This is a genomic window from Pseudomonas sp. 2822-17 (assembly GCF_002742485.1).
In the GTDB taxonomy this organism is placed as follows: domain Bacteria; phylum Pseudomonadota; class Gammaproteobacteria; order Pseudomonadales; family Pseudomonadaceae; genus Aquipseudomonas; species Aquipseudomonas cyclaminis.
The window spans coordinates 112,523-225,637 of record NZ_LJRZ01000760.1; the positions used below are offsets into that span (position 1 = coordinate 112,523).

114 protein-coding genes, 1 tRNA gene and 1 pseudogene (1 of these 116 running past the window's edge) are annotated in these 113,115 nt (G+C 60.9%); 61 read left to right on the forward strand and 55 right to left on the reverse strand.

Annotation, left to right across the window (positions count from 1 at the left end):
- Window positions 1–218, reverse strand: the beginning of a protein-coding gene (locus tag AOA60_RS27005; protein WP_099586941.1) for a transketolase. 619 nt of this gene lie to the left of the window's left edge; only the first 218 of its 837 coding nucleotides appear in the window; the start codon lies at window positions 216–218; its stop codon lies beyond the left edge, outside the window.
- Window positions 219–579: 361 nt separating this feature from the next.
- Here AOA60_RS27005 and AOA60_RS27010 point away from each other — a divergent pair, with 361 nt between their 5' ends.
- From AOA60_RS27010 to AOA60_RS27050, 9 genes are all read left to right on the forward strand, one after another.
- Window positions 580–1,587 carry an ABC transporter permease gene (locus tag AOA60_RS27010; RefSeq protein WP_099586942.1) on the forward strand — a complete coding sequence of 336 codons (1,008 nt, stop codon included), beginning with the start codon at window positions 580–582 and terminating at the stop codon, window positions 1,585–1,587.
- A 50-nt stretch (window positions 1,588–1,637) separates the two neighbouring features.
- On the forward strand, window positions 1,638–2,570 hold the full coding sequence (locus tag AOA60_RS27015; RefSeq protein ID WP_099586943.1) for a sugar ABC transporter substrate-binding protein: 933 nt from the start codon (window positions 1,638–1,640) through the stop codon (window positions 2,568–2,570).
- Between the two features lie 15 nt (window positions 2,571–2,585).
- The gene (locus AOA60_RS27020) at window positions 2,586–4,094 is read left to right on the forward strand and encodes a sugar ABC transporter ATP-binding protein (RefSeq protein ID WP_099586944.1); all 1,509 of its coding nucleotides are present in this window, start codon (window positions 2,586–2,588) and stop codon (window positions 4,092–4,094) included.
- A 385-nt stretch (window positions 4,095–4,479) separates the two neighbouring features.
- The gene (locus tag AOA60_RS27025; RefSeq protein WP_099586945.1) at window positions 4,480–5,244 is read left to right on the forward strand and encodes an SDR family oxidoreductase; all 765 of its coding nucleotides are present in this window, start codon (window positions 4,480–4,482) and stop codon (window positions 5,242–5,244) included.
- Window positions 5,245–5,253: 9 nt separating this feature from the next.
- Window positions 5,254–6,054, forward strand: a complete 801-nt coding sequence (locus tag AOA60_RS27030) for an SDR family oxidoreductase (RefSeq protein ID WP_099586946.1) — start codon at window positions 5,254–5,256, stop codon at window positions 6,052–6,054.
- A gap of 45 nt (window positions 6,055–6,099) precedes the next feature.
- Window positions 6,100–7,053, forward strand: coding sequence for a sugar-binding transcriptional regulator (locus AOA60_RS27035; RefSeq protein WP_032889554.1), 954 nt, complete (start codon window positions 6,100–6,102; stop codon window positions 7,051–7,053).
- Between the two features lie 23 nt (window positions 7,054–7,076).
- Window positions 7,077–8,000, forward strand: coding sequence for a transaldolase (gene tal, locus AOA60_RS27040; RefSeq protein ID WP_099586947.1), 924 nt, complete (start codon window positions 7,077–7,079; stop codon window positions 7,998–8,000).
- Window positions 7,997–8,992, forward strand: coding sequence for a GlxA family transcriptional regulator (locus AOA60_RS27045; protein ID WP_099586948.1), 996 nt, complete (start codon window positions 7,997–7,999; stop codon window positions 8,990–8,992). The genes tal and AOA60_RS27045 overlap by 4 nt, the downstream gene beginning before the upstream one ends.
- 123 nt (window positions 8,993–9,115) lie before the next feature.
- The gene (locus tag AOA60_RS27050) at window positions 9,116–10,315 is read left to right on the forward strand and encodes an NAD(P)/FAD-dependent oxidoreductase (RefSeq protein WP_099586949.1); all 1,200 of its coding nucleotides are present in this window, start codon (window positions 9,116–9,118) and stop codon (window positions 10,313–10,315) included.
- 119 nt (window positions 10,316–10,434) lie between these two features.
- On the opposite strand, the gene aqpZ is transcribed toward AOA60_RS27050, so the two are convergent.
- Entirely contained in the window at window positions 10,435–11,121 is a 687-nt protein-coding gene (gene aqpZ / locus AOA60_RS27055) for an aquaporin Z (protein WP_099586950.1), read from the reverse strand.
- 474 nt (window positions 11,122–11,595) lie between these two features.
- On the opposite strand from aqpZ, the gene AOA60_RS27060 reads away from it, so the two are divergent.
- Window positions 11,596–11,853 (forward strand): hypothetical protein, encoded by a 258-nt coding sequence (locus AOA60_RS27060; protein ID WP_099586951.1) that lies wholly within the window; start codon window positions 11,596–11,598, stop codon window positions 11,851–11,853.
- Window positions 11,854–11,983: 130 nt separating this feature from the next.
- Here the strand turns inward: AOA60_RS27060 and AOA60_RS32415 are convergent, their stop codons facing one another.
- The 4 genes and pseudogenes from AOA60_RS32415 to AOA60_RS27085 form a co-directional block, all read right to left on the reverse strand.
- The gene (locus AOA60_RS32415) at window positions 11,984–13,168 is read right to left on the reverse strand and encodes a hypothetical protein (RefSeq protein WP_143522569.1); all 1,185 of its coding nucleotides are present in this window, start codon (window positions 13,166–13,168) and stop codon (window positions 11,984–11,986) included.
- 79 nt (window positions 13,169–13,247) lie between these two features.
- Complete coding sequence (locus tag AOA60_RS27075) at window positions 13,248–14,432, reverse strand: sugar transporter (RefSeq protein WP_099586954.1); 1,185 nt, start codon at window positions 14,430–14,432, stop codon at window positions 13,248–13,250.
- 123 nt (window positions 14,433–14,555) lie between these two features.
- Window positions 14,556–14,726, reverse strand: a pseudogene (locus tag AOA60_RS34060) (type 1 fimbrial protein); the annotation flags it as partial.
- Window positions 14,727–14,765: 39 nt separating this feature from the next.
- Window positions 14,766–15,764 carry a bile acid:sodium symporter family protein gene (locus AOA60_RS27085; RefSeq protein ID WP_099586955.1) on the reverse strand — a complete coding sequence of 333 codons (999 nt, stop codon included), beginning with the start codon at window positions 15,762–15,764 and terminating at the stop codon, window positions 14,766–14,768.
- A gap of 85 nt (window positions 15,765–15,849) precedes the next feature.
- On the opposite strand from AOA60_RS27085, the gene AOA60_RS27090 reads away from it, so the two are divergent.
- Window positions 15,850–16,638: a helix-turn-helix domain-containing protein gene (locus tag AOA60_RS27090; RefSeq protein ID WP_099586956.1), complete on the forward strand. Its 789-nt coding sequence runs from the start codon at window positions 15,850–15,852 to the stop codon at window positions 16,636–16,638.
- Between the two features lie 124 nt (window positions 16,639–16,762).
- Window positions 16,763–17,194: a hypothetical protein gene (locus tag AOA60_RS27095; protein WP_099586957.1), complete on the forward strand. Its 432-nt coding sequence runs from the start codon at window positions 16,763–16,765 to the stop codon at window positions 17,192–17,194.
- A gap of 8 nt (window positions 17,195–17,202) precedes the next feature.
- Here the strand turns inward: AOA60_RS27095 and AOA60_RS27100 are convergent, their stop codons facing one another.
- The 10 genes from AOA60_RS27100 to AOA60_RS27145 all read right to left on the reverse strand — a co-directional run bounded on the left by AOA60_RS27100 (window position 17,203) and on the right by AOA60_RS27145 (window position 28,182).
- A complete protein-coding gene (locus AOA60_RS27100) occupies window positions 17,203–18,447 on the reverse strand; it encodes a zinc-dependent alcohol dehydrogenase (RefSeq protein ID WP_099586958.1) in 1,245 nt (414 codons plus the stop codon).
- 83 nt (window positions 18,448–18,530) lie between these two features.
- The gene (locus tag AOA60_RS27105) at window positions 18,531–19,649 is read right to left on the reverse strand and encodes a carboxylate-amine ligase (protein WP_099586959.1); all 1,119 of its coding nucleotides are present in this window, start codon (window positions 19,647–19,649) and stop codon (window positions 18,531–18,533) included.
- Window positions 19,650–19,654: 5 nt separating this feature from the next.
- Window positions 19,655–20,602 (reverse strand): class I SAM-dependent methyltransferase, encoded by a 948-nt coding sequence (locus AOA60_RS27110; protein ID WP_099586960.1) that lies wholly within the window; start codon window positions 20,600–20,602, stop codon window positions 19,655–19,657.
- Window positions 20,603–20,613: 11 nt separating this feature from the next.
- Window positions 20,614–21,993, reverse strand: a complete 1,380-nt coding sequence (locus tag AOA60_RS27115; RefSeq protein WP_099586961.1) for an iron-containing redox enzyme family protein — start codon at window positions 21,991–21,993, stop codon at window positions 20,614–20,616.
- A 265-nt stretch (window positions 21,994–22,258) separates the two neighbouring features.
- Window positions 22,259–24,001 carry an ABC transporter substrate-binding protein gene (locus tag AOA60_RS27120; RefSeq protein ID WP_099586962.1) on the reverse strand — a complete coding sequence of 581 codons (1,743 nt, stop codon included), beginning with the start codon at window positions 23,999–24,001 and terminating at the stop codon, window positions 22,259–22,261.
- A gap of 32 nt (window positions 24,002–24,033) precedes the next feature.
- Window positions 24,034–24,306 (reverse strand): DUF2160 domain-containing protein, encoded by a 273-nt coding sequence (locus tag AOA60_RS27125; RefSeq protein WP_014718862.1) that lies wholly within the window; start codon window positions 24,304–24,306, stop codon window positions 24,034–24,036.
- A gap of 10 nt (window positions 24,307–24,316) precedes the next feature.
- The gene (locus tag AOA60_RS27130; RefSeq protein ID WP_003232361.1) at window positions 24,317–25,117 is read right to left on the reverse strand and encodes a carbohydrate ABC transporter permease; all 801 of its coding nucleotides are present in this window, start codon (window positions 25,115–25,117) and stop codon (window positions 24,317–24,319) included.
- A gap of 10 nt (window positions 25,118–25,127) precedes the next feature.
- Entirely contained in the window at window positions 25,128–25,994 is an 867-nt protein-coding gene (locus AOA60_RS27135) for a carbohydrate ABC transporter permease (RefSeq protein WP_099586963.1), read from the reverse strand.
- Complete coding sequence (locus AOA60_RS27140; protein WP_099586964.1) at window positions 25,991–27,088, reverse strand: ABC transporter ATP-binding protein; 1,098 nt, start codon at window positions 27,086–27,088, stop codon at window positions 25,991–25,993. Before AOA60_RS27140 ends, AOA60_RS27135 begins: the two co-directional genes overlap by 4 nt.
- Complete coding sequence (locus tag AOA60_RS27145) at window positions 27,088–28,182, reverse strand: ABC transporter ATP-binding protein (RefSeq protein WP_099587036.1); 1,095 nt, start codon at window positions 28,180–28,182, stop codon at window positions 27,088–27,090. Before AOA60_RS27145 ends, AOA60_RS27140 begins: the two co-directional genes overlap by 1 nt.
- 237 nt (window positions 28,183–28,419) lie before the next feature.
- On the opposite strand from AOA60_RS27145, the gene AOA60_RS27150 reads away from it, so the two are divergent.
- Entirely contained in the window at window positions 28,420–30,246 is a 1,827-nt protein-coding gene (locus AOA60_RS27150) for a sigma-54-dependent Fis family transcriptional regulator (protein WP_099586965.1), read from the forward strand.
- Window positions 30,247–30,290: 44 nt separating this feature from the next.
- On the opposite strand, the gene AOA60_RS27155 is transcribed toward AOA60_RS27150, so the two are convergent.
- The 7 genes from AOA60_RS27155 to AOA60_RS27185 all read right to left on the reverse strand — a co-directional run bounded on the left by AOA60_RS27155 (window position 30,291) and on the right by AOA60_RS27185 (window position 37,264).
- The gene (locus AOA60_RS27155; protein ID WP_099586966.1) at window positions 30,291–31,223 is read right to left on the reverse strand and encodes a FecR family protein; all 933 of its coding nucleotides are present in this window, start codon (window positions 31,221–31,223) and stop codon (window positions 30,291–30,293) included.
- Entirely contained in the window at window positions 31,220–31,762 is a 543-nt protein-coding gene (locus tag AOA60_RS27160; protein ID WP_099586967.1) for a sigma-70 family RNA polymerase sigma factor, read from the reverse strand. Before AOA60_RS27160 ends, AOA60_RS27155 begins: the two co-directional genes overlap by 4 nt.
- A 115-nt stretch (window positions 31,763–31,877) precedes the next feature.
- Window positions 31,878–33,989: a TonB-dependent receptor gene (locus AOA60_RS27165; protein WP_099586968.1), complete on the reverse strand. Its 2,112-nt coding sequence runs from the start codon at window positions 33,987–33,989 to the stop codon at window positions 31,878–31,880.
- Between the two features lie 181 nt (window positions 33,990–34,170).
- Complete coding sequence (locus AOA60_RS27170; protein WP_250924956.1) at window positions 34,171–34,647, reverse strand: GAF domain-containing protein; 477 nt, start codon at window positions 34,645–34,647, stop codon at window positions 34,171–34,173.
- Between the two features lie 48 nt (window positions 34,648–34,695).
- Window positions 34,696–36,009 (reverse strand): methyl-accepting chemotaxis protein, encoded by a 1,314-nt coding sequence (locus AOA60_RS27175; RefSeq protein WP_099586970.1) that lies wholly within the window; start codon window positions 36,007–36,009, stop codon window positions 34,696–34,698.
- 112 nt (window positions 36,010–36,121) lie between these two features.
- Window positions 36,122–36,391, reverse strand: a complete 270-nt coding sequence (locus tag AOA60_RS27180) for a hypothetical protein (RefSeq protein ID WP_099586971.1) — start codon at window positions 36,389–36,391, stop codon at window positions 36,122–36,124.
- 123 nt (window positions 36,392–36,514) lie between these two features.
- The gene (locus tag AOA60_RS27185; RefSeq protein WP_099586972.1) at window positions 36,515–37,264 is read right to left on the reverse strand and encodes a hypothetical protein; all 750 of its coding nucleotides are present in this window, start codon (window positions 37,262–37,264) and stop codon (window positions 36,515–36,517) included.
- A 115-nt stretch (window positions 37,265–37,379) separates the two neighbouring features.
- Between AOA60_RS27185 and AOA60_RS32820 the strand changes: the two genes are divergently transcribed.
- Complete coding sequence (locus tag AOA60_RS32820) at window positions 37,380–37,736, forward strand: hypothetical protein (protein ID WP_158235071.1); 357 nt, start codon at window positions 37,380–37,382, stop codon at window positions 37,734–37,736.
- 4 nt (window positions 37,737–37,740) lie between these two features.
- Here AOA60_RS32820 and AOA60_RS27190 read toward each other — a convergent pair.
- Window positions 37,741–37,831, reverse strand: a tRNA-Ser gene (locus tag AOA60_RS27190).
- Between the two features lie 152 nt (window positions 37,832–37,983).
- Between AOA60_RS27190 and AOA60_RS27195 the strand changes: the two genes are divergently transcribed.
- Window positions 37,984–38,655 (forward strand): Bax inhibitor-1/YccA family protein, encoded by a 672-nt coding sequence (locus tag AOA60_RS27195; RefSeq protein WP_078048997.1) that lies wholly within the window; start codon window positions 37,984–37,986, stop codon window positions 38,653–38,655.
- A gap of 62 nt (window positions 38,656–38,717) precedes the next feature.
- Here AOA60_RS27195 and murB read toward each other — a convergent pair whose 3' ends face one another.
- The 8 genes from murB to AOA60_RS27235 are packed head-to-tail and all read right to left on the reverse strand — an operon-like array spanning window position 38,718 to window position 45,548.
- Window positions 38,718–39,737 carry a UDP-N-acetylmuramate dehydrogenase gene (gene murB, locus AOA60_RS27200; RefSeq protein ID WP_099586973.1) on the reverse strand — a complete coding sequence of 340 codons (1,020 nt, stop codon included), beginning with the start codon at window positions 39,735–39,737 and terminating at the stop codon, window positions 38,718–38,720.
- Window positions 39,734–40,198 carry a low molecular weight protein-tyrosine-phosphatase gene (locus tag AOA60_RS27205; RefSeq protein ID WP_099586974.1) on the reverse strand — a complete coding sequence of 155 codons (465 nt, stop codon included), beginning with the start codon at window positions 40,196–40,198 and terminating at the stop codon, window positions 39,734–39,736. Before AOA60_RS27205 ends, murB begins: the two co-directional genes overlap by 4 nt.
- Window positions 40,198–40,962 (reverse strand): 3-deoxy-manno-octulosonate cytidylyltransferase, encoded by a 765-nt coding sequence (gene kdsB / locus AOA60_RS27210; protein WP_099586975.1) that lies wholly within the window; start codon window positions 40,960–40,962, stop codon window positions 40,198–40,200. Before kdsB ends, AOA60_RS27205 begins: the two co-directional genes overlap by 1 nt.
- Window positions 40,959–41,144, reverse strand: a complete 186-nt coding sequence (locus AOA60_RS27215) for a Trm112 family protein (protein ID WP_003174668.1) — start codon at window positions 41,142–41,144, stop codon at window positions 40,959–40,961. The genes kdsB and AOA60_RS27215 overlap by 4 nt, the downstream gene beginning before the upstream one ends.
- A gap of 24 nt (window positions 41,145–41,168) precedes the next feature.
- Window positions 41,169–42,179 carry a tetraacyldisaccharide 4'-kinase gene (lpxK, locus tag AOA60_RS27220; RefSeq protein ID WP_099586976.1) on the reverse strand — a complete coding sequence of 337 codons (1,011 nt, stop codon included), beginning with the start codon at window positions 42,177–42,179 and terminating at the stop codon, window positions 41,169–41,171.
- Window positions 42,179–42,607, reverse strand: a complete 429-nt coding sequence (locus AOA60_RS27225; protein ID WP_099586977.1) for a biopolymer transporter ExbD — start codon at window positions 42,605–42,607, stop codon at window positions 42,179–42,181. The genes lpxK and AOA60_RS27225 overlap by 1 nt, the downstream gene beginning before the upstream one ends.
- Window positions 42,604–43,239 carry a MotA/TolQ/ExbB proton channel family protein gene (locus AOA60_RS27230; protein ID WP_099586978.1) on the reverse strand — a complete coding sequence of 212 codons (636 nt, stop codon included), beginning with the start codon at window positions 43,237–43,239 and terminating at the stop codon, window positions 42,604–42,606. The genes AOA60_RS27225 and AOA60_RS27230 overlap by 4 nt, the downstream gene beginning before the upstream one ends.
- Window positions 43,240–43,283: 44 nt before the next feature.
- A complete protein-coding gene (locus AOA60_RS27235) occupies window positions 43,284–45,548 on the reverse strand; it encodes a DNA internalization-related competence protein ComEC/Rec2 (protein ID WP_256592892.1) in 2,265 nt (754 codons plus the stop codon).
- Between the two features lie 135 nt (window positions 45,549–45,683).
- Between AOA60_RS27235 and AOA60_RS27240 the strand changes: the two genes are divergently transcribed.
- Window positions 45,684–46,205: a DUF2062 domain-containing protein gene (locus AOA60_RS27240; protein WP_099586980.1), complete on the forward strand. Its 522-nt coding sequence runs from the start codon at window positions 45,684–45,686 to the stop codon at window positions 46,203–46,205.
- Here the strand turns inward: AOA60_RS27240 and AOA60_RS27245 are convergent.
- Window positions 46,202–47,575 (reverse strand): sensor histidine kinase, encoded by a 1,374-nt coding sequence (locus tag AOA60_RS27245; RefSeq protein ID WP_099586981.1) that lies wholly within the window; start codon window positions 47,573–47,575, stop codon window positions 46,202–46,204. The genes AOA60_RS27240 and AOA60_RS27245 overlap by 4 nt on opposite strands.
- Entirely contained in the window at window positions 47,559–48,287 is a 729-nt protein-coding gene (locus tag AOA60_RS27250) for a response regulator transcription factor (protein ID WP_099586982.1), read from the reverse strand. The genes AOA60_RS27245 and AOA60_RS27250 overlap by 17 nt, the downstream gene beginning before the upstream one ends.
- Before the next feature lie 205 nt (window positions 48,288–48,492).
- Between AOA60_RS27250 and AOA60_RS27255 the strand changes: the two genes are divergently transcribed.
- The 4 genes from AOA60_RS27255 (at window position 48,493) to AOA60_RS27270 (ending at window position 53,198) form a co-directional block, all read left to right on the forward strand.
- Window positions 48,493–51,246: a response regulator gene (locus AOA60_RS27255; RefSeq protein WP_099586983.1), complete on the forward strand. Its 2,754-nt coding sequence runs from the start codon at window positions 48,493–48,495 to the stop codon at window positions 51,244–51,246.
- 49 nt (window positions 51,247–51,295) lie between these two features.
- The gene (locus AOA60_RS27260) at window positions 51,296–52,285 is read left to right on the forward strand and encodes a 2-hydroxyacid dehydrogenase (RefSeq protein ID WP_099586984.1); all 990 of its coding nucleotides are present in this window, start codon (window positions 51,296–51,298) and stop codon (window positions 52,283–52,285) included.
- Window positions 52,286–52,356: 71 nt separating this feature from the next.
- Window positions 52,357–52,797: a hypothetical protein gene (locus AOA60_RS27265; RefSeq protein ID WP_099586985.1), complete on the forward strand. Its 441-nt coding sequence runs from the start codon at window positions 52,357–52,359 to the stop codon at window positions 52,795–52,797.
- Window positions 52,794–53,198 (forward strand): META domain-containing protein, encoded by a 405-nt coding sequence (locus AOA60_RS27270; protein WP_099586986.1) that lies wholly within the window; start codon window positions 52,794–52,796, stop codon window positions 53,196–53,198. Before AOA60_RS27265 ends, AOA60_RS27270 begins: the two co-directional genes overlap by 4 nt.
- A gap of 77 nt (window positions 53,199–53,275) precedes the next feature.
- On the opposite strand, the gene AOA60_RS27275 is transcribed toward AOA60_RS27270, so the two are convergent.
- Window positions 53,276–53,737 (reverse strand): TlpA disulfide reductase family protein, encoded by a 462-nt coding sequence (locus tag AOA60_RS27275; RefSeq protein WP_099586987.1) that lies wholly within the window; start codon window positions 53,735–53,737, stop codon window positions 53,276–53,278.
- A 115-nt stretch (window positions 53,738–53,852) separates the two neighbouring features.
- On the opposite strand from AOA60_RS27275, the gene arsC reads away from it, so the two are divergent.
- The 3 genes from arsC to AOA60_RS27290 are packed head-to-tail and all read left to right on the forward strand — an operon-like array spanning window position 53,853 to window position 55,214.
- Window positions 53,853–54,206: an arsenate reductase (glutaredoxin) gene (arsC, locus tag AOA60_RS27280; protein WP_099586988.1), complete on the forward strand. Its 354-nt coding sequence runs from the start codon at window positions 53,853–53,855 to the stop codon at window positions 54,204–54,206.
- Window positions 54,203–54,817, forward strand: coding sequence for an NAD(P)H:quinone oxidoreductase (gene wrbA, locus AOA60_RS27285; RefSeq protein ID WP_099586989.1), 615 nt, complete (start codon window positions 54,203–54,205; stop codon window positions 54,815–54,817). Before arsC ends, wrbA begins: the two co-directional genes overlap by 4 nt.
- Entirely contained in the window at window positions 54,801–55,214 is a 414-nt protein-coding gene (locus AOA60_RS27290) for a DUF2069 domain-containing protein (RefSeq protein WP_099587037.1), read from the forward strand. The genes wrbA and AOA60_RS27290 overlap by 17 nt, the downstream gene beginning before the upstream one ends.
- 39 nt (window positions 55,215–55,253) lie before the next feature.
- Here AOA60_RS27290 and AOA60_RS27295 read toward each other — a convergent pair whose 3' ends face one another.
- Window positions 55,254–55,925: a DNA-3-methyladenine glycosylase I gene (locus AOA60_RS27295; RefSeq protein ID WP_099586990.1), complete on the reverse strand. Its 672-nt coding sequence runs from the start codon at window positions 55,923–55,925 to the stop codon at window positions 55,254–55,256.
- A gap of 68 nt (window positions 55,926–55,993) precedes the next feature.
- Complete coding sequence (ttcA, locus tag AOA60_RS27300; protein WP_099586991.1) at window positions 55,994–56,818, reverse strand: tRNA 2-thiocytidine(32) synthetase TtcA; 825 nt, start codon at window positions 56,816–56,818, stop codon at window positions 55,994–55,996.
- A gap of 266 nt (window positions 56,819–57,084) precedes the next feature.
- Between ttcA and AOA60_RS27305 the strand changes: the two genes are divergently transcribed.
- Together AOA60_RS27305 and AOA60_RS27310 are read left to right on the forward strand one after the other, a co-directional pair.
- A complete protein-coding gene (locus AOA60_RS27305) occupies window positions 57,085–57,687 on the forward strand; it encodes a Yip1 family protein (protein WP_032889661.1) in 603 nt (200 codons plus the stop codon).
- A 128-nt stretch (window positions 57,688–57,815) separates the two neighbouring features.
- A complete protein-coding gene (locus AOA60_RS27310; protein ID WP_032890037.1) occupies window positions 57,816–58,310 on the forward strand; it encodes a SprT family zinc-dependent metalloprotease in 495 nt (164 codons plus the stop codon).
- An 84-nt stretch (window positions 58,311–58,394) separates the two neighbouring features.
- Here the strand turns inward: AOA60_RS27310 and AOA60_RS27315 are convergent, their stop codons facing one another.
- Window positions 58,395–59,558: a CaiB/BaiF CoA-transferase family protein gene (locus AOA60_RS27315; protein WP_099586992.1), complete on the reverse strand. Its 1,164-nt coding sequence runs from the start codon at window positions 59,556–59,558 to the stop codon at window positions 58,395–58,397.
- Between the two features lie 159 nt (window positions 59,559–59,717).
- On the opposite strand from AOA60_RS27315, the gene tusD reads away from it, so the two are divergent.
- The 6 genes from tusD (at window position 59,718) to AOA60_RS27345 (ending at window position 63,154) form a co-directional block, all read left to right on the forward strand.
- Window positions 59,718–60,110, forward strand: coding sequence for a sulfurtransferase complex subunit TusD (tusD, locus tag AOA60_RS27320; protein WP_099587038.1), 393 nt, complete (start codon window positions 59,718–59,720; stop codon window positions 60,108–60,110).
- 1 nt (window position 60,111) lies between these two features.
- Window positions 60,112–60,462, forward strand: coding sequence for a sulfurtransferase complex subunit TusC (gene tusC / locus AOA60_RS27325; RefSeq protein WP_099586993.1), 351 nt, complete (start codon window positions 60,112–60,114; stop codon window positions 60,460–60,462).
- Window positions 60,462–60,740: a sulfurtransferase complex subunit TusB gene (gene tusB, locus AOA60_RS27330; RefSeq protein ID WP_099586994.1), complete on the forward strand. Its 279-nt coding sequence runs from the start codon at window positions 60,462–60,464 to the stop codon at window positions 60,738–60,740. The genes tusC and tusB overlap by 1 nt, the downstream gene beginning before the upstream one ends.
- Window positions 60,737–61,072, forward strand: a complete 336-nt coding sequence (locus tag AOA60_RS27335; protein ID WP_099586995.1) for a TusE/DsrC/DsvC family sulfur relay protein — start codon at window positions 60,737–60,739, stop codon at window positions 61,070–61,072. The genes tusB and AOA60_RS27335 overlap by 4 nt, the downstream gene beginning before the upstream one ends.
- Complete coding sequence (locus AOA60_RS27340; RefSeq protein WP_099586996.1) at window positions 61,069–62,070, forward strand: glycosyl transferase family protein; 1,002 nt, start codon at window positions 61,069–61,071, stop codon at window positions 62,068–62,070. Before AOA60_RS27335 ends, AOA60_RS27340 begins: the two co-directional genes overlap by 4 nt.
- Before the next feature lie 88 nt (window positions 62,071–62,158).
- Window positions 62,159–63,154: a glutathione S-transferase family protein gene (locus tag AOA60_RS27345; RefSeq protein ID WP_099586997.1), complete on the forward strand. Its 996-nt coding sequence runs from the start codon at window positions 62,159–62,161 to the stop codon at window positions 63,152–63,154.
- A 105-nt stretch (window positions 63,155–63,259) separates the two neighbouring features.
- On the opposite strand, the gene cysG is transcribed toward AOA60_RS27345, so the two are convergent.
- From cysG to AOA60_RS27375, 6 genes are read right to left on the reverse strand one after another with little or no spacing between them, the layout of a single operon-like run.
- Complete coding sequence (gene cysG / locus AOA60_RS27350; RefSeq protein WP_099586998.1) at window positions 63,260–64,654, reverse strand: siroheme synthase CysG; 1,395 nt, start codon at window positions 64,652–64,654, stop codon at window positions 63,260–63,262.
- The gene (gene serS, locus AOA60_RS27355; RefSeq protein WP_099586999.1) at window positions 64,655–65,935 is read right to left on the reverse strand and encodes a serine--tRNA ligase; all 1,281 of its coding nucleotides are present in this window, start codon (window positions 65,933–65,935) and stop codon (window positions 64,655–64,657) included.
- Window positions 65,936–65,951: 16 nt separating this feature from the next.
- Complete coding sequence (gene crcB, locus AOA60_RS27360) at window positions 65,952–66,326, reverse strand: fluoride efflux transporter CrcB (protein ID WP_099587000.1); 375 nt, start codon at window positions 66,324–66,326, stop codon at window positions 65,952–65,954.
- Complete coding sequence (locus tag AOA60_RS27365) at window positions 66,323–67,648, reverse strand: replication-associated recombination protein A (RefSeq protein ID WP_099587001.1); 1,326 nt, start codon at window positions 67,646–67,648, stop codon at window positions 66,323–66,325. The genes crcB and AOA60_RS27365 overlap by 4 nt, the downstream gene beginning before the upstream one ends.
- Window positions 67,649–67,671: 23 nt before the next feature.
- Window positions 67,672–68,295, reverse strand: a complete 624-nt coding sequence (gene lolA / locus AOA60_RS27370) for an outer membrane lipoprotein chaperone LolA (protein WP_099587002.1) — start codon at window positions 68,293–68,295, stop codon at window positions 67,672–67,674.
- A gap of 54 nt (window positions 68,296–68,349) precedes the next feature.
- Window positions 68,350–70,758 carry a DNA translocase FtsK gene (locus tag AOA60_RS27375; RefSeq protein WP_099587003.1) on the reverse strand — a complete coding sequence of 803 codons (2,409 nt, stop codon included), beginning with the start codon at window positions 70,756–70,758 and terminating at the stop codon, window positions 68,350–68,352.
- Window positions 70,759–71,254: 496 nt separating this feature from the next.
- On the opposite strand from AOA60_RS27375, the gene aat reads away from it, so the two are divergent.
- From aat to infA, 3 genes are all read left to right on the forward strand, one after another.
- Window positions 71,255–71,935, forward strand: a complete 681-nt coding sequence (gene aat / locus AOA60_RS27380) for a leucyl/phenylalanyl-tRNA--protein transferase (RefSeq protein WP_099587004.1) — start codon at window positions 71,255–71,257, stop codon at window positions 71,933–71,935.
- A gap of 56 nt (window positions 71,936–71,991) precedes the next feature.
- Window positions 71,992–72,699 carry an arginyltransferase gene (locus tag AOA60_RS27385; protein WP_099587005.1) on the forward strand — a complete coding sequence of 236 codons (708 nt, stop codon included), beginning with the start codon at window positions 71,992–71,994 and terminating at the stop codon, window positions 72,697–72,699.
- A 100-nt stretch (window positions 72,700–72,799) separates the two neighbouring features.
- A complete protein-coding gene (gene infA / locus AOA60_RS27390; RefSeq protein ID WP_002553999.1) occupies window positions 72,800–73,018 on the forward strand; it encodes a translation initiation factor IF-1 in 219 nt (72 codons plus the stop codon).
- A gap of 183 nt (window positions 73,019–73,201) precedes the next feature.
- Here the strand turns inward: infA and clpA are convergent, their stop codons facing one another.
- Window positions 73,202–75,472 (reverse strand): ATP-dependent Clp protease ATP-binding subunit ClpA, encoded by a 2,271-nt coding sequence (gene clpA, locus AOA60_RS27395; protein ID WP_078743290.1) that lies wholly within the window; start codon window positions 75,470–75,472, stop codon window positions 73,202–73,204.
- A 29-nt stretch (window positions 75,473–75,501) separates the two neighbouring features.
- A complete protein-coding gene (gene clpS / locus AOA60_RS27400; RefSeq protein WP_010567912.1) occupies window positions 75,502–75,870 on the reverse strand; it encodes an ATP-dependent Clp protease adapter ClpS in 369 nt (122 codons plus the stop codon).
- A 225-nt stretch (window positions 75,871–76,095) separates the two neighbouring features.
- On the opposite strand from clpS, the gene cspD reads away from it, so the two are divergent.
- On the forward strand, window positions 76,096–76,359 hold the full coding sequence (cspD, locus tag AOA60_RS27405; protein ID WP_099587039.1) for a cold shock domain-containing protein CspD: 264 nt from the start codon (window positions 76,096–76,098) through the stop codon (window positions 76,357–76,359).
- 82 nt (window positions 76,360–76,441) lie between these two features.
- Here cspD and icd read toward each other — a convergent pair whose 3' ends face one another.
- Window positions 76,442–77,698: an NADP-dependent isocitrate dehydrogenase gene (gene icd / locus AOA60_RS27410; RefSeq protein ID WP_099587006.1), complete on the reverse strand. Its 1,257-nt coding sequence runs from the start codon at window positions 77,696–77,698 to the stop codon at window positions 76,442–76,444.
- 494 nt (window positions 77,699–78,192) lie between these two features.
- Between icd and AOA60_RS27415 the strand changes: the two genes are divergently transcribed.
- Complete coding sequence (locus tag AOA60_RS27415) at window positions 78,193–80,418, forward strand: NADP-dependent isocitrate dehydrogenase (RefSeq protein ID WP_099587007.1); 2,226 nt, start codon at window positions 78,193–78,195, stop codon at window positions 80,416–80,418.
- 57 nt (window positions 80,419–80,475) lie between these two features.
- Here the strand turns inward: AOA60_RS27415 and AOA60_RS27420 are convergent, their stop codons facing one another.
- Both AOA60_RS27420 and AOA60_RS27425 read right to left on the reverse strand, forming a co-directional pair.
- Entirely contained in the window at window positions 80,476–81,348 is an 873-nt protein-coding gene (locus AOA60_RS27420) for a LysR family transcriptional regulator (protein WP_099587008.1), read from the reverse strand.
- 72 nt (window positions 81,349–81,420) lie between these two features.
- A complete protein-coding gene (locus tag AOA60_RS27425) occupies window positions 81,421–82,317 on the reverse strand; it encodes a DMT family transporter (protein WP_099587040.1) in 897 nt (298 codons plus the stop codon).
- A gap of 161 nt (window positions 82,318–82,478) precedes the next feature.
- Here AOA60_RS27425 and AOA60_RS27430 point away from each other — a divergent pair, with 161 nt between their 5' ends.
- From AOA60_RS27430 to AOA60_RS27540, 23 genes are all read left to right on the forward strand, one after another.
- Window positions 82,479–82,925, forward strand: coding sequence for an NUDIX hydrolase (locus tag AOA60_RS27430; RefSeq protein ID WP_099587009.1), 447 nt, complete (start codon window positions 82,479–82,481; stop codon window positions 82,923–82,925).
- Window positions 82,926–82,984: 59 nt separating this feature from the next.
- On the forward strand, window positions 82,985–84,109 hold the full coding sequence (gene mnmA, locus AOA60_RS27435) for a tRNA 2-thiouridine(34) synthase MnmA (RefSeq protein WP_099587010.1): 1,125 nt from the start codon (window positions 82,985–82,987) through the stop codon (window positions 84,107–84,109).
- Entirely contained in the window at window positions 84,106–84,729 is a 624-nt protein-coding gene (gene hflD, locus AOA60_RS27440) for a high frequency lysogenization protein HflD (protein ID WP_099587011.1), read from the forward strand. Before mnmA ends, hflD begins: the two co-directional genes overlap by 4 nt.
- 125 nt (window positions 84,730–84,854) lie before the next feature.
- The gene (gene purB, locus AOA60_RS27445; RefSeq protein WP_099587012.1) at window positions 84,855–86,225 is read left to right on the forward strand and encodes an adenylosuccinate lyase; all 1,371 of its coding nucleotides are present in this window, start codon (window positions 84,855–84,857) and stop codon (window positions 86,223–86,225) included.
- Between the two features lie 83 nt (window positions 86,226–86,308).
- Complete coding sequence (locus tag AOA60_RS27450) at window positions 86,309–87,475, forward strand: cupin domain-containing protein (RefSeq protein WP_099587013.1); 1,167 nt, start codon at window positions 86,309–86,311, stop codon at window positions 87,473–87,475.
- A complete protein-coding gene (locus tag AOA60_RS27455; RefSeq protein ID WP_099587014.1) occupies window positions 87,468–87,890 on the forward strand; it encodes a GNAT family N-acetyltransferase in 423 nt (140 codons plus the stop codon). The genes AOA60_RS27450 and AOA60_RS27455 overlap by 8 nt, the downstream gene beginning before the upstream one ends.
- 233 nt (window positions 87,891–88,123) lie before the next feature.
- Window positions 88,124–88,861: a secretin N-terminal domain-containing protein gene (locus AOA60_RS27460; RefSeq protein ID WP_099587015.1), complete on the forward strand. Its 738-nt coding sequence runs from the start codon at window positions 88,124–88,126 to the stop codon at window positions 88,859–88,861.
- A gap of 485 nt (window positions 88,862–89,346) precedes the next feature.
- Complete coding sequence (aceA, locus tag AOA60_RS27465) at window positions 89,347–90,672, forward strand: isocitrate lyase (RefSeq protein ID WP_010458877.1); 1,326 nt, start codon at window positions 89,347–89,349, stop codon at window positions 90,670–90,672.
- Between the two features lie 576 nt (window positions 90,673–91,248).
- Window positions 91,249–91,662, forward strand: coding sequence for an NADH-quinone oxidoreductase subunit A (locus tag AOA60_RS27470; RefSeq protein WP_015372409.1), 414 nt, complete (start codon window positions 91,249–91,251; stop codon window positions 91,660–91,662).
- A 10-nt stretch (window positions 91,663–91,672) separates the two neighbouring features.
- Entirely contained in the window at window positions 91,673–92,347 is a 675-nt protein-coding gene (locus AOA60_RS27475) for an NADH-quinone oxidoreductase subunit B family protein (RefSeq protein ID WP_012724951.1), read from the forward strand.
- 71 nt (window positions 92,348–92,418) lie between these two features.
- On the forward strand, window positions 92,419–94,203 hold the full coding sequence (nuoC, locus tag AOA60_RS27480) for an NADH-quinone oxidoreductase subunit C/D (RefSeq protein ID WP_099587016.1): 1,785 nt from the start codon (window positions 92,419–92,421) through the stop codon (window positions 94,201–94,203).
- Window positions 94,204–94,205: 2 nt separating this feature from the next.
- Window positions 94,206–94,703 (forward strand): NADH-quinone oxidoreductase subunit NuoE, encoded by a 498-nt coding sequence (nuoE, locus tag AOA60_RS27485; protein WP_099587017.1) that lies wholly within the window; start codon window positions 94,206–94,208, stop codon window positions 94,701–94,703.
- Window positions 94,700–96,055 carry an NADH-quinone oxidoreductase subunit NuoF gene (gene nuoF / locus AOA60_RS27490; protein ID WP_099587018.1) on the forward strand — a complete coding sequence of 452 codons (1,356 nt, stop codon included), beginning with the start codon at window positions 94,700–94,702 and terminating at the stop codon, window positions 96,053–96,055. Before nuoE ends, nuoF begins: the two co-directional genes overlap by 4 nt.
- Before the next feature lie 135 nt (window positions 96,056–96,190).
- Window positions 96,191–98,905 (forward strand): NADH-quinone oxidoreductase subunit NuoG, encoded by a 2,715-nt coding sequence (nuoG, locus tag AOA60_RS27495; protein WP_099587019.1) that lies wholly within the window; start codon window positions 96,191–96,193, stop codon window positions 98,903–98,905.
- Window positions 98,902–99,909 (forward strand): NADH-quinone oxidoreductase subunit NuoH, encoded by a 1,008-nt coding sequence (gene nuoH, locus AOA60_RS27500; RefSeq protein WP_003174724.1) that lies wholly within the window; start codon window positions 98,902–98,904, stop codon window positions 99,907–99,909. The genes nuoG and nuoH overlap by 4 nt, the downstream gene beginning before the upstream one ends.
- Before the next feature lie 11 nt (window positions 99,910–99,920).
- On the forward strand, window positions 99,921–100,469 hold the full coding sequence (gene nuoI / locus AOA60_RS27505; protein ID WP_003174725.1) for an NADH-quinone oxidoreductase subunit NuoI: 549 nt from the start codon (window positions 99,921–99,923) through the stop codon (window positions 100,467–100,469).
- Window positions 100,470–100,478: 9 nt separating this feature from the next.
- Window positions 100,479–100,982, forward strand: a complete 504-nt coding sequence (nuoJ, locus tag AOA60_RS27510) for an NADH-quinone oxidoreductase subunit J (protein ID WP_003174726.1) — start codon at window positions 100,479–100,481, stop codon at window positions 100,980–100,982.
- Between the two features lie 2 nt (window positions 100,983–100,984).
- Window positions 100,985–101,293, forward strand: coding sequence for an NADH-quinone oxidoreductase subunit NuoK (gene nuoK, locus AOA60_RS27515; RefSeq protein WP_003174727.1), 309 nt, complete (start codon window positions 100,985–100,987; stop codon window positions 101,291–101,293).
- Window positions 101,290–103,143, forward strand: a complete 1,854-nt coding sequence (gene nuoL / locus AOA60_RS27520; protein ID WP_099587020.1) for an NADH-quinone oxidoreductase subunit L — start codon at window positions 101,290–101,292, stop codon at window positions 103,141–103,143. The genes nuoK and nuoL overlap by 4 nt, the downstream gene beginning before the upstream one ends.
- Before the next feature lie 64 nt (window positions 103,144–103,207).
- Window positions 103,208–104,740, forward strand: coding sequence for an NADH-quinone oxidoreductase subunit M (nuoM, locus tag AOA60_RS27525; RefSeq protein ID WP_003232072.1), 1,533 nt, complete (start codon window positions 103,208–103,210; stop codon window positions 104,738–104,740).
- 7 nt (window positions 104,741–104,747) lie between these two features.
- Window positions 104,748–106,211 carry an NADH-quinone oxidoreductase subunit NuoN gene (nuoN, locus tag AOA60_RS27530; RefSeq protein ID WP_099587021.1) on the forward strand — a complete coding sequence of 488 codons (1,464 nt, stop codon included), beginning with the start codon at window positions 104,748–104,750 and terminating at the stop codon, window positions 106,209–106,211.
- A gap of 238 nt (window positions 106,212–106,449) precedes the next feature.
- Window positions 106,450–106,800 (forward strand): toxin, encoded by a 351-nt coding sequence (locus AOA60_RS27535; protein WP_099587041.1) that lies wholly within the window; start codon window positions 106,450–106,452, stop codon window positions 106,798–106,800.
- A complete protein-coding gene (locus AOA60_RS27540) occupies window positions 106,790–107,104 on the forward strand; it encodes a DNA-binding transcriptional regulator (RefSeq protein WP_099587022.1) in 315 nt (104 codons plus the stop codon). Before AOA60_RS27535 ends, AOA60_RS27540 begins: the two co-directional genes overlap by 11 nt.
- Before the next feature lie 65 nt (window positions 107,105–107,169).
- Here the strand turns inward: AOA60_RS27540 and AOA60_RS27545 are convergent, their stop codons facing one another.
- Both AOA60_RS27545 and AOA60_RS27550 read right to left on the reverse strand, forming a co-directional pair.
- Complete coding sequence (locus AOA60_RS27545) at window positions 107,170–107,922, reverse strand: outer membrane beta-barrel protein (protein WP_099587023.1); 753 nt, start codon at window positions 107,920–107,922, stop codon at window positions 107,170–107,172.
- A gap of 123 nt (window positions 107,923–108,045) precedes the next feature.
- The gene (locus AOA60_RS27550; protein WP_099587024.1) at window positions 108,046–108,885 is read right to left on the reverse strand and encodes an arylamine N-acetyltransferase; all 840 of its coding nucleotides are present in this window, start codon (window positions 108,883–108,885) and stop codon (window positions 108,046–108,048) included.
- 120 nt (window positions 108,886–109,005) lie between these two features.
- Here AOA60_RS27550 and AOA60_RS27555 point away from each other — a divergent pair, with 120 nt between their 5' ends.
- Window positions 109,006–109,242: a DUF6555 family protein gene (locus AOA60_RS27555; RefSeq protein ID WP_099587025.1), complete on the forward strand. Its 237-nt coding sequence runs from the start codon at window positions 109,006–109,008 to the stop codon at window positions 109,240–109,242.
- A 45-nt stretch (window positions 109,243–109,287) separates the two neighbouring features.
- On the opposite strand, the gene AOA60_RS27560 is transcribed toward AOA60_RS27555, so the two are convergent.
- Both AOA60_RS27560 and AOA60_RS27565 read right to left on the reverse strand, forming a co-directional pair.
- On the reverse strand, window positions 109,288–109,488 hold the full coding sequence (locus AOA60_RS27560; RefSeq protein WP_099587026.1) for a DUF6021 family protein: 201 nt from the start codon (window positions 109,486–109,488) through the stop codon (window positions 109,288–109,290).
- A gap of 12 nt (window positions 109,489–109,500) precedes the next feature.
- Entirely contained in the window at window positions 109,501–109,680 is a 180-nt protein-coding gene (locus tag AOA60_RS27565) for a hypothetical protein (protein WP_032889724.1), read from the reverse strand.
- 133 nt (window positions 109,681–109,813) lie between these two features.
- Between AOA60_RS27565 and AOA60_RS27570 the strand changes: the two genes are divergently transcribed.
- Window positions 109,814–110,335: a DUF3087 family protein gene (locus AOA60_RS27570; RefSeq protein WP_099587027.1), complete on the forward strand. Its 522-nt coding sequence runs from the start codon at window positions 109,814–109,816 to the stop codon at window positions 110,333–110,335.
- Between the two features lies 1 nt (window position 110,336).
- Here the strand turns inward: AOA60_RS27570 and AOA60_RS27575 are convergent, their stop codons facing one another.
- Together AOA60_RS27575 and AOA60_RS27580 are read right to left on the reverse strand one after the other, a co-directional pair.
- Complete coding sequence (locus AOA60_RS27575; RefSeq protein ID WP_099587028.1) at window positions 110,337–111,458, reverse strand: MFS transporter; 1,122 nt, start codon at window positions 111,456–111,458, stop codon at window positions 110,337–110,339.
- A 70-nt stretch (window positions 111,459–111,528) separates the two neighbouring features.
- Window positions 111,529–112,893: an MFS transporter gene (locus tag AOA60_RS27580; RefSeq protein WP_099587029.1), complete on the reverse strand. Its 1,365-nt coding sequence runs from the start codon at window positions 112,891–112,893 to the stop codon at window positions 111,529–111,531.
- Window positions 112,894–113,115 lie beyond the last annotated feature (222 nt).

The window sequence follows — 113,115 nt, forward strand, 5'->3', positions numbered from 1 at the left end:
CCCTTGCTCTGGATATAGATATCGCGCTCAGGGTCTTCGGTGCGTTCCGGGCCGGTATTGAGGATGCGGAAGTACAGGGTGGCGAGGATGTCGGTTTCCGAAAGGTCCGCCCCGGTGTGGCCGCCGGCCGGTGAGTCGGCGTTTAGGCGGATCACATGACGGCGGATCAGGCGGGCCTGTTCCTTGATCTGGTGGGCGTCGTACTGGAAGGCATTCATGCAGCGGCTCCTGTGGGGCTGACCACGTGAGGTAAAAGCGTCCAAAGCTGTTTTGAATATTTATTCAGCAGTGACAATATATTTCTATTTAGACGCTGATCGTCCGCGCGGTCAAGTGAGCGATCCACGGAAAAATCAAATAAATCGAAGAAACATCCCTCGGACAAACGGGCAAAATCCCACACCGGCGGGTCTATCCCGTGGCTTTGGCCGGGATAAAAGCACCGGATTAGAGGCATATCCGAAAAATTAAGCGCTTGACTTTGACACGGTGTCACTGGAATCTGAATTAACAGTCAGGCACGCATAAATATTCATGGCGCCTGAAAGCACTCCAAAAAAAATAAATCAGGAGAACACTGTGGACGCCAAAGCTATTGTCCAGCACCCGGCCGAACTCAAGCCGCCACCCCGCCCACGCTTGGTGAAACTGCTCCCCAGCAATATCGGCGGCCCGCTGATCGGCCTTGTGCTGCTGGTGCTGGTCTTCTCCTTCAGTTCCGAATTCTTCTTCTCGTTGCGCAATGGCCTGAACATCCTTGATCAGGTCACGGTGCTGGGCATCCTGGCGATTGGCATGACGGCGGTGATCGTCATCGGCGGCATCGACCTGTCGGTAGGCTCGGTACTGGCCTTCTCGATGATGATGCTCGGCTGGCTTTATCAGGACCAGGCGGTGCCGCTGGGCTTTGCGATTCCGATCTCGATCGCCACCGGCATGCTCGCCGGGCTGGTGTCCGGGGGCTTGATTACCTACGCCAAGTTGCCGCCGTTTATCGCCACGCTGACCATGATGTCGGTGGCGCGTGGCCTGGCGAATATCCTCACCGAAGGCCGGCAGATCGTCGGTTACCCGGAGTGGTTCACCAGCCTGGCCACGGTGCGGCATTTCGGTTTTCTCTCGGCCACCGTCGGGCTGTTCCTGGTGATGTTGCTGGTGGCGTGGGTGTTCCTGCGCTTTCGTGCCGGTGGTCGCAATCTCTATGCCATGGGCGGCAGCCCGGAAGTGGCGCGGCTGTCCGGCATCAAGGTACGGGCGATTACCTTGTGGGTGTACGCCATCAGCGGTGCCCTCGCCGGGATCGCCGCCGTGACCCTGGCGGCGCGCCTGGACTCCTCGCAACCCAGTGCCGGCCTGAGCCTGGAACTGGACGCCATCGCCGCCGTGGTGATTGGCGGCGCCAGCCTCAGCGGCGGCGTCGGCAGCATCGGCGGCACCCTGGTGGGTGTGCTGATCATTGGCGTGTTGCGCAATGGTCTAAACCTGCTGGGCGTTTCCCCGTTTATCCAGCAAGTGGTGATCGGCGTGGTCATCGCCCTCGCCGTGACCATCGACACCCTGCGACGCCGTTCCAGCACTGCCCGTTAACCCTGTTCGACAGTTGACACCCTCCAACAATAAAACCAGGAGTCACCGACATGTTCAGCCCCAAGAAACTGCTTATCGCCACTGCTCTGGCGGCCGCGACCCTCACCGCCACCGGCACCACCTGGGCCAAGGACCTGACCATCGGCCTGGCCGTGGCCAACCTTCAGGCCGATTTTTTCAACCAGATCAAGCAATCGGTGGAGGCCGAGGGCAAGGCCAAGGGGATCAAGGTGATCACCGTGGACGCCCAGGGCAACTCCTCCACCCAGGTCAGCCAGATTGAAGACCTGATCACCCGCCAGATCGATGTGCTGATCTACATCCCGGCCGGTGCCACCGCGGCGGGTGTGCCGGTCAAAGCCGCCAAGAACGCCGGCATTCCGGTGATCGCCGTGGACCGCAACGCCCCCGACGCACCCGGCGATACCTTTATCGCCAGCGACAGCGTGGCCGGCGCCAAGACCCTGGCCGAATACGTGGGCAAGATCACCGACGGCAAGGGCCGCATCGCGATCCTGCAGGGCCAGCTCGGCACCACTCCGGAGAATGATCGCGCCAAGGGTTTCGAAGAAGGCCTCAAAGCCTTCCCGGACCTCAAGGTCGTGGCCCAGCAACCGGCCGAATGGGCCCAGGACAAAGGCTTCGCCGTGGCCCAGGACCTGCTCCAGCGTGACCCTAATATCACCGTATTCTTCGGCCGCGCCGATGCCATGGCCCTGGGTGCTGCCCAGGCGGTGAAGGTCGGCAATCTCGATCACAAGGTCGTAGTGGTCGGTTTTGACGGCGACGTGGCCGGGCTCAAGGCGGTCGAAAGCGGCGTGCTCAACGCCACCATGACCCAGCAGACCCAGAAAATGGGGCGCCTGGCCGTGGCCTCGGCAATTGACCTGAAGGCCGGCAAAGCCGTACCCAAGGAACAACTGCTGCCCACCGTGCTGACCACCAAAGAAAACGTCGCGCCGTTCCTGCAACAGCACCCGTAAGCCTTGGAGGTCGTCATGCAAGCAGCCGCTCTGGAGAGCAGCACCGATGCGGTGCTGTGCCTGCGCAATATCAGCAAGGCCTACGGCCCGGTGCAGGTGTTGTCCCAGGTCAATGTGGATATTCGTCCCGGTGAAGTGCTGGCCCTGCTCGGCGAGAACGGTGCCGGCAAGTCGACCTTGTCGTCGATCATCGCCGGCCTCGTGCAACCCGAAGCCGGGGGCAGCATGACCTGGCTCGGCGCGCCGTATGCACCCGCCTCGCCGGGCGCGGCGCTGGGCGCGGGTATCGGCCTGATCCACCAGGAAATCCGTCTGCTGCCGCAATTGTCGATCGCCGAGAACATCTTTGTCGGTCGCCTGCCCATGCGTCATGGGCGGGTCGACCGCGATTACATCGAGACCCAGGCGCAGATCCAACTGGAACGCCTGGGGCTCAACGTGCCGGCTTCACGCAAGGTCGAAGGCCTGAGCGTGGCGGCCCAGCAATTGGTGGAAATCGCCAAGGCGCTGACGTTGAAGGCCAGCCTGCTGATTCTCGATGAACCGACCGCCGCGCTGGGCGCCGAAGAGACCGAGCTGCTGTTCAAGCAGGTCGAACGGCTGAAAGCCGAAGGCGTGTCGTTTATCTATATCAGCCATCGCCTGGAAGAAATCGCGCGTATCGCCGACCGCGTGCTGGTGCTGCGCGACGGGCGCCAGATCGCCCTGCACGCCACCGCGCAAGTGCCGGTGCGCGAGCTGGTGGAACAGATGGTCGGGCGCAGCCTGGAGCGGATTTTCCCCGCCTTGCAGGCGCCGCAGGAGCAGGTGATGTTGCAGGTCAAAGACCTGACCTGCCGCGAATTCGCCCTGCACGGCATCGACTTCAGTGTGCGGGCCGGCGAAGTGTTCGGCATTGCCGGGGTGGTCGGCGCCGGGCGTACAGAACTGGTGCGCACCATTGCCGGTGCGGCCCTGGATATCCACGGTCACATGGTGCTGGACGGCGAAGTCCGGCAGCTGCGCAGCCCGTTTGAAGCGATTCAGGCCGGCGTGGTGCTGGTGCCTGAAGACCGCAAGCAGCAAGGTGTGGTGGTGGAACATCGCATCGAAGACAACCTGGTCTACGGCAACACCGACCTGCTGGACAAACGCGGCTGGGTGCTCCCTGCCCCGCTGCGTGAATTCGCCCGCACCGCGGTGGCGCGGCTCGGCGTGAAAGGTGCACCGCAGTCGCGGATTTCCAGCTTGTCCGGCGGTAACCAGCAGAAAGTGATCATTGCCAAGTGGCTGGCGCGCAATCCCAAGGTGTTCATTCTGGATGAGCCGACACGGGGCATCGACGTGGGTGCGCGGGCGGCGATCTATGAAGTGATTGCGGATCTGGCGGCCAAGGGCATGGCGGTGATTGTGGTGAGTTCCGACCTGGATGAAGTGCTGGGGCTTTCACATCGGGTGATGGTGATGAGCCGAGGCCGGCAGATGGGAATCCTGGAGCGCGGCGAGGCCACACCGGTTTCAGTCATGGAAATGGCCACCGCGTAACTAAGGTCCTACAGAGATTCAAATGTGGGAGGGGCTTGCCCCCGATGGCAGTGGTTCAGTTACAGATGCATCAACTGACACTCCCTCATCGGGGCATAGGTATCTACACAACTCTCAAAGGCTTACACATAGCACTGTGGTGAGCGGGCTTGTCCCGCGCTGGGCTGCGAAGCGGCCCCAATAAGGTCACAGCAGAGTGCCAGAACCAATCGAGGTGAAGGTTTTGGGGCTGCTTCGCAGCCCAGCGCGGGACAAGCCCGCTCACCACAACAGCCCATTTGCCATAGATTCAGCATCCACTGGAAGTTGTGTAGATACCTATGCTCATCGGGGGCAAGCCCCCTCCCACAGGGGTTCCATTGTGATTTCAAGATTGGAGTAATTCATGCAGCTTTTTAGTCTTCAGGGCCAAGTGGCCTTTGTCACCGGTGCCGGCAGCGGCATCGGCCAAGCGATTGCCGTTGGTCTAGCCGAAGCCGGTGCCGACGTGGCGTGTTTTGACCTGCCCGGCAGCCCCGGCATCGCCAGCACCGTCGAGCGCATCCAGGCCCTGGGCCGTCGCGCCCTGGCCCTGAGCGGCACCGTCACCGAGCGCGCCGCGCTGGATGCAGCGGTCGCGCGAACCGAGCAAGAACTCGGCGAACTCAGCGTGGCCGTCAACTGCGCCGGCATCGCCAACGCCCAGGCCGCCGAGGACCTGGAACTGCAACGCTGGCAGACCACCCTGGACATCAACCTCACGGGCATCTTCCTGAGCTGCCAGGCCCAGGCCGCCGTGATGTTGCCGCGCGGCAAAGGCGCCATCGTCAATATCGCGTCCATGTCCGGCAGTATCGTCAACCGTGGCCTGCTGCAGGCGCACTACAACACCTCCAAGGCCGGCGTGATTCACCTGAGCAAAAGCCTGGCGATGGAATGGGCCGACAAGGGCCTGCGCGTGAATTGCATCAGCCCCGGCTACACCGCCACGCCGATGAACTCGCGCCCGGAAGTGGCCGACCAGGTGAAGATCTTTGAACAGACCACGCCCATGGGCCGCATGGCCAGCGTGGACGAAATGGTCGGCCCGGCGATCTTTCTGGTCAGCCAGGCCTCGTCTTTCTGCACCGGCGTCGACCTGTTGGTCGATGGCGGTTTTGTGTGCTGGTAGGAGTTGATCATGTCGCAACGATTCAGCGGTAAAACTGTAGTGATCACCGGCGCCTGCCGTGGCATCGGCGCCGGGATTGCCGAGCGTTTCGCCCAGGAAGGCGCCAACCTGGTGCTGGCCTCCAACGACCTGGAGCGCGTGACCTTCACCGCCGAGCAACTGGCCGGGGAATACGGCGTGAACGCCCTCGCCCTCGGCATCGATGTCACCGACGAAAGCGATATCGAAAAGCTCTACCGCGAAGGCCACGCCCGCTTCGGCAGCATCGACGTGTCGGTGCAGAACGCCGGCATCATCACCATCGACCACTACGACAAAATGCCCCGCGCAGACTTCGACAAGGTGCTGCAAGTCAACACCACCGGCGTGTGGCTGGGTTGCCGGGAAGCGGCCAAGTACATGGTCAAGCAAGGCAGCGGTCGGTTGATCAATACCTCGTCCGGCCAGGGTCGCCAGGGCTTTATCTACACGCCGCACTACGCCGCGAGCAAGATGGGCGTGATCGGCATCACCCAGAGCCTTTCGCTGGAGCTGGCGCCGCATAACATCACGGTCAATGCGTTTTGCCCCGGCATCATCGAAAGCGAGATGTGGGACTACAACGACCGCGTGTGGGGCGAGATCCTCAGCACCGACGAAAAGCGCTACGGCAAGGGCGAGTTGATGGCCGAATGGGTCAAGAACATCCCCCTGCGCCGTGCCGGCAAGCCCTCGGATGTAGCGGGCCTGGTCGCGTTCCTGGCCTCGGATGACGCGGCGTACCTGACCGGTCAGGCGATCAATATCGACGGCGGCCTGATCATGTCTTAAGGGTTTGGTATCCTCACCGACATTGTTTCACTCACTGAGGCCTTCATGAGCCAGATCGAAGAACAGCGCCTGATCACCAAGATCGCGAGCCTCTATTACGAAGAAGGGCTCAAGCAGTCCGAAATCTCCACGCAACTGGACCTGTCCCAGTCCTTTATCAGCCGCGCCCTGCGCCGGGCGCTGCAGGAAGGCGTCGTGAAGATCAGCGTGATGCGCCTGCAAGGCCTGCACCTGGAGCTGGAAACCCAACTGCAACGCCGCTACGGCGTGCGCCGGGTGATCGTGGTGGAAGCCACCGAGCCCGGCAATGACGAAAGCATCAAGCAAGCCATCGGCTCGGCCGCCGCCCACTACCTGGAAACCAGCCTGTCGCCCCAGGACCATATCGGTATTTCGTCGTGGAGCAGCACCATCCGCGCCATGGTCGGCCACCTGCATGCGCAGTCGGGCAAGCAAGGCGCCGAGGAAGTGGTGCAACTGCTGGGCGGCGTCGGCAACAAAGGCGCGTTCGAAGCCACGCTGCTGACCCAACGCCTGGCCACCCTGCTCAACTGCCCGGCGTATTTGCTGCCGTCCCAAAGCATCGAACAGTCGGTGCAGAGCAAGCAGCGCATCGTGCAGATGGAAGAGGTCAAGGAAGTGCTGCAACGCTTTGACAGCATCACCCTGGCGATTGTCGGCATCGGCGACCTGGAGCCCTCGCAATTGCTGCGCAACAGCGGCAACTACTACACCGAAGACATGCTGCGCCTGCTGGCCGAGCGCGGCGCGGTGGGTGATATCTGCCTGCGTTACTTCGATGCCCAGGGCAAACCGGTGCTGGAAGAAGATGAAGAATTCGTGGTGTCGGTGGCGCTGCCCAAGTTGCGCAGCATCCACCGCGTGCTCGGCCTGGCCGGCGGGCTGAACAAGGTCCAGGCGATTCGCGGCGCGCTCAAGGGCGGCTACCTGGACATCCTGATCACCGACCTGGATACCGCACAGGCCCTCAACCAATAACCTTTTTTTGGAGACAGCCGCTCATGACGTCCAAGCTCGAACAACTCAAGCAATTCACCACCGTGGTCTGCGACACCGGCGACCTGGAAGCCATCAGCCGCCTGCGCCCGGTGGACGCCACCACCAACCCGTCGCTGCTGCTCAAGGCCGCCGCCATCCCGGAATACGCCGAGTTGCTGCGTAACGCGGTGAGCGTGTCCAAAGGCGATGTCGACCTGGCCTGTGACCGTTTCGCGGTGTCGGTGGGTTGCGGCATTCTCAAGGTGATTCCGGGGCGTATCTCCACCGAAGTCGACGCACGCCTGTCCTTCGACCAAGACGCGCTGTGGGCCAAGGCCAACCAATTGATTGACCTGTACGACCAGGCCGGTGTCGGCCGCGACCGTGTGCTGATCAAACTGGCGTCCACCTGGGAAGGTATCCGCACCGCCGAGCGCCTGGAAAAAGCCGGCATCCAGACCAACCTCACCCTGCTGTTCTCCTTCGCCCAGGCCCAGGCCTGCGCCGATGCCGGGGTGTTTTTGATCTCGCCGTTCGTGGGCCGCATCTACGACTGGTACCGCAAGAGCACCGGCCTGGACTACACCGGCGCCGAAGACCCGGGCGTGCAGTCAGTGACGCGCATCTACAACTACTACAAGGCCAACGCCATCCCGACGGTGGTGATGGGCGCCAGCTTCCGCACCCTCAGCCAGATCGAACAACTGGCCGGCTGCGACCGCCTGACCATCAGCCCGGACCTGCTGCAAAAGCTCGCCGAAGATAACGCCCCGCTGGAGCGCAAACTGCAACCGGGCGCGGCGGGCGAAGCGCGTCAGCCGTTGAACGAAGCACAGTTCCGTTGGGCGTCGAATGAAGATGCGATGGCCACCGAGAAGCTGGCGGAAGGCATTCGACAGTTTGCGCGGGATCAGGAGAAGTTGGAGAAGGTGTTGGCGGCGTTATGAGCCCCAACCAGCCGGCAAGCCAACCGCGCACCTTGGTGTTCCTGGCTTACCCGCAAATGGGCCTGCTCGACCTGACTGGCGCCCAGACCGTGTTCTGGGCAGCCACCAAGGCCATGGCCGAACGGGGCTTGCCAGGCTATTTAGTGCATACCGCGAGCCTGGCGGGTGGATTGATACCAACAGCCGAAGGGTTGAGCGTCGATACCGTGCCCTTGGCGACATTTGATCCTGGCACCCTCGACACCTTAATCGTGCCCGGCGCGCCTGCCATTCAAGAGGCGATGGCCGCCAACACTGACCTGGTCGACTGGCTGCGTCACGCCTCCACCCGGGCGCGCCGCACGGCCTCGGTATGCAGCGGCACCTTCCTGCTCGCCCAGGCCGGCTTGCTCCAGGGCCGACGCGCCGCCACGCACTGGGCGATGTGCGACATGCTCAAGCGCGGTTTTCCGGGCATTGAGGTGGACATGGACGCGATCTTTATCCAGCAGGGCAACGTGTGGACGTCGGCGGGTGTAAGCGCCGGCATCGACCTGGCGCTGGCGTTGGTAGAGGCCGATTGCGGACGGCACGTCGCCCTGCAAGTGGCGCGGGAACTGGTGGTGTTTCTCAAGCGGCCCGGTGGTCAGGCACAGTTCAGTCAATTGCTGCAGGCGCAGACCGACGACACGGCCGGTTTCGACGCCCTGCACCTGTGGATCGCTGACAACCTGAGCGACAGCGACCTGACGGTCGAGCGCCTGGCCGAACAAAGCCGCATGAGCCCACGCAACTTCGCTCGGGTCTACAAGCAAAAAACCGGGCGCACACCGGCCAAGGCTATCGAACTGTTTCGCATGGAAGCGGCACGACGCCTGCTGGAAGACTCTCAACGCAACATCGACCAAGTCGCGCGACTGTGTGGTTTTGGCGACGAAGAACGGATGCGCTACACCTTCCATCGCCACCTTTCGATTTCCCCCCGTGACTACCGCGAGCGCTTTTCGCGGTAAACGCCGCATATGGCAGTAATTCAGGGTTAAGTGTCCTACCAGACAAACAGCGGTGCTTTTACAGTGATCCGGTAACGCCTCACGGCGTGAGCAACCATCTCGACTGGGTCTCTGGAGCAACTCATGAAACAGCACATCCTTATCATCGGCGCCGGGTTCGGTGGTGTCTGGAGCGCGTTGGGCGCCGCGCGCCTGCTGGATAAAAATGATCGCCACGACGTGCAAATCAGCGTGCTGGCGCCTCACCCGGAGCTGCGTATTCGTCCACGGTTCTATGAGGCACAGGTGCATACCATGCAGGCGCCCCTGAGCCCCTTGTTTGCGGCGGTTGGCGTGAACTTCATCGAGGGCACGGCCGACAGCATCGATGAAAATGCCAGGCAGGTGACCTATCGCGACCTGACAGGTATCCCCACTACCGTCCAGTATGATCGCCTGGTGCTGGCCGCTGGCAGCCGCTTGAATCGTCCGCCCATGGAAGGCATCGAGCATGTGTTCGATGTGGACCAGATCGAAGACGCCACGCGCCTCGAAGCGCATATCCATACCCTCAAACATCTGCCCGACAGCCCCGCGCGCAATACCGTGGTGGTGGCCGGTGGCGGTTTTACCGGCATAGAGACCGCCACCGAAATGCCGGCGCGCCTGCGTGAAGCACTGGGCGATAACGCCGATATCCGTGTGGTAGTGGTGGACCGTAGCCCGCAGATCGCCGCTTCCATGGGCGATGGCATTCGCCCTTCGATCATCGAAGCCAGCAAAGAATTGGGGCTGGAGTGGGTACTCAATAACTCCGTGGCCTCGGTGGATACCCGTGGCGTGACCCTGGCGGATGGCCAACGGATCGAATCCAGCACGGTGATCTGGACCATAGGCTTTCGCGCCAACCCCATGACCGAACAGGTCAGCGGCACTCGCGACCCGCAGGGCCGGTTGCATGTGGACGGCACGCTGAAGGTCAAAGGCCAGGCCGACATATTCGCCGCCGGTGACGTGGCCTACGCCGCCACCGACGACCTGGGCAACGTCGCCGCGATGTCCTGCCAGCACGCCATCGCCCTCGGCCGCTACGCCGGAAACAACGTCGCCGCCGACCTGATCGGCGTGGCGCCGATGACCTATAGCCAGCCCAAATACGTGACGTGCCTGGACCTCGGCGCCTGGGGCGCGGTGTACACCGAAGGCTGGGACCGCCAAGTGAAGCTCGTGGGCCAGGAAGCCAAGGACCTCAAGCACCAGATCAACAGCGTGTGGATCTACCCACCGGCGGCCGAGCGGGCAGCGGCCCTGGCGGCGGCTGACCCATTGATTCCCGTGGCCTGATTCACGCATCGCCTATACCAGCCGGCTCGCTCCTTGCTGCGCCGGCCCCCCCCCCGAGCGCCCGCCGATGATGATCAGGCGGGCGTTTTTTTGCTTGGCACGTTCATCGAGCACACCGGTCAGTCGCGCTCATCCAAGCCCCGCGCTGCAAACGCTCCCAGCACGCCGCCGACAATCGGCGCGAGCCAGAACAGCCAGAGCTGCGACAGGTAATCCCACCCGGCAAACAACGCCGGCCCGGTACTGCGCGCCGGGTTGACCGAGGTATTGGTCACGGGGATCAGGACCAGGTGAATCAGGGTCAGCGCCAGGCCGATGGCAATCGGTGCAAACCCGGCGACCGCACCCGGTGCAGTCACGCGCATGATGATCAGCACAAAGAAGAAGGTGGCGATCACCTCAGCCAGCAATGCGGCTTTCATGTCGAACAGGCCAGGACTCAGTTCGCCATAGCCGTTGGCGGCGAAACCACCCACTTCGAAAGCGGGCTGCCCGTCAGCGATCACGTACAGCGACGCAGCCGCCGCAATCGCCCCCACCACCTGCGCCACGATATACGGCAGCACATATGCACCGCACACACGGCGCCCGGCCCACAGGCCGATAGTCACCGCCGGGTTGAAGTGCCCGCCGGAGATACCGCCTACTGCGTAGGCCATGGTCAGGACAGTGAGGCCGAATGCCAGGGACACCCCGGCAAAACCAATGCCCAACTCGGGAAATGCTGCCGCCAGAATGGCGCTGCCACAGCCGCCGAACGTCAGCCAGAAAGTACCCAGAAACTCTGCGGTCAAACGCTTTTGCACACGTGACTCCGTTGCTGTTCAAGTGCCGTCACCACAGGGGCGTGGGCGGTCCCAGGCGACGGTAGCAATGGGTATCAAAGGGGGGTGTAAGACTTGTCTGGTTTTGGTTGAGGGCTTCACTAGCGCCCTCGCGGCAGCGGATAAAACATCCAAATTCCTGATCCGTCCTATTTGCCAGTTGCGACCAGACACCTCGCGCGCTAACCTTCTGGCTCGCAGCAAATGCTGCGATTGGACTTGGCGGTCCGAACAGATATAGGCGCAACAGCGCCCCCAACACGATTGCAGGCGCTTTTTTTGCGTCCGTGATTTCGTGCAATGGCGGGTTGCGCAGGGACTTCTTCGGAAGTGCCGGGTCCTATATCCCCGGTCCGCCAACCTTGCGTAATCCGCCACCCTAATTCTGCTTGGCGGCAGAAGGTGACGGCTCACTTAGATATGGGAGCAAGATCCATGACCGCACTAGATCGGTATATGCCCATCACGGGCCCCGATTGCACCATCCCTACCCTGCTCATCGACACCGAAGCGCCGCTGGATGCCCTGCATGACGCGGCGGTTTATCGCATTCGGGCTGTCACTCAAGTGCTTGAAAATCTAGCCCTGCGTGATGGGATCAGCAGTGATGCTGTTGTACTGCAGGATTTCGCATTGTTGCTGAGTATTCCGTTGCGTGACGGCTGCGATTTGCTGGATGTGATTGGGCGTAGATTGCAGGAGACTGCCGGGTAAATGAAAACGGGCGACCCAGCGGTCGCCCTCTATCCTAAATAAAATAGTTACTTGCGACCCGGACGTCCGAGCAGGTTGAGCCAAATGGTCGGCTCATCCATTGATCAAGTAACAGAGCATTCAACGCGACCTATTTTTTTTGTTGGTGAGCTTTGTAGGCAACGTGCCAGGCGGCGTTTAAAGGTGAAAAAAGTTCTCTCACCGAAATCAACTTATCCTCCTGCCCCTCATATTCCGAAAAAATTTTCTCTTGCTCGACCCTGAGTTCTTCTACCACTTTATTAAACAAACTATAGTCTTTCAGCTTTTTGACTTCCTGCTTTGACTGCAACCGCGCATCCAAAATAGCATGCAACTTACGGCCGTAACCGCTACCACATATAACTTCCGACTCCAACACTTCAAGATAATATCGTTCCAACTCAACAAGCCCTGCAATGGACTTCCGAACCGCTAAGTGATCGCCTGATAATCGTGAATCCAAAGAATCCACAACAAATTTTCGCCGCAAAAACGTCTCCTTCAATGCCCCCTGCGCGCTGCCGAACTCCGCATTTCCGGAGTAAAAAAGCAAAGAATTAATGGTCAACGTAATGACTTCAAGACACTCCTGCGGCGAGTAAATATTGACTCCCAAATGTTGCCCATTGGATTGTAGATCACCGTCCATGATTTCTAGCTGATAGGAAATTTTCAGCTCCTGCATCAGGTGCTGCATTTTCGTAATCAACAGATAACCTTGCAGATGCACCACAGGTCTCAAGTGTAGATAATGCAAAAGCTCCAAATAGTTGCTGCGCAACTTTACTAAACCAGATACAGCGCCTTCGTTCTGTTCAAGGTCAACGACATAGCTGCACCTCGTAGGAGAATTCTGCGGAAACACCCATTGATATAAAGCATCTTTATTGGCAAATCGAACTGCATGAGCAAAAGTTGCTTCGAGGCTATGCAAGCGATCAAAAAAAACTTCGCGATGCTTCAAGTACTGTTCGAAAGTCTGCGCTTTGAGCTGCTGTGCGATCACATCATCATGTTTAGCCTGAGCATGCTGTCGTTCACGCTCTTGCTCGCGCTGATACGCTTGATTATTACGCTGTTGAACCAACAAAAACACCAGTGTACCCAACGTAGCAGCAGCTCCCAGCAGTGTGAAAGCCCCCGACAGTATTGAACCAAATGCACCCCAGTCTTCTGTCTTACCCGAGATCGGTCCCAGCTTCACTCCATACGCGACCAATACTCCAACCGTAACCAACAACCCTAATGCCAAGGCGATCGCCGTTAAATAAGAGATCCATCTGTAGTATTTCAACTAAAACTTCCTGCAATTGAACGGCGATAGATAAAACAGATAGTAAAACTTATTAGCGAACTGTGATTTGAATGCGACGCTAGTTGTTCCCCACCCCCGTCCCAAACCTGCGAATCGCCAGGCAATACCCCGCCAACGCCACCGCCGCCAGCAACCCGCCCGCCACGCCGATCCAGGCGAAGCCGAAGTGGCTGCCGACCCAACTGCCCATCAGGGCGCCGCCGCCGATGCCGATGTTGTAGATGCCGGAGAACATCGCCATGGCCACATCCGTGGCGTCCGGCGCCAGTACCAGCACCTTGGATTGCATAGCCAGGCCGAAGCCCATGATCGCCATGCCCCAGAAAATGCTCAGGATCACCAGGTACGACTCGGCGCCGCTCAGGGGCAGCATCAGCGTCAGGCACGCGGCGAGGATAAACACTGCGCCGACCACAAACAGGTGCGGGTTGAAGCGGTGCACCAGGCTGAACAGCAACGAGCCGATGATGCCCGCGCCGCCGAAGACCAGCAGGATCAGGGTCACGGCGCCGCCATCCATGCCGGCCACGCCTTCGACGAAGGGTTCGATATAGCTGTAGGCGGTGAATTGCGCAGTCACCGTGAGCGCGGTCAGCACGTACAGCGCCACCAGCGCCGGGCGCTTGAACAACAGCGGCAGGCTGCGCAGGGAGCCGGAGTTCTGGCTCGGCAACGGCGGCAAGGTGCGCGCCAGCCAGAACACCAGCCCGGCCGCGAAAACACCGATGACCAGGAAGGTGGTGCGCCAGCCCATGGCTTCGCCGAGCAGGCGACCCAGGGGAATCCCCAACACCATCGCCAATGACGTACCGGTCGCCAGTAACCCCAGGGCCTGCACCTGCTTGCCTTCCGGCGCCAGGCGCACCGCCAGGGACGCAGTGATCGACCAGAACAACGCATGGGACAAGGCAATGCCGACGCGGCTGACCATCAGCAAGCCAAAACTGTTGGCGACGCTGGAGAGGATATGGCTGACGATAAACATGCCGAACAGCACGATCAGCAATTTGCGCCGCTCGACGTTGCGCGTCAGCAGCATCACCGGCAGCGAGGTCAGGGACACGATCCAGGCGTAAATGGTGAGCATCAGGCCGACGCTGGACACGGGCATGTCGAAGCTCGCACCGATGGCGCTGAGCAGGCCGACCGGCACGAATTCGGTGGTATTGAACACAAACGCGGCCAGCGCAAGGGCGATGACCGGTTGCCAGTTGGCTTGGGGGGTTGCGGCTGAAATGCTCATTGAAGGGCGAGGTACTCTGGCGATGATCGAGCGGCCACCCAGGACAAGCGCCGCCGCCCGACATTCTATAGGTTTCTCGGCCGGCTGTTGACGCTCATCCCCCTCAAAATACCTTCAGTTTTGTCACGGTGCGGTCACGGTGACCACATAGTTCCCAGACTGAATGGGCTTGCCGGTGCTGTCTACCACCCGATACCGCTGGTCGTAATATCGCCCGCTGCCGCTGTCGGCCACCAGCCTCACGTTGCCCACGGCGTTGACCGTGGTGACCGGCCGTACGTCGAACTGACTGCCTCCTCGCTTTAAGGAACGACTGGTAGACAGGCCCGACTATTAAGGTTCCACCCGTCCCATCAACTCGGGAATGTTCTCCGGCCGATTTGCGTACCGCTGTGCCAACGCCGCACAGACCATCAATTGGATCTGGTGAAACAGCATCAATGGCAGGATCAGCACGCCCATGCTCGCCCCGGCAAACAGCACCTGGGCCATGGGTACGCCGGTCGCGAGACTCTTCTTCGAGCCGCAGAACAAAATGGTGATGCGGTCCTCCTGACTGAAGCCGAACGCCTTGCCCAGCACGCTGGAAGCCACCAGCACCAAGGCCAGCAGCACACAGCAGGCGACCACCAGACCACCCAGTTCCCACAGCGGGATCTGGTGCCAGATGCCTTCATTGACTGCCTCGCTGAACGCGCCGTAGACCACCAGCAGGATCGAGCCCTGATCGACAAATTTCAGCCAGGCTTTGTTGCGGCCGACCCATTCGCCGATCCAGCGGCGCGCGATTTGCCCTGCGATAAATGGCAGCAGCAACTGCACGCTGATTTTCAGGATTGCGTCGACGGTGGAGCTGCCTTCACCGTGCACATTGAGCAACAACGTCACCAGCAACGGCGTCAGGAAGATACCGAACAGGCTCGACGCCGCCGCGCTGCAAATCGCCGCGGGGATATTGCCCCGCGCCAATGAGGTGAAGGCAATTGCCGATTGCACGGTGGCCGGCAAGGCACAGAGGTAAAGCATGCCCATGTAAAGGTCTTTGCCGATCAGCGGCGACAGCACCGGCTTGAGCGCCAGGCCCAATAAGGGGAACAGCACGAAGGTCAGGCTGAACACCAGCAGGTGCAGGCGCCAATGGCCGGCACCGGCGACGATGGCCTGGCGCGATAGCTTGGCGCCGTGCAGGAAGAACAGCAGCGCGATGGCCAGGTTGGTGACCCAGCCGAAAGCCACGGCGGTCTGGCCGCTGGCGGGCAGCAAGGACGCGAGGATCACCGTGGCGATCAGGGTCAGGGTGAAGTTGTCGGGCAGAAAACGGGGGCGGGTCATAAGCGGATCTTCCAGGGGTTGCCAAGAGCGTCACCGCGACTCTAACGTAACAGCCTGTTACCGACTAACGCCAATGAGCCAGTAAATGCCGCCTAAAGGACATGACAAGACCGTGCGCCGCAGTATCCCCGGGCTGTCCAGCCTGCCACGGCCGGTGTATGGGCGAACTGAATCCTTGCCCAATCGCGCGTTGACCCGGCGTCACAGTCACCCGTGGGTGCAATTGTCTTACGCGATTTCCGGGGTGCTGGAGATCCAGACCAGCGCCGGCCGTTTTGTCGCGCCGCCGCAGCGGGCGGTGTGGATCCCGGCGGGCATGCCGCACCGGGTGTACAGCTCGCCCCACACTGAAATGCGCAGCTTGTATCTGGATTGCAGCGTGACCGCCTGGGCCTCGCAGCTTTGCCATGTGCTGGAAGTGAGCAGCCTGTTGCGCGAATTGATCCGCAGCTTCAGTGAAGTGCCGGTGGAGTATGCCGAGGACGGTCCAGATGGGCGCCTGGCCCAAGTAGTCCTGGACCAACTCGCCGCCGCGCCCCACGTGGACTTGATGCTGCCCCTGCCCCTCGACCCGCGTTTGCGCCAGATCTACCGCAGCCTGAACCTGCGCCCGGAGCAACAGACCACCTTGGGGCACTGGAGCGAAAAACTGGCGGTCAGCGAAAAGACCCTCAGCCGCTTGTTCTTGAAGGACACCGGCCTGACCTTCCGCGCCTGGCGCCAGCGCTTGCGACTGTTGAGCGCCCTGCCCGCCCTGGAGCAAGGCGAGCGGGTGACGGATGTGGCGCTGGGGTGCGGGTATGAGTCGACGTCGGCGTTTATCAATGCGTTTCGGCAGCAGTTTGATGCCACACCGGGTGAGTTCTTTCGGTGAGCCCTCACACCCTGAATACCCCCGGCACCCGCCCGCTCTGCGTGGAAATGCTGTTCCACACTTCGCCCGGCTGCTATTGTGCCGCGCTTTGAAAAATGGCCACCGACCTGCGAGGAAATGCACGTTGAACACTGACGAAAAAATGACCGGGGACCTGTTCGAGGTCGATAAGCGCCTGTCACTCAAACCCGTGGTGGACTTCAACACCTACCTGCGCAGCGCCTTTGGCGACGGCCCGTGCACCTGCATCCGCTGCACCGCCAGTGGCGGCGACGAAAGCGGCTATGCGTTCCAGCACATGTTCACCTTCGACGGCAAACCCACCCACCGTCGCTTCGCCTCCACGGCGGGCAGTGATGTGTTGATGGCGTTGAAGAGGGCCTGGTTGTCTTACACCAAGGCCGAGTTGCCGCTGAGCGGCGTGCTGACGCTGGAAACGGTGAAAGAGTTTGTCGAACCGCAGTTGCACAAACGCCTGGCACCGCTGTTTCTGGCCAGCGGGTTGGTCAAGGCGGTGGACACTGAGCTGCACCTGCAACCACAAGCCGCCGCCTGACGGGCCAGCTAGGCCGGGCGGGCAGCGCCCACGTTGAACCCTGGGGTCAGCGTGTCCAGCGGCTCAGCCACTGGCCGCTCGTCGATCCCCGGCAGCAGGATGACCTTGCGGCAATCCTCTTCGCCCTTGTCGAACAGCTCATAACCTCGCGCCGCCTGCTCCAGTGACAGGCGGTGCGTGACGATCGCCTCGGGGTTCAGGTGCCCCAACTCAATATGCTCCAATAACTCCGGCAAAAAACGCTGCACGTGGGTCTGGCCCATCTTGAACGTCAGGCCCTTGTCGAACGCGTCGCCAAACATGAACCCGTGGATAAACCCGGCGTACACCCCCGCCACGCTGACCACCCCGCCGCGGCGCACGGCGGCGATGCACTGGCGCAAGGCCTTGCCGCTGCTGCCTTCGATCTTGAGCGTGGTCAGGATGGTTTCGGTGGTACTGCCCTTGGCCTCGAAGCCGACCGCGTCGACCACCCCATCGACGCCGCGCATGCCGGCGGTCTGGCGGATGATGGTGTCGGCGGGGTCATCGTCCTGCTCGAAGTTGATCGGGATCACGCCATACATTTTCTGCGCGTAGGCCAGGCGGTACGGGTGGTCGTCGACCATGAAAATCTGCGCGGCGCCCAGCATCTGTGCGCACGCGGCGCTGAGCAGACCCACCGGCCCCGCGCCATAAATCGCCACGCTTGAGCCCTGCCCGATCTCGGCGTTGGTCACCGCCTGCCAGGCCGTGGGCAGGATGTCGGAGAGGAACAGCACCTTTTCATCCGCCAGCAAGCCAGGCACCTTGAACGGCCCGGTATTGGCCTTGGGCACGCGCACCAGTTCGGCCTGGCCGCCGGGAATGCCGCCGTAGAGACGACTGTAGCCAAACAGTGCCGCGCCCGGTGGGATCGCCTTTTTATTCAGGATCGCACCGCGCCCATCGTTGGTGGTTTCGCAGGCGGCAAACTGCTGGAGTTGGCAGAAGAAACAATCGCCACAGGCGATCACAAACGGGATCACCACCCGGTCGCCACGCTGCACTGCCGTCACCGCCGGGCCGGTCTCTTCAACAATGCCCATGAATTCATGGCCGAAAATATCACCGTGTTCGACCGTGGGGATCTTGCCCCGGTACAGGTGCAGATCCGAGCCACAGATCGCCGTGGCCGTGACTCGCAGAATAATGTCGTCGGGTTGCTCAATGATCGGATCGGGCACCGTGTCCACCTGCACCTTGTGGGCGCCCTGGAAAGTCATCGCTCGCATGCTCTGCGCTCCTGCTCTTGAGGGATTTATTATTAAGGGCCACACAGACGGCGAGTGTTCACTTGGCCTGGGCCAGCACCCGATCAATGGTCAGCGCGGCTCTGGGCCAGCAGACGGTCGACCACCTGTTGCAGGCACGCAAACGCTTCGGCGCCCGAAGCCTGGGCGGCGGCGTGGCAGTGCAGTTGCTCGACAGCGCTGTTACCGCCGTCCAGCAACCTGTGCAAGGTGTCAAACAGCTGCGGCTCCCCCAGGGCGTCAGCGGTGGCCGCGAAAGTGCGTTCGGCCTGTTGCAACCACTGCTCGGCAGTGCCCGTTGCGCCGTGATCGTCCAGCGCAAAGGTGCCGGCAGCGCCGTAGCGCTTGGCCTGCCATCGGTTTTCCTGGAGCAGCCAGCGGCTTTCGGCGGTGAAGGCCACACCGGGCGATGGCAGGCCACAGGCATGGGTGACCATCACGCGGTAAAACGTGGCCAGGGCCAGGGCGTCGGCCATCCTGGGGCAAGCATCGGTCATGCGCAGTTCCAGCGTCGGGTAGCGCGCCGCCGGGCGAATGCCCCACCAGCCGTTGCCATCGGCCTTGATCGCGCCGATGCGTTGCAGCAGTGCCAGGTACCGCTGATACGCGGCCCAATCGGCGAAGTGTTCCGGCACGCCCATGCGCGGCCATTCATCACAAACGGCCTGGCGGTAGCTCATGAACCCTGTGGGCGCACCGTCCCAGAACGGCGACGAGCAACTGAGCAGCAACAACAATGGCAACCAGGACGAAACCTGATTCATTACCGCAATACGGTCCACATCCGTCGGCACCGCGACATGCACATGCAAGCCGCACAGCACGCTGCGCCGCGCGACATGCTGGATAGCGTCGAACAATTGCCGGAAATGCGCGCGCTCCGTGGGCGCCTGCTCCCGCCAGTCAGCCAACGGATGGCTGCCGGCACACACCACACCCAGGCCGAATTCGCCGAGAGATCGGGCCAGGTCATGCCGCACCGTCGCCAGGTACTCCGCCGCCTCATGGCTGGTGTGGAACACCGGCGACGCCACCTCGATCTGCCCTTGGAACATTTCATCCGCAAAGCCTGCGCCAATAGCCTTCCGGCAGGCGGCCAAGACCGCCGCCGAAGGCTCGGCCAGCATGCGCCGGGTGTGCAGGTCGGTGATGAAATACTCCTCCTCGATGCCGAAGGTGAGCATCGACGTCAACGCAGGCGCGTAACGGTGAGCGCGACCACGGCAATCCGCTCGACACGCTCGTAGCCCGGCTTGTCCAGCTCTTCGCCAAACACGTCGGGGTCAAGCTCGCGGTAGGTCCAGCCATAGGCATGGCTGCCGAGCAATGGTTTGACGGCCGCCAGGAACGGGTCCTCGCCACCAGCAACGATCGCCACGCCGGTGTACAACACCAGGCTACCGCCCAGCGCCAGGCTCCCCATGGATTCGCCGACAATGCGCACCGACAATTGCTCGCCCAGTGCGCCGCCGCCATGCCGATACGCACGCTGGCGGTCATCATTCATATAGGGCGGGTTGGCGACGATAAGGTCGAACTCGCCTTCGACGCTGCCCAATACGTCGCTGTGGTACGCGACCACATTGGCCAGCCCCGCCAACTCGGCATTCACTGCGGTCAGGCGCAGCGCGCGCGGGTTGATGTCCACCGCCAACACCTCGGCGTCGTGCCGTGCCCGAGCCACCACCAGTGCGCCCACGCCCGCGCCGCAGCCGATGTCCACCGCGCGCTTGATGGGCTCGAAACGCTGTTGCAGATGCGCTTCAATCAGGTGCGCGAAGCGGTAACTGTCGGGCCCGAAAAACACCGCATCCGACTGGGTCGTGGGGTACGCCGAGTGAACGAACAACAGGTCATCCAGGCTCGACCAGCGCACGGCGCTGCGCCACAGCGAATCGTGCTTTTCGATCACGTCGGCCTGCTGCAATTCTTCGCAGAACGCCTCGGGCAACAGCGCGCCGTCAAACGGCATCGACCAACCGAACACGTCGCGCAGGTCCATTGCCAGCGGCGTCGCCAGGCGCTGGAATACCCGCTCATGGGTCATGGGCGTCGGCGTGATAAAGCGGTAGCCGCTCTCCTTCAAGCCCCGGCCCAGGTTGAGCAGTGCGCGATCAGCGAGTTGTTGTGCAGACATGGGCGAATTCCTTAGCGCAGGCGCGCGCGCAATTGGATAAACCGGCGAGTGGCGTACAACCCGGCGGGCGTGCAATGGCGCCGCGCCGACAGCCAGGGAATCAGCGCGTTGAGCTGCTGTTCGTCGGGCAGTTTCCACAGCGAGTCCACGAGCGCCTGGGTGTCAGGGTCGGCCGGGCGGTGCTGTTCCTGGGAAAACCGGCTGGAGCGCCCGCGCCTCACCGGCGCCACGCGCTGGTCGCTGATCCACTCGCCAGCAATCCAGTCATGTAACACCTGTTTTTCATAGCCGCTGAACACGCCGAACATCGCCGCGCCCGCGCCCTCGATGAGTTGCCAGAAGCGACTCTCGGCCGGGTCCTGGTTGCGCTTGATCCACCCCTTGTCCTGCAACGCCTGGAGGAACGCGCCGACCTGCCCGGGCTGCGCCAGCCACTGGTTGACGGTCTTGCCTTCGAAGCGGCAATAGTCCGAATGCATGTGCTGGCCGAAGGTGCGTTTGCGTTCGAGCATCGCCACCACTTCGGCGTGCAGGTCGAACTGCTCGATAACGGCCGTGGTGCCCGCGCCAAGGTCATTAAGGCGATAACCCTCGGCCACGCGGCGGTAGAAGTCCGCCCTGCCCTCGCCCAGCGGCAGCAGGTTCAACACCGACTGCGCCGCCTTGCACGCGTGGCCGCTGCTGGCGTTGTCGATGGTGACGTGCAGGGTGAAGTAATACGGGTCGATGCCCAGCTCGCTCAGCTCATACGAAGTGATCAACAAGTGCAGCGGCAACTGCTCGTAACCCAGGTTGTAGCCGATGACCTGCGGCAGGAATTCCTCGGCACACAGGCCCAAGGCCAGTTGCAGCGCGCCCTGCAGGTAGTGCTCGTCTTCGACGCCCGCGTCGCTGTCGGCGTCGTGATCACTGAGCAACTTGCGGTAGATCACCACATGGTTCTGCGCGGCTTCGCCGTCCCCCAACTCTTCAAGATAGGTGCTGAGCAGGCCGTCAAAACGCTGGTCTTGCCAGTAATGCAGCAGTCCATACAACCACGCCCCGTCGACCTGTTTGGTCGGCGCCACACGTTGCAATACGTACAGTGCATGGGCTTTGTTCTGGAAGTAACGGCGCGGCCGGCCTTGCTGGCGCTGCTCAAGGTAATCGGCGTAGTCCTGAGCGACCGCAGCACAACGCTGCTCAACCCAGGCCAAGAGCTGTTCCGGCTCAGCGGGCAGCTCGTTGGTGGCATCCTGTACCCGGGCCAATTGGGTTTGCAGGAACTCGCGCGCCACGCTCTCGGCGTTCGGCGCTTCGCCATACAGGTGTTGATAAACCCGCTGATACTCTCCGTAGCCCGAGTGATGCATAGAGGCCAGTTGGCCCGACAGCGCCGTTAATAGCGTCATAATGGCAGTTCCCGCAAAGTCCGAGACAACGCCCCTTCAACAAGAGGCCCCGCAAGAGCGCTCAAAATCACGCGCTTCTGAAGGAAAGAGCATCGGGCCTGGCGGAAAATTCAATCGGGATTCGAACATGCCTGATCAGTGGCGCCCGTTCGCCGTACGCCTCATGTGCCGCCATGAACACGCCCTCGGCAGTCCACGCCGCGGATTGCGGAGCAGCAGAAAAACAAAACGGCACCTGAGTGCCGTTCTGCCCAACCCTAGATTTTTACTTGCGCGCCGCCTCCCACGACTTGAGCAGGTCGTTGTAGCTAACGGTCTCGCCTTTCGGCTTCTCGTTCGCCAGTTTCGGTTTTGGCGCGCCCGGTTGGTCGAACCAGTATTGCGCGTCACGCTCGGAGTTCATTTTCGGGCCGCACACCGGTTGCACTTTGGAGCGTTCCAGGCGCGTCATGATCGCGTCCTGTTCCTTGGCCAGGTTGTCCAGCGCCTGTTGCGGGGTTTTCTCGCCGCTGGCGGCCGAGGCGATGTTGCTCCACCACAGCTGCGCCAGGCGCGGATAGTCCGGCACGTTGGTACCGGTTGGCGACCACTCGGTGCGCGCCGGGCTGCGGTAGAACTCCACCAGGCCGCCGAGTTTGGGGGCCATGTCGGTCATGGCTTGCGAGTTGATGTCGGACTCACGAATCGGCGTCAAACCGACGATGGTTTTCTTCAGCGAGACGGTTTTGGACGTCACGAACTGAGCGTAGAGCCAGGCCGCGAGTTTCTGCTTCTCGGGCGTGGACTTGAGGAAGGTCCAGGAGCCTACGTCCTGATAGCCCTTCTTCATGCCCTTTTCCCAGTAAGGTCCGACAGGCGACGGCGCCATGCGCCATTTCGGCGTGCCGTCGGCATTCACCACCGGCAGGCCAGGCTTGACCATGTCGGCGGTAAACGCGGTGTACCAGAAGATCTGCTGGGCGATGTTGCCTTGGGAAGGTACCGGGCCGGACTCGGAGAAGGTCATGCCCGCCGCTTCCGGTGGCGCGTAGGCCTTCATCCAGTCCACGTATTTCTGCGTGGCGAACACCGCGGCCGGGCCGTTGGTGTCGCCGCCACGGGTCACGCTGGAGCCCACCGGATGGCAGTCCTCCACGCGAATGCCCCACTCGTCCACCGGCAAGCCGTTGGGCAGGCCTTTGTCGCCGCCACCGGCCATGGAGAACCAGGCATCGGTGAAGCGCCAGCCCAGGGACGGGTCTTTCTTGCCGTAGTCCATGTGCCCATAAATGCGCTTGCCGTCGATTTCCTTGACGTCTTCGCTGAAGAACTTGGCGATGTCTTCATAGGCCGACCAGTTCACCGGTACGCCGAGGTCGTAGCCGTATTTTTCCTTGAACTTGGCTTTCAGTTCCGGACGCTCGAACCAGTCGGCGCGGAACCAATAGAGGTTGGCGAATTGCTGGTCGGGCAGTTGGTAGATCTTGCCGTCCGGCGCGGTGGTGAAGGACAGGCCGATAAAGTCCTTGAGGTCGAGGGTCGGCGAGGTGAAGTCCTTGCCTTCGTTGGCCATCAGGTCGGTGATCGATTCGGTCTTGCCATAGCGAAAGTGCGTACCGATCAAGTCGGAATCGTTGACCCAGCCGTCATAGATGTTCTTGTCGGACTGCATCTGGGTTTGCAGCTTCTCCACCACGTCGCCTTCCTGCAGCAGGTCGTGGGTCAGCTTGATGCCGGTGATTTCACTGAAGGCCTTGGCCAGCACCTTGGACTCGTATTCATGGGTGGTGAGGGTTTCCGACACCACGTTGATCTTCATCCCACGGAACGGTTCCGACGCCTTGATAAACCATTTCAACTCTTCGAGTTGCTGGGCTTCGGTGAGGGTGGACGGTTTGAACTCGCTGCCGATCCATTTCTTCGCGGCATCTTCGTACGCATCGGCCCAGGCCGAAGCGCTCAAACCGCTCAGGGCCAGTACGGCGGCCAATGAAATGCTATGTCGCAGCTTATTGTTCTTATTCAACATAGAGACCTCCTGGTTGTTTATTCATAAGGGCACTAGCCCCAACGCATCACACTCAACAGCCATACCAGGGAGAGCGCGGACGCCACCCAGATGCTCCAGTCGGTAACGCCGATCACCAGCAAATGCAGGTAGGCGCTGCCGAGAAGACCGATAAACAAGCGATCACCACGGGTGGTGCTGATCGGTAACAAACCCCGCCGGGGGATGCTCGGCGAGCGCAGTTCCCAGGTGGTCATGCCCGCCAGGATCAGGGCGATGCCGCCGAAGAACAGTGCAGTGGGGGTGGTCCAGGCCATCCATTCCATCATCGACTCCTCAGACCCGGCCCAGGGCAAAGCCCTTGGCCACGTGGTTGCGAACAAACCAGATCACCAGCATGCCCGGCAGGATGGTCAACACCCCCGCCGCTGCCAGCACGCCCCAATCGATGCCAGACGCCGACACCGTGCGCGTCATCACCGCCGCGATGGGCTTGGCGTTGACCGAGGTCAGGGTGCGCGCCAGCAGCAGCTCGACCCAGGAAAACATGAAGCAGAAAAACGCGGTGACACCGATGCCGGAGCCGATCAACGGGATGAAAATTTTCACGAAAAACTTCGGAAACGAGTAGCCGTCAATGTAGGCAGTTTCGTCGATCTCCTTGGGCACGCCGGACATAAAGCCCTCAAGGATCCACACCGCCAACGGCACGTTGAACAGGCAGTGGGCCAGGGCTACAGCGATATGCGTATCGAACAGGCCGATGGACGAATACAGCTGGAAAAACGGCAGCAAAAACACCGCTGGCGGGGCCATGCGGTTGGTCAGCAGCCAGAAGAACAGGTGCTTGTCGCCCAGGAAACGATAGCGCGAGAAAGCATAGGCTGCCGGCAGCGCCACGCTCAGGGAAATCACCGTGTTCAGGCTCACGTAGTACAGCGAGTTGAGATAGCCGGTGTACCAACTCGGGTCGGTGAAGATCACCTTGTAGTTGGCCAGGGTGAAATCCTGCGGAAACAACGTCAGCCCGCCGAGGATTTCGGTGTTGCTCTTGAAGGACATGTTCAGCAGCCAGTAGATCGGCACCAGCAGGAACAGGATGTAGATCAGCAACGGGATTAGCTTGCGTTTGCTCATGTTGGCGGCCTCAGCGGTTGGCGTCGGAGTGGGTCATGGCGGTGTAGAACAGCCAGGACACCAACAGGATGATCAGGAAGTACACCAGCGAAAACGCCGCGGCCGGGCCCAGGTCGAATTGGCCTACGGCCATCTGGGTCAAGGTCTGACTGAGGAACGTGGTGGCGTTACCCGGTCCACCACCCGTCAGGACGAAGGGCTCGGTGTAGATCATGAAGCTGTCCATAAACCGCAGCATCACCGCGATCAGCAGCACGCTCTTCATCTTGGGCAGTTGGATATGTCGGAAAACTGCCCAGGCCGATGCACGATCAATCCGAGCGGCCTGGTAGTACACGTCCGGAATCGCCCGCAACCCCGAATAGCACAGCAACGCCACCAGTGAAGTCCAGTGCCACACGTCCATCACCAGCACAGTGACCCAGGCATCCGCCGTATTGGCCGCGTAGTTGTAGCTGATGCCTACCGCGTTGAGGCTGTACCCCAGCAGGCCGATGTCGGCACGGCCAAAAATCTGCCAGATCGTGCCCACCACGTTCCACGGAATCAGCAACGGAATCGCCAGCACGATCAACACCAGCGACGACCAGCGACCCTTGGTCGGCATGGTCAGGGCGATGGCGATGCCCAGGGGAATTTCGATCAACAGCACGCAGGCTGAATAGATGAACTGGCGCAGCAGCGAGTCGTGCAGCCGCGGGTCGAGCAATACCTGCTTGTACCAGTCGGCGCCGACAAAGTAGCGGCTGGACTGGTCGAAGATGTCCTGCACCGAGTAATTGACCACCGTCATCATCGGGATCACCGCACTGAACGCCACCAGCAGGAACACCGGCAGCACCAGCCACCAGGCCTTGTTGTTCTGCACCTTGTTCATGGCTGCACCTCCAGCAGGTAATCGTCGGCGTAGAGCATCAGCCATTGCGCGGGAAAGCTGATGGACGCCGTGCCTTCAGGCACCGGTTTGTCTTCGGCCAAACGCACTTTCAAGGTGGCGCCATCGAGGTTGAGGGTCATGATCTTGTAGGTGCCAAGGTCTTCCAGATGTGTGACGCCGGCCTGCAGGGCGTCGGGGTTGTACTCGTCCCACACATGGATAAATTCCGGGCGGATACCCACCTGCAACTTCTTGTAGTCGGTGCTGGCAATGCGTTGTTGCAACGCATCGGGCAATGGCAAGTGGGTGCCGGCAAACCGCACCCCGCCCGCCTCGGCCTGCACTTCGATCAGATTCATCCCAGGGCTGCCGATAAAGTAGCCGACAAACGTGTGGCTCGGCCGCTCGAACAGCTCCCGTGGCGTGCCGAACTGCACGATCTGCCCGCCGTACATCACCGCGATTTTGTCGGCGAAGGTGGAAGCCTCCAACTGGTCGTGGGTGACGTAGACCATGGTGATATTGAACTGCTCGTGGATCTGCTTGAGCTTGCGCCGCAGTTTCCATTTGAGGTGCGGGTCGATCACCGTCAGCGGCTCGTCGAAGAGGATCGCCGAGACGTCGTCGCGCACCAGGCCACGGCCCATGGAGACTTTCTGCTTTTCGTCGGCGGTGAGGTTGCGCGCTTTCTTGCTCAGCAGGGTTTGCAGGTCGAGGACTTCGGCAATTTCCTGCACCTTGCTGTGAATTTTCGCCTCGGCCATGCCCTGATTTCGTAGCGGGAACGCCAGGTTGTCGAACACCGTCATGGTGTCGTACACCACCGGGAACTGGAACACCTGGGCGATGTTGCGTTTTTCTGGCGTGAGGTCGTTGACCACTTGGGTGTCGAACAGCACCTGGCCTTCAGACGGGCTGAGCAAACCGGAGATGATATTGAGCAGGGTCGACTTGCCGCAGCCCGACGGGCCAAGCAAGGCGTAGGCACCGCCCTGCTCCCACACGTGGTTCATTTCCCGGATCGCGTAGTCTTCCGGTCCGGTCGGCGTAGGGTTATAGCTGTGCGCCAGGTTCTGCAAATGGATCTCGGCCATCACGCAACCCTCGCGACACGGCGTCCGGGAGCCTGGACCAAACGGCCCTGACCATCGAACACAAACAGTTTATGGGTGGGGATATACACGCGGATCGGCGCGTCAACGTCGTACTCATGCACCCCCGGCAAATGCAGCACCAGCAGGAAGTGTTCGCTGCGCACGTGCAGGAAGGTTTCCGAGCCACTGATTTCGGCGACTTCTACGGTCACCGCCAGCTCCAGGTCGTCGTCGTTGCTCGGCACCAGGCTGATATGGCTGGGGCGCACACCGAAGCGAAAATCGCCTTCGCCGATGGGACGCAGGTCAACATTGAGTGGGAAATGTACGAAATTGGCGAAGCTCACTTCATTGCCGCTGATACGCCCCGGCATCAGGTTGATCGGTGGCTCGGAAAACAGCTCGGCCGCGAGCACGGTATGTGGCTGGTGGTAAACCTCGGCAGCCTTGCCACTCTGGATCACCCGGCCTTCGTGAAGGATGGTGGTAGTGCCGCCGAGGGCCAGGGCTTCGTTGGGTTCGGTAGTGGCGTAGATCGCAATGGTGTGGCGGGCCTGGAACAGCTCGCGCATTTCCTGACGCAGCTCTTCGCGCAGTTTGTAGTCCAGGTTCACCAGCGGCTCGTCGAACAGGATCAGTTCGGCATCCTTGACCAGAGCGCGGGCCATGGCCGTGCGCTGCTGCTGGCCACCGGACAGCTCCAGCGGGTGACGCTTCAGGAACTTCTCGATGCGCAGCATCCGAGCGGTTTCCAGCACCTTGCTCTGGATCACCTCGTTGGACACACCGGCCTGACGCAACGGCGAGGCGATGTTCTCGAACACGGTCATGGTCGGGTAGTTGATGAACTGCTGATACACCATCGACACGTTGCGCAGGCGCACCGGCTTGTGGGTGACGTCGACGCCATTCATCAGGATGCGACCGCTGTCGGGCTTGTCCAGGCCGGCCATCAGGCGCATCAGGCTGGTCTTGCCGGACAGGGTGCGACCGAGCAGCACGTTGAAGGAACCGGGCTCGAAACGCAGGGTGGCATCGTCGATCCAGGTTTGGCCTTCGACGACGCGGGAGACATGTTCCAGGGTCAATGACATGACACGACCTTTTTTATTATTGGAATGAATCTGGCCAGTCGTCAGAGCGAATTTCGTGCCAAAACCGGCAGGTGCTTGATCCACAAGGAAATGGGACATATGGAATGTTCGGGAGTGAACAATCGGGCTGAACAACTGAACACTTCTAGGGTTGACAATGAACAGTTCTGAACAACACTAATGGGGCCCCCGCGCCTGCGGGGCCCCATAAAAACAATAAAAACAGAAGGTCGCCCGATGGCCGAACCCTTGGCTCACGACACCATCATCCAGGACTCCTGGCGCCGTTGCCGCGCCTTTGGCCTGGACCACCAGAGCACGCCCAGCTTCGATCAACTGCCTGCCGAGGGCATCAGCCAACTGCTGGAAAGCCAGCATTCCCTGGTGCAGACCACCCACCAGGAAGTCCTGCCCTACTACGAGAACATCCTCAGTAATTCCAATTGCCTGATCATGCTGGCCGACAACCAGGGCCAGGTGCTGACCTCGTGGGGCACCCAGCGGTTTATCGAGCCCAAGCTGGCCCATGGGTTCAGCGCCGGTGCCAGTTGGAAGGAACGCTCCAGCGGTACCAATGCCATCGGCACCGCGCTGGCTTGTGCCCAGGCGGTGCATATCGAACACGATGAACACTTCCTCAAGGCCAACCGTTTCATGACGGGTTCGGCAGCGCCGATCTTCGATGCCCAGCGCGAAATCATCGCGGTGCTGGATGTGTCCAGCGACAGCTACCTGCCGCCCTCTCACACCTTGGGCATGGTCAAGATGATGAGTCAGACCGTGGAGAACCGACTGATCCTCAACCTGTTTCGCGGCGAGCACTTCCAACTGACCTTCAACACCGGCCTGAGCAACCTGGACAGCCAGTGGGCGGGCCTGCTGATCTTTGATGACAGCGGCCAGGTGCTGTCGGCCAACCGTCGCGCCGACAACCTGCTGGGTATCAGCCTGTCGCGGGTGATGATCGACAGTTTGTTCAAAGTGTCGCTGCTGGAACTGCTCAACCAGCCGGAGGGCTTGCCGTTTTCGTTGCAGGCGGCGGGACGCAATCGGTTTCAGTGCCTGTTGAAGCGCCCCAAGCAGATGCCGGTGCAGGCGCGTGTGTTCAGCGAGCCGGTTATGTCGAAGCCGGCAGCCATTGGCCTCAAGACCCTGCATTTTGGCGATATGCGCGTGGAGAAAGCCGTGCGCCAGGCCGAGCGGTTGCTGGAAAAAGACATCCCGCTGCTGATTCATGGTGAAACCGGCGTGGGCAAAGAGGTGTTCGTCAAAGCCCTGCACCAGGCCAGTTCCCGCAGCCAGAAGGCATTTATCGCGGTGAACTGTGCGGCGATTCCCGCTGAGCTGGTGGAATCGGAGCTGTTCGGTTACGAAAAAGGCGCGTTCACCGGCGCCAATCAGAAAGGCAGCATCGGTCTGATCCGCAAGGCCGACAAGGGCACGCTGTTTCTCGATGAGATCGGCGATATGCCGTTACCGACCCAGGCGCGCCTGCTGCGTGTGTTGCAGGAGCGTTGCGTGCAACCGGTGGGCAGCAGCGAGTTGTTCCCGGTGGATTTGCGCATTATCTCGGCGACCAACCGCGCACTGCGCGAACAGGTGCAGGCCGGGCGTTTTCGTGAGGATTTGTACTACCGCATCGGCGGCCTGACCCTGGAATTGCCGCCCTTGCGCGAGCGGACCGACAAGCAGGCGCTGTTCCAGCAACTGTGGCAACAACACCGCGAGCCCACCCAATGGGCCGGTTTGAGCGCCGAGGTGCTGGCGCTGTTCGAGCAGCACCCGTGGCCGGGGAATTTGCGCCAGGTGAGCAGCGTGTTGCAGGTGGCGCTGGCGATGGCCGAGGAGAAGCCGATAAGGCCGGAGCATCTGCCGGATGATTTTTTTGTGGACTTGAACGTGCCTGCGCCGCTGCCGACCAGTGAGTACCTGGACGACAGCATTGACCTGACCCAGCGCTTGAAGGCGGTAGGCGGCAATATCTCCCACTTGGCACGGGAGTTGGGGGTAAGCCGCAACACTTTGTACAAACGCCTGCGCCAAGGCAATGAATGCCCCCCGTAGAGGCCCACAGATCGCAGGGTGTCAGTACGTCAGCTACGGCAGGCTCAGCGCGGCTTGACCACTACCAGCAAGTCGGTGAAGTACTCCACTTGGATCGGCAGGTTGTCCGCCAGGGTCGACAAGGCCGCCGCCGTGTCGTCCAGCTTGAATACGCCGGACACACGCAGGCCGCGCAGGGCCTGTGGGTCGAAGCGGACCATGCCGTGGCGGTAGCTGGCCAGGGTTTGCAACACTTCGCTCAGGGGCTGGTCGTTGACGGTGAGTAGGCCACGCGTCCAGGCGTCCGGATCGGCATTGCCGACGGTTTGCGCGGGCGTTGCGCGCCCATGGTCGAGGACGGAACGCTGGCCGGCGCTGACTTTGACGCCCTCCTCTGCCTCACCTTTGACCGCCACGCTGGACTCGATCACCGTTACCACTGTCGTGCCGTCCGGCGCACGCTTGACCAGGTAACGCGTACCCAGTGCGGTCGCCGTGCCTTGGTCGGTGCGCACCACGAACGGCCGCTGCGCATCTTTGGCCACGTCTACCCACAGCTCGCCTTGCAGCAGTTCGATCACCCGTTGGTGGCCGTCGAATTTCACGTCCACCGCCGAGTTGCTGTTGAGCTGCAACTGGCTGCCGTCTTCGAGGGCGATCTGGCGACGTTCACCGACGCCAGTACGCTGGTCGGCCATCCACACTGGCAGGTGCTCCAGGCTCAGCCAACCGCACAGCGCGATACCGAGCACACCCAGCACCTGTGCGCTGCGTGCCCGTTGCGGGGCAAATGCGCGATTCAGGGCGCGGCGCGCCGGTTGTGCGGGCACGCTGTCGAGGCTGCCCCATAACGCACGCATGCGCTCGATGGCGACGGCGTGGCGCGGGTCGGCCTCGCACCAGGTGTTGAAGGCCTGACGGTCGGCGTCTGTGACGTCCTCGTCGTGCAGGCGTGTCAGCCAATTCGCTGCTTGCTGGATGATCTGTTCGGAGTTCATGACAGTGGGTCGGCCGCGTGCAGGCTGTGATAGCAGTGCACCAGGGCGCTGGAGATGTAGTTTTTGACGGTGCTGGGGGACACTTCCAGACGCACGGCGATTTCGCTGTAGGTCAGGCCGTCGAGGCGACTCAACAAGAACGCCTCGCGGGCCTTGGGCAGTAAGCCGGCGAGCATTTCAGCAATGCGTTCCAGCGCTTGCAAGGCAATGTGGATCGCCGCCGGGTCGGGCATGCCGGCGTCTTCGCACTGGATGACCAGCGCCTGCATGTAGGCTTTTTCGATACGGCGACGACGGGCACCGTCGATGAGCAAGCGTCCCGCCGTGGTGGCCAGGAAGGCACGGGGTTCCTTGATCGCTTGCGGTTCGGCCAGCATCAATACACGGATGAAGGCGTCGTGGGCCAGGTCGGCGGCGTGCTGGGAGCAACCGAGTTTCCTGCGCAGCCAGCCATGCAACCACCCGTGGTGCTCGCGGTACATCGCCGTAAGGATCTGCTGACGCGCTGAGTTGCCCAGCGCGGCCGGAATGTCATGCATGCGCAAAAATTTCTCAAATGGGAAATGTTACCAATTGCGCAAACAATGCCAGTAAAACGATGTCGGGGCAAGGGGCTCACATCCTGTAAAAGCGCCCTCCCATCGGTGTGTCCTCTTAGCGCCAGCTCCATGAAACGCCGGTGTAGATACCACGCCCATCTGCCGGTGTAGAGCGCGCAACATCCAGGCCTTTGTCGTCGTAACCCGGCGTGACAGTGTTGGCGTAACGGCGGTTGGCGAGGTTGCGCAGATCGACCCAGGCTTGCCAGTCCTGCTTGGGCGCGTCGTAGCCGAACGTTGCGCCAACAATCGTGTAGGCCGCGGCGTAGTAGGAGTTGGCGTAGTCCACCGCCACTTTTGATGAGTGCTCGGTGTTAAAGCTGGTGTAGAAACCGGTCGGGTGGCTGTAGCGCAGTTGCGCCTGGTAGTAGTGTTTGGGGATGCCCGGCAAGGTGTTGCCACCGAAACGGTCGTCGTCGCGGTAGTGGAAGTCGCTGAAGGTGTAGGCCTGGCGCAGGTCGAGTTTGCCGTTGCGGCCGCCGTCCCACAGTGGGCTGAGCAGGCCCAGTTCCACGCCCTGGTGCACGGTGGGGCTGGCGTTGGATTCGGCGACGATGGCATTGCTGGTTGCGGTCTGGGCCTGGGTTTCCACGGTGAGCAATTCGTGGCGCACTTCGGAGCGGTACAGCGCCAGATCCCACTGGCCGAGCCAGGCCTCACCGCGACCGCCGACTTCCAGGGTGGTGGCGGTCTGGTTTTTCAGGCTGACGCCTTCACGCGCCATGCCTTTGGCAGGACCGCTCGTAAAATACTTGTTGGAACCCCAGATCATCGACCACGCATGCGGCGGCTCGACGGAGCGACTGAGGTTGCCGTACACCTGCAATTGCGGGTTGAAGTCATAACGCAGGCCGATGCGCGGCGCGTAGTCCCAATCGTGCTGGCTAAGCGGTGCCTGGCCTTCGGGATAGGTGACCTCGGTTTCGCGGCGGGTGTAGATGGCGGCCAGGCCGGTGGTCAGCCACAGGTCCGGCACCAGTTCCAGGTCGTTGCCGATGTGCAGCACGGTGTCGGAGCCCAGGTAGCTGTAATCGCGGGTCTTGGTGCCGGGGGCATAAATGGCCGTGTTACCGGCGGGAATGCGCACGTATTCGGCGCCGCCATTGTTGGGCATTGCCTGGGTGGTGCGCAGGCCGAGGGTGGTTTTGCTGTCGTGGCCAAACACCGTGTCCTGGCGGATGTAGTTGAGGGTGCCGCTGACGTCGGTGTAGGCGACTTTCAGACGGATAGTGCCCTCGCGCAGGTCCATCGGGTAATCGTGGTACGCCAGGCCCACTTCAAGGCGGGAGTTGTCGTCCAGTTGCAGGGTGGTTTTGTTGGCGATCCAGGTGGAGCCAGGTTGCAGGCGCTTGGAGTCGCGCGCAGCGTTGAGGCTGTTGGCGGCGCGTGGGTCGTGGCTTATCTGGCTGCGAGTGAGTTTGCCGGGGGTGTCGTTAGTGGTTTCGCGATAACGGAAATAGAAGCGGGTTTCCAGGTTGGGGTTGAAGCGGTAGCCGAAGTTGGCGGTCACGCCCTTGCCTGTGGCCGCGCTCTGGCGCTGGTAGCCGTCGGATTGCGAGTCGGTGAGGCTGATGTAGTAGTCGGCGTCGCCCAGCACCTGGCCCGAACTGATCTCGCGCTGGGCATAGCCACGGCTGCCCGCCTCATAGCGCACTTGCAGCTTGGGAGCGTCGTAGCCCGTTCGCGTGACGTAGTTGACCGCACCACCGAGGGCCAACGCGCCCTGATCAAAACCGTTGGCGCCGCGCAACACCTCGACCCGGCTTTGCCACAGCGGGTCCTTGAGCTCATAAGGGGTGCCGCCGGGGCCGGTCAGCGGCAGGCCATCGAACATCTCGTAAAGCCCCGACGCATGGGAGCCAGGGCTGCGGTTGAGGCCCGACCCGCGAATCGACAGTTTCACCCCTTCGTTGTTCGCCGCCTTGGCGTACACCCCCGGCTGGTACTTGAACACATCTTCGTTGGTGCTCACCCGCCCCTGCTGCACGCTGCCCATGTCGATGTAATTGGTGGCGCCGGGCACGCTCTTGAGCTGCGCCTGGGCCACTTCGCCCGCACTCGCTTCAGCCGTGGTGACTTCGACCGGTGCCAATTGCAGGTCTTCGGCGTGCACCAGCGAGCTTAAGGTCAAGGCAGCAAACAGGAATGGAGGTTGGCGCAGCAGCATGGGTGGGTCCTTGGAATTCGGGGGCGTGAACGGCAGGGCCATCACGCGAACAGTGATGGGAAGCCAACGATGCCCGGCAAGTCACGCCTTATTAACGGACCAGCCCCTTCCCACAACAGTGTCGGACCGATTTTATTTACAAGGAAATAAACGATCTAACGCTGACTCAGATAGCCCGAAGTCAGGCCCTGCTGTACTGCAATTCCAGAGTGGTGCTGATCAGCCGGGTGAAAATCGTGAGTATCTCGACCATTTGCGGGTTCTCGAGCTTTTTCGGCAACACGTCCAAGGCGCACAAGGTGCCGAAGACGCTGCCGTCGGAGAAGACAATCGGCAGGGAGATGTAGCTTTCGAAGCCATGTTTACTGGGCAAAGGATTTTGCCAGAACACCGGATCCTTGCTGGCGTGTTCGATAATGATGGGCTTGGGATTGGCCCGCAGACCGTTGCACAGCGTGGCTTCAAGCTGCAATTCATGCCCGACCTCCACGCCAAAATGCAGCTCGTCGTACACCGCGCAGGCCACCCAGTGGGTGTCGGTCATCTTCGAGATCGCCGAGAAGCGCATATCCGTCAAGCGCGTGGTCAGGCGCAGGATATTGGACGCTGTTTCTATCTCGGCGATGACCGCCAGTTCTTCAGGGGTTAAAGGTTTAATAGCACTCTCCTGATTCTCAAATCAAAACCAAGCAGCCCTATGCCTGGGCTATTGCAGCTCGTTCGCAAAACGCCCCACTGCGTTCACCACCTGCTTGGCGCCACCCTGGATCTCCGTGATGACGGCGCCAGCCTGGTTGGCCAGTGTCAAGCCTTGCTCAGCCTGCTCGCGACTGCTGAACATCTCGGTAATGGCTTCGTCGGCGAGGCGTTGGTTCTGTTGGACCACGCTGACGATCTCTTCGGTTGCCGTGCTGGTACGGCTGGCCAATTGCCTTACTTCATCCGCTACCACCGCGAATCCACGGCCCTGTTCACCTGCACGAGCAGCCTCAATGGCGGCATTGAGTGCAAGCAGATTGGTTTGCGCGGCGATGCCGCCGATGGTCTGCACAATCGCGCTGATCAGCAGCGACTGTTTGCCCAGCGCCTCAATGCTGCCGGTGGCGGATTGCATCTGCAGGGCAATGTTTTGCATGGTCTGCACGGTGTCTTGCACAACCGCCGCGCCGCGTTCGGCCGTGACGTCGGTTTGTAAAGAAACCTCGTAGGCCACGCCGGCGGCGGCCTTGACCTCGGACTCGCGCAAGACCTGGTCGGTGACCACACTGGCAAACTTGACCACTTTGCACAGCTTGCCCTCGGCGTCGTGCACCGGGTTGTAGGTGGCTTCGAGCCAGACCTCGTTGCCGCGGCTGTCCACACGCTTGAAGCGGCTGGCAACAAATTCGCCGCGATTGAGGGTTTGCCAGAACGCGGCGTATCCGCTCGAAGCGGCCTCCTGCGCGGTGCAAAACAGACTGTGCTTTTTGCCGACGATCTGATCGAGCGTATAGCCCATGGCGTCGAGAAACTGGGTATTGGCGGTGACCACCGTCCCATCCAATCTGAACTGAATGACGGCCGTCGAGCGGATCAACGCGTTGATAAACGCTTCGTTTTCCTTGGCTTGCTCAATGGCGCGACTGACCTCGATGCCGTAGCCCTGGATCTGCGACAGCTGGCCGTCGCGCGCGTTGATCGGGCACCAGGTGAGGTTGATCCAGGCCAGGCTGCCGTCACTGCGCAGGAAGCGGTAATCGTCGCTCACCGGCTCGGAGCGGGCGACTGCTGCATTGAAATCACGGAAACAAGGTAAATCCCTGACGTAAGGCGGAACAATTTCACTCAAGAGACGGCCCTGCAATTGCTCGCAGGAGTAGCCCAGGGTCCGGGCAAAATCCTCGTTGACGGCAATGAGCCGCATGTCGGCATCCAGGCATATTGAGAGCATGCCGCGGTCATACTGCGTAACGAGCTGTCGCAATTGGAAAAGCTCGTCGTCCCGGTCCTGCAGATCCTTCTTCAAGCGGCGATTGAACATGGCGGCGTCCCTGAGGTAGTCATCACTGCATCGGCCATGCGGCCTGCGGCTTGAGCATAGGCCGATGAACAGTTAGTTGCTCACTCAGTTGTCTCGCGCAACAGAAATAGATCTAACCGGCAGGCCTAACCAGTGTCTGCATCAGATCGTCCGCCTCGGAGCCCACAGGAAACCTGAAGCCGTGCATCTGGTCGGCCGCCAGTATTGCCCTGAGGGCCTCGACAAACTGCGCCTCGGTGGGTGAATCACGCAGCAATTTGTGCGCCGGTAATAACAACTCGGCAGGAACCCCCTCGACACTTGCGGCGTCGATAACGGCAAAGAGGATAAAGCGCAGGCGTATCTCGCGGTCCGTCGGCCACACCGTTTTTCGCTTACCCAAGGTAGGGCCTCACTTTTTCGGAAAAGTCCGAGGCTATTGCCGACGTCGGGGCGTTTCAAGCAGGGGTGCGCAACATAGGCCACTTCTTACATTGAAAAGAGAAAAGCCGTACGCGCCATCCGTTCACTGCACCGGCAGGAAATTCATCAGCAACAAACTTTGCGCATAGTTGAGACCGATACGCCGATACCGCTCATCCAGCATCTGGGTCAGCAGGTCAAGCCGCGCCACAATCTTGCCGAACTCCACGGCAAAACTGAGGTTGCTGCCCTCCTCCGAGATCTCATTGGAAAACAGCAGCAACACGCCATTCGCATCCTGACGCTTGCTCAGCAGCCAAGTAGCCTTCTCGATATTGCGCGCGGCATTGCTGACGAACTGCGGGTTGATCGAATCGGTCATGTAGAACTCAGTGCGCCCGCCGTGGGCGGTCACCAACATACTGCCGATCGCGTATATAAAGGCGCCCACCCGGTCGCCCTGAAACTCCGGACTCAAGGAGTAACTCAACGCGGCTAGGTCGCGACGCTCACCCAGGGCAGGCAGCGGTCGACGCTGCTCGATTGCCTGGCGAATTTCCCGCTCGGCACTCACCGCATCCGGATAACCCGATTGCCGCCACTGGCTGGGGTTACGCAGGTATAGCTTGCTCATCAGCAGATACAGGCTTTGCAGATTGTCGCGCATGCCCAGGGTGGCCATGCGATCGACACTGGTCTGAAAGAACTCATCGGGCTTGCCATTGGTGAACTGCTTGGCAATGTCCTGCCCCTGTTGCTGGGTGCAACCTGTCGCGCCGAATATGAAGATCGCAGCCAACAGCAGCAGCCGGCGTATGCGACGAATGTTTGAAAGAGGAAACGTGCGATCCATCGGCACCCGATCTTGTTCTTCTGCCCTCGCGGGGAATCGGCGGGGCTGGGACAAAGATAGAGCAGAGAAATCAAAAAAAGTGCGACAGGCATCGGCAAATTGTCATGAGACCGGCATGCCAGCGCGTTTCGTGACGAATTCGTTTCAGGGTCTATACTTTTTGGAGCAGTTGCGTGTGTTGTTGGCGAGCCAGGGTGGCATTTCAACCTTCGAGCGGCCTGGCGTGTGTATGTACATCGCCTACGGCACTACCACCGGCAACTGCAAACGAGGTGACGGCGATGAAACATCCAATTCGAGCACAAATGTTTGCCCAAGTGATCTGCCTGCTTTCGGTGGCTCAGCTTTTTTGCTGATTGAGATGAGAAACGGCCTTGAAGATTGGCTGCGGGAGTGGCACGGCGAAGTATTGCCCATCGGACTGCCAAACCGCAGAAACACAAAAGCCCCGCATTGCGGGGCTTTTGTTTGAATCTTGGCGGGAAACCAGGGATTCGAACCCTGGGAACGCTATTAACGTTCGCCGGTTTTCAAGACCGGTGCATTCAACCACTCTGCCAATTTCCCTTGTGCATCACAGGATTATAGTAGGCCATCCTGTCTCAGCGGGCGCCATAATACCCGAATGAAACACACTGTCAAACTCTCGCCATCGCTTGTTACAGAGCGTCTGTTATGATCTTTGCGACTGAACGTTTCAAAACCGAAGGAGTGTCGCCATGCGCGAACAGAATTACGCAGTGAATGGTAACGCGCAGGCTGAGCAGCTTGAAGTCAGCCGCGTGTTGCGCAACACCTATGGCCTGCTCGCCCTTACCCTCGCATTCAGCGGCGTGATGGCGTTCGTGGCGCAGCAGATGCGCGTCGGCTATCCGAATATCTTTGTTGTACTGATCGGCTTCTATGGCCTGTTTTTCCTGACCAACAAGTTGCGTGACTCGGCTTGGGGCCTGGTGTCGGCGTTTGCCTTGACCGGGTTCATGGGCTTTATCCTCGGCCCGATCCTCAACCGTTACCTCGGCATGGCCGGTGGTGCGGAAGTGGTCAGCTCGGCGTTCGCCATGACGGCCCTGGTGTTTGGTGGCCTGTCGGCCTACGTGCTGATCACCCGCAAGGACATGAGCTTCCTGGGCGGCTTCATCACCGCAGGTTTCTTTGTGTTGCTGGCGGCAGTGGTTGCAGGCATGTTCTTCCAGATCAGCGGGCTGCAACTGGCGATCAGCGCGGGGTTTGTGCTGTTCTCCTCGGTATGCATCCTGTTCCAGACCAGCGCCATCATCCACGGCGGTGAGCGCAACTACATCATGGCTACCGTCAGCCTGTATGTGTCGATCTACAACCTGTTTGTCAGCCTGTTGCAGATCTTCGGCATCATGAGCCGCGATGACTGATTGTTAGCGGCATAAAAAATGCCCCGCATCGAAAGATGCGGGGCATTTTTGTTTACAGGGCATCAGTACTGGTTGGGTTCCATTTCCAGCTGGACCTTGAAACGCTCGGCGATATCCGTTTGGATACGCCGGGCCAGCTTCGCGATGTCGTGCCCTGTGGCGCTGCCATAATTGACCAGCACCAACGCCTGTAATGCGTGCACGCCCGCATCCCCTTCACGGAAGCCCTTCCAGCCGGCCTTGTCGATCAGCCAACCGGCGGCAAGCTTCATGTGCCCATCCGCCTGGGGGTAGGCCACCAGATCCGGATACAGCGCTTGTAGCTCTTCGGCCAAGGCCTTGGTCACCAGCGGGTTCTTGAAGAAGCTGCCGGCATTGCCCAGGACTGCCGGGTCCGGCAGTTTTTCGCTGCGGATGCTGCAAATTGCGCGGCTGACGTCGCTAGGCGTCGCGTCGGTGATGCCCTGCCCGGCCAAGCGCTGTTGCACCGGGCCGTAATCGAGCTTGAGGTGACTGGCGCGGCTCAGGGCAAAGCGGACCCGCAGGATCAACCAGCGACCGGTTTCGTGCTTGAACAGGCTGTCACGGTAGGCAAAGTTGCATTCTTGCAGGCTGAAGTCCCGCAGTTCGCCGGTGCGGCGATCCAGCGCTGTGAGGCCGGCGAATACATCCTTGATCTCCACGCCGTAGGCGCCAATGTTCTGCATCGGGGCAGCGCCGACGGTGCCCGGGATCAGGCTGAGGTTTTCCAGGCCGCAAAAACCCTGTGCCAATGTCCAGAGCACAAACGGGTGCCAGGCCTCGCCCGCTTCGGCTTCGACCACTACGTGCACGCCGTCATCGTGCAGCACGCGAATGCCCTGAGTGGCCATGCGCAGTACCAACGCAGCGATATCCTGGGTTAGCAGCAGATTGCTACCACCGCCAATCACCAGCAACGGCAACGCTTGCGCCGAAGCATAAGCCAGAGCCTCTCGCACATCGGCATCGCTTCGGGCTTCGGCATACAGCTGGGCGCGCACGTCGATGCCAAAGCTGTTGAATGGCTTGAGGGAAACCTGCGCCAGCACGTCCAAGGTCATAACCGCCCCTTCAATTCGATCACCAATAAATCACAGGCCCGTTCGATCAGGTCCAGCACCCGCTCGAAGCCTTGCTCGCCTTCGTAATACGGGTCTGGCACGTCGTCCACTTGCGAGTCGTAGCGGCGCAGGAACAAATCCAGTTCGGCCTTACCCTGCCCCGACTGCAGCGCCTTGAGGTTGCGCAGGTTGCTGCCATCCATCGCGAGGATCAGGTCGTAACGCGCAAAGTCGGCGCGGGAGACCTGCTGGGCGCGCTGAGCCGACAAATCGTAACCGCGCACCATCGCCGCACGTTGGCTGCGCTGGTCCGGCGGGTTGCCGACGTGCCAGTCGCCAGTGCCGGCAGATGCCACCTCGACCTGCCCGGCCAGCCCGGCCTCGCGCAATTTATGGCGCAGAACACCTTCAGCGGTGGGCGAGCGACAGATATTGCCCAGGCAGACAAACAGAACCTCCATCAGGCCCCCAGCAGGCGACGGACGCGCTCAAGGTCTTCCTGGGTATCGACACCGGCAGGCGGCGCTTCAAGGGCATCGCCCACATGGATACGCACGCCGTGCCACAGGGCCCGCAGTTGCTCCAGGGATTCGGTATTTTCCAGCCAGCACGGCCCCCAACTGACGAAGTCGTGCAGGAAACCGGCGCGGTAGGCATAGATGCCGATATGGCGGCGGTACGGCACGCCCTCCGGCAACACATCGGGATTGCTGGCGAAGGCGTCACGCGCCCAGGGCAAGGTCGAACGGCTGAAGGTCAGTGCCAGGCCATTCACATCGCTGACGACCTTCACCACGTTCGGATTGAACAAAGTGTCGATGTCCTCAATCGGCTCGGCCAGGGTGGCCATCCGCGCCTCACCATGGGCAGCCAGGTTGGCGGCCACCTGGTCGATCACACTCGGCGGGATCAAAGGCTCGTCGCCTTGCACATTGACCACGATGGCGTCAGGCGCCAGGCCAAGCTGCGTGGCCACTTCGGCCAAGCGGTCGGTGCCGGAATTATGGTCTTCGCGGGTCAGAACCGCTTCGGCACCGAACCCTTTGCAGGCTTCGATAATGCGCGGGTCGTCGGTGGCCACGACCACCCGATCGGCGCTGCTTTTGCAGGCCTGTTCCCAGACCAGTTGGATCATCGGCTTGTTGCCGATCAGTTGCAGCGGCTTGCCTGGCAGGCGGGTCGATGCGTAACGCGAGGGAATAACGACGGTAAAGGCGGTGGTCATTTATCCAGGCGCTCATCGGTGGTCAGGGTGCGGGCTTCGCTTTCCAGCATCACCGGGATGCCATCACGGATCGGGTACGCCAGGCCGGCGCCTTTGCTGATCAGCTCGGTTTTATCGGCGCTGAGCTTGAGCGGGCCTTTGCAGATCGGGCAAGCGAGGATGTCGAGCAGTTTGGTGTCCATGAGTGTTTCCTGGAAAGAAGCGTTTTAAGGCAAGAGACGGGCGGGCAACAAGCGCATCAGCTGCGTGTCGAACCAGACGACGAACGCCGGTGACGGCACGGCATCCACTGCAAGGTACCACCAGTCGGGCTGGGCAAAGGCGCGGCACTTCACCGCGTCCTTCTCGGTCATGACCAGCGGCAATGACGGTGTAAAATTCAAGACCTCGGCGCTGTAGGGCGCGTGGTCGGCAAACGCATGGGGAATCGGCTGCCAGTGTAGCGTTTCAAGGGTGTTGAAGAAACGTTGCGGGTTACCGATACCGGCGACCGCGTGCACCGACTGACCTGCTTGAAAGTACTCCACCGACTGGCGCTCGCCGGTATGCAGGTTGACCAGTGCCGTAGGCTGCAGACGGAAGGCAAAGCCGTCGTCGCGATCTGATTCAGCCCCGTTGTAGAGCAGTGCATCAACACTCTGCAGGCGCTCGACCGGCTCACGCAGCGGCCCGGCAGGCAGGCAACGGCGGTTACCGAGGCCGCGGGCGGCGTCGATCAACACCAGCTCCAGGTCACGGGCCAGGCGATAGTGTTGCAGGCCGTCGTCGGAAAGGATCAGGTCGAGAGTCTCGCTGGCCAACAGTGCCTTTACCGCACGGCTGCGATCAGGGTCGATTACCAAGGGCACGCCGCAGCGCTGCACGATCAGCAAAGGTTCGTCACCCGCCACCGCGGCACTGTGGCTGGCCTCGACGCGCCAGGGCAGTTGAGGAGGCTTGGCGCCGTAACCCCGACTGACCACGCCGACACGCAAGCCACTGCGTCGACAATGTTCGATCAGCCACAGGATCAACGGCGTTTTGCCGGTGCCGCCCACGGTGATGTTCCCAACCACCACCACGGGTACGGGCGACTGATAGATCTCTCCCTCGCCCGCCACAAACCGAGCGCGTTTGCGCTGCACCACACGGCGATACAAAGACTCCAGCGGCCGCAATAACGCGAGCGCCGGATGGCCCTCGTACCAGGCCTTGAGCAGACGATCGGACATGGCCATCAGGGTTGACTCGCCGCCTCAACGGTGCTCATGCGCAGATGGCTGAACCCGAGCTTGCCGGCCGCGTCCATCGCGGTGATCACGGCCTGGTGCTGGGTTTTACCATCGGCACTGATAGACAGCGGCAACTGGGTATCGCCGCCGGATTCTTTCTCCAGGGCGACCATCAGGCTGGCGAGATCGTTTTTCTCCAGCAACTGGTTATTCACCGAAAACACCCCGTCGGCGCTGATGGCGATGTCCAGTTGCTTGACTTGCTGGTCCTCGGCCGGCGACCCACTCACCGCTTCCGGCAAGTCGACACGCAGCTCGGTTTGCCGGGTGAAGGTGGTGGTGACGACAAAGAACAGCAGCAGGATAAACACCACGTCGATCAGCGACGCGAGGTTGATATCGACATTTTCCCGTTGCTTGCGGCGAAATTTCACGCTTTGCCCCCAACCAGGTCCACATCACGATCGCCTTGCACCACTTCCACCAGCTTGATGGCTTCCTGCTCCATACCGACCACCAGCTCATCGATACGCCGCTGCAGGAAACGGTGGAAGAACACCGCAGGAATACCCACCATCAGGCCCGCTGCCGTAGTGATCAACGCCTTGGAAATACCCCCGGCGAGCACGGCCGCATTGGTGGTCATGCCCGAGCCCATGAACGAGCTGAAAATGTCGATCATGCCCAGCACCGTTCCCAGCAAACCGAGCAGCGGCGCCATGGCAGCGATGGTGCCAAGGGCATTGATATAGCGCTCCAGCTCATGGATAACCCGAGCGGCGGCCTCTTCGATGCATTCTTTCATGATCTCGCGGCCATGCTTGGAGTTGGCCAGGCCCGCGGCGAGGATTTCACCCAGGGGCGAGTCAGCGCGCAGTGCCTTGAGTTTTTCCTTGTCCAGCTGTTTGTTCTTGATCCAGCCCCAGACCTGCCCCAGTAGATGCTCGGGGGTAACGCGACTGGCACGCAGGGTCCACAGGCGTTCGGCAACGATGCCGAGTGCGGCGATGGAGCTCATGATAATCGGCAACATCATCCAGCCGCCGGATTTGACCAATTCCCACACAGTGAATGTCCCCTCGAAAAAGTGCGCCACTTTACCATATAGGTTCAGCGGCGGGGTTTGTCGGCAATGCTGCCGACGCCGGACCCGGGTAACCGTTCACGCCAGAAACGCCGTTGACTGCGCGCAACAACGGGTGGCATGAAGGCGCCCAGTTGCAGGCGCACGGCACCCTGTTCGGCGCTGTCGTACACCCGGCTGCCCAACGCCTGGTACCGCGCAATGACCTGCGGATGGGGATGACCGAACGCATTGCCGCGCCCTCGGGAAATCAGCACCGATGTGGGCGCCAGGCGCTTTAGAAACGGCCCGGACGACGAACTGCGGCTGCCGTGGTGAGGGGCTTGCAGCCAATCGGTGCGTACGGCCAAGGGTGAGGCGAGAAATGCCCGCTCGGCGGCCCGATCAATATCCCCGGTGAGCAGCAGCCGCTCGCCGTTGGCCTGGACCTGCAGAACGCAGGACTTCGGGTTGCCCTCTGAAGCGTCAGGCCACTGCCACAGCTCGAATAACACACCATCCCATTCCCACTGCTCACCGCTGACACACGGCTGGGTGCCGAGAAACGTGGGCAACCCCTCGGTTTCACCGCCCACGACCCGCCTGATGGGCAACCCACGGGCAACAGCCGCCGCCCCACCGGCATGATCGGCGTCGGCATGGCTGAGCAACATCAGATCCAGCGACCCGACGCCGAGCTTTTTCAACGCAGGCAGCACCACGCGAGCCCCCAGGTCAACCGCCCCCGAACGCGGGCCGGCATCGTAGAGCAACGTGTGATGGCGCGTGCGCAGCACCAGGGACTGCCCCTGCCCCACATCCAACTGCACCACCTCCACCCGGCCATGGGGCACCGACTCGCGCGGTGGAAAGACTGCCAACAGCAGCATGGGCCAGCCCAGCAGCCGAAACGGCACGCCTTTGGGCAGCAATAGCAGCACCGCGCCCATCAGGCTGACCAGCCAGTACCCCACCGGCACCTCGGCAGGTACCCACGCAGGCACGTGGCCCGCAAGCCACGCCAGGCCCCGGAACAACCCATCCAGCGCCCCACCCGCCAGCCACAGCAAGCCCTCCCCCAGATAAGGCAGCGGCAGCATCAGGGTCCCCAGCAACGCCACTGGCAACACCACGAGACTGATCCACGGTACGGCCACCAGATTGGCCAGCGGCGCGCTGACGCTGATGGGCAATCCAAGCACCAACAACACGGGAAACAGACCAATGGCAATCAACCATTGAGGGCGCGTCCAGGCCTGCCAGGCACTCCACGGCCCCAAGCGCCCACCGAATGCCAGGATCAATACGGCAACAGCCGCAAAAGACAGCCAAAACCCCGGTTGCAGGCTGGCCAACGGCTCAAGAATCAGTACGCCATTAAGCGCCAGCAGCAATGGCCACCAGAACCCCAAATGACGGAAGCGTAAACGCCACAGCAGTACCAGGCCTATCATCACACAGGCCCGCTGAACCGGCACACCGAACCCCGCCAACAAGCCGTATCCCAGCGCGGCAGCGAACGCCAGACCACACGCCCACGGCAGCCACGGCCAGGTGCGGGGCCAGAAACCGTAGCGTGCCAATAACGCGACCAACCCGTAGATCAAGCCCGCCAGCAAGCCGATATGCTGGCCGGAAATCACCAGCAGATGCACCGTGCCCGTGTCCTGCAAGACCTGCCAATCCTCGGCTGACAGCCCGGAACCATCTCCCAGTACCAAGGCGGCCAGGCCCGCCTCGCGACCTTGAACGTCAACGGCGATCAACCGTTGGCGCACCGTGTCGCGCCAGGCATGCCGGGCCGGCGACAGGCGCTCACCGTCCTTAACTGAGCCAGTCGCGCCAATCCGCTGGGCCAGCAGCCAGGCCTCCTGATCAAAACCGTGAAAATTGAGCAGCCCGGAAGGCCGTTTAAGCGTGACAGCCAGGCGCCAACGCTCCCCGCTGCGCACCTCGGGCCCACCGTGCCAGGACACGCGGATACGCTGGGGCAAGCGGGCGTTGCGCGACCGACTGTCGGCCAGTTCAAAACGCACTCCGGTGCCGGTCTGCTGCGGCAGCCCAACGACGCGGCCCTCCAGCCATCGCGTCTGGCCATCGAGCGCCGGTCGCAGACGATCATCCAGCGCCCCCTGCGCGCTGATGCACGCCCAGCTCAAACCCAGCAGGAAAAACGCCAGGGGCGACGTGCGAAATGGCAGCAGCATCAATGCCAGCACCAGCATGGCTATCAGCCAACCAGTCGTCGGCAATGCCGGTAGAAAACGCAGGGCAAGCAACCCCAGCGCGAGTGCGAACATCCCTGTCTTCATGAATCATCCTTTTCAAGTGATCCACTCAGTCTTAGCTGGGTGTCGGGAACGGCCTATGATGTTTTGTCACAAAGTCTGAATTTTCTGTTTATAGAATGCGCGCATACTTGCCCCTCGAACTGACCTGGACCCCTTATGCCACGGCGCTTATTCAAACGGTACATGCCCGACCCCACCAGTATCAGGGAACACAAGTCATTACAGTTTCTTGGCACGCTGCTGCATGACCCGAACCTTTGGCACCTGAATCGGCACTCAGTGGCCCGTGCGATGGCGGTGGGCCTGTTCGCGGCATTTATCCCGATTCCGTTGCAGATGCTGTTGGCCGCAGTGCTGGCAATTACCGTGCGCGGCAATATGCCCATCGCCATCAGCCTGGTTTGGCTGACCAACCCGATTACCATGCCGGTGGTATTTATCTGCACCTACATGACCGGTGCCTGGTTGATGAACGTGCCACCGCGCAGCCTGCCCGATGACTTGACCTGGGAATGGATCAGCGGTCAGTTGAGTACGCTGTGGCAACCCTTCTTGCTGGGCTCGGTAGTACTGGGCATGGTGCTCGGCGCATTGGCCTATTGCCTGACCATGGGCTACTGGCGCTGGTGGGTTTCGCATCAATGGAAGAAACGCAAGCAGCGCAGGGCAAACGCCTAACGCGCCAGCAAACGCAGGTGCACACGTAAGCCCTGGCCGGTGTTTTCCGCCCACAGGCTGCCGTCCTGGCGTTGCACGGCATTGCGCGCGATGCTCAGGCCCAGGCCGAAGCCACCATCGCCGGGCCGTGAGCCGTCCAGGCGTGTAAACGGCGCGAAGATCCGCTCGAGATCCCCCTCGTCAATCCCCCCGCCCTGATCCTCCAGCCACAGGTGCCAGTACTCGCCATCTCGCCGCCCGTCCAGGCACACAACTCCATCCACCGGCGAATGACGTATGGCGTTGCGCAGGATATTTTCCAGGGCCTGGGCCAGGGCGTTCAGGTTGCCGCGCACCCAACAGTCAGCCCCCAGCAGGCAAGGCAATCGCGATACGGGCCAATCGCTTTCAAAGCATGCATTCTCCCGCAGCATGTCCCACAGTGCCTGCACCTGAAGATCTTCCTTGGGCAGCGGCGCCCGCTCCGTGTCCAGCCAGGCCAATTGCAGGCTGTCTTCCACCAGGCGCTGCATGGCATCGATCTCTCGGCCTAACCGCTCACGCAACTGCGCTAGGTCTTGCTCACTGTCACAGGCCACGCGCAAGCGGCTCAACGGTGTACGCAGTTCATGGGACATGTCCCGCAGCAGTTGCTGCTGCAACACCACCGTGCCCTGCAACCGCTCGGACATATGATCAAACGCGCGCCCCAACTCGCCCAGTTCATCCTGACGACTGGTGGCGTCGTGGGACATCCGCGTATTCAACTGATCAGCTCGCCAGGCATTGGCCTGCTCGCGCAGTTGATTGAGGGGCATGATCAACAGCCGATACAGGCCAACGCACAGCAACAAGGTAAACAAACCGGGGATCACCCCGTTGGTCACCACCCGCCAGAACACTTGATAGCGCCCCGGCATAAAACGCTGCGGCAGTTCGATGACCAGCGAACCGGCGCCCGGATCAACCGCAAACGGGATCTTGAGCCACGGCAAGCCCTTGACGTGGCGACTCACCGGCCAATCCAGGCCGCGCAGGAAGGTCAGGCGCTGGCTCTCTGTATCGGTCAGCGGGTAGCTGCTCAACGACTGCAAGTCATTGCCGATCACACCGATCCAGGTACGTTCCTGTTTGCCCATGGCCTGCAGCCATGCATCAACACCCGCATGACCGCCTCGGTTCCAGGCCTGCTCGGCGCTGACCGCATAACCACTCAACGTAACCCTCGCCTCGTCGGACAGGTACGCGTTCTTTTGCTCCATGTAGCGGCCCCAGGACCAACTGAGCCAGATCATCAGCAGGCAGAAGGCAATCAACAGGCAGGCGAGCTTCCAGAATAACGAATGCTTGCCCGGCAGCCGTTTCAGCGCACCGTCAAAGCCCATCGTCATGACCACTCAACACATAGCCCTTGCCCCACACAGTGCGCACTTCGCGCTCGTTGTAGCCGATGGCCTTGAGCTTGCGACGGATCTGGCTGATGTGCATGTCGAGGCTGCGGTCATGGGGCGCATAGCCACGTTGCAGTACATGCTGGTAGAGGAACGCTTTGCTGAGGACTTCTTCAGTGTTGCGGTGTAGGGTTTCCAGCAGACGGTATTCGCTGCGGGTCAGGCCAGCCGAGTGTTCCAGATGAAACACATCGCACAGCTCGTCGTCGAACCGCAGCGTGCGGGCGTCCCCACGCTCCGGCGCAAGTGTCGCCAGCGGGCGCCGATCCAGGGCCACCCTGCGCAGGATGGCTTCGATCCGCACGCGCAACTCGACCATGCTGAAGGGTTTAGGCAAATAGTCATCGGCCCCCAGGCGAAAACCGCTGACGCGATCGGCCTCGGCGCCCAATGCCGACATCAGGATCACCGGGATCGAATGGCTCTGGCGCAGATGGGTCAGAATCGACAAGCCGTCCAGCCCCGGCAGCAGGATATCCATCAACACCACGTCGAACGCCTGTTCGCGGGCCATCTCCAACCCTTGCTGGCCGTTCTGGCACCACGTGACCTGGAAGCCACAGCGCCCCAGATGCTCGTGGACATAGGCGCCCAGCACGGGGTCATCTTCAATGGTCAGGATACTGGGTAGGCCAACTGCTGCGGGATTCATTAGCGTCTGCAAGTCATTCTCAATCACTGATTATTCAAGATAACCCCGACGCAGGCAATCGCCACACGACGCCAAACAGGCCGAAGATTGCGCCCTGTCATTAATTTGCAAGATTCCAGGCCGCGCAAATGGCTACACTGCGCAGGTGGCGCGGGCCGGACGCCGGCGCGGAAGATTGATATCAGTGTGGTAGCAGGAGAGTGGCGTGCTTAGAAGAATGGGGATAAAAGGCCGCGTACTGTTGCTGAGCTTATTACCGACCAGCCTGATGGCCTTGTTGTTGGGCGGCTACTTTACCTGGATGCAGCTCTCGGAATTGCAGGCCCAATTGCTGCAACGCGGCGAAATGATCACCGAGCAACTGGCCCCGCTGGTGGCTCCTGCGTTAAGCAGCAAGAACACCGACCTGCTGGAACGCATTGCCACTCAGTCCCTGGAGCAACTGGACGTGCGCACCGTGGCGTTCCTCGCACCGGACCGCACGCCCCTCGCCCACGCCGGCCCGACCATGCTCAACCAGCCGCCGGTCGGCAACAGTTCGCACCTGCTGCAACGCACCGACAACGACGCCACGCGCTACCTGCTGCCGGTGTTTGGCCGCCATCGCAACCTGGCGGGCGACCTGATCCCCGATGAAGCCGACCGCCTGCTGGGGTGGGTCGAGGTAGAACTGTCCCACAACGGTATGTTGCTGCGCGGCTATCGCAGCCTGTTCGCCAGCCTGCTGTTGATTGCCATCGGCCTGATCTGCACCGCAGCCCTGGCGCTGCGCATCAGCCGTACGATCAACGGGCCGATTGGTCTGATCAAGCAAGCCGTGGCCCAACTCAAGGACGGCAACCTGGAAACCCGCTTGCCGCCTTTGGGCAGCCAGGAACTCGACCAGCTCGCCTCAGGCGTCAACCGCATGGCCGAAACCCTGCAAAACGCCCAGGAAGAATTGCAGCACAGCATCGACCAAGCCACCGAAGACGTGCGCCAGAACCTGGAAACCATCGAAATCCAAAACATCGAGCTGGACCTGGCGCGCAAAGAGGCGCTGGAGGCCAGCCGTATCAAGTCCGAGTTCCTGGCCAATATGAGCCATGAAATCCGCACGCCGCTCAACGGCATCCTCGGCTTTACCCACCTGCTGCAAAAAAGCGAGCTCACGCCGCGCCAGTTGGACTACCTGGGCACTATCGAAAAATCCGCCGACAACCTGCTGGGCATCATCAATGAGATCCTCGACTTCTCGAAGATCGAGGCCGGCAAACTGGTACTCGACAGCATCCCGTTCAACCTGCGGGACTTGCTGCAAGACACCCTGACCATCCTCGCTCCCGCCGCCCATGCCAAGCAGTTGGAACTGGTCAGCCTGGTCTACCGCGACACGCCGCTGGCGCTGGTGGGCGACCCGCTGCGGCTCAAGCAGATCCTCACCAACCTGATCAGCAACGCGATCAAGTTCACCCGCGAGGGCACTATCGTGGCCCGAGCGATGATTGAAGAAGAACAGGAAGACAGCGTGCAACTGCGCATCAGCGTGCAGGACACCGGCATTGGCCTGTCCAGCCAGGACGTGCGCGCGCTGTTCCAGGCGTTCAGCCAGGCCGATAACTCGCTGTCACGCCAGCCGGGCGGCACCGGGCTGGGCCTGGTGATTTCCAAGCGCCTGATCGAGCAGATGGGCGGTGAAATCGGTGTAGACAGCACGCCGGGTGAAGGCTCGGAGTTCTGGATCAGCCTGAACCTGCCCAAAACCCGCGGCGACATTGAAGACCTGCCCTGCGCGCCACTGCTGGGCCACCGCGTGGCGGTACTGGAAAACCACGAACTGGCGCGCCAGGCCCTGCAACATCAACTGGAAGACTGCGGCCTGGAAGTCACGCCGTTCAATAGCCTGGAAAGCCTGACCAACGGCATCACCAGCGCCCATCAGACCGAGCAGGCCATTGACTTGGCGGTGCTCGGCGTAACCGCCAACGACATTCCGCCCGAGCGTCTCAACCAGCACCTTTGGGATCTCGAACGCCTCGGCTGCAAAGTGCTGGTGCTGTGCCCTACCACCGAACAGATGCTGTTCAACCAGTCCGTGCCCAACCCCAACAGCCAGTTGCAGGCCAAGCCGGCGTGCACCCGCAAGCTGCGCCGCGCCCTGTCCGACCTGATCAGCCCGCGCCCGTCGCGCAGCGAGCCGGGCGAGCCGCTGTCCAGCCGTGCGCCCCGTGTGCTGTGTGTCGACGACAACCCGGCGAACCTGCTGTTGGTGCAAACCTTGCTGGAAGACATGGGCGCCCAGGTGCGTGCGGTAGAAAGCGGTTATGCCGCAGTCGACGCCGTAAAACAGGACACCTTCGATCTGGTGCTGATGGACGTGCAAATGCCCGGCATGGATGGGCGCCAGAGTACCGAGGCGATACGCCAATGGGAAAGCGAGGGCCATGGCACACCCTTGCCGGTGGTCGCCCTCACCGCCCACGCCATGGCCAACGAAAAACGCGCCTTGCTGCAAAGCGGCATGGACGATTACCTGACCAAACCCATCAGCGAACGGCAATTGGCCCAGGTGGTGTTGAAATGGACCGGCCTCGCCTTGCGTAACCAAGTGCCGGAGCGCGTCACCGAAGGGCTGGGCCCGGGCGTGCAGCTTCCGGTGCTCGACCATGAGGAAGGCCTGCGCCTGGCTGCGGGTAAAACCGATCTGGCCGCCGACATGCTCGCCATGCTGCTGGCCTCGCTGGAGGCAGACCGTCAGGCCATTCACGTTGCCCGCGATGCCAAGGACAATCTGGCGCTGATCGAGCGCGTCCACCGCCTGCACGGCGCCACCCGCTACTGTGGCGTGCCGCAACTGCGCGCTGCCTGTCAACGTGCCGAAACCCTGCTCAAGCAGGACGACGCCAAGGCCATGACGGCCCTGGACGAACTGGACATGGCCATCGCCCGGCTGGCCAGTGAAGCGCGGGTCAGCGTCTGACCCTATTTCAAGGCGCTGATCAACTGATAAATAGCAGGGAGCATTTTCAATGCGCGTGATTCTTTTCAGCAGCCAGACCTACGACCGCGACAGCTTCCTCGGCGAGCCGCTGCCACCGGGCCTGGCGCTGCAATTCCAGCCTGCCCGGCTCACTCTCGACACCGTGGCCCTGGCCGAACACCACGAGGTGGTCTGCGCCTTTATCAACGACGACCTCAGCGCCCCGGTGCTGGAACACTTGGCCAAAGGCGGTACCCGGCTGATTGCCCTGCGTTCGGCGGGTTACAACCATGTCGACCTCGCCGTCGCCAGGCGCCTGGGCCTGAGCATCGTGCGCGTGCCAGCCTACTCGCCCCATGCGGTCGCGGAGCACGCGGTCGCGCTGATCCTCGCCCTCAACCGCCGCTTGCATCGGGCCTACAACCGCACCCGCGATGGTGACTTCAGCTTGCACGGCCTCACCGGTTTCGACCTGGCGGGCAAGACGGTCGGTGTGGTTGGTACCGGGCAGATCGGCGCGACATTTGCCAGAATCATGGCCGGGTTCGGATGTACGCTGCTCGCCTACGACCCCTTCCCCAATCCGCAGGTCCAGGCCTTGGGCGCACACTACGTGAGCCTGCCCGAGTTGCTCGCGCAAGCGCAGATCATCAGCCTGCACTGCCCGCTGACCACCGACAGTAAACACTTGATCAATGCCCGTGCCCTGGCACAGATGCAGCCCGGCGCGATGCTGATCAATACCGGTCGCGGCGGTCTGGTGGATACGCCGGCATTGATCGAAGCGCTCAAGGACGGCCAACTCGGTTATCTGGGGCTGGATGTCTACGAAGAAGAAGCCCAGCTGTTTTTCGAGGACCGTTCGGATATGCCTCTGCAAGACGACGTGCTCGCGCGCCTGCTGACCTTCCCCAACGTGATCATCACCGCGCACCAGGCGTTCCTCACCCGCGAAGCCCTGGCGGCCATTGCCGGCACCACCCTGGCCAACATTGCTGCATGGGCTGATGGCCGGGCGCAGAACCTTGTCGAAGGTTGATCAGCGGTCACATACCAGGCTCATGATGAGGAGGCACCCGTGATAGGATGCCGCGCCTATTTGGAGGATCCATGGCCGAACACGATTTCCGCTTCAGCTTGCTGAGCCCGCAACACACCCTGATCGAATGCCGCGCCCTGGTGCCGGGCCGTTACCAGGTCACCGGCAACGGTGGTTCGATCAAGCACGGCGACGTGCTGATCGTCACCCTGCGCGGCAGTAAAACCCTGTCGATGCGCCTGACCGTCGAAGGCGATGCGCGCTACTCCATCCGCCCGGCGGGCCAATGGGTCGCCATGGCCCAAGGGCCTAAATTCGGCGAGCTGGAGATTCACACCTGGAAGGTCAACTGCGACAGCTGCGACACCGTGCTGGAGTTTGAATTCGCGGTGGAAACCAAGCTGAGCAAGGAGCCGCTGCAGCCTGCCGCCAACGCGCGCATCAAGGAACTGGGCTGGGCCAGCGAAGGCGACAAGCACCGCTGCCCGAAATGCCAGAAGGCTGCGCAATGAAAGGCCTGCTTCTGCTCGCCGCCGTCGGCGCGGCACTGAGCGGCTGTGCCGGTGATGCGGTCAAGCTCAAGCAGGATCACAGTTACGTGGTGGAGTGGATTGGTGAGCGGCCGTTGATGGACTACGCCCACCTGACCGTCACCCTCGGCGCCGATGGTCGCGCCTACGGCAACGGCGGTTGCAACCACTGGTTTGCGCCATACACCGTCGAGGGCGACAAGCTCAGCTTCGGCAAGCTCGGCAGCACCCGCAAGCTCTGCGCCGAGGCCCTGATGGAGCAGGAACACCGCTTCTTCCAGGCTCTGCAAGGCGTACAGCGCTGGGATATCTCGCCGATCGAGCAGACGCGCTTCTGGCCGGCCGAGGGCAAGCCGATTCGCCTGTGGCCCGAAGAGGGCTGATCCCGACTCTGTGACTTGGCAGCGTTCCAAATGTGGGCGGGGCAAGCCCGATCCCACATTTGTTTGGAGTTGCTGCTTTAACCGCGCAAGGCCTTGAGTTTGGCCAGTACGCCTTCCGCGGTCTGCTCGCCCATCAACTGCTCACGCACCTTGCCCTTGTCATCGATGATGTAAGTCACCGGCAGGGCCTCGCTGCGCGGAATGTCGAAGATCCCGTCCGGATTCTGTGCCAGCACGGTGAACTTGATGCCCAGCTTGTCGCTGGCGGCTTTCAGTTCCTCACCCTGCACGTTATCGAAATTGACCCCGAACACCCCGACGTTCTGTGCTTTGAGCTGCTCGGCCAAGGCATTGAGCTCAGGGATTTCCGTGCGGCACGGGCCACACCATTCTGCCCAGTAGTTGACCACCAGCCATTGCTTGTCGAGGCGCTCGGCCGCGACTTTCTGGCCATACTGGTCAACGCCATAGTCATTGCCGCAGCCGCTGAGCAGCAAGGTTGTAATGATCGCCAATGCACCGATCAGTCGACGTGTCATGGGGTAATCCTTCGCAAAAATGAACGTTGGCTGCGACCTATCGCCTCTTACGGTTTAAGGACGGGGCGCAGCGCGGGTAGAATACCCGCCACCTTACGCAAGATGCGACCCGCACATGACCGATCTGACGCTTTATCACAACCCGCGCTGCTCGAAATCCCGCGGTGCGCTCGAACTGCTTGAAGCCCGCGGCCTTGCCCCAACCGTGGTGCGCTACCTGGAAACCCCGCTGGACGCGGCGCAAATCAAGGCCTTGCTGGCCAAACTGGGCCTCAGCGCCCGTCAGTTGCTGCGCACCGGCGAAGACGAATACAAAAGTCTCAACCTGGCCGACGCCACCCTCAGCGAAACCCAACTGATCGCAGCCATCGCCGAACACCCCAAGCTGATGGAACGCCCGATCCTGGAAACCGCCGACAAGGCCATCATTGGCCGCCCACCAGAAAACGTACTGGAGATTCTGCCGTGACCACACCGTATGTGCTGGTGCTGTATTACAGCCGCAACGGCTCGGTCAGCGAAATGGCCCGGCAAATTGCCCGGGGTATCGAGCAAGGCGGTATGGAAGCGCGTTTGCGCACCGTGCCGGCGATCTCCACCGAATGCGAAGCCGTGGCGCCGAGCATTCCGGACGAAGGTGCGTTGTACGCCAGCCTCGATGATTTGAAAAACTGCTCAGGCCTGGCCCTGGGCAGCCCGACGCGCTTCGGCAACATGGCCGCGCCGCTCAAGTATTTTATTGATGGCACCAGCAACCTGTGGCTCACCGGCGCTCTGGTCGGCAAGCCTGCTGGCGTGTTCACCTCCACCGCCAGCCTGCACGGCGGCCAGGAAACCACGCTGATGTCGATGCTGCTGCCGCTGTTGCACCACGGCATGTTGATCACCGGCCTGCCCTACAGCGAACAGGCATTGCTCGACACCCAGGGCGGCGGCACGCCGTATGGCGCCAGCCACCATGCCGGGCCGGACGGCAAGCGCATGCTCGATCAACACGAAATCGCCCTGTGCCGGGCATTGGGCTTGCGCCTGGCTACCACCGCCACGCTGCTGGAGAATGGCCGTGGCCAAAAAGCCTAAAGTCCTGCCGCCCCAGGCGTGGCTGGAGCCGCGTGTAAAGGTGACACGCGCATTGAGCCTGCTGGCATTTTTTGCCCTGGTGGGCTTGCTGTGCGGGTATTACCTGTTCGTCGCCGACCTGCACGGCGCACGCCCGTGGGTGATCCTGCTGATCGAGCTGGCGCCGCTGCTGTTGCTGGCGCCGGGCATGATCAGCGGCAGTGCGCGGGGGCATTCGTGGATGTGCTTTGCGGTGAACCTGTATTTCATCAAGGGCGCGCTGGCGGCGTACGACCCGAACCGCCAGTGGTTCGGGGTGCTGGAGATGCTGACGAGTCTGGCGGTGTTTTGCACGGCGCTGTTGTATGTGCGGTGGCGGCATCAGTTGGATCGGCGGTTGGCAGCCAATCACCCGTAGCTGTCGAGCGCTACGGGGGGTGTTACTTATGGCGTCGGCTCAGTGGTTGACGGTGTAGGCCAGCATCATCGACAACTGGCACATAGGTCGCCCGCTCTCGGCATGCCACTGGTTGAACGCGCCCTGCACCGTCGCCAGATCGCGCAGGCTGGTCGGCGCCTTGTCGACGATTTTCTGCGCATTCAATGCTGCCACCACGTCATCACTCGGCACAAACGTATCCTTACCCACCATCCGCAAGAAGCGCGGCGCCGACAGCCCGCCCAACTGGTGGCCGTGCTTGCTCAGGTACTTCCAGAGCCCGACGATATCGGTGACCGGCCAGTCGGCGATAAACGCGCCGAAGCTGCCTTTTTCTAGCTCGATGTCCAGCATCATCTGCGCGTTGCGCGGCACGCTCTTGAGCTTGCCCAGGTGACGGATGATCCGCGTGTCCTGCATCAGGCGTTCCAGGTGCTCGGCGCCCATCAGTACGACTTTTTCCGGGTCGAAGCCGAAGAACACCTGTTCGAACGCCGGCCATTTGGCGTCCACCACGCTGTGCTTTAAACCGGCGCGAAACACTCGCAGCGCCAGGGTCGACAGATAACGGTCATCACTGATCTTGCGCAATTGCGCCGGGGTCTTGGGCACCGGCAGGTGGGCTTCCAGTTGAGCCGCTGAACCAAAGCGGTTCAGACAATATTCGTGCAGCCACTTGTAATCGCGCATGCCCTCTCCTGGGGATTGAAAATGAAAACGGCGCCCGTAAGCGCCGTCTTTCAGAGCGTTGAGTTGCGTCAGAGGTTCACTACGTTGACGAAGCGCGAGGCGGCCGTCTCGTCGATTTTCAGGCTGGTGAAGTCAAACAGGTTGCGGTCGGCCAATTGTGATGGCTGTACGTTCTGCAAGCTGCGGAAAATACTTTCGGTGCGCCCCGGCGTCTTGCGTTCCCACTCCACCAGCATCTCCTTGACCACCTGGCGCTGCAGGTTTTCCTGGGAGCCGCACAGGTTGCACGGGATGATCGGGAATTGCTTGAAGTCGGAGTAGGCCTGGATGTCCTTCTCGTTGCAATACGCCAGCGGGCGGATGACTACGTTGCGCCCGTCATCGGCGCGCAGCTTGGGCGGCATGGCCTTGAGGGAGCCATTGAAAAACATGTTGAGAAAGAAGGTTTCGACGATGTCGTCGCGGTGGTGCCCCAGGGCCATCTTGGTCGCACCGATTTCATCGGCAAAGGTGTAGAGCGTGCCACGGCGCAGGCGCGAGCACAGCGAGCAGGTGGTCTTGCCTTCCGGGATCAACTCCTTGACCACCGAGTAGGTGTCTTTCTCGACGATGTGGTACTCGACGCCCAGGGCTTTCAGGTAGGCCGGCAGCACGTGCTCCGGGAAGCCTGGTTGTTTCTGGTCCATGTTGACGGCGACGATCTCGAACTTGATTGGCGCGACCTTTTGCAGGTGCAGCAGCACGTCAAGCAGGGTGTAACTGTCTTTGCCGCCGGAGAGACAGACCATGACCTTGTCGCCGTCCTCGATCATGTTGAAATCGGCGACCGCTTCACCGGCCAGGCGACGCAGGCGTTTTTGCAGTTTGTTCTGGTTGACCGTAAGAGTGCCCATGGCGCTTGGATCCGCTGCTGGTGTGTGACGAAAAGCCGGGTATCTTACCGATGTCGAGTCCCCACATTCAATGTGGGCCAGCATTCCAATCTGCGATTAGGCCCACTGTTTACAGTGCGATTTGCTCTAAAGCCCCTACAGTTATTCAGGTCATCCCTTCCTATACTGCGACGTGAGGTCGCACATCTATATCCAGACCTTTCAGGCCAATTGGCCCGTGGGCGCTCCGATGGGGGGCGATGGCAATAACGACAGGAGTGACTGGCATGATCCATCACGTCGTGGGGCTTTTTACCCATCCCGACCAGGAATGGCGGGAAATCCGTGGCGATAAAGAAGAAAGCATCGGCCACATGTACCTCACTCACACCCTGATTCTCGCGGCGATCCCTGCGATATCAGCGTTTATCGGCACCACCCAGGTGGGCTGGGTCATCGGTAACCGGGCGCCGGTGATGCTGACCCAGGAAAGTGCGTTGTGGATGACCATCATGTCCTATGCCGCCATGCTCGGCGGCGTGGCGGTGATGGGCGCGTTCATTCACTGGATGGCCCGTACCTACGACGCCAACCCCAGCATGGCGCGCTGCGTGGCCTTTGCGACCTACACTGCCACACCCCTGTTTATCGGCGGGCTGGCGGCACTTTACCCACATATGTGGCTGGGCATGGTCGTGGGCACGGCGGCAATCTGCTACACGGTGTACTTGCTGTATGTAGGCCTGCCGACGTTCATGAACATCGACCCGGACGAGGGCTTCCTGTTTTCCAGCTCGGTACTGGCTGTAGGCCTGGTGGTCCTGGTGGCGATCATGGCGTTTACCGTTATCGTCTGGGGCCTGGGTGTTGGCCCGATCTACACCAACTGACCTCACAACCCCTCAGGCAAGGCCACCGCAAGGTGGCTTTGTGCGTTATGCATGACCATTCGGCACCTGACAGATTCGGAAACACCCGGCTTTGCGGCATACTGGGCCTCTCTGGAGATAGGTACAGCATGCCCGAGCAACTCAATACCCGCGTCGAAGATTGTTTCCTGCAAGCCGAATCCTTTTTCAAACGAAGCTTCAAGCGCCCCCAGGTCAGCCTCAAGCTGCGGGGCCAGAAAGCCGGTGTCGCGCATTTGCACGAGAACCTGCTGCGCTTCAACCCACAGTTGTACCGAGAAAACAGTCAACATTTCCTCAAGCAGACCGTGGCCCATGAAGTGGCGCACCTGATCGCCCATCAATTGTTCGGTGAGCGCATCCAGCCCCATGGCGAGGAATGGCAGTTAATCATGCGCGGGGTCTACGAACTGCCGCCAGACCGCTGCCACACCTATGCCGTGCAGCGTCGCCAGGTGACCCGCTATATCTACCGCTGCCCGTGTGCCGATAGCGACTTCCCGTTTTCGTCGCAGCGTCATGGCATGGTGGCTCAGGGACGGCGGTATTTGTGTCGGCGGTGTCGGCAGACCCTGGTGTTTACCGGGGAAACCCGCGTGGAGTGAGGGCCCAATCGGGGGCAAGCCCCTCCCACCTTTGAAACGCGGTCAAATGTGGGAGGGGGCTCGCCCCCGATAGCGCCGGGTCAGTCACCCAACCACCTTGGCCCGCCGCAGTTCCGCTATTCGCTGAGCGCTGAGGCCCAACTCCGCCAACACCTCATCACTGTGCCCCCCCACCGCCACACCAATATGTCTCGGCGCCGGCAACCCCTCGGAAAACTTCAGCGGGCAAGCCAGTTGCGCCTGGGTCGAACCATCGCCCCTCGGCACCTGGCTGACCAACGCCCGCGCCTTCAACTGCGGGTGTTCAACGGCCTCGCTTAGGCTCAACACTGGCTCTACACACGCATCCACACCGGCAAATAACTCGCACAGCTCATCAAAGCTGCGCTTTTCGAATTCCACTTGCAGCGCCCGCTTGAGCGCAGGATCGAGGCCCAGTGCCGCCAGCTCCGGCCGCCCGAACGCCGCGCACAGTCGCTGCATAAACGCCGGCTCCAGGCTGCCCACCGACATCCAGCGCCCATCACGCGAGCGGTAATAGTCATAGAAACTGCCGCCATTGAGCACATGGGTTTCCCTTTCCGGCTGCACGCCGCAGGCCAGGTAACCCGCGCCAGCCATCGCGTTCAGGCTGAATGAGCAGTCGGTCATGCTCACATCCAGGTATTGACCGACACCCGTCTGCTGGCGAGCAATGACCGCTGCGAGCAAACCCACCACGGCATGCAACGAGCCGCCGCCCACATCCGCCAACTGCACGCCCAACGGCAGCGGCCCGCTGTCCTGGCGCCCGGTGTAGCTGGCCACGCCCGCCAGTGCCAGGTAGTTGATATCGTGGCCAGCGCGATCCTTATACGGGCCGGTCTGGCCATACCCGGTGATCGACACATAAATCAGCCGGGGGTTGAGCGCTTTCAAGGCCTCATACCCCAGGCCCAGGCGCTCCATCACGCCGGGGCGAAACTGTTCGAGCACGATGTCGTAGCTCTTGACCAGCGCCCTTACGATGTCCAGGGCCTCGGCCTGCTTGAGGTCCAGCGCCAGGCTGCGTTTATTGCGATTGAGGTAGGCGTGGCTCGCCGAGGTGCCTTGGTCATGGGGTGGCAGCACGCGCAGCAGGTCCATGCGCGTGGGCGATTCGATACGCAGCACCTCGGCCCCCATGTCCGCCAGCATCAACGAAGCAAACGGGCCAGGTAGCAAGGTGGAAAAATCCAGCACTTTGAGGGACGCCAAGGGACCTGACATTTGGGGGCTCCACTTTCGCTTCGAATGTCCACAGACTAGGCAGCCTTGCACCTACCGGCAATCGTCAGAACGATCACCGACGGTGACCGTTTTGATCACGGCGGGCTTTTTCGCGGCGGCGGCTTTATCATTGGCCAACGTTTGCTTGCCGAGTGTTCCATGAAGTTCGCGATTGCCCTGTATTCCGCCGCCCATGCGCCCTCCTCGCGCCGCGCCCTGCTGTTCGCACAGGCCGCGCTGGCCGGCGGGCATGAGATTGTGCGGTTGTTTTTTTATCAGGATGGCGTGTACAGCGCGTCCAATAACGTTGTCGCGGCCCAGGATGAGCAAGACATCGCCCGCCAATGGCGTGAGTTTGTCAGCACTCATCAACTGGACGGCGTGGTGTGCATCGCCGCTGCCCTGCGCCGTGGCGTGCTCAACAGCGAAGAAGCCACGCGTTATCAACGCAGCGCGGTCAACCTGGATGCGCCGTGGGCGCTGTCAGGCCTTGGGCAATTGCATGATGCGATCCAGGGTGCTGACCGCCTGATCTGTTTTGGAGGGCCGTGAGATGTCCAAATCCCTATTGGTGATCAGCCGCCAGGCGCCGTGGTCCGGGCCGAGCGCGCGGGAAGCGCTGGATATCGTGCTGGCCGGCGGCGCGTTTGATCTGCCCATCGGCTTGCTGTTCATGGATGACGGTGTGTTCCAACTGGCGCCGTGCCAAGCCGCCAAAGCCGTGCAACAGAAAGACCTGAGTGCCAATCTGCAGGCCCTGGGCCTGTTCGGCATTGATGACGTGTTCGCCTGCGACCACAGCCTGTCCGCACGCGGGCTCCCACCACCCGCCAACGCGCAGTCGCTGGACAGCCAAGCCATTTCCCAACTGATTGACCGTTACGACCAGGTGATTACCCTCTGATGACGACTCTACATGTGGTGTCTCATTCCCCGTTTACCGACAGCCGCCTCGACAGCTGCCTGCGCATCTGTGGCGCCGGGGACGCAATCCTGCTGTGTGGTGACGGCGCCTACGGTCTGCACACGCCCGCCCTGCAAACCAAAGGCGTGAAGGTGTTTGTGCTGGCCGAAGACATGCAGGCGCGCAATTTGCCACTACCGGACTGGGCTGACAGCATGGACTATCCCGGTTTCGTGCAACTGTCGATCGACTACGACAAGGTCAACACCTGGCTATGAACACCCTGACCGTAGGCGAGCGCCGCCTCGAACTGGACAAGGACGGCTACCTGGTCGATCTGGACGACTGGTCCACCGAAGTCGCCAATGCCCTGGCCGCCGCCGACAACCTGGAGCTGACGCCGGCCCACTGGGAAATCCTCGAACTGTTGCGCGGGTTTTATGCCGAATTCCAGCTATCCCCGGCCACGCGCCCGCTGATCAAATACACCGCCCTGAAACTTGGCCCGGAGAAGGGCAACAGCCTGCACCTCAACCAACTGTTCAACGGCACTCCCGCCAAACTCGCCGCCAAGCTGGCGGGCCTGCCCAGGCCGACGAATTGCTTATGACCGACTTTGCCCCACTGACCCTGCAAACCCCTGCCGAGCACCCGTTTGCGCCATTCGTGCGCATCCTGGGCAAAGGCAAGCGCGGCGCGCGTAACCTCACCCGCGAAGAAGCCCGTGAAGCCATGGGCATGCTGCTCGACGAAAAAGTCGAAGACACCCAACTGGGCGCCTTCCTGATGCTGCTGCGGCACAAGGAAGAAAGCGCGGAAGAACTTGCTGGCTTCACCGAAGCCGTGCGCGAACGCCTGGATGCCCCGGCACTGAACGTAGATGTCGACTGGCCGACCTACGCCGGTAAAAAGCGCCACCTACCGTGGTTTCTGCTGGCGGCCAAATGCCTGGCGCAGAACGGCGTGCGCATCCTGATGCACGGTGGCGGTGCCCATACGGCGGGCCGGTTGTATACCGAACAATTGCTGCAAACCCTGCAAATTCCCCTGTGCCGCAACTGGCAACAGGTCGGCGCGGCGTTTGACCAGGGCAACCTGGCGTTCATCCCGCTGGGCGACTGGGCACCGCAGTTGCAACGCATGATCGATTTGCGCAACACCCTAGGCCTGCGCTCGCCGATCCACTCCCTGGCGCGGCTGCTCAACCCGTTGAACGCCCGTTGCGGCCTGCAAAGCATTTTCCATCCGGGCTATCAGGGCGTACACCGCGACGCCAGCGGCCTGCTTGGCGATAACGTGATTGTGGTGAAAGGCGACGGCGGCGAGATCGAGATCAACCCCGACACGATCAGCCACCTGTACGGCACTACCGGCGGCGAGAACTGGGATGAAGAATGGCCCGCCCTCTCCGCCCAGCGCCATGTCAAACCGGCAACGCTGGAGACAGAGCATTTGAAAGCGCTGTGGCGCGGTGATGTGGAGGACAGCTACCCACAACTGGCGCTGATCGCCACCATGGCCCTGGCCTTGCGCGGCCTGGGCCACCCACGGGAGCAGGCGTTCGAATTGGCCCGGCAGTACTGGGCTGCGCGGGATAAATCGATTTAATCGATCATTCACCCGCGGTCTTTGCGCTTTTAGTTCGAACTCATCCCTTTAGACTGGGCTCCAACGCTTATTAGCCAAGGAGCCAGTCATGGGTTTGCTGATCAAAGGACACTGGAAAGACCAGTGGTACGAAAGTAGCGCAGACGGCGCTTTCCAACGCGAACAGGCGCAGCGCCGCCACTGGGTGACGGCCGACGGCCAGCCTGGCCCGAGCGGCGATGGCGGCTTCAGGGCCGAGGCCGGTCGGTATCACCTCTATGTGTCCCTGGCCTGCCCATGGGCTCACCGCACCCTTATCCTGCGCAAGCTCAAAGGCCTCGAAAGCCTCATCGATGTGTCCGTGGTCAGCTGGCTGATGCTGGAAAACGGCTGGACCTTCGACAAGGCCCACGGCTCCACTGGCGACGCGCTGGATAATTTTGAATTCATGCACCAGCGCTACACCGCCGATACGGCCGACTACACCGGCCGCGTCACCGTGCCGGTGTTGTGGGACAAGCAGCTCCAACGCATCGTCAGCAATGAGTCGGCGGAGATCATCCGCATGTTCAACAGCGCGTTCAACGGGTTGACGGGCAACACCCTGGACTTCTATCCCGAGTCACTGCGCACAACCATCGACACGCTGAACGAACGCATTTACCCGGCCGTGAACAACGGTGTGTATCGCGCAGGCTTTGCCACGTCGCAGCAGGCGTATGCAAGCGCGTTTGATGATGTGTTTGCCGAACTGGATGACCTGGAGCAGCACCTGAGCGACCATCGCTACCTGGCCGGTGAATACCTGACCGAGGCAGACGTGCGACTGTTTACCACGCTGATTCGTTTTGATGCGGTGTACTACAGCCACTTCAAATGCAATCTGCGGCGGATTGCGGATTATCCAAACCTGTCGAACTGGCTGCGGGAGTTGTATCAGTGGCCTGGGGTGGCCGAGACGGTGGATTTCGAGCACATCAAGGGGCACTACTATGCGAGCCATCGGACGATCAATCCGACGGGGATTGTGCCGAAAGGGCCGTTGCAGAGGTTTGATGCCGAGCATGATCGTCGGCGCTTGAATGGCTCAGGGGTTTTGAGCTGATCCACGAGATGGTTGTGTCTGAGGGACTCATCGGGGGCAAGCCCCCTCCCACATTTGGAATGCATTTTAATGTGGGAGGGGACTTGCCCCCGATGCTTTCAGGGCTCACACCTGAGACTGGGCGCCTTCAAACCACTTGAGCTTCTCGCGCAACACCACCACCTCACCCACGATCACCAATGTCGGCGCATGCACTTCATGCTCCGCCACCATGCGTGGCAAGTCAGCCAGGGTACCGGTGAACACACGCTGGTTCGAGGTGGTGCCCTGCTGGATCAACGCTGCCGGTGTATCAGCGGCGCGACCGTGCTTGATCAGTTGCTCGCAGATGATCGGCAAGCCAATCAGGCCCATGTAGAACACCAGCGTCTGCGACGGCCCCACCAGATCCTGCCAGGGCAGATCCGACGTACCGTTTTTCAGGTGCCCGGTGATAAAGCGCACCGATTGCGCGTAATCGCGGTGAGTCAGCGGAATCCCGGCATACGCCGCGCAACCACTGGCCGCCGTAATCCCTGGCACCACCTGGAACGGGATGCCATGGGCCGCCAATTCCTCGATTTCTTCGCCACCACGCCCAAAGATGAACGGATCGCCACCCTTGAGGCGCAGCACGCGCTTGCCTTGCTTGGCCAGATCCACCAATTGCTGGTTGATCTGGTCCTGCGGCACGGCATGGTCGGCGCGACGCTTGCCGACATAGACCCGCTCGGCATCACGACGGCACAGCTCAAGAATCGCCGGGGCGACCAGGCGGTCGTACAGCACCACATCGGCTTGCTGCATCAGACGCAGCGCACGGAAGGTCAACAGGTCAGGATCGCCTGGGCCTGCGCCCACCAGGTAAACCTCACCCGGCGCGTACGGCGGTGCACCGTTGACCTTTTCAATCAATAAACGCTCAGCCTCAGCGCCCTGCCCGGCCAACTGACGGTCGGCAATCGGGCCCTGGAACACTTCTTCCCAGAACGCCCGACGTTGCTGCACATCCGGGTACAAACCTTTGACCTGGGCACGAAAACGCGCCGCCAACCCGGCCAATTGGCCATAAGTCGATGGAATCCAGGTTTCCAGCTTGGCGCGGATCAAGCGTGCCAGCACCGGCGCATCGCCGCCGCTGGACACCGCAATCACCAACGGCGAGCGGTCGACAATCGCCGGGAAGATCACGCTGCACAAGGCCGGCGCGTCCACCACGTTGACCGGTACACAGCGACGCTTGGCATCACTGGATACTTGCGCATTGAGTGGCTCGTCGTCCGTCGCGGCGATGATCAGGGTGCAACCATCAAGGTCGGGCTCCTGATAACCACGCACGTTCAGTTCCCCGCCACTGCCCAGCACCAATTCACGCAACTGGTCTTCGATCTGAGGAGCAACCACCCGCAGCACTGCGCCGGCGTCGGCCAGCAGCCGGGACTTGCGCAAGGCAATTTCCCCGCCACCAACGACCAATACACGGCTGCCGCGCAGGTTATGAAACAGCGGCAGAAATTCCATTTAGCCGATGACCTCAACGCCGGCCATGTACGGCTTGAGCACTTCAGGTACACGGATCGAACCGTCAGCCTGCTGGTAGTTTTCCAACACCGCCACCAGGGTACGGCCTACGGCCAGGCCCGAACCATTGAGGGTGTGCACCAGTTCCGGCTTGCCGGTTTCCGGGTTACGGAAACGCGCCTGCATGCGACGGGCCTGGAAATCACCGCAGTTGGAGCACGACGAAATCTCGCGGTACTTGTCCTGGCTCGGCACCCACACTTCCAGATCGTAGGTCTTCACGGCGCTGAACCCCATGTCGCCCGTGCACAGAGCCAGCACGCGGTACGGCAGCTCCAGCAGTTGCAGCACGCGCTCGGCGTTGGCGGTCAGGCCTTCCAGGGCTTCCATGGAGGTCGACGGCTCGACCACTTGCACCATCTCGACCTTGTCGAACTGGTGCTGGCGGATCATGCCACGGGTGTCACGCCCCGATGCGCCGGCTTCACTGCGAAAGCACGGGCTGTGGGCCACGAACTTGAGTGGCAGTTGCTTGGCGTCGAGGATCTCGCCAGCGACGATATTGGTCAGCGACACTTCGGCGGTCGGGATCAGGTACAGGTCGGCTTCGCCGTCGCGGCTGATCTTGAACAGGTCTTCTTCGAACTTCGGCAACTGGCTGGTACCCATCAGCGCCGGACCTTGCACCAGATAAGGGGTGTAGGCCTCTTCGTAGCCGTGCTCGCCGGTGTGCAGGTTGATCATGAACTGCGCCAGGGCACGGTGCATGCGCGCGATCGGTCCGCGCAGCAACGCAAAGCGCGCGCCGGACATCTTGGCGGCGGTTTCGAAATCCAGGCCACCGGTCAATTCGCCCAGGGCAACGTGGTCCTTGATCTCGAAGTCAAAGGCTTTGGGCGTGCCCCAGCGGCGGACTTCGACGTTGCCGTCTTCGTCTTCACCCACTGGCACAGATTCATGCGGAATGTTGGGGATGCCCAGCAGGATCGAATCCAGCTCGGACTGAATGCCCTCCAGCTCGACCTTGCCGTCGGACAGCTCGGTGCCCATGCGCTCGACGTCCGCCATCAGCGGCGCGATGTCTTCGCCGCGCTGCTTGGCCTGACCGATGGATTTGGAACGCGCATTACGCTCAGCCTGCAGTGCTTCGGTGCGGGTCTGGACGGTCTTGCGCTGTTCTTCCAGCGCTTCGATGCGCGCAACATCCAAGGCAAAGCCACGGGATGCCAGGCGGTCCGCTACGTCCTGAAGGTTGCTACGTAACAGTTTGGAATCGAGCATGTCGGTCTCTCGTTTATCAAAGTTTGGTCAAGGACAGGCCAGCCCAGGTCGCGAGCAGCCCGCCGAATACACTGATGGCAGCGTAGCCAATCGCCAGCGGCATTTGCCCGCTTTCCAGCAGGCGTACGGTATCCAGTGAAAAGGATGAAAAGGTCGTCAGGCCGCCAAGAAAGCCAACCATCAGCCCGGCGCGCACCTCAATCGGTACTTCGGGACGCACCAGGAACAGGCCGTATAAAACGCCGATCAACAGGCAGCCCACGATATTAACGGCCAGCGTCGCGGTATAGAAGTGCTTGGGCCAATTCGCGCTGATCCAATTACCCGTCGCAAAGCGCAGCAGTGTACCCGCGATACCGCCCGCCGAGACGGCGACCACCAAGGGAATCATGATTTTCTCCGCTGTCTGGGACTTAAACGATCGAGTGCGGCCAGATGATTGAGCTTCTCGCCGATCTTCAGCTCAAGGCCACGGGGCACCGGCTGGTAGAGCGGCAACGGCTCAAGCTCATCGGGGAAGTAGTCTTCACCGGCGGCATAGGCATCCGGCTCATCGTGGGCATAGCGATATTCGTCGCCGTAGCCGAGCTGTTTCATCAATTTGGTCGGCGCATTGCGCAAGTGCAACGGCACTTCGAGGGAGCCGTATTCGGCCGCGGCACGCAGCGCCGACTTGAAGCCCATGTACACCGCGTTGCTTTTCGGCGCGCAGGCCAGGTAGGTGATGGCCTGGGCCACCGCCAACTCGCCTTCCGGGCTGCCGAGGCGCTCCTGCACGTCCCACGCGGCCAGACACAGGCTCAGGGCACGGGGATCGGCGTTACCGATGTCCTCGCTGGCCATGCGTACCACGCGGCGCGCCAGGTACAACGGATCGCAACCGCCGTCGATCATGCGCGCAAACCAGTACAACGCGCCGTCCGGGTTGGAGCCGCGTACGGATTTGTGCAACGCCGAGATCTGGTCGTAGAAAGCTTCGCCGCCCTTGTCGAAGCGCCGGCGCGTGTCGCCGAGCAGGCTTTGCAGCAGGTCGACGCCAATCTCGCTGCCGTCTTCGGCTAGGTCGGATGCGTTCTCCAGCAGGTTGAGAAAACGGCGACCGTCGCCATCGGCAGCGGTGAGCAGAATCTTGAAGCCTTCTTCGCTGACACTCAGCTGGCGCTTGCCCAGGCCCTTGTCTTCACTCAAGGCGCGGTGCAGCAGCTTTTGCATCGCCGCCTCGTCGAGGCTCTTGAGCACATACACGCGAGCCCGCGACAGCAACGCGTTGTTCAGTTCGAACGAGGGGTTTTCGGTGGTGGCGCCAATAAAGATCAGCGTGCCGTCTTCGACGTAGGGCAGGAAGGCATCCTGCTGCGACTTGTTGAAGCGATGCACTTCGTCGACAAACAGGATGGTGCGCTTGCCGTATTGCCCGGCCTGCTGCTTGGCGACGTCCACCGCCTGGCGGATTTCCTTGACCCCGGCCAGCACCGCAGACACCGTTTCGAAGTGTGCATCCGAGACTTTCGCCAGCAGCCGCGCCAGGGTGGTTTTACCCACGCCCGGTGGCCCCCAGAAAATCATCGAGTGCAGCGCGCCCTGCTCCAGGGCTTCGCGCAATGGCTTGCCGCGAGCGAGCAGGTGTTCCTGACCGACGTACTCATCCAGGTTGGTCGAACGCAAGCGTGCGGCCAAGGGTTGGGCAATCGGGTCACTTCGAAACAGGTCCATGGGCAGCGTTTGAAACCTCTGGTTTATTCCTGGATCACGTCGGCACCCTTGGGGATGTCGAACTTGAACCTGGAAGCCGGCACCGGCTGGTTGGCCTTGACCCCGGAGAACAGGATATCGGTGCGCTGGCCGACGCTGTCGATCAGGCGCATGTTGTTGATCACGCCATTGCCGAACGACAGGGACAGCGTGTCAAACAGCGTGTCCTTGGATTTGGGCTTGAGGGTGAATTCGATCACGTTGCTGGTTTGCTTGGAGGTGATATCGAAGCTGTCGTTGATCTTCGACACGTCGCCCGACAGCAACAGCGCCGGCGTCTGGTTCAGGCGTGGGTCGAGCTTCTTGATGGTCGCCTGCTCCAGGTCCGGGTCCCACAGCGTAACTTTCTGGCCGTCCGAGACGATGGTCTGCTCGGCCTTGCCTTCGGTGTGCCAGTAGAACAGCCCTGGGCGCTGCACGGCCATTTCCCCTGCCGTTTCCTGCAAGCGAGTACCGCCGGCATCCAGGGTCAGCTGGGAAAAGCGTGCGGTCAGGGTCTGGGATTTGTCCAACAGGTTCTTCAGGCTGGCGACGGAGGCCGGGTCAGCGTGAGCCGAAACAGCGGTCAGGGCCAGTGCCGGCAACAACAGCATGCGGATAAAGCGCATGGGAGTCCTCATTGAGTAGTCAGGGCGCGCCGCGTGCTGCCACGCGGCACGGAGTCAGTCGCGCATCTGCCCAGGGGCAATGATTTCACGCGAGCCGTTGGTGTTCATTGCGGTGACGACGCCGGCGTTTTCCATGGCTTCGATCATGCGGGCGGCGCGGTTGTAGCCGATCTTCAGCTTGCGCTGTACCGCAGAAATCGAGGCCCGGCGGCTTTCCAGCACAAATGCCACGGCTTCGTCGTACAGCGCGTCGGTCTCGGCATCATCGTCGCCACCGCTGCTGCCACCGTCGAAACCGCTGCCAGCTTCTTCAACGCCAGCAAGGATGTCATCGTTGTATTCAGGCGCGCCGCGCAGCTTCCAGGCTTCCACCACACGGTGCACTTCATCGTCGGACACGAAAGCACCGTGCACACGGATCGGCAGGCTGGTGCCCGGCGGCATGTAGAGCATGTCACCGTGGCCCAACAGTTGTTCGGCGCCGCCCTGGTCGATGATGGTCCGCGAGTCGATCTTGCTCGACACCTGGAACGCCATACGCGTCGGGATGTTGGCCTTGATCAGGCCGGTGATCACGTCCACCGACGGCCGCTGGGTAGCAAGGATCAAGTGGATACCGGCCGCTCGCGCTTTCTGGGCGATACGGGCGATCAGCTCTTCAACCTTCTTGCCGACGATCATCATCATGTCGGCAAATTCGTCGACCACCACCACGATGGTCGGCAGCTTGCTCAGCAGCGGTGCTTCGTCGTGGATGCTTTCGCGCTTGTACAGCGGATCGGTCAGCGGCGTGCCGGCGTCCTGGGCTTCCTTGACCTTCGCGTTGAAGCCCGACAGGTTACGCACGCCCATCTTCGCCATCAGCTTGTAGCGGCGCTCCATCTCGGCAACGCTCCAGCGCAGGGCGTTGGCGGCGTCCTTCATGTCGGTGACCACCGGGCACAGCAGGTGCGGAATGCCTTCGTAGATCGACAGTTCGAGCATCTTCGGGTCGATCATGATCAGCTTGGCGTCTTCCGGGCCGGACTTGAACAGGATCGACAGGATCATCGCGTTCACCCCCACCGACTTACCGGAACCGGTGGTACCGGCCACCAGCAGGTGAGGCATTTTCGCCAGGTCAGTGATGACCGGCTTGCCGCCGATGTCATGGCCCAGGGCCAGGGTGACCGGCGATTTGAAGTTGTCGTATTCCGGCGTCGACAGCACTTCGGAGAAACGCACGATCTGGCGGTCTTCGTTGGGAATCTCGATACCCACGGTGGTCTTGCCCGGGATCACCTCCACCACGCGCACGCTGGTCACGGCCAGGGAGCGGGCCAAGTCCTTGGCCAGGTTGGAAATGCGGCTGACTTTTACACCGGCGGCCGGCTGGATTTCGTAACGGGTAATCACCGGGCCTGGGTGGATCGAGTCCACCGAGACTTCGACACCGAATTCCTTGAGCTTGATTTCCAGCAGGTGGCCGACGGCCGCCAGGGATTCCGGTGAATAGTTGAGTTGTTTCTTTTCGGCCGGGTCGAGAATCGAGATCGGCGGCAAGGTGCCTTCCACGGCGCTGTCAATGAACAACGGCGCCTGTTTCTCTTTCTGCACGCGATGGCTTGGCTCGGGAGCCTTGGGCGGCGCCGGCGCAATCACCGGTGGCACCTGCTTCTCGCGGTCGGACATGTGCTTGCTCAGGGCCTGTTCGCGCTCGATAAGGCGCTCCTTGACCTTGGCCTGTTCGCGGCGGTCCGGTGTGCTCGGGGCCACGACCTCATTGATGCGGGTATCCACCTCGCGCAACTGGGCCACCATGCGCTTGCGATCGACACGGGCGGACCACCAACGGTTGGCGGCGCCTTGGAACAATTCGAGCAGGTCGAGGGTGATCTTGCCCGTCACATCCATCACCTTGAACCACGAGAGGTCGGTGAATACCGTGAGGCCGAACAGGAACAGCGCAATGAACATCAGGGTGCTGCCCTGGATATTCAGGGTCTTGCGTGCCAGGTCGCCAAGGCTTTCGCCCAGCGCCCCGCCCGCGCCCGCCGGCAAACCGGTAGGCGCGTGGAAATGAATATGGGCCAGCGCCGCGCCGGAGAGCACCAGGAACACCAGGCCGATCAGGCGCCAGGAGAACAGCCAGCCACTCCATTGCCACGGCTCGTGACGCTGGCGGAAGATCTGCCAGGTCTTGATCGCCAGCAGCAACGGGAAGATGTAAGCGAAGTAACCCAGCACCATGAACAGGATATCGGCGCTGTAGGAACCCACCGGACCACCGAAGTTCTGCACGTCGTCGATCTTGCTGTTGTGGCTCCAGCCCGGATCGTCCTTGCCATAGGTGAGCAAGGCCATCATCAGGAACAGACACAGCGCGCCGATAGCGATCAGCGCACCTTCCTTGAGTCGATAGTGCAGGTGCTGGCGCCAAGCCGGCACGACTGCTGCTTTAGGTGTTGCGGCGGATTTCTTCAAAACGGGTCTTTTCCTGCGCCTTTAGCGCGTCCATCTGTTGAATGACTGCCAATACTGCCCAATCCGAGCAGCTGAAAAATAAACGAACGTCGTTGAATCTACGTTTAACGTCGGGCGATTGCGCAATGAAATGACGATAACGCCACAATGGCCGCATTGTACGGGTTTGTGTGCCTGATGCCACGCCACTTGGCTTTCTTCAGCCAGCATAGCCAATTGTGTGTCACAACATGTGCAATTTGAGCATGCATTGTCTTTGCTGACAAAGGCTTATGAGCTGTTTTTACCAATCCAGGCAAGCTTGGCAATTGGCCTGCATGGGCCGGCCCCGAATACGACCACACCCCCGGCATAGAGTTGCAGAAACACCCGCTCACGCTAATACGCAGCAATGGCGGATTCAAGCTGGCCCGATGGCGCTGCGTCGACAATAATCAGCACTGCCGAGGCGGGGTCATACCTGCCACTCCCCTCCCCTTCCATAAGCCTGGATGCCATGCTGACCTGGTTGCAACGCGACACCCTGACCTTTCCACCGCTGGCCAAAGCCATGCGCGAACCCAATGGCCTGCTCGCCGCCGGCGGCGATCTATCGGCGGAGCGACTGGTCAAGGCATACCGCCACGGCTGCTTCCCCTGGTTTTCGGAGGGTCAACCGATCCTTTGGTGGTCGCCAGACCCGCGCACGGTGATCTTCCCTGATGAACTCCACGTATCCCGCAGCCTGGGCAAGCTGTTACGCCAGCAGCGCTACACCGTGACATTCGACCAGGACTTCGCCGCCGTCATCCAGGCCTGCGCTGCGCCGCGCGCCTACGCCGATGGCACCTGGATCACCGAAGGCATCCAGAACGCCTACCTGGAGTTGCACAAGCGCGGCCATGCGCACTCGGTAGAGGTATGGGATGCAGGCGTACTGGTGGGCGGCCTGTATGGCCTGGCGATGGGCCAGCTGTTTTTTGGCGAATCCATGTTCAGCCGCGCCGACAATGCCTCTAAATTTGGCTTCGCTACACTGACGCGACAATTACAGGCCTGGGGCTTTGTGCTGATCGACTGCCAGATGCCCAACGATCACCTGCACAGCCTGGGTGCCCGCGCCATTCCTCGCAGTGAGTTCGCCGGTTTTCTACGCGACCACCTGGACCAACCCAACACCGGGCCGTGGGTTTCTTAGGCGACATCCGCGCACCTGGCTTACACTTATTTCAAAGCTTATCCCGAGGGTTGATCATGACCGAGTTGGCGCGTTTGAAGTTCTATGCCACTCAAGCCCACTCTTGCAGCTATCTGCCAGACGAGCAGGCCACCACACTGTTCCTCGACCCCAGCCAACCGATGGACGTGCATGTGTATGCGGATCTTTCGGAAATGGGCTTTCGGCGTAGCGGCGACCATCTGTACCGACCCCATTGCCAGAACTGCAATGCCTGCGTGCCGGCGCGCCTCCCTGTGGCGCAGTTTCTGCCGGACCGCAACCAGAAGCGCATCCTCAAGCGCAATGTCGACTTGGTGGTGACATCGAGCAAGCCTCGGTTTACCGAAGAATACTTCGACCTTTACCAGCGCTATATCGAGCAACGCCACGCCGATGGCGATATGTTCCCACCAAGCCGCGACCAGTTCTCCACGTTTCTGGTGCGCGATCTGCCTTTTTCACGCTTCTATGAATTTCGTGCGGACGGTCGCCTGCTGGCCGTCGCCGTGACGGATTTGCTGCCTAACGGCCTGTCGGCGGTCTACACCTTCTACGAGCCGACCGAAGAGCGCCGCAGCCTGGGGCGCTTTGCGATCCTCTGGCAAATCGGCGAAGCCCTGCGCCTGGAACTGGAGGCGGTTTACCTCGGATACTGGATCAAGAACTGCAAAAAGATGAGCTACAAGACCCAATATCGGCCCATAGAACTGCTGATTAATCAAAGATGGGTCACGCTTAACTAGAACCCCTTGGCTTAAACACCCTTTTTCGGGCACAATGCACGCCGCTTTTGCCTGGCGCAGTTGCACCGGGCCATTCACTGGATACCGAGGGCTTTACTGCATGTCGAAAGAAGACAGCTTCGAAATGGAAGGCACTGTCGTCGACACCCTGCCCAACACCATGTTTCGTGTGGAGTTGGAAAATGGGCACGTCGTAACCGCGCATATCTCCGGCAAGATGCGCAAGAACTACATTCGTATTCTTACCGGTGACAAAGTGCGCGTCGAGCTGACGCCCTATGACTTGAGCAAAGGGCGCATCACTTACCGCGCTCGCTAAGCAAGTCAATACAAAACGCCCGGTTATGCCGGGCGTTTTTGTGTGTGCGCCATTTATCTAGCACCACAAAACAATGTGGGAGGGGGCTTGCCCCCGATAGCGGCGTACCAGTCACTCGTGTAGCGACTGAAGCACTGCTATCGGGGGCAAGCCCCCTCCCACATTGGCGCCTGCGGTTATCGATCAGGCCATTTCTGCCGTGGTTTCGAACTCGAAGGTCAGCTCGCCGTCCTTCAGATCAATATGCACCACGCCACCATGGTCCGAGAGTTCGCCAAACAGGATCTCTTCAGCCAGCGGCCGCTTGATCTTGTCCTGGATCAGACGCGCCATTGGGCGAGCGCCCATTGCTGCGTCGTAGCCACCCTCGGCGATCCAACTGCGCGCCGCTTCCGTGACATCCAGCTGCACGCGCTTGTCTTCCAACTGCGCCTGTAGCTCGGTGAGGAACTTGTCCACCACACTCTTGATAACCTCATGACTGAGGCGACCAAACTGGATAATGGTGTCCAGGCGGTTGCGGAACTCCGGCGTGAAGCTTTTCTTGATCACTTCCATCGCGTCAGAAGAGTGATCCTGATGGGTGAAGCCGATCGAAGCCCGCGCGGCCGTTTCAGCACCGGCGTTGGTGGTCATGATCACGATCACGTTGCGGAAGTCCGCCTTGCGTCCGTTGTTGTCGGTCAGGGTCCCGTGATCCATCACCTGCAACAGCAGGTTGAAGACTTCCGGGTGGGCCTTCTCGATTTCATCGAGCAGCAATACGCAATGTGGCTGCTTGGTGATCGCTTCGGTCAACAGACCGCCCTGATCGAAGCCAACATAGCCCGGAGGCGCGCCGATCAGGCGCGACACGGTGTGACGCTCCATGTACTCGGACATGTCGAACCGCACCAGCTCGATACCCATGGCCTTGGCCAACTGCCGCGCCGCTTCGGTCTTGCCGACACCGGTAGGCCCGGCAAACAGGAACGAGCCGACTGGCTTGTCCGGCGACTTGAGGCCCGCACGCGACAGCTTGATCGCGGTGGACAGCGCGTCGATGGCTGCATCCTGGCCGAACACCGTGAGCTTGAGGTCGCGCTCCAGATTACGCAGCAGCTCCTTGTCGGAGCTGTTGACGTGTTTTGGCGGAATCCGCGCAATCTTCGCCACGATGTCCTCGACCTGAGGCACGTCGATGCGCTTCACACGTTTCTCGACCGGTTGCAGGCGCTGGTAGGCCCCCGCCTCGTCGATCACGTCGATGGCTTTGTCCGGCATGTGCCGATCATTGATGTAGCGCGATGCCAGCTCCGCTGCTGCGCGCAGCGCCTCATCGGTGTACTCGATACCATGGTGCGCTTCAAAACGCCCCTTGAGCCCGCGCAGGATGCTGATGGTGTCTTCAACCGACGGCTCGGAGACGTCGACCTTCTGGAAGCGACGCGCCAGGGCGCGATCCTTCTCGAAGATGCCACGAAATTCCTGGAAAGTGGTGGAACCGATGCAGCGGATGTCACCCGACGACAGTAACGGCTTGAGCAGGTTGGACGCATCCATCACCCCACCGGAAGCCGCACCCGCACCAATGATGGTGTGGATCTCGTCGATGAACAGGATCGCCTGCGGGCGTTTTTTCAGCTCGCCGAGCAGCGCCTTGAAGCGCTTCTCGAAATCGCCACGGTACTTGGTACCTGCGAGCAACGCGCCCAGATCAAGGGAGTAGACGACACTGTTGGCCAACAGGTCCGGCACCTGGTTGTCCACGATGCGCTTGGCCAGGCCTTCGGCAATCGCGGTCTTGCCCACGCCCGCCTCGCCCACCAGCAGCGGGTTGTTCTTGCGACGACGCGCGAGGATCTGCGCTACACGCTCGACCTCAAGCTCACGCCCCACCAGCGGATCGATCCGCCCCTGGCGCGCCAACTCGTTGAGGTTGCTGGCATAGGCATCCAGCGGGTTGCTTGAAGAAGAAGACTCACCGCCCTCGTCGTCCTGCATGTCCTGCTCACCCTCGGAATGATCGCCGTGCCCAGGCACCTTGGAGATACCGTGGGCGATGTAGTTGACGACATCAATACGGGCAACGCTCTGCTGCTTGAGCAGGAACACTGCCTGGCTTTCCTGTTCGCTGAAGATCGCCACAAGCACATTGGCGCCTGTGACTTCACGCTTACCGGAGCTCTGTACGTGGAAAACAGCACGCTGCAATACCCGCTGGAAGCCCAGGGTTGGCTGGGTTTCGCGGTCCTCGTCATGCACGGGGATCAGTGGCGTGGTGGAGTCGATAAACTCCTGCAGGTCATGCTTGAGTTTGTCGAGGTTGGCGCCGCACGCACGCAAAACGGTGGCGGCAGCTTCGTTATCCAAAAGTGCCAGCAAAAGGTGTTCGACAGTCATGAATTCATGACGCTTCGAACGAGCCTCCTTGAAGGCAAGATTGAGGGTGACTTCGAGCTCGCGGTTTAACATAGCTTCACCTCATACCCAAGTGGTCGGCGTTAACCGTCCTTCTCGATTTCACAGAGTAGCGGATGCTGGCTTTCCCTGGCGTACTGGTTGACCTGCATGGCCTTTGTCTCGGCGATGTCACGGGTAAACACTCCACATACTGCCCGTCCTTCTGTGTGAACGGCCAGCATTACCTTGGTCGCCAACTCGCGGTTCAGGTTAAAAAACACCTCGAGTACTTCGACCACGAAATCCATCGGTGTGTAGTCATCATTGAACAAAACCACCTTGTACATCGGCGGCGCCTGTAAAGCAGGCTTGGCCTCCTGAACAGCAATGCCTGCAGAACCGTCGTCATCGTGTTCGTGATCCGGTCGATCCTGATTGAATGTTAGTCGAATCTGGCTGATTGCATGCATGGAAAGAAAGGTTCGTCAGTGGTTCAAATACAGTGGTGGGGGCGAGCTGTCAGAATTTCAACTCTGACCGACTGGTCGCCTTGACTATCGGCAAATCGGTGTTACAACCAATAGAACCCACAGTGGGTAAAAAAGGTCCGCGCAGTCAACCTTAATTTATTCGGGTTAGGACGGATAAACTGGATGATACTCCAGTGATGGAGTCTGGTGCAGAGGGAAATGGGTATGTCTGGCGTCAAGATCAGTGGCAAGGTCAAGTGGTTCAACAATGCCAAAGGATATGGCTTTGTGAATGAGGAAGGGAAAACCGAGGACCTTTTTGCTCATTTTTCAGCGATCAGCATGGACGGGTACAAAACGCTGAAGGCGGGCCAACCGGTAACCTTTGAAATCATTCAAGGACCGAAAGGGTTGCATGCTGTCAATATAACTGTAACACCGGAAAAAACCGCACCAGCGCATGCTCACGAGAAGAAACAACTGGCCTGATATCCGCCAACAAAATGTGCAGCTTGCGATAAAAAACGGCCACCCCAATCACGCTGGGATGGCCGTTTTTATTCACCGGCTTTTACATATGCGAAATCAACGCATCACCAAAGCCCGACGACGAAACCAGCTTCGCCCCCTCCATCAAACGTTCGAAGTCATAGGTCACGGTCTTGGCCGCAATCGCGCCGTTGGTGCCCTTGATGATCAGGTCAGCCGCCTCGGTCCAACCCATATGGCGCAGCATCATTTCTGCCGACAGAATCAACGAGCCAGGGTTGACCTGATCCTTGCCTGCATACTTGGGCGCCGTACCATGGGTCGCCTCGAACATGGCAACGGTGTCAGACAGGTTAGCCCCCGGCGCAATGCCGATACCGCCCACTTCCGCCGCCAGGGCGTCGGACAGGTAGTCACCGTTCAGGTTAAGAGTGGCGATCACGTCGTACTCGGCGGGGCGCAGCAGGATCTGTTGCAGCATGGCGTCGGCAATGGCGTCCTTGACCACCACATTCCTGCCGGTCTTCGGGTTCTTGAATTGCATCCAAGGCCCACCGTCGAGCAGCGTCGCACCGAACTCTTCGGCCGCCACTTCGTAGGCCCACTCTTTGAAGGCCCCTTCGGTGAACTTCATGATGTTGCCTTTGTGCACGATGGTCAGCGATTCGCGGTCGTTATCCACCACATACTGCAAGGCCTTGCGTGCCAGGCGCTTGGTGCCTTCCTTGGACACCGGCTTGACGCCGATCCCGCAATCCTGGTCGAAACGGATCTTGGTGACACCCATTTCCTCCTTGAGGAACTTGATCACCTTGATGGCTTCCGGCGAACCGGCTTTCCACTCGATGCCAGCGTAAATGTCTTCGGAGTTTTCGCGAAAGATCGTCATGTCCACGTCGCCAGGCTTCTTGACCGGGCTCGGCACACCTTCGAACCAGCGCACCGGGCGCAGGCAGACATAAAGGTCGAGTTGCTGACGCAGGGCCACGTTCAGCGAACGGATGCCACCCCCGACCGGCGTGGTCAGCGGCCCCTTGATGGACACCACATAATCCTTGACCGCATCCAGGGTTTCCTGGGGCAGCCAGGTGTCCTGGTCGTAGACTTGAGTCGCCTTTTCGCCGGCGTACACCTCCATCCACGAGATCTTGCGCTTGCCGCCGTAGGCCTTTTCAACAGCTGCGTCGACTACCTTGATCATCACCGGGCTGATGTCGACGCCAATACCGTCACCTTCGATGTAAGGGATGATCGGTTGGTCAGGAACATTGAGAGAATGGTCTGCATTGACGGTGATTTTGTCGCCGACTGCCGGAACCTGAATCTTCTTGTATCCCATGCTGAACTCCATCTATGGATTGAACATCTGGCTGCGTTCGAGCCTACTCCAGATAAATGGCGACTGAAACCTCGCGCCATGCTCATTTGCATCGAAAACAGCATAAATTGTCGCCTACAAGCCTGAAAGCAAAGGGAAAAGCGCCAATCTTGAGCACATCGTGCGACTTTAGGCGCACCCCGGTACCTGCGACCTTTAGACCAATGGACGACTCACCTTTTGTATGAAGGCTCGGCGTAAGCATAGCGACCTATGTATAATGCCGCCGCTGACCCAAGAGTCACGACGGCTGACCGCTCTAGAATAGGTGCCTTCAGCTACAAAGCCGGACTATTACAATAGTCCACCCGCTTGACGCTCGACTGATGCAACCCAACATCACCGCGAAGAAACCTCGACATTTCGCTCATGGATGACTTTGAACGAACGCGCTCCACCCGGCGCATCTCGAGTTTCTGCGCACGCTTTCAGCAAAGAAGAGAGTTAATCCGAATATGCCCACCCGCTCGAAGATCATCTACACCTTCACCGACGAAGCCCCTGCCCTCGCCACCTATTCACTGCTGCCTATCGTAGAGGCCTTCACCGCTTCCGCTGATATTGCCGTGGAAACCCGCGACATCTCCCTCGCCGCGCGCATCCTGGCAAGCTTCCCCGAGCAACTGGGCACCAAGGCCGTACCGGACCACCTCGCCGAACTGGGCGACCTGGCCGTGACCCCTGAAGCCAACATCATCAAGCTGCCCAACATCAGCGCCTCGACCCCGCAGCTGCAAGCGGCGATCAAGGAACTGCAGGCCCAGGGCTACGCCCTGCCGGACTACCCGGAAATCGTAACCACCGACGCGGAAAAAGAAACCCGTGCACGTTACGACAAGGTCAAGGGCAGCGCCGTGAACCCGGTACTGCGCGAAGGCAACTCCGACCGCCGCGCACCGCTGTCGGTCAAGAACTATGCACGCAAGCACCCGCACAAAATGGGCGCCTGGGCTGCGGACTCGAAATCGCACATCGCCCACATGAGCAACGGCGACTTCTACGGCAGCGAAAAAGCCGTACAGATCGAAGCCGCTGATGCTGTCAAAATTGAGCTGGTCGGCAAGGACGGCACCACTACCGTCCTGAAGGAAAAGACCACCGCACAGGCTGGCGAGATCCTCGACAGCGCCGTGCTGAGCAAGAACGCACTGCGCACGTTCATCGCCGCCGAAATCGAAGACGCCAAGAAACAAGGCGTACTGCTGTCGGTTCACCTCAAAGCCACCATGATGAAGGTCTCCGACCCGATCATGTTCGGCCAGATCGTTGCCGAGTTCTATAAAGAAGCTCTGACCAAGCACGCCACCGTGCTGGAGCAGATCGGCTTCAACCTGAACAACGGCATCGGCGACCTGTACGCCCGCATCAAGGCCCTGCCGGCTGACCAGCAGGCACAGATCGAAGCTGATATCCAGGCGGTCTATGTCGCTCGCCCCTCCCTGGCGATGGTCAACTCCGACAAAGGCATTACCAACCTGCACGTGCCAAGCGACGTCATCGTCGACGCCTCGATGCCGGCCATGATCCGTGACTCCGGCAAGATGTGGGGCACCGACGGCCAGCTGCATGACACCAAGGCCGTGATCCCGGATCGCTGCTACGCCACCATCTACCAAGCCGTCATCGAAGACTGCAAGGCCAATGGCGCTTTCGATCCAACCACCATGGGCAGCGTGCCAAACGTTGGCCTGATGGCCAAGAAAGCCGAAGAGTACGGCTCCCACGACAAGACCTTCCAGATCAAGGCTGATGGCGTAGTCCGCATCACCGACAGCAAGGGCAACCTGCTGATGGAACAGACCGTCGAAGCCGGCGACATCTTCCGCATGTGCCAGACCAAAGACGCGCCGATCCAGGACTGGGTCAAGCTGGCCGTCAACCGTGCCCGCGCCAGCGACACCCCGGCCATTTTCTGGCTGGACCCCAAGCGTGCGCATGACGGCGTCGTGGTCGAGAAAGTTCAGGCTTACCTGAAAGACCACAACACCGAGGGCCTGGACATCCGCATCATGGCGCCGGTCGACGCGATGAAGTTCACCCTGGAGCGTACCCGCAAGGGCCTGGACACCATCTCGGTAACCGGCAACGTACTGCGCGACTACCTGACCGACCTGTTCCCGATCATGGAACTGGGCACCAGCGCCAAGATGCTGTCGATCGTGCCGCTGATGAACGGCGGTGGCCTGTTCGAAACCGGCGCCGGCGGTTCGGCGCCAAAGCACGTGCAGCAACTGGTTGAAGAGAACTTCCTGCGCTGGGATTCCCTGGGCGAGTTCCTGGCCCTGGCCGCGTCCCTTGAGCATTTGGGTGTCACCTACAACAACCCGAAAGCCCTGGTACTGTCCAAGACCCTGGACCAGGCCACCGGCCAGTTCCTCGACAACAACAAGTCGCCATCGCGCAAAGTCGGCAACATCGACAACCGCGGCAGCCACTTCTACCTGGCGCTGTACTGGGCTCAAGCCCTGGCCGCCCAGACCGAAGACACTGCACTGCAAGCGCAGTTCGGCGAACTGGCAAAAACCCTGGCTGACAACGAAGCAACCATCGTTGCCGAGCTCAACGCCGTACAGGGCAAGCCAGTGGACATCGGCGGCTACTACGCGCCGAACCCAGAACTGACCAGCAAGGCCATGCGCCCAAGCAACACCCTCAATGCGGCGATTGCCAAGTTGAAGTAAGGTTGTAAGGTGAAATCACAAACCCCGGCCATGTGCCGGGGTTTGTGTTTTCTGCGCTTATAAAGCGCCGTATTCCGCACGCCAGGCCGCTTCGATGATCGCCAGCAACTGCGGCTTGTACCATGGTTCCCAGCCCGCCCTTTGCTTGAGTTCGACACCAAACCCCGGCAGCGCCGGCAGATGATCAAATACCTCAAGGTTTTTCAGGCCCTGCACCTGTGCAAACCAGGGTAAAAGCGTTACACCGACCCCTGCTTGAACTGCGGAACGCAACGACATCAGATCCTCGGACTCATACACACAGCGCCACGGGATGCCGCTCTCCTCCAGACGGCGAACCGCTAGACTCCTGAACACACATGGCGCCTTGAACAACGCCAGCAAAACCTCCTGCCCCTCTACCGGCGGCACCGCATGTTCACCACCCAACCACCGCAACGAAAGCGCATGCAGTGGCTCCCCGGCGACTTTTGGCAACTCGTCGATCATCAGGCCAATATCAATGTCACCCTCGCTGAACGCCTGAGAAAGCAACATCGAGCGTGCAACCTTGACCACGATTCGTACGGACGGCATCTCAAGAGCCACAGCAGGAATAACGCGCTGCACAATCTCTTCGCTGAAATACTCGGGTATGCCCAGCGTCACCGACTCCTGGGAGCGACTTGCATCAAAGAGACTGCCCACTTTGTCGTTAACGCTCACTATTTGCTTGGCGTAGCCGGTCAGGCGCTCGCCTTCCAAAGTGAGCAACACTTGACGATTGTCACGCGCGAAGAGTTCGACACCCAGCAGATCCTCCATTCGCCGGATCTGCTGACTGATCGCCGGCTGGGTCAGGCTCAACGCCTGCGCGGCCCGAGTAAAACTGCCCAACTCCGCCACCTTGAGAAAGCTGCGCAGCGATTGAATATCAAGATTGACTCTCATGGCATCGCCCAAGTGAGTGAATAAACACGCAGGGCATTAGTGCAAGGCACGGAGCATCTCTGTCAAGACCGCCTACCTGGTTCGCCCATGATTCATCCAATAAACCCCGGCGCCTGACACAACGAAGCCAAGAATCGCCACCCCACTTGGCATCTCTCCCAGCACCATGGACGCCATGATCTGCGTGACAGCCGGAATGACATGAAACAAGTTCGTCGCCTTACTCGCGCCCCCCCGCCGAATCATCAGATACAGCAACGTCAACGCACCCACCGAATTCATCAACGTGATCCAAGCCACCGAAGCTGCGAAGGGCATCCACTCGGTCACCTGCATGGTTTCCGTGGCGCAAGCCAGCGCCAACATAACAAGCGATGCGGTGGCCATCTGAATAAAGCAACCCACCCACAGATCGACCCCACCGAGAAAGCGCTTCTGATAGAGCGTGCCAAGGGTGATACCCAGTAACGCCAGACCTACCGCGCCATAACCACTGATTGACGACGCGGTACCCAAAAAACTATTACCCACAACAATAGCGACGCCGCCGACGCCAAGGATCGAGCCTGGTAGATCGCGCCAGCTCAGTTGCTCGCCCAAACAGAAGTAGGCGCCGATCACCACGAACACGGGCATCAGCCCGACTATCAGCGCCGCTTGCCCGGCCGGGACGCCCTGGCTAATGCCGGTGTAGAGGCCGCCAAATTGCAGAGCCTGCAAGAGCAAGCCCACGACTGCCGCATGAAGGTAAGGTGTAAGCCGCCTGGGCCACTCGGCCTTGATGGCGATCGCAACGCCCAGGAACACCAGGGCCGCCAGGGCAAACCGGCAGAATGTCATAGTGAAAGGCTCACCATAACGCACGCCAAAAGCACCGCCGATGTAGCCGGAACTCCATAGCAGGATGAAAGCAATGGGTAGTGGTGAAGTCAGGCGCACTTCGTAGCTTTTGTGGGCAATCGGGTTCATGACACTCTCCGCACTGATGGTTCTGAAGAGATAAGCTGCGCCTTGGGCTGAAATCGGTAAAATCATAAAATGTCAGGTGCATCATGCAGATTGCTTATGCCCCCACATTGACTGCAATCCTGCCCGAAGACTGCACGGCATTCGAAATCGAGAGACATCCCATGACCTGGCAACCCCACATCACCGTCGCCACCATCGTCGAAGACAACGGCCGCTTCCTGATGGTCGAAGAACTCAAGGGCGGCCGCGCGGTGCTCAACCAGCCCGCCGGGCACCTCGATCCGGACGAGACCCTGACCGAGGCCGCCGTGCGCGAAACCCTCGAAGAAACCGGCTGGGACGTGGAAGCCATGGGCATCGTCGGCATCTACCTGTACACCGCCCCCAGCAATGGCGTGACCTATCAAAGAGTCTGCTTTATCGCCAAAGCCCTGAAACACCACCCGGACTATCAACTCGACGAAGGCATCCTCCGCGCCCGCTGGCTGACACGGGAGGAGCTGATGGCCGTGCGCGAGGACTGGCGCAGCGAGTTGATCATCCGTTGTATCGATGATTATCTGGCCGGTCAGCGCCACCGCCTGGAATTGATCCGCCCTTCTCTTTAGCCTTGCGGGCCCAGGCCTGCTAGAATCGCGTCCTTTTTCAAGACACCCGTTGAAACCCTATGCGTGATCCAGCCCCTTCTGACACACAAAAGAAGCGCGTCATCGTCGGCATGTCCGGCGGCGTGGATTCTTCCGTTTCCGCCGTTCTGCTCATGGAGCAGGGTTATGAGGTGGAAGGCCTGTTCATGAAGAACTGGGAAGAAGACGATGGAACGGAGTATTGCACCGCCATGGACGACCTGGCGGACGCCCAGGCCGTGTGCGACAAGATCGGTATCAAGCTGCACACCGCCAACTTCGCCGCCGAGTACTGGGACAACGTGTTCGAGCACTTCCTGGCCGAATACAAGGCTGGGCGCACGCCGAACCCGGACATCCTGTGCAACCGCGAAATCAAGTTCAAGGCGTTCCTTGATTACGCCATGATCCTCGGCGCAGACCTCATTGCAACCGGCCACTACGTGCGTCGTCGCGATATCGATGGGCGCACCGAACTGCTCAAGGGCCTGGACCCGAACAAGGACCAGAGCTACTTCCTGCACGCTGTCGGCGGCGAACAGATCGCCAAGACCCTGTTCCCGGTCGGCGAGCTGGAAAAGCCCGAAGTGCGCAAGATCGCCGAAAAACACGGCCTGGCAACCGCCAAGAAGAAAGATTCCACCGGGATCTGCTTTATCGGCGAGCGCCGTTTCAGCGACTTCCTCAAGCAATACCTGCCGGCACAACCAGGCGAAATCAAAACCACCGAAGGCGAAGTGATCGGTCGCCACCACGGCCTGATGTACCACACCATCGGCCAACGCCAGGGCCTGGGCATCGGCGGTTTGAAAGACGCCGGTGAAGAGCCGTGGTACGTGCTGGTCAAGGACCTGGAAAACAACGTGCTGATCGTCGGCCAGGGCAACGAACACCCGCTGCTGTTCTCTGGCGCGCTGCTGGCTTCTGAGATCTATTGGGTCAACCCGATCGACCTGAGCACGCCGCGCCGCCTGACCGCCAAAGTGCGTTACCGCCAGAGCGACCAACCGTGCACCCTGGAAAAAACCACTACCGGTTACCGTGCGACCTTTGATGACCCGCAACGTGCGGTCACCCCTGGCCAGTCCGTGGTGTTCTATGACGGCGAAGTCTGCCTGGGCGGTGGCGTGATTGAAGTCGCGCAAGCCTGGAGCAACCCGGCATGAGCCCGACCCAGGAGCAATTGACGGCACTCGGCGGGGTATTTCTCTCCGCCGTGCTGGTGGACAAGATCGCCAAGACCGGCCAGGTCACCGAAGCGGGCCTGACCTGCATGCTCGGCAGCCTGCTGATCCGCGACCCCAAGGACACCCTGGAAGTCTACGGCGGCGACGACCTGGCGCTGCGCGAAGGTTACCGCGCGCTGATCGGCGCCCTGGAGCGCGACCCGAGCACCTTGCAGCGCGAACCGCTGCGCTACGCCCTGTCGATGCTCGGCCTGGAGCGTCAACTGGCCAAGCGCGACGACATGCTGGAAATCATCGGCAAGCGCCTGCCACAGATCCAGTCCCAGGTAGAACACTTCGGCCCAGCCCACGAAAACGTGATCGCCGCCTGCGGCGCTTTGTACCAGGACACCTTGAGCACCTTGCGCCAGCGGATCCAGGTCCATGGCGACATGCGCAACCTGCAGCAACCGAACAACGCCTCGAAAATCCGCGCCCTGCTCCTGGCCGGTATTCGTTCGGCGCGGTTGTGGCGCCAGTTGGGCGGTCATCGCTGGCAGCTGGTGATCAGCCGACGCAAATTGCTCAAAGAGCTTTACCCGTTGATGCGCAACGAATAAGTCGCAGCAACAGACTATTTTCAAGCCGTTACGCGTAATACGCCGGTCAGTTGGCGACGGACCGGCGGATTTTTTCATGTATGATACGCGCCCCATTTCGTTGCCCGACTGTCCGAGAACACCCCATGCAGCTCTCTTCGCTCACTGCGGTTTCCCCTGTTGACGGCCGCTACGCCGGCAAAACCCAGGCCCTGCGCCCTATTTTCAGCGAATACGGCCTGATCCGTGCTCGTGTACTGGTTGAAGTGCGCTGGCTCCAGCGCCTGGCCGCTCACCCCGCCATCAGCGAAGTGCCGGCGTTTTCCGCCGAGGCCAACGCTGTACTCAACACCCTGGCGGAAAACTTCTCCCTGGAGCACGCCGAGCGTGTGAAAGAGATCGAGCGCACCACCAACCACGACGTAAAAGCCATCGAATACCTGCTCAAAGAGCAGGCGGCGAAGCTGCCGGAACTGGCCCAGGTCAGCGAGTTCATCCACTTTGCCTGCACCAGCGAGGACATCAACAACCTGTCCCACGCTCTGATGCTGCGCGAAGGCCGCGATGACGTGATGCTGCCGCTGATGCGCCAGACTGCCGAAGCCATCCGCGAACTGGCCATCCGTTTCGCCGACGTGCCGATGCTGTCGCGCACCCACGGTCAACCGGCATCGCCGACCACCTTGGGCAAAGAACTGGCCAACGTGGTGTATCGCCTGGAGCGCCAGATCGCTCAGGTCGCCGCCGTACCACTGCTGGGCAAGATCAACGGCGCCGTGGGCAACTACAACGCCCACCTGTCGGCCTACCCTGAGATCGACTGGGAAGCCAACGCCCGCGCCTTCATCGAAGACGAGCTGGGCCTGGGCTTCAACCCGTACACCACGCAGATCGAACCGCACGACTACATCGCCGAGCTGTTCGACGCGATTGCGCGCTTCAACACCATCCTGATCGACTTCGATCGCGATATCTGGGGCTACATTTCCCTGGGCTACTTCAAGCAGCGCACCATCGCCGGTGAAATCGGTTCGTCGACCATGCCGCACAAGGTCAACCCGATTGACTTCGAAAACTCCGAAGGCAACCTCGGCATCGCCAACGCCCTGTTCCAGCACCTGGCCAGCAAGTTGCCGATCTCCCGCTGGCAGCGCGACCTGACCGACTCCACCGTACTGCGCAACCTCGGCGTGGGCTTTGCTCACAGCGTGATCGCATACGAAGCCAGCCTCAAAGGCATCAGCAAGCTGGAGCTCAACGCGCAGAAAATCGCCGCTGACCTGGACGCCTGCTGGGAAGTCCTGGCCGAGCCGATCCAGACCGTGATGCGTCGTTACAACATCGAAAACCCGTACGAGAAGCTGAAAGAGTTGACCCGCGGCAAGGGCATCACCTCCGACGCACTGCAAACTTTCATCGACGGCCTGGACATGCCAGCCGCCGCCAAGGCCGAGCTGAAACTGCTCACCCCGGCCAACTACATCGGTAACGCTGTAGAGCAAGCCAAGCGCATCTGATCATCGCAAGACCCTTGAGACGCCCGGCCGCGCCGGGCGTTTTTATTCCCGTCTTAAAAGTGCTTTTTTTCAATAGGTTACACATGAATCCTGACATCCCTCTTCAACTTCTGGGCGGCATCACGGCACGTGAATTCCTGCGCGATTACTGGCAGAAAAAACCGCTGTTGATCCGCCAGGCCATCCCTGATTTCGAAAGCCCGATCGACGCCGACGAACTCGCCGGCCTGGCCCTGGAAGAAGAAGTCGAATCGCGCCTGGTGATCGAACACGGCGAGCGCCCATGGGAACTGCGTCGCGGCCCGTTCGCCGAAGACGCCTTCGCCAGCCTGCCTGAGCGCGAGTGGACCCTGCTGGTGCAGGCGGTCGACCAGTTCGTGCCTGAAGTGGCCGAGCTGCTGGAGCAGTTCCGCTTCCTGCCGAGCTGGCGCATCGACGATGTGATGATCAGCTTCGCCGCACCGGGCGGCAGCGTTGGTCCGCACTTCGACAACTACGACGTGTTCCTGCTGCAAGCCCAGGGCAAGCGCAACTGGAAGATCGGCCAGATGTGCAGCTCCGAAAGCCCGCTGCTGCAACACGCAGACCTGCGTATCCTCGCTGAATTCGAAGAAACCGCCGAATGGGTGCTGGAACCGGGCGACATGCTCTACCTGCCGCCTCGCCTGGCGCACTTCGGCATCGCCGAAGATGACTGCATGACCTACTCGGTCGGCTTCCGTGCTCCGAGCGCCGCTGAAGTGCTGACCCACTTCACCGACTTCCTCGCCCAGTACCTGACCGACGAAGAGCGCTACACCGACGCAGACGCCCAGCCGGTCAGCGACCCGCATCAGATCCAGAGCGACGCCCTCGACCGCCTCAAGAGCCTGCTGGCCGAGCACATGAGTGACGAACGCATGCTGCTGACCTGGTTCGGCCAGTTCATGACCGAACCGCGCTACCCGGAACTGGTTGCAGGCGAAGAGCTGGGTGAAGACGACTTCATCAGCACCCTGCAAGACGGCGCCATCCTGGTACGCAACCCAAGCGCACGCTTGGCGTGGTCCGAAGTGGACGATGACGTGCTGCTATTCGCCAGCGGCCAGAGCCGTTACCTGCCCGGCAAACTGCGCGAGCTGCTGAAACTGGTGTGCTCCGCCGATGCGCTGCACAGCGAAAACCTGGGCGAGTGGCTCGCCGACGAAGACGGTCGCGACCTGCTGTGCGAACTGGTCAAGCAGGGCAGCCTGGGATTTGCCGATGAATAAGATTCACGTAAGTGTCGCGGACTGGCGAAAGGATATCGACGAGATTCGGCGCATTCGTGAAGCGGTATTTATCGCTGAACAATCGGTTCCGCCCGAGCTGGAGTGGGACGCGGACGACGCTGATGCGGTGCATTTCCTGGTGTTTGAAGGCGACTTTCCGATTGGCACCGCTCGCCTGCTGCCCAGTGGCGAAATTGGGCGTGTGTCGGTGCTCAAGGATTGGCGCGGGCTGAAGGTCGGCGACAAGCTGATGGAAGCGGTGATCGGCGTGGCCGAGCAACGCGGGCAGACCAAGCAATTCCTGAGTGCCCAGGTGTACGCAGCGCCGTTCTATGAGCGGCTTGGCTTCAAGATCGTCAGTGATGAATTCCTCGAAGTCGGGATTCCGCATGTCGATATGGTGCGCGGGGGCTGACTCAAGACCGCGTCGCTGCCATCGGGGGCAAGCCCCCTCCCACATTTTGACCGAGTACATCCCCTGGAATGCGGTCAAGTGTGGGAGGGGGCTTGCCCCCGATGACTATCTCAGCAACACCCCAAGATGCCCTGCCATGCCAGGGCATTTTGCCGTCTACGATTCAACTTGCGCCCCGCCAGGCCGACAAACTGGCACTATCCAAGCCTAAACGCCTCGCAGAGATAACGGACATGTCCCTACGCACCCTGCTCACCGCCCTCCTCCTGACCGCCAGCGTCTCAGCCATGGCCAACACCGAAGTCGTCAACCTGAGCAACCGCACCAGCGCCGACCTGCTGCCGGTGGCACAGAACTTCATCGGCAAGGACGGCACTGTCAGCGTCTACGGCAACCAGCTTATTGTTAACGCCGCCCCCGGCAAGATCGAAGCTCTGCGCGCCCTGCTCGCCCAGCTCGACACGCCTGCCAAACGCCTGCTGATTACTGTGGACACCAACGAAAGCAACCAGCAAAACACCGCTAGCAACCAGACCCGCATCATCAGCTACGGCACCGCCAGCCGTGACGGTGGCATCCAGCAGATCCAGGCCAGCGAAGGCGTGCCCGCTCTGATTCAGGTTGGCCAAAGCGTGCCACTGACCACTACACAACCTGATGCTTATGGCCGCCCGCAAAACCAGACCCAGTACCGCAACGTGACCCAGGGCTTCTATGTGACCGCCAGCGTCACCGGCGAGACCGTTCACCTGGCAATCAGTACCAACCGTGACCGCATGAGCCAGGAACGTCCCGATGTAGTGAACGTGCAAAGCACCGACACAACCATCAGTGGCCGGCTGGGTGAGTGGATTCCCCTGGCGGGCATCAACCGCCAGACCCAGGCAGACAATTCCTCTACAACCCGCAGCTACTCTACTCAGGGCCGCGATGACCTGACTTTGCGGGTCAAGGTCGACACCCTGAACTGAAGCACCAAAAACTGACTGATGAGTCGTATAAGACTAAAGATGTAGTGCTCTGAAAAAAGCACTACAAAACATTTGACGATCCAAAAAAGCATGGGCATGATGGCCTCGCTCCCGCTAATCAGGGGCCCTGGCAAGGGCCTTCGGATCGTCGCTCCAAGTTACCCACATGAGCCGATTCGTGTCTGTACCGCCCACAAGGCGTGTTTGACGAGGTTGCGACTGGAACGAAGTTGTCCCGAGGGACGGAAGCTAACCAGGTAACCCGGCAACACGCTGCAGAATGCCCAAGGGCCCACGACGCCCGAAGACTGTTCTCGGCCAGCCTTTACCTGCCCCCTCTCGATCATCGTTCATCCCGTCGCCTGCCCCGTCAGACCTGACTTGACCGCCTATGCTTCTGGTCAGCGAGCAGCCATACCCCGCAACGATTGCGCGGCTGGCAAATGGATCTTTCCACCTAGACCTATGCGACGAGGTTTTTCCCCATGGCACTGACACGCGAACAGCAAATTGCAGCCCTTGAAAAAGATTGGGCTGAAAACCCACGCTGGAAAGGCGTGACCCGCGCTTATTCCGCTGCTGACGTCGTCCGCCTGCGTGGCTCGGTTCAACCTGAGCACACCTTTGCAAAACTCGGCGCCGAGAAGCTGTGGAACCTGGTCACCCAAGGTGCCAAGCCTTCCTTCCGTCCCGACAAAGATTTCGTCAACTGCATGGGCGCCCTTACTGGCGGCCAGGCAGTCCAACAGGTAAAAGCCGGCATCCAGGCGATCTACCTGTCCGGCTGGCAAGTGGCAGCGGACAACAACTCCGCTGAATCCATGTACCCCGACCAATCGCTGTATCCAGTTGACTCCGTACCGACCGTGGTCAAGCGCATCAACAACTCGTTCCGTCGTGCCGACCAGATCCAGTGGAAAGCCGGCAAAGGTCCGGGCGACGAAGGCTACATCGACTACTTCGCGCCAATCGTGGCTGACGCCGAAGCCGGTTTCGGCGGCGTACTGAACGCTTACGAGCTGATGAAGAGCATGATCGAAGCCGGCGCCGCTGGTGTTCACTTCGAAGACCAACTGGCCTCTGTGAAGAAATGTGGCCACATGGGCGGCAAGGTACTGGTTCCGACCCAGGAAGCCGTACAGAAGCTGACCGCTGCCCGTTTGGCCGCTGACGTTGCCGGCACGCCGACCATCATCCTGGCCCGTACCGACGCCAACGCCGCTGACTTGCTGACCTCGGACTGCGACCCGTACGATCAGCCGTTCGTGACCGGCGAGCGCACCCAGGAAGGCTTCTATAAAGTACGCGCCGGCCTCGACCAAGCCATCGCCCGCGGCCTGGCCTATGCGCCGTATGCCGACCTGATCTGGTGCGAAACCGCCAAGCCGGACCTGGACGAAGCCCGTCGCTTTGCCGAAGCGATCAAAAAGGAATACCCGGACCAACTGCTGTCCTACAACTGCTCGCCTTCCTTCAACTGGAAGAAGAACCTGGACGACGCGACCATCGCCAAGTTCCAGCGCGAACTGTCCGCCATGGGCTACAAGCACCAGTTCATCACCCTGGCTGGCATTCACAACATGTGGCACAGCATGTTCAACCTGGCGCACGACTACGCCCGCAACGACATGACCGCCTACGTGAAACTGCAGGAGCAGGAATTTGCTGACGCCTCCAAGGGCTATACCTTTGTGGCGCACCAGCAGGAAGTCGGCACCGGCTACTTCGACGACATGACCACCGTGATCCAGGGCGGCACCTCGTCCGTGACCGCGCTGACCGGCTCGACCGAAGAAGAGCAGTTCCACTAAGCACCGCGTACACGGCCACGGCGGCCCCAAGGAAGACCTAACCGCAGTGCCGCACAGCAATCACGCCCCGACTGGTTCGGGGCTTTTTTTTGCCTACGGAAAAACCGTCTGACACGACAAAACTCAAAATGTGGGAGGGGGCAATGTGGTCTGCCTGAAGATTTTGCGCAAAACATTGATCCAGAGCGGTATGCAAATCCGCAAAAGCGGTTAAAAGATGCACACCCACAACTAAGCAGCAATCAAGCAAGTAACACCAACTTCCCCCGCCACACGAGAAACATTCGCTTAAACCTCACGCAAACAATATTCATTATCATTTGGACGATAAAAACTTCGTTGCCCAACAAACAAAACTTAATTGTACAAATGCCCGCTAATGCCCGCCCCGCAAGGGCTACAGCCCCACAAAGGTGCACTATGTCCTTATTCCATCGAATAATTTCGCCATAGGAATTTTACTTGCCCGGTGTTTAGCCATAAAATCACCGCGATTGACTGCGCTGCGACATATCGTCACTGCATCATTACTTTTTCGAGCTCAGAGACCTTTGCTCTCTGTTAAGGATTTCCAGCATGACCGAAGCGACAGGACTCATAGCCCACAACTGGGGCTTTGCCATTTTCCTCCTCGGTGTTGTAGGCCTTTGCGCCTTCATGCTCGGCGTTTCCAGCCTCCTCGGGTCAAAAGCCTGGGGCCGCAGCAAAAACGAACCGTTCGAGTCGGGCATGCTACCTACAGGTGGCGCCCGCCTGCGGCTCTCAGCCAAATTCTATCTGGTCGCGATGCTGTTCGTGATCTTCGATATCGAAGCCCTTTTTCTCTTTGCCTGGTCTGTGTCCGTCCGCGAAAGCGGCTGGACCGGATTCGTCGAAGCTCTCGTTTTCATAGCAATTCTGTTGGCAGGCCTTGTCTACCTATTTCGAGTGGGCGCCCTTGATTGGGCTCCGGAAGCTCGTCGTAAGCGGCAAGCGAAGCTGAAACAATGAGGCTTTGGCGATGCAATACAATCTCACCAGGATCGACCCGGATGCTCCTAACGATCAGTACCCCATCGGCGAACGGGAAACCGTCTCCGATCCGTTAGAAGACCAAGTCCACAAAAACATCTACATGGGCAAGCTGGAAGACGTGCTGAGTGGCGCGGTCAACTGGGGACGTAAAAATTCCCTGTGGCCGTACAACTTCGGCCTTTCGTGCTGCTACGTGGAAATGACCACCGCCTTCACGGCGCCCCACGACATCGCACGCTTTGGCGCCGAAGTTATCCGGGCATCACCGCGCCAGGCGGATTTCATGGTTATTGCCGGAACCTGCTTCATCAAGATGGCGCCGATCATTCAGCGTCTCTACGAGCAAATGCTCGAACCTAAGTGGGTTATCTCCATGGGTTCGTGCGCCAACTCCGGTGGCATGTACGACATCTACTCCGTGGTTCAGGGGGTGGACAAGTTCCTGCCCGTGGACGTCTACGTGCCTGGCTGCCCGCCTCGCCCTGAAGCATTCCTGCAAGGCTTGATGCTGTTGCAGGAATCGATTGGCAAGGAGCGTCGCCCGCTTTCCTGGGTCGTCGGCGATCAAGGCGTATACCGCGCCGAGATGCCTTCGCAAAAGGAACAGCGCCGCGAACAGCGAATCGCAGTCACCAACCTGCGCAGCCCCGACGAAGTCTGACCCAGCCCGCTTCTTTTATAGAACGAAAACCTGGCCTCATTCTTTACGTTGACCGAAAGCGATAAAAAACCATGACTACAGGCAGTGCTCTGTATATCCCGCCTTATAAGGCAGACGACCAGGATGTGGTCGTCGAACTCAATAACCGTTTTGGCCCTGACGCCTTCACCGCCCAGGCCACACGCACCGGTATGCCGGTGCTGTGGGTGGCGCGCGCCAAGCTCGTCGAAGTCCTGACCTTCCTGCGCAACCTGCCCAAGCCGTACGTCATGCTCTATGACCTGCATGGCGTGGACGAGCGTCTGCGCACCAAGCGTCAAGGGCTGCCGAGCGGTGCCGATTTCACCGTGTTCTACCACCTGATGTCGCTGGAACGTAACAGCGACGTGATGATCAAGGTTGCCCTCTCCGAGAGCGACCTGAGCGTCCCGACCGTGACCGGCATCTGGCCGAACGCCAGCTGGTACGAGCGTGAAGTCTGGGACATGTTCGGTATCGACTTCCCGGGCCACCCGCACCTGACGCGCATCATGATGCCGCCGACCTGGGAAGGTCACCCGCTGCGCAAGGACTTCCCTGCCCGCGCCACCGAATTCGATCCGTTCAGCCTCAACCTCGCCAAGCAACAGCTTGAAGAGGAAGCGGCGCGTTTCCGTCCGGAAGACTGGGGTATGAAACGCTCTGGCACCAACGAGGACTACATGTTCCTCAACCTGGGCCCGAACCACCCTTCGGCTCACGGTGCCTTCCGTATCATCCTGCAACTGGACGGCGAAGAAATCGTCGACTGTGTCCCGGACATCGGCTACCACCACCGTGGTGCCGAGAAGATGGCCGAGCGTCAGTCCTGGCACAGCTTTATCCCGTATACCGACCGTATCGACTACCTCGGCGGCGTGATGAACAACCTGCCGTACGTGCTCTCGGTCGAGAAGCTGGCCGGTATCAAGGTGCCCGACCGCGTCGACACCATCCGCATCATGATGGCCGAGTTCTTCCGGATCACCAGCCACCTGCTGTTCCTGGGTACCTATATCCAGGACGTCGGCGCCATGACCCCGGTGTTCTTCACCTTCACCGACCGTCAGCGCGCCTACAAGGTCATCGAAGCCATCACCGGTTTCCGCCTGCACCCGGCCTGGTACCGCATCGGCGGTGTTGCGCATGACCTGCCGAACGGCTGGGAGCGCCTGGTCAAGGAGTTCATCGACTGGATGCCCAAGCGTCTGGACGAGTACCAGAAAGCCGCGCTCGACAACAGCATCCTCAAGGGCCGTACCATCGGCGTCGCCGCCTACAACACCAAAGAGGCCCTGGAATGGGGCGTCACCGGTGCAGGCCTGCGCTCGACCGGCTGCGATTTCGACCTGCGTAAAGCCCGCCCGTACTCGGGCTACGAGAACTTCGAGTTCGAAGTCCCGCTGGCAGCCAATGGCGATGCCTACGACCGTTGCATCGTGCGCGTCGAAGAAATGCGCCAGAGCCTGAAGATCATCGAGCAGTGCATGCGCAACATGCCAGCCGGCCCGTACAAGGCGGATCACCCGCTGACCACGCCGCCGCCGAAAGAGCGCACGCTGCAACACATCGAAACCCTGATCACGCACTTCCTGCAGGTTTCGTGGGGCCCGGTGATGCCGGCCAACGAATCCTTCCAGATGATCGAAGCGACCAAGGGTATCAACAGTTATTACCTGACGAGCGATGGCGGCACCATGAGCTACCGCACCCGGATTCGTACGCCAAGCTTCCCGCACTTGCAGCAGATCCCTTCGGTGATCAAAGGCGAGATGGTCGCGGACTTGATTGCGTACCTGGGTAGTATCGATTTCGTTATGGCCGACGTGGACCGCTAAGCATGAACAGCACGCTTATCCAGACAGACCGTTTCACCTTGAGTGAAACCGAGCGCTCGGCCATCGAGCACGAGCTGCATCACTACGAAGACCCGCGCGCGGCGTCGATCGAAGCCTTGAAGATCGTCCAGAAGGAACGTGGCTGGGTGCCGGACGGCGCCCTCTACGCCATCGGCGAGATCCTCGGCATCCCCGCCAGCGACGTTGAAGGCGTGGCCACGTTCTACAGCCAGATCTTCCGTCAGCCGGTGGGCCGCCACATCATTCGCGTATGCGACAGCATGGTGTGCTACATCGGCGGCCACGAATCGGTGGTCGACGCGATCCAGGGCAAGCTGGGCATCGGCCTCGGCCAGACCACCGCCGACGGCCGCTTCACGCTGCTGCCGGTGTGCTGCCTGGGCAACTGCGACAAGGCGCCGGCGTTGATGATCGACGACGACACATTCGGTGACGTGCAAGCATCCGGCGTGACCCAATTGCTGGAGGGCTACCCATGACCCTTACATCTTTCGGCCCGGCCAACCTGATCAAGCGTTCGCCCGAGACCCATCCGCTGACCTGGCGCCTGCGTGACGACGCCGAGCCGGTCTGGCTCGACGAGTACCAGGCCAAGAACGGTTACGCCGCCGCGCGCAAAGCCTTCGCCGACATGGCCCAGGACGACATCGTCCAGACCGTGAAAGACGCCGGCCTCAAGGGCCGCGGCGGTGCAGGCTTCCCCACGGGCGTGAAGTGGGGCCTGATGCCCAAGGACGAATCCATCAACATCCGCTACCTGCTGTGCAACGCGGATGAAATGGAGCCGAACACCTGGAAAGACCGCATGCTGATGGAGCAACTGCCCCATCTGCTGATCGAAGGCATGCTGATCAGCGCCCGTGCACTCAAGACTTACCGGGGCTATATCTTCCTGCGTGGCGAATACACCACCGCCGCCAAGCACCTCAACCGTGCCGTGGCAGAAGCCAAGGCTGCCGGCCTGTTGGGCAAGAACATCCTCGGTTCCGGTTTTGACTTCGAACTGTTCGTGCACACCGGTGCCGGACGTTATATCTGCGGTGAAGAGACCGCGCTGATCAACTCCCTCGAAGGCCGACGCGCCAACCCGCGCTCCAAGCCGCCCTTCCCTGCCGCCGTCGGCGTGTGGGGCAAGCCGACCTGCGTGAACAACGTCGAGACCCTGTGCAACGTGCCGGCGATCATCGCCGACGGTGTGGACTGGTACAAATCGTTGGCCCGTGAAGGCAGCGAAGACATGGGCACCAAGCTCATGGGCTTCTCCGGCAAGGTCAAGAACCCTGGCCTGTGGGAGCTGCCGTTCGGCGTGACCGCACGCGAGCTGTTCGAGGACTACGCCGGCGGCATGCGCGACGGCTATACCCTGAAAGCCTGGCAGCCAGGCGGCGCCGGTACCGGTTTCCTGCTCCCTGAGCACCTCGACGCACAGATGTATGCCGGCGGCATCGGCAAGGTCGGCACCCGGATGGGTACTGGCCTGGCGATGGCGGTGGACAACACCGTGAACATGGTCTCGCTGCTGCGCAACATGGAGCAGTTCTTTGCCCGTGAATCCTGCGGCTTCTGCACCCCGTGCCGCGACGGTCTGCCGTGGAGCGTGAAATTGCTGATGGCGTTGGAAAATGGCGAAGGCCGCGAGGGTGACATCGAAACCCTGCTGGGCCTGGTCGGTTTCCTCGGCCCTGGCAAGACCTTCTGTGCTCACGCACCGGGCGCCGTGGAGCCATTGGGCAGCGCAATCAAATACTTCCGCTCGGAGTTCGAAGCCGGCATCGCGCCTACCAGCGCCGCCGTCCCGCCTCTGGCAAGGCCGATCGTAGTCGGCGCGTAACGCTTTAAAAGGCGAAGGGTCCGTGCCCTTCGCCTTCTCATGTGCTGACGCCTTGAAGGCTGTGTAGATGCATATGAATAACAAGATTCCATTAGCCACGCCCGCTGACAACGGGCCAACGAAGAACTTTGAACCATGGCCACTATCCACGTAGACGGCAAAGCGCTTGAAGTCGATGGGGCAGACAACCTGTTACAGGCGTGTCTGTCACTAGGCCTCGACATCCCGTATTTCTGCTGGCACCCCGCGCTTGGTAGCGTCGGTGCCTGTCGCCAGTGTGCGGTCAAGCAATACACCGACGAGAACGACACCCGTGGTCGTATCGTCATGTCCTGCATGACCCCAGCCACCGACAACACCTGGATCTCCATCGAAGATGAAGAATCCAAGGCGTTCCGCGCCAGTGTCGTCGAGTGGCTGATGACCAACCACCCCCACGACTGCCCAGTCTGTGAGGAAGGCGGTCACTGCCACCTGCAAGACATGACGGTGATGACCGGCCACAACGAGCGCCGTTATCGCTTCACCAAGCGTACCCACCAGAACCAGGACCTCGGCCCGTTCATTTCCCACGAAATGAACCGCTGCATCGCCTGCTACCGCTGCGTGCGTTTCTATAAAGACTACGCAGGCGGCACCGACCTGGGCGTCTTCGGCGCCCACGACAACGTGTACTTCGGTCGCGTTGAAGACGGCGTGCTCGAAAGCGAGTTCTCCGGCAACCTCACCGAGGTCTGCCCGACCGGTGTGTTCACCGACAAGACCCACTCCGAGCGCTACAACCGCAAGTGGGACATGCAATTCGCGCCGAGCATCTGCCATGGCTGCTCCAGCGGTTGCAACATCTCGCCCGGAGAGCGCTACGGTGAACTGCGTCGCATCGAAAACCGCTTCAACGGTTCGGTCAACCAGTACTTCCTGTGCGACCGTGGCCGTTTCGGCTACGGCTACGTCAACCGCAAGGATCGCCCGCGCCAACCGCTGCTGGCCGATGGCGCCAAGCTGAGCCTGGACGAGGCGCTGGATAAAGCCGCCGACCTGCTGCGCGGCCGCAATATCGTCGGTATCGGTTCGCCCCGCGCCAGCCTCGAAAGCAACTACGCGTTGCGCGAGCTGGTGGGTGCCGAACACTTCTACAGCGGCATCGAAGCCGGTGAGTTGGTACGCATCCGCCTGGTCCTGCAAGTGCTGAACGACAGCCCGCTGCCTGTGCCAAACATGCGTGACATCGAAGACCACGATGCGATCTTCGTGCTCGGTGAAGACCTGACCCAGACCGCCGCCCGCGTGGCCCTGTCCCTGCGTCAGTCGGTCAAGGGCAAGGCTGAAGAGATGGCCGACGCCATGCGCGTACAGCCGTGGCTCGACGCCGCCGTGAAAAACATCGGCCAGCACGCGCTGAACCCGCTGTTTATCGCCAGCATCGCTGAAACCAAGCTCGACGACATCGCCGAAGAATGCGTCCACGCAGCGCCCGACGACCTGGCCCGTATCGGCTTCGCCGTCGCCCACGCCCTCGACGCCAGCGCGCCTGCCGTCGAAGGCCTGGACGCTGAAGCCGTTGAACTGGCCCAGCGCATCGCCGACGCCCTGCTCGCCGCCAAGCGCCCGTTGATCATTGCCGGCACCTCGTTGGGTTCCAAGGCGCTGATCGAAGCCGCTGCCAACATCGCCAAGGCCTTGAAGCTGCGCGACAAGAACGGTTCCATCAGCCTGGTGGTGCCGGAAGCCAACAGCCTCGGCCTGGCCATGCTCGGTGGTGAGTCCCTGGACGCCGGCCTGCAAGCCGTGATCGACGGCACTGCCGATGCGATCGTGGTGCTGGAAAACGACCTGTATACCCGCACCGATGCCGCCAAGGTTGACGCTGCGCTGAACGCCGCCAAAGTGCTGATCGTGGCCGACCACCAGAAGACCGCCACCAGCGACCGCGCTCAGTTGGTACTGCCAGCGGCGAGCTTCGCCGAAGGTGACGGCACCCTGGTCAGCCAGGAAGGCCGTGCCCAGCGCTTCTTCCAGGTGTTCGATCCAAAATACATGGACGCCAGCATCCTGGTTCACGAAGGCTGGCGCTGGCTGCATGCCCTGCGCGCGACCCTGCTGAACCAGCCGATCGACTGGACCCAGCTCGACCACGTGACCGCCGCCGTCGCTTCCAGCGCACCGCAGTTGGCACGGATTGTCGACGCTGCGCCGTCCGCCGCGTTCCGCATCAAGGGCATGAAACTGGCCCGTGAACCGCTGCGTTACTCCGGTCGTACCGCCATGCGCGCCGACATCAGCGTGCACGAACCGCGTACGCCGCAAGACAACGACACCGCGTTCGCCTTCTCCATGGAAGGTTACTCGGGTTCGGTCGAGCCCCGTCAACAGGTGCCGTTCGCCTGGTCGCCGGGCTGGAACTCGCCGCAAGCCTGGAACAAGTTCCAGGACGAAGTCGGTGGTCACATCCGCGCTGGCGACCCGGGCACCCGCCTGATCGAAAGCACCGGTGATTCGCTGAATTGGTTCGCTGGCGTACCGCGTCCGTTCAACCCGGCCCAGGGCACCTGGCAGGTTGTGCCGTTCTTCCACCTGTTCGGCAGCGAAGAGAACTCTTCCAAGGCCGCGCCGGTGCAAAGCCGCATCCCGCAAGCCTACGTCTCGGTGGCCAAGTCCGAAGCCGACCGCCTCGGCGTCAACGACGGCGCCCTGCTCAGCGTGACCGTGGCCGGCCAGACCCTGCGTCTGCCGCTGCGCATCAATGAGGAGTTGGGGGCTGGCCTGGTTGCACTGCCTAAAGGCCTCGCCGGCATTCCGCCTGCGATCTTCGGCAAAACCGTTGACGGTCTGCAGGAGGCAGCGCAATGACTTGGTTCACGCCGGAAGTAATTGACGTGATCATTTCGGTGGTCAAGGCCATCGTGATCCTGTTGGCCGTGGTCGTGGCGGGCGCCCTGCTCAGCTTCGTCGAACGTCGCCTGCTGGGCTGGTGGCAGGACCGTTACGGTCCGAACCGCGTTGGCCCATTCGGCATGTTCCAGATTGCCGCCGACATGCTGAAAATGTTCTTCAAGGAAGACTGGACCCCGCCGTTTGCCGACAAGGTGATCTTCACCCTGGCACCGGTCGTGGCCATGAGCGCCTTGCTGATCGCCTTCGCGATCATCCCGATCACCCCGACCTGGGGCGTGGCGGACTTGAACATCGGCTTGCTGTTCTTCTTCGCCATGGCCGGCCTGTCGGTCTACGCGGTGCTGTTCGCCGGTTGGTCGAGCAACAACAAGTTCGCCCTGCTGGGCAGCTTGCGTGCTTCGGCGCAAACCGTATCCTATGAAGTGTTCATGGGGTTGGCACTGATGGGCATCGTGGTGCAGGTTGGCTCGTTCAACATGCGCGACATCGTCGAGTACCAGGCGCAGAACCTGTGGTTCATCATTCCGCAGTTCTTCGGCTTCTGCACCTTCTTCATCGCTGGCGTGGCCGTGACTCACCGTCACCCGTTCGACCAGCCGGAAGCGGAACAGGAACTGGCCGACGGTTACCACATTGAATATGCCGGTATGAAGTGGGGCATGTTCTTCGTTGGTGAGTACATCGGCATCATCTTGATCTCGGCCCTGCTGGTGACGCTGTTCTTCGGCGGCTGGCACGGTCCGTTTGGCATCCTGCCGCAGTTGGCCTTCTTCTGGTTCTTCCTGAAGACCGCGTTCTTCATCATGCTGTTCATCCTGCTGCGCGCCTCGATTCCGCGCCCGCGTTATGACCAGGTGATGGATTTCAGCTGGAGATTCTGCCTGCCGCTGACCCTGATCAATTTGCTGGTGACGGCTGCCGTCGTGTTGTTGAACACGCCAGCTGCCGCGGTTCAGTGAGGATTTGACCCATGTTCAAATATATTGGCGACATCGTTAAGGGTACCGGTACCCAGTTGCGAAGCCTGGTGATGGTGTTCGGTCACGGCTTTCGCAAACGCGACACCCTGCAATACCCCGAAGAAGCGGTGTACCTGCCGCCGCGCTATCGCGGCCGCATCGTACTGACCCGCGACCCCGACGGCGAAGAGCGTTGCGTAGCCTGCAACCTGTGCGCCGTAGCGTGCCCGGTGGGTTGCATCTCCCTGCAGAAAGCTGAAACCGAAGACGGTCGCTGGTACCCGGACTTCTTCCGCATCAACTTCTCGCGCTGCATTTTCTGCGGCCTCTGCGAGGAAGCTTGCCCGACCACCGCGATACAGCTGACCCCGGATTTCGAGATGGCCGAGTTCAAACGTCAGGACCTGGTGTACGAGAAAGAAGATCTGCTGATCTCTGGTCCCGGTAAAAACCCTGATTACAACTTCTATCGTGTTGCAGGTATGGCCGTTGCCGGGAAGCCGAAAGGCGCCGCACAAAACGAAGCCGAGCCGATCAACGTGAAGAGCTTGCTGCCTTAAGGAAGAAAGATGGAATTCGCTTTCTATTTCGCGTCGGGTATTGCAGTGGTGTCCACGCTTCGCGTGATCACCAACACCAACCCCGTGCACGCCCTGCTCTACCTGATCATTTCGCTGATCGCCGTGGCCATGACCTTCTTCAGCCTCGGCGCACCGTTCGCCGGTGTCCTGGAAGTGATCGCCTACGCCGGCGCCATCATGGTGCTGTTCGTGTTTGTGGTGATGATGCTCAACCTGGGGCCGGCTTCGGTCGCCCAGGAACGTGTCTGGCTCAAGCCCGGCATCTGGCTCGGCCCGGTTGTCCTCGCAGCCCTGCTGCTGGGTGAACTGCTGTATGTGCTGTTCGCGCACCAGAGCGGCCAGGCCATCGGCCACACCACCGTAGACGCGAAAGCCGTGGGCATCAGCCTGTTCGGCCCGTACCTGCTGGTGGTCGAACTGGCTTCGATGCTGCTGCTCGCGGCAGCCATCACCGCCTTCCACTTGGGCCGCAACGAAGCCAAGGAGCAATGACGATGCCTGCTATCCCTTTGGAGCATGGTCTGGCGGTCGCCGGCATCCTGTTCTGCCTTGGCCTGGTCGGCCTGATGGTTCGCCGTAACATTCTGTTCGTGTTGATGAGCCTGGAAATCATGATGAACGCCGCTGCACTGGCATTTATCGTGGCGGGCGCACGTTGGGGCCAGCCGGATGGACAAGTCATGTTCATCCTGGTGATCAGCCTGGCAGCCGCCGAAGCCAGTATTGGCCTGGCGATCCTGCTGCAACTGTATCGTCGCTTCCACACGCTTGATATCGACGCTGCCAGTGAGATGCGCGGATGAACATGATCTTTCTGACTTTCGTATTTCCCCTGATCGGTTTCCTGCTGCTGTCGTTCTCCCGTGGACGCTGGTCGGAAAACCTCTCGGCCTTGATCGGCGTGGGTTCCATTGGCCTGTCGGCCATCGTGACCGCCTACGTGATCTGGCAATTCAACGTCGCGCCACCGGAAGGCGGCCATTACACCCTGGTGCTTTGGCAGTGGATGTCGGTGGAGGGCTTCAAGCCCAACTTCGCCCTCTACGTCGACGGCCTGTCGATCACCATGCTCGGCGTGGTGGTGGGTGTCGGCTTCCTGATCCACCTGTTCGCGTCCTGGTACATGCGCGGCGAAGCGGGCTACTCGCGCTTCTTCTCGTACACCAACCTGTTTATCGCCAGCATGCTGTTCCTGGTGCTCGGCGATAACCTGTTGTTCCTGTACTTCGGCTGGGAAGGCGTGGGCCTGTGCTCCTACCTGTTGATCGGTTTCTACTACAGCAACCGCAACAACGGTAACGCGGCACTCAAGGCATTCATCGTTACCCGGATCGGCGACGTGTTCATGGCCATCGGCCTGTTCATCCTGTTCCAACAGGTGGGCACGCTGAACATCCAGGAACTGCTGGTGCTGGCGCCGCAGAAATTCCAGGTCGGCGACTTCTGGATCACCCTGGCGACCCTGATGCTGCTGGGCGGCGCTGTCGGTAAATCCGCGCAACTGCCACTGCAAACCTGGCTGGCGGACGCGATGGCCGGCCCTACCCCGGTGTCGGCACTGATCCACGCCGCAACCATGGTGACTGCCGGTGTCTACCTGATCGCCCGTACCCACGGCCTGTTCACCCTGGCGCCGGACATCCTGCACCTGGTGGGCGTGGTCGGCGGCGTGACCCTGGTACTGGCCGGCTTTGCCGCGCTGGTGCAGACCGACATCAAGCGCATCCTCGCCTACTCGACCATGAGCCAGATCGGCTACATGTTCCTGGCCCTGGGCGTCGGCGCCTGGGACGCGGCGATCTTCCACCTGATGACCCACGCCTTTTTCAAGGCCCTGCTGTTCCTGGCCTCCGGTGCGGTGATCGTGGCCTGCCACCACGAGCAGAACATCTTCAAGATGGGCGGCCTGTGGAAGAAACTGCCGTTGGCCTACGCCAGTTTCATCGTCGGTGGTGCCGCCCTGGCCGCCCTGCCGCTGGTGACCGCCGGTTTCTATTCGAAGGACGAAATCCTCTGGGAAGCCTTTGCCAGCGGTAACCAGAACCTGCTGTACGCAGGCCTGGTGGGTGCGTTCATGACCTCGCTGTACACGTTCCGCCTGATCTTCATCACGTTCCACGGTGAAGCCAAGACCGAAGCGCACGCAGGCCACGGCATCTCCCACTGGTTGCCACTGTCGGTACTGATCGTGCTGTCGACCTTCATCGGCGCCCTGATCACCCCACCATTAGCCGGTGTACTGCCGGAAAGCGCCGGCCATGCCGGTGGCGCCGCCAAGCACAGCCTGGAAATCGCCTCGGGGGCCATCGCTATCGCGGGTATCCTGCTGGCCGCCCTGTTGTTCCTCGGCAAGCGTCGCTTCGTGACCGCCGTGGCCAACAGCGGCATCGGCCGCTTCCTGTCGGCCTGGTGGTTCGCTGCCTGGGGCTTCGACTGGATCTACGACAAACTGTTCGTCAAGCCTTACCTGGCCATCAGCCATGTACTGCGCAAAGACCCGCTCGACCAGACTATCGGTCTGATCCCGCGCGCCGCCAAGGCCGGTCACACCGCCCTGAGCCGCAGCGAGACCGGCCAACTGCGCTGGTACGCCGCGTCCATGGCGGTCGGTGCCGTGCTGGTCATCGGCGCCATCGTTGTCGTGGCGGTCTGACTATGTCCATGCACATTGCGTACATTGCGAACTTTGCAAACCTGCGAAAGGAAACGAGCCTGTCATGATTCTGCCCTGGCTAATCCTGATCCCCTTTATCGGCGGCCTGCTCTGCTGGATGGGTGAACGCTTCGGCGCCACCCTCCCCCGCTGGATCGCGTTGCTGACCATGTCCCTGGAACTCGCGCTCGGCCTCTGGCTGTGGGCCCACGGTGACTATTCATTTGCTCCGGCACCGGGTGTCGATCCAACTTTCGCGCTTGAATTCAAGCACGTGTGGATCCAGCGCTTCGGCATCAACGTGCACCTGGCCCTCGACGGCCTGTCGCTGTTGATGATCCTGCTGACCGGCCTGCTGGGTATCCTCTCGGTACTCTGCTCCTGGAAAGAGATTCAGCGTCACGTGGGCTTCTTCCACCTGAACCTGATGTGGATCCTGGGCGGCGTTGTCGGCGTGTTCCTGGCGCTGGACCTGTTCATGTTCTTCTTCTTCTGGGAAATGATGCTGGTGCCGATGTACTTCCTCATCGCGCTCTGGGGTCACAGTTCTTCGGACGGCAAGAAAACCCGGATCTACGCGGCGACCAAGTTCTTCATCTTCACCCAGGCTTCCGGCCTGATCATGTTGGTGGCGATCCTGGGTCTGGTACTGGTCAACTTCAACAGCACGGGCGTGATTACCTTCAACTACGCCGACCTGTTGAAAACCAAGATGTCCCTGACCACCGAGTACATCCTGATGCTGGGCTTCTTCATCGCCTTCGCGGTGAAGCTGCCGGTGGTGCCGTTCCACTCCTGGCTGCCTGACGCCCACGCCCAGGCGCCGACTGCCGGCTCCGTGGACCTGGCCGGTATCCTGCTGAAAACCGCTGCCTACGGCCTGCTGCGTTTCGCCTTGCCGCTGTTCCCGAATGCCTCGGCCGAATTCGCGCCGATTGCCATGACCCTGGGTCTGATCGGGATCTTCTACGGTGCGTTCCTGGCCTTCGCGCAAACCGACATCAAGCGTCTGATTGCCTTCTCGTCCGTTTCCCACATGGGTTTCGTACTGATCGGCATCTACTCCGGCAGCCAACTGGCGCTGCAAGGCGCGGTGATCCAGATGCTGGCCCACGGTGTTTCGGCCGCTGCACTCTTTATCCTGAGTGGTCAGCTGTACGAGCGCCTGCACACCCGTGACATGCGTGAAATGGGTGGCGTGTGGTCGCGCATTGCGTACCTGCCAGCGATCAGCCTGTTCTTCGCCGCCGCGTCCCTGGGCTTGCCGGGTACCGGTAACTTCATCGGCGAGTTCCTGATCCTGATGGGTGCCTTCGTGCAAACGCCGTGGATCAGTGCGATTGCCACCTCCGGCCTGGTATTCGGTTCGGTCTACTCGCTGATCATGATCCACCGCGCCTACTTCGGCCCGGCCAAGTCCGACACTGTCCTGCAAGGGATGGATGCGCGCGAACTGATCATGGTGCTCGGCCTGGCGGTACTGCTGATCTACATCGGCGTGTACCCGCAACCGTTCCTGGACACTTCTGCCGCAACGATGCATGGCGTGCAGCAGTGGTTCGGCACCGCCTTCTCTCAACTCGCTTCGGCCCGGTAAGAGCGCTATGGAATTCACGATCCAACACTTTATCGCGCTTGCGCCGCTGCTGATTACCAGCCTCACCGTTGTGGCGGTGATGCTGGCAATCGCCTGGCGCCGCAATCATTCGCAAACGTTCCTGCTGTCCTGCGCCGGGTTGAACCTGGCCCTGCTGTCGATCATCCCGGCCCTCAAGGTCGCGCCACTGGCGGTCACGCCATTGATGATGGTCGATGACTTCGCACTGCTGTACATCGCGCTGATCCTGGTCGCGACCCTGGCCTGCGTCACCCTCGCCCACGCCTATCTCGGCGAAGGCGGCACCGGCTACCCTGGCAACCGCGAAGAGCTGTACCTGCTGATCCTGCTGGCCGCGGCCGGCGGTATCGTGCTGGTCAGCGCACAGCACCTGGCGGGCCTGTTCATCGGCCTGGAACTGCTGTCGATCCCGACCTACGGTCTGGTGGCCTATGCCTTCTTCAACAAGCGTTCCCTGGAAGCCGGCATCAAGTACATGGTGCTGTCGGCCGCCGGTTCCGCGTTCCTGTTGTTCGGTATGGCGTTGCTCTACGCCGAAGCCGGTAGCCTGAGCTTCACCGGGATCGGCCACGCCCTGGCCGCCACCAACAGCCCTGCGCCGATTGCCCAATTGGGCCTGGCGATGATGCTGATCGGCCTGGCGTTCAAGCTCTCCCTGGTGCCGTTCCACCTGTGGACCCCGGACGTGTACGAAGGCGCCCCGGCGCCGGTGGCTGCGTTCCTGGCCACGGCGTCCAAGGTCGCTGTGTTTGCGGTGATGGTGCGTCTGTTCCAGATCTCGCCTGCCGCCAACACCGGCGTGCTGAGCAACGTGCTGACCGTGATCGCCATTGCGTCGATCCTGTTCGGTAACCTGCTGGCCCTGACCCAGAACAACCTCAAGCGTCTGCTGGGTTACTCGTCCATCGCCCACTTCGGCTACCTGCTGATCGCCCTGGTGGCGAGCAAAGGCCTGGCCGTGGAAGCCATCGGCGTGTACCTGGTCACCTACGTGATCACCAGCCTCGGCGCATTCGGTGTAATCACCCTGATGTCGTCGCCGTACAAAGGCCGGGACGCGGACGCCCTGTACGAATACCGCGGCCTGTTCTGGCGCCGTCCGTACCTGACCGCCGTACTGACCGTGATGATGCTGTCCCTGGCCGGGATCCCGCTGACTGCGGGCTTTATCGGCAAGTTCTACATCGTCGCCACCGGTGTAGAAGCCCACGAGTGGTGGTTGGTTGCATCCCTGGTCCTGGGTAGCGCCATCGGCGTGTTCTACTACCTGCGCGTGATGGTCACTCTCTACCTGATCGAGCCCAACCTGCGTCGTGTGGATGCCGAGCTGCATTGGGAACAGAAGGCAGGCGGCGTGATGCTGCTGGCCATCGCCCTGCTCGCGTTCTTCCTGGGCGTGTACCCGCAACCGTTGCTCACCTTGGTGCAGCACGCGGTGCTGGGTGTTTGATCGAATAGCTGATGCAGTAAACAAAACGGCGCCTTCGGGCGCCGTTTTTGCATTCCGGGAAACGCGTTCTTTACCCTCATCCACTCACAGAAATTTCCTTCCTTATCCAGTTCCTCGTCTGGCATCCCCCCATAAAAAGCAATCGCATGGTGGTCGCGTTTTAGGAAAACTCCCACAACAGGGTCACTTGACCCATAGCGAGTGGGCTACCAAACTATACGCAGGCTACGTACAGAACATGGATGCTCTATTTATCGAACTGCCAGCCTTCGAGCGTCATCGCAAGGACTATCTAAGCGACGAGCTTTTCCACGGTTTTCAACAGGAGTTAATGAAGAATCCACAAGCGGGCGACGTGATTGAAGGGACAGGTGGTCTGCGAAAGGTCCGCTTCGTTGATGAGCGGCGAAACAAAGGCAGGCGCGGTGGCCTGCGGGTCATCTACTACTGGTGGTCGGGAGGTACGCAGTTCTGGTTATTCACGCTGTACGGCAAACACGAACAGGACGACCTGACACCACAACACAAGAAAGCCCTAAAACAGATGCTGGACAGGGAAATCAAAGCGAGAACACAACATGAAACGTGAAATCTTTTCCGAACTGGTCGAAGGCTTCGACGCGCTTGCGGACGAACGCCAGGGCAAAGTCACCCTGCGTACCCACAAGGTCCATCTCAACAAACTGGCGCCGCTGACCGCCGAAGAAGTCATCGCCGTGCGCCAGCAACTGAACCTTTCACGGTCGGTGTTCGCCCTGTACCTGCGCACCAATACCCGTACGCTGGAAAACTGGGAACAAGGGCGGGCCAAGCCCAATGCACAGGCCACCACCTTGATCCGCCTGGTAGCGCGCTTCCCGGAAACCGTAGCGCAACTGGCGGCCTTGAGCTGATACCGCTCAGGCAAAAAAAAACGCCCCGAAATCACATCGGGGCGTTTTTTTTCAAACGCACTACCTTAGAACGCAATACCTACCTTGACCCCATACTCATCACGCTTGAGCCGGGTATTATCGGCAACTTCCGAGTCGGCATCCAGCTTGTACTCGGTGCGCGTGTAATACAGCCCGGCCATCACTGGCAGATCGCCCTTCTGGTTCATCAGCAGGCTGACTTCGGCATACGGGTTGGTGCGGTCCTTGAGGTCCACGGTGTCGCTGCCAAAGCCGTCGACCTTGATCCGGGTGCGGCCATCGAGGGTCCGGCGGGCACCGGCTTCGACGCGCAGGGTCATGTCGTCGAACTGATGGTTGTAACCCAAGGCGGCCTTGGCGAATGGCGATTTGTTGGTGAGCTCCAGGTCGTTGTCGTTGGAGTCCAGCTCGTAACGGGTCCAGCTGTAGCCGCCGCCCACGATCACGTCGACAAAGTTGCGTGCATCCAGCGCGGCACGCCAGCCGAGGTCGAGGTCAGCCTGGCCTTCCTTGAGTTTGTTGTCGCTCTTCTTGCCGTACTTGGCTTCGATACCGGCCTGGTAAATAAAGCCCGATTCGGCCGTGAGCTTGTTACCGAAGTTGTAGAACAGGCCCGCCTCCGGCATGTGGTCTTTATCACTTTGGCTACCGCCCTCAAGCTTGAAGTCGTTGTAGCTACCCAGGAGCCCGAAGGTAGAAATCGGGTCAGTGGACGGTGCGGCGAACACCACGGCTGGAGCGGCGACCAGCGCCAGCAGTGAGGAATTTTTGAGGAAGTTTCCGAATAGTTTGGACATCGTTTACATCTCCTTGTCTGGTGGGCAAATTATTCAGGCACCGCTTCGAGCCCGAATTGGCAGCAAAGGTTCGAAAAAATTTGCCCCCACCTGGAGGTAAAACGGTTCAGCGATGGCTCTAGGTCAAGACTCCTGGCGTGCAGCCGTTACCAAGCCATCAAGGGTTGAATCAAGCTGAGGGTGAACCGGCACGCGAATCCCGAAGGCAGTGCCGAGCACGTCCAGGAGCTCCTCGCTGCTGCGGATCACGCGCTTGGCACTCGGTCGATCCCGGTAGTGAATCGCATAGTGGGCGTTGTTCAAGGTGTGGCGTTCGCCCGCTGCCAGCCGTGCGACTTTCAATTGGCCCAGGAACGGCGAACCCGGATGGGTCGAGACGTACCAGTTGCCGATTTCGTAATCGATGACCGCCTGCACTTGCAGGTCGAACACATACAAGCCACGCCACTCCCCTGCAACCTGGGCCCATAAGGTGTAGCTGCCCTCCTGCTCATTGAGTGTCAGGCGATACGGTTCATGGGCCGTGGCCTGCACGGCTTGCGTGTCCAACAGCAACGGGCTGCTGGGCACCATGCCGCCAAAGCCGACGTCGGTGATGTAGCGCACGCCGTCCAGGGTGACCAGGCTCAGGCGGTGGGTGCGTGCGGTGCGCGCCTGCGGCGGCCCGCCCATGACCACCCGCCCGGTAATGCCGCGCGCGTCAAAGCCCAGTTCCTGCAACAGCGCCAGGAACATCTGGTTCAGTTCATAGCAATCCCCGCCGCGCCCATCGAACAGGACTTTGTGCTCGACACTCGGTAAGTCTATCGGCACCGGCAAGTGCAGCAGGGTCGACAGGCTTTCAAACGCGAAGGTGCACACATGGCGCAGTTGCAGATCCTGCAGGGTTTGCAGGGTGGGCGGCGGCGGCGAATCGTAACCCAGGCGTTGCAGGTACAGATGGCTATGGTTCAGGCGGGGCATGGCACAGTCCTTGGGCACACGAAGAGTGCGCCACTATGCCGCGCCGGTGTGCAGGTTGTCATTTTGAATGAACCTTTCTGAACGCTTCAGCCTCCATTTATAACAAGACAGGGAGGCAACATGAGTACCGCAAAAATCTACACCATCCACTACCAACTGCACGGTCAAGCGAAGTCCTTTGTCGTACGCGCCGGGGTGATGAACAACGCCGAAGCCTGGCACTGGGCTGCGGTCGATGCTGACATTGCCCATGTCAGCCGTATCGGCCGCGTTGGCCACGAGCAGGTGAAAAAAACCACCCGGCCCTGGGCTGAAAAGTACGGCATCACTGATGTCAGCTGGACACCACCCAAATAAACGAAGGCCCCGCTCGCTGGCGGGGCCTGATTACCGATAACGCTGCTATTTCTTCAAGTCGCCCAACGGATCGTAGGGCGGCTTTTTTTTCGCTTCGTCCTTGTCCTTTTTATCCAGCGGGGCGATGGCCGGACCTACCGGATCGACCTGCGGGTCAGCCACATCCGGCGAGTCTGGATCAAATCCCAGCTCATCCTTGCCACTGGCGTGTTCGTTGGAGGGGGGCCCATCCGAGTGCTTGTTCATCATGGTCTCCTGTTATAGCGGGCGAGCTTTGTCGTGGAGGTTTTCCAGGTCTTCTTCGACGCGCTCCACATCATCATGATCGTCACGTTCTTTCGGATCATTGGGGCGCAAGGCATCGTTGTCGCGCTCTTCTTCACCGGGGGTGCGGTCAGGGTCGGGTGTACCGGGCGGTGGTTGCTTGTATTCGGGCATGGTCGTTCACCTCAGAGGGACTTCACCGATTTAGAGAAACTGCCACAGATCATGGTTCAACTTGATTGCCCCACCGCTGACCGCTGACCATGAGAAGATGCCCCACCCTTCCCGCCCTGGAGACCTGACCCGGATGTTCGAGCTCAAACCCTGCGACCCCGCTGTCTACCGCCAACAGACCCGCCGCAGCACGCTGATTGTGGCCGTGGTGTTCCTGACCCTGGCCATGGCGCTGTCGAGCCTGGCAGTGATGCTGTTCGGCGAGGCCGGCGGCGATAACTTTCGCTTCAATGTCGGCGGTGTGTTCGCTGGCGTGCTGATCACCGTCGCCCTGGTGCGTGGCCCGTTCTGGACCCAGTCCTGGTTGGCTGCGGCGGTGTATGGCTGGCACCTCAAGCGCAATCTGATGCGCGTGACCAATGTGATGCACAAGGTCACCGAACACGTGCAGGCCAATGATCCGACGGCGATGAAAGTGCTGCGTTTCTACCACCTGGGGCTGACGCAGATGCATGCCCTGGACGCAAACTCCAGCGCCCAGGCGCAACTGGTCGGCGAAATGGATGCACATCAAGCCAAGATGCGGGCGCTGGGAATCGACACCGAACAGACCCGTTTCGACCCCACGTGGCTGGACGGTTTCAAAAACACTTGAGTCATCTGCCCCGCCAGCAGAACAGCGCACTCACCGCAATCGCCGCCCCGGCCACGCCAAATACCAGCGGCGCCGAGGCCACCGGAAAAAGCAACCCCGCCAGCAGCGGCCCCAGGCCCGCACCGATGTCGCGCCAGACCGCATTCGACGCCAGCGCCGAGACCCGCATCGAACCGGGGTTGCGCTCGGCGACCAAGGTGGTCACCAAGGGCAGTTGCAACGCACGCAGCACCAGCACCGCCGCCGCACCGATAATCACCCAGTAACTGCCGAAAGCGCTCAAGGCCAAGGCACTCAGAAACGAAAACAGCAGCAACATCGAGGTGGCGCCGAACCGCTGCGCCGCACGACCGCCCAGGGGGCTCAGAAGCATCTCCGAGACATAGCGCAGGGCCATCAAGCCGCCAGCAATCAACACCGCGTCGCCGCCGAGGATTTTCTGGGCCTGGATCGACAGGCCAAAGATAAACAGCCCATCCAGCGCCACGCCCTCGATAAACGACCACAGCGCCACACTGTCCGGCCACTTGAAGCGCCGCCCCGGTGTGCTGTGCAAATCATGCCCGGCGCTGGGCAAACCACGCGCCATCCACAGGCCTGCCAGGCAGCAACCGGCGAGTATCACAAAGATCGGACGCGGCCCGGCCCACAGCGTCAGCCACCCACCGAGCGGCAACGCCAGCATTGGCCCCCAGGCGATCAAGGCCCGCGAGCGCCCGGCGCGACGTGCGGCACCCTCCGGCTCAGCGGTGGCCAATACTTGGGTCGACAGGTTCAACGCGGCAAAACACAAGCCCCACACCAGCCGCAGTCCGAGCAACGCAGCGAAGCCGGACAGCACCGAGTTGCCCAAGGCACACAGCGTAGCGGCACCGGCGGCGATCATGCAGGTCAGGCGATCACCGTTGCGCGCATAGAAATTCAGCACATGCCGGTAGCCGAAAATCCGCACCAGACGGTTGGCCGCCAGCAACACGCCGGCTTGGGCCAGGGTGATGCCGAAGGCCTGGGATTCCATAGGCAGCAACAGGTAGAGCAACACGTCGCTGGGCAGGCACAACGCCAGGGTCAACGCGGCGCGGCGGGAGGTGGTGTCGGCAGTGCGTTGAGCCTGGCTGGACATAAACCTGAAACATCCCGAAATATTCAGCTCGCCAAGGTAGCCTCTCTGAACCGCGTTTTACAACGCCCCGTTACGTCTTTTTCCCATAAGGCAGCAAACGCAAACCACTGGCCACGCTGCCTACCAGCGCAAAGGCACAGCCCAGCCACAACGCCGCGTGCGGACCGCCGGCCTGTGACAGATGGAAACACAACGCCACCAGCGACGCGCCCAGCGTCTGCCCCAGCAAGCGTGAAATCGCCACGATGCCGCTGGCCCCGCCACTGCGCGCCAGCGGTGCACTGGTCATCAAGGCCTTGAGATTGGGCGATTGGAAAAAGCCAAACCCGGCACCGCATAACGCCATGCGCCAACCGATATCGAAGGCCGACGCGCCGCTGCCCAAGGTCGCCAACGCGGCCATCCCCACGCTCAACATCAACAGGCCGATGCCGCACAGCAGGCCCAGGGACACACGGTCGGCGAGGCGCCCGGCAACCAGCGCCATCACCGCCACCACGGCCGGCCACGGCGTCATCAGGAAACCGGTTTCCACCTGGCTATGGCCGAGTACTGCCTGCAGCAGAAACGGCAGCGACACAAAGGCCAGGCCCTGGGCACTGAAGGCGCAGATCGCGGTGACAGAAGACAAGGCAAACACCGGCCGCCTGAACAGATCCAGGGCCAGCATCGGCGCCGGATGACCGGCCTGGCGACGCAGCAATAACCCGCCGCACAACAGCGCCACGGCAATCAAGCCCAAGGTCAGTGCGGCTTGGGCACCGTGCACCGCCGTGCCCAGGCCCAACACCAACAAAGCGAACAAACCCGCACATAACACGGCCGCCAGTCGGTCGAACGCGTGCCCGGTCATGGGCAGCGTCGGCAATGAACGCACGCCAAGTGCCAGGGCCAACAACCCCAGCGGCACATTGATCAGGTACAGCCAATGCCACGTCGCCACCGACAGGATCGCCGACGCGGCAGTCGGCCCCAAGGTAAACGCCAACCCCACCACCAACGAGTTGTAACCGAGGCCGCGCCCGAGCATTTTCGACGGGTAGATGTGCCGCAGCAACGCCGTGTTCACGCTCATGATCGCCGCTGCCCCCAACCCTTGCACCACCCGCGCCGCGGTGAGGGTTTCCAACGAACCGGCCAACCCGCAAAACAGCGACGAGACGATAAACAGCAGCAACCCGCCCAGGTACACGCGGCGATGCCCAAGCACGTCGCTCAGCGACGCAAATGGCAGCACCGTGGCAATAATCGCCAGCTGGTAGGCATTGACCACCCAGATCACCGAGGCCGAATCGGTGCCGATCCCCTCGGCCAGGGTAGGCAATGCCGTGTTGACGATGGCCGTGTCCAGGGTCGCCATGCCGATCCCCAAGGAGATCGCAATTACGGCCGGCAGGCGTTTATTGAGGGGCAGGCCATCGGCGGCAGAAGACATTAACGATCCGGACAGGATGGTGAAGGCGTTTAGATTACGGGTTGATGGTTTTTTTTTCAGTGGGGAATTGCGTGGCTGTCGAAATTTTCATAAAAGGGGGCCGATGAACCTGCCGATCACGCTCTAGGTCGCAGTCGTGGTGGCCTGACCACCAAACGTCCTATAATCGGCATAGGCTGCATAACTATTTTTCCATGCGAGCTGAATTAACCCCTTTCCTTT

Coding starts and splice junctions, on each gene's coding strand:
- AOA60_RS27015 (WP_099586943.1), top strand. CDS start 1,638: ATGTTCAGCCCCAAGAAACTGCTTATCGCCACTGCTCTGGCGGCCGCG.
- AOA60_RS27020 (WP_099586944.1), top strand. CDS start 2,586: ATGCAAGCAGCCGCTCTGGAGAGCAGCACCGATGCGGTGCTGTGCCTG.
- AOA60_RS27025 (WP_099586945.1), top strand. CDS start 4,480: ATGCAGCTTTTTAGTCTTCAGGGCCAAGTGGCCTTTGTCACCGGTGCC.
- AOA60_RS27030 (WP_099586946.1), top strand. CDS start 5,254: ATGTCGCAACGATTCAGCGGTAAAACTGTAGTGATCACCGGCGCCTGC.
- AOA60_RS27035 (WP_032889554.1), top strand. CDS start 6,100: ATGAGCCAGATCGAAGAACAGCGCCTGATCACCAAGATCGCGAGCCTC.
- tal (WP_099586947.1), top strand. CDS start 7,077: ATGACGTCCAAGCTCGAACAACTCAAGCAATTCACCACCGTGGTCTGC.
- AOA60_RS27045 (WP_099586948.1), top strand. CDS start 7,997: ATGAGCCCCAACCAGCCGGCAAGCCAACCGCGCACCTTGGTGTTCCTG.
- AOA60_RS27050 (WP_099586949.1), top strand. CDS start 9,116: ATGAAACAGCACATCCTTATCATCGGCGCCGGGTTCGGTGGTGTCTGG.
- AOA60_RS27060 (WP_099586951.1), top strand. CDS start 11,596: ATGCCCATCACGGGCCCCGATTGCACCATCCCTACCCTGCTCATCGAC.
- AOA60_RS27075 (WP_099586954.1), bottom strand. CDS start 14,432: ATGAGCATTTCAGCCGCAACCCCCCAAGCCAACTGGCAACCGGTCATC.
- AOA60_RS27085 (WP_099586955.1), bottom strand. CDS start 15,764: ATGACCCGCCCCCGTTTTCTGCCCGACAACTTCACCCTGACCCTGATC.
- AOA60_RS27090 (WP_099586956.1), top strand. CDS start 15,850: ATGCCGCCTAAAGGACATGACAAGACCGTGCGCCGCAGTATCCCCGGG.
- AOA60_RS27100 (WP_099586958.1), bottom strand. CDS start 18,447: ATGCGAGCGATGACTTTCCAGGGCGCCCACAAGGTGCAGGTGGACACG.
- AOA60_RS27105 (WP_099586959.1), bottom strand. CDS start 19,649: ATGCTCACCTTCGGCATCGAGGAGGAGTATTTCATCACCGACCTGCAC.
- AOA60_RS27110 (WP_099586960.1), bottom strand. CDS start 20,602: ATGTCTGCACAACAACTCGCTGATCGCGCACTGCTCAACCTGGGCCGG.
- AOA60_RS27115 (WP_099586961.1), bottom strand. CDS start 21,993: ATGACGCTATTAACGGCGCTGTCGGGCCAACTGGCCTCTATGCATCAC.
- AOA60_RS27120 (WP_099586962.1), bottom strand. CDS start 24,001: ATGTTGAATAAGAACAATAAGCTGCGACATAGCATTTCATTGGCCGCC.
- AOA60_RS27125 (WP_014718862.1), bottom strand. CDS start 24,306: ATGGAATGGATGGCCTGGACCACCCCCACTGCACTGTTCTTCGGCGGC.
- AOA60_RS27130 (WP_003232361.1), bottom strand. CDS start 25,117: ATGAGCAAACGCAAGCTAATCCCGTTGCTGATCTACATCCTGTTCCTG.
- AOA60_RS27135 (WP_099586963.1), bottom strand. CDS start 25,994: ATGAACAAGGTGCAGAACAACAAGGCCTGGTGGCTGGTGCTGCCGGTG.
- AOA60_RS27140 (WP_099586964.1), bottom strand. CDS start 27,088: ATGGCCGAGATCCATTTGCAGAACCTGGCGCACAGCTATAACCCTACG.
- AOA60_RS27145 (WP_099587036.1), bottom strand. CDS start 28,182: ATGTCATTGACCCTGGAACATGTCTCCCGCGTCGTCGAAGGCCAAACC.
- AOA60_RS27150 (WP_099586965.1), top strand. CDS start 28,420: ATGGCCGAACCCTTGGCTCACGACACCATCATCCAGGACTCCTGGCGC.
- AOA60_RS27155 (WP_099586966.1), bottom strand. CDS start 31,223: ATGAACTCCGAACAGATCATCCAGCAAGCAGCGAATTGGCTGACACGC.
- AOA60_RS27160 (WP_099586967.1), bottom strand. CDS start 31,762: ATGCATGACATTCCGGCCGCGCTGGGCAACTCAGCGCGTCAGCAGATC.
- AOA60_RS27165 (WP_099586968.1), bottom strand. CDS start 33,989: ATGCTGCTGCGCCAACCTCCATTCCTGTTTGCTGCCTTGACCTTAAGC.
- AOA60_RS27175 (WP_099586970.1), bottom strand. CDS start 36,009: ATGTTCAATCGCCGCTTGAAGAAGGATCTGCAGGACCGGGACGACGAG.
- AOA60_RS27185 (WP_099586972.1), bottom strand. CDS start 37,264: ATGGATCGCACGTTTCCTCTTTCAAACATTCGTCGCATACGCCGGCTG.
- AOA60_RS32820 (WP_158235071.1), top strand. CDS start 37,380: ATGCCAGCGCGTTTCGTGACGAATTCGTTTCAGGGTCTATACTTTTTG.
- AOA60_RS27195 (WP_078048997.1), top strand. CDS start 37,984: ATGCGCGAACAGAATTACGCAGTGAATGGTAACGCGCAGGCTGAGCAG.
- murB (WP_099586973.1), bottom strand. CDS start 39,737: ATGACCTTGGACGTGCTGGCGCAGGTTTCCCTCAAGCCATTCAACAGC.
- AOA60_RS27205 (WP_099586974.1), bottom strand. CDS start 40,198: ATGGAGGTTCTGTTTGTCTGCCTGGGCAATATCTGTCGCTCGCCCACC.
- kdsB (WP_099586975.1), bottom strand. CDS start 40,962: ATGACCACCGCCTTTACCGTCGTTATTCCCTCGCGTTACGCATCGACC.
- AOA60_RS27215 (WP_003174668.1), bottom strand. CDS start 41,144: ATGGACACCAAACTGCTCGACATCCTCGCTTGCCCGATCTGCAAAGGC.
- lpxK (WP_099586976.1), bottom strand. CDS start 42,179: ATGGCCATGTCCGATCGTCTGCTCAAGGCCTGGTACGAGGGCCATCCG.
- AOA60_RS27235 (WP_256592892.1), bottom strand. CDS start 45,548: ATGAAGACAGGGATGTTCGCACTCGCGCTGGGGTTGCTTGCCCTGCGT.
- AOA60_RS27240 (WP_099586980.1), top strand. CDS start 45,684: ATGCCACGGCGCTTATTCAAACGGTACATGCCCGACCCCACCAGTATC.
- AOA60_RS27245 (WP_099586981.1), bottom strand. CDS start 47,575: ATGACGATGGGCTTTGACGGTGCGCTGAAACGGCTGCCGGGCAAGCAT.
- AOA60_RS27250 (WP_099586982.1), bottom strand. CDS start 48,287: ATGAATCCCGCAGCAGTTGGCCTACCCAGTATCCTGACCATTGAAGAT.
- AOA60_RS27260 (WP_099586984.1), top strand. CDS start 51,296: ATGCGCGTGATTCTTTTCAGCAGCCAGACCTACGACCGCGACAGCTTC.
- AOA60_RS27265 (WP_099586985.1), top strand. CDS start 52,357: ATGGCCGAACACGATTTCCGCTTCAGCTTGCTGAGCCCGCAACACACC.
- AOA60_RS27270 (WP_099586986.1), top strand. CDS start 52,794: ATGAAAGGCCTGCTTCTGCTCGCCGCCGTCGGCGCGGCACTGAGCGGC.
- AOA60_RS27275 (WP_099586987.1), bottom strand. CDS start 53,737: ATGACACGTCGACTGATCGGTGCATTGGCGATCATTACAACCTTGCTG.
- arsC (WP_099586988.1), top strand. CDS start 53,853: ATGACCGATCTGACGCTTTATCACAACCCGCGCTGCTCGAAATCCCGC.
- AOA60_RS27295 (WP_099586990.1), bottom strand. CDS start 55,925: ATGCGCGATTACAAGTGGCTGCACGAATATTGTCTGAACCGCTTTGGT.
- ttcA (WP_099586991.1), bottom strand. CDS start 56,818: ATGGGCACTCTTACGGTCAACCAGAACAAACTGCAAAAACGCCTGCGT.
- AOA60_RS27305 (WP_032889661.1), top strand. CDS start 57,085: ATGATCCATCACGTCGTGGGGCTTTTTACCCATCCCGACCAGGAATGG.
- AOA60_RS27310 (WP_032890037.1), top strand. CDS start 57,816: ATGCCCGAGCAACTCAATACCCGCGTCGAAGATTGTTTCCTGCAAGCC.
- AOA60_RS27315 (WP_099586992.1), bottom strand. CDS start 59,558: ATGTCAGGTCCCTTGGCGTCCCTCAAAGTGCTGGATTTTTCCACCTTG.
- tusD (WP_099587038.1), top strand. CDS start 59,718: ATGAAGTTCGCGATTGCCCTGTATTCCGCCGCCCATGCGCCCTCCTCG.
- tusC (WP_099586993.1), top strand. CDS start 60,112: ATGTCCAAATCCCTATTGGTGATCAGCCGCCAGGCGCCGTGGTCCGGG.
- tusB (WP_099586994.1), top strand. CDS start 60,462: ATGACGACTCTACATGTGGTGTCTCATTCCCCGTTTACCGACAGCCGC.
- AOA60_RS27335 (WP_099586995.1), top strand. CDS start 60,737: ATGAACACCCTGACCGTAGGCGAGCGCCGCCTCGAACTGGACAAGGAC.
- AOA60_RS27340 (WP_099586996.1), top strand. CDS start 61,069: ATGACCGACTTTGCCCCACTGACCCTGCAAACCCCTGCCGAGCACCCG.
- AOA60_RS27345 (WP_099586997.1), top strand. CDS start 62,159: ATGGGTTTGCTGATCAAAGGACACTGGAAAGACCAGTGGTACGAAAGT.
- cysG (WP_099586998.1), bottom strand. CDS start 64,654: ATGGAATTTCTGCCGCTGTTTCATAACCTGCGCGGCAGCCGTGTATTG.
- serS (WP_099586999.1), bottom strand. CDS start 65,935: ATGCTCGATTCCAAACTGTTACGTAGCAACCTTCAGGACGTAGCGGAC.
- crcB (WP_099587000.1), bottom strand. CDS start 66,326: ATGATTCCCTTGGTGGTCGCCGTCTCGGCGGGCGGTATCGCGGGTACA.
- AOA60_RS27365 (WP_099587001.1), bottom strand. CDS start 67,648: ATGGACCTGTTTCGAAGTGACCCGATTGCCCAACCCTTGGCCGCACGC.
- lolA (WP_099587002.1), bottom strand. CDS start 68,295: ATGCGCTTTATCCGCATGCTGTTGTTGCCGGCACTGGCCCTGACCGCT.
- aat (WP_099587004.1), top strand. CDS start 71,255: ATGCTGACCTGGTTGCAACGCGACACCCTGACCTTTCCACCGCTGGCC.
- AOA60_RS27385 (WP_099587005.1), top strand. CDS start 71,992: ATGACCGAGTTGGCGCGTTTGAAGTTCTATGCCACTCAAGCCCACTCT.
- infA (WP_002553999.1), top strand. CDS start 72,800: ATGTCGAAAGAAGACAGCTTCGAAATGGAAGGCACTGTCGTCGACACC.
- clpA (WP_078743290.1), bottom strand. CDS start 75,472: ATGTTAAACCGCGAGCTCGAAGTCACCCTCAATCTTGCCTTCAAGGAG.
- clpS (WP_010567912.1), bottom strand. CDS start 75,870: ATGCATGCAATCAGCCAGATTCGACTAACATTCAATCAGGATCGACCG.
- cspD (WP_099587039.1), top strand. CDS start 76,096: ATGTCTGGCGTCAAGATCAGTGGCAAGGTCAAGTGGTTCAACAATGCC.
- icd (WP_099587006.1), bottom strand. CDS start 77,698: ATGGGATACAAGAAGATTCAGGTTCCGGCAGTCGGCGACAAAATCACC.
- AOA60_RS27415 (WP_099587007.1), top strand. CDS start 78,193: ATGCCCACCCGCTCGAAGATCATCTACACCTTCACCGACGAAGCCCCT.
- AOA60_RS27420 (WP_099587008.1), bottom strand. CDS start 81,348: ATGAGAGTCAATCTTGATATTCAATCGCTGCGCAGCTTTCTCAAGGTG.
- AOA60_RS27425 (WP_099587040.1), bottom strand. CDS start 82,317: ATGAACCCGATTGCCCACAAAAGCTACGAAGTGCGCCTGACTTCACCA.
- AOA60_RS27430 (WP_099587009.1), top strand. CDS start 82,479: ATGACCTGGCAACCCCACATCACCGTCGCCACCATCGTCGAAGACAAC.
- mnmA (WP_099587010.1), top strand. CDS start 82,985: ATGCGTGATCCAGCCCCTTCTGACACACAAAAGAAGCGCGTCATCGTC.
- hflD (WP_099587011.1), top strand. CDS start 84,106: ATGAGCCCGACCCAGGAGCAATTGACGGCACTCGGCGGGGTATTTCTC.
- purB (WP_099587012.1), top strand. CDS start 84,855: ATGCAGCTCTCTTCGCTCACTGCGGTTTCCCCTGTTGACGGCCGCTAC.
- AOA60_RS27450 (WP_099587013.1), top strand. CDS start 86,309: ATGAATCCTGACATCCCTCTTCAACTTCTGGGCGGCATCACGGCACGT.
- AOA60_RS27455 (WP_099587014.1), top strand. CDS start 87,468: ATGAATAAGATTCACGTAAGTGTCGCGGACTGGCGAAAGGATATCGAC.
- AOA60_RS27460 (WP_099587015.1), top strand. CDS start 88,124: ATGTCCCTACGCACCCTGCTCACCGCCCTCCTCCTGACCGCCAGCGTC.
- aceA (WP_010458877.1), top strand. CDS start 89,347: ATGGCACTGACACGCGAACAGCAAATTGCAGCCCTTGAAAAAGATTGG.
- AOA60_RS27470 (WP_015372409.1), top strand. CDS start 91,249: ATGACCGAAGCGACAGGACTCATAGCCCACAACTGGGGCTTTGCCATT.
- AOA60_RS27475 (WP_012724951.1), top strand. CDS start 91,673: ATGCAATACAATCTCACCAGGATCGACCCGGATGCTCCTAACGATCAG.
- nuoC (WP_099587016.1), top strand. CDS start 92,419: ATGACTACAGGCAGTGCTCTGTATATCCCGCCTTATAAGGCAGACGAC.
- nuoE (WP_099587017.1), top strand. CDS start 94,206: ATGAACAGCACGCTTATCCAGACAGACCGTTTCACCTTGAGTGAAACC.
- nuoF (WP_099587018.1), top strand. CDS start 94,700: ATGACCCTTACATCTTTCGGCCCGGCCAACCTGATCAAGCGTTCGCCC.
- nuoG (WP_099587019.1), top strand. CDS start 96,191: ATGGCCACTATCCACGTAGACGGCAAAGCGCTTGAAGTCGATGGGGCA.
- nuoH (WP_003174724.1), top strand. CDS start 98,902: ATGACTTGGTTCACGCCGGAAGTAATTGACGTGATCATTTCGGTGGTC.
- nuoI (WP_003174725.1), top strand. CDS start 99,921: ATGTTCAAATATATTGGCGACATCGTTAAGGGTACCGGTACCCAGTTG.
- nuoJ (WP_003174726.1), top strand. CDS start 100,479: ATGGAATTCGCTTTCTATTTCGCGTCGGGTATTGCAGTGGTGTCCACG.
- nuoK (WP_003174727.1), top strand. CDS start 100,985: ATGCCTGCTATCCCTTTGGAGCATGGTCTGGCGGTCGCCGGCATCCTG.
- nuoL (WP_099587020.1), top strand. CDS start 101,290: ATGAACATGATCTTTCTGACTTTCGTATTTCCCCTGATCGGTTTCCTG.
- nuoM (WP_003232072.1), top strand. CDS start 103,208: ATGATTCTGCCCTGGCTAATCCTGATCCCCTTTATCGGCGGCCTGCTC.
- nuoN (WP_099587021.1), top strand. CDS start 104,748: ATGGAATTCACGATCCAACACTTTATCGCGCTTGCGCCGCTGCTGATT.
- AOA60_RS27535 (WP_099587041.1), top strand. CDS start 106,450: ATGGATGCTCTATTTATCGAACTGCCAGCCTTCGAGCGTCATCGCAAG.
- AOA60_RS27540 (WP_099587022.1), top strand. CDS start 106,790: ATGAAACGTGAAATCTTTTCCGAACTGGTCGAAGGCTTCGACGCGCTT.
- AOA60_RS27545 (WP_099587023.1), bottom strand. CDS start 107,922: ATGTCCAAACTATTCGGAAACTTCCTCAAAAATTCCTCACTGCTGGCG.
- AOA60_RS27550 (WP_099587024.1), bottom strand. CDS start 108,885: ATGCCCCGCCTGAACCATAGCCATCTGTACCTGCAACGCCTGGGTTAC.
- AOA60_RS27555 (WP_099587025.1), top strand. CDS start 109,006: ATGAGTACCGCAAAAATCTACACCATCCACTACCAACTGCACGGTCAA.
- AOA60_RS27560 (WP_099587026.1), bottom strand. CDS start 109,488: ATGAACAAGCACTCGGATGGGCCCCCCTCCAACGAACACGCCAGTGGC.
- AOA60_RS27565 (WP_032889724.1), bottom strand. CDS start 109,680: ATGCCCGAATACAAGCAACCACCGCCCGGTACACCCGACCCTGACCGC.
- AOA60_RS27570 (WP_099587027.1), top strand. CDS start 109,814: ATGTTCGAGCTCAAACCCTGCGACCCCGCTGTCTACCGCCAACAGACC.
- AOA60_RS27575 (WP_099587028.1), bottom strand. CDS start 111,458: ATGTCCAGCCAGGCTCAACGCACTGCCGACACCACCTCCCGCCGCGCC.
- AOA60_RS27580 (WP_099587029.1), bottom strand. CDS start 112,893: ATGTCTTCTGCCGCCGATGGCCTGCCCCTCAATAAACGCCTGCCGGCC.